The organism is Enterococcus sp. 1001283B150225_161107_E12, from assembly GCF_015556925.1.
Lineage (GTDB): Bacteria > Bacillota > Bacilli > Lactobacillales > Enterococcaceae > Enterococcus_B > Enterococcus_B mundtii.
The window spans coordinates 180,805-271,212 of sequence record NZ_JADNNI010000003.1; the positions used below are offsets into that span (position 1 = coordinate 180,805).

At 39.5% G+C, this 90,408-nt stretch carries 74 protein-coding genes and 1 other RNA gene; 61 read left to right on the forward strand and 14 right to left on the reverse strand.

The window, feature by feature from the left end; all coding sequences use genetic code 11:
- On the forward strand, positions 1-1,720 hold a 1,720-nt coding region (locus tag I2F89_RS03975; protein WP_195513527.1), incomplete at its 5' end, for an LPXTG cell wall anchor domain-containing protein.
- 339 nt (positions 1,721-2,059) lie between these two features.
- Here the strand turns inward: I2F89_RS03975 and I2F89_RS03980 are convergent.
- The 4 genes from I2F89_RS03980 to I2F89_RS03995 all read right to left on the reverse strand — a co-directional run bounded on the left by I2F89_RS03980 (position 2,060) and on the right by I2F89_RS03995 (position 6,830).
- Positions 2,060-2,716, reverse strand: coding sequence for a YitT family protein (locus I2F89_RS03980; RefSeq protein ID WP_115357949.1), 657 nt, complete (start codon positions 2,714-2,716; stop codon positions 2,060-2,062).
- A 112-nt stretch (positions 2,717-2,828) separates the two neighbouring features.
- Entirely contained in the window at positions 2,829-4,415 is a 1,587-nt protein-coding gene (locus tag I2F89_RS03985; RefSeq protein ID WP_071866867.1) for a response regulator, read from the reverse strand.
- Positions 4,408-5,856, reverse strand: a complete 1,449-nt coding sequence (locus tag I2F89_RS03990) for a sensor histidine kinase (protein WP_195513529.1) — start codon at positions 5,854-5,856, stop codon at positions 4,408-4,410. The genes I2F89_RS03985 and I2F89_RS03990 overlap by 8 nt, the downstream gene beginning before the upstream one ends.
- An 8-nt stretch (positions 5,857-5,864) precedes the next feature.
- Positions 5,865-6,830: an ABC transporter substrate-binding protein gene (locus I2F89_RS03995; protein WP_115357946.1), complete on the reverse strand. Its 966-nt coding sequence runs from the start codon at positions 6,828-6,830 to the stop codon at positions 5,865-5,867.
- A gap of 226 nt (positions 6,831-7,056) precedes the next feature.
- On the opposite strand from I2F89_RS03995, the gene chvE reads away from it, so the two are divergent.
- The 14 genes from chvE to I2F89_RS04065 all read left to right on the forward strand — a co-directional run bounded on the left by chvE (position 7,057) and on the right by I2F89_RS04065 (position 25,513).
- Positions 7,057-8,148, forward strand: a complete 1,092-nt coding sequence (gene chvE, locus I2F89_RS04000; protein ID WP_195513530.1) for a multiple monosaccharide ABC transporter substrate-binding protein — start codon at positions 7,057-7,059, stop codon at positions 8,146-8,148.
- Between the two features lie 294 nt (positions 8,149-8,442).
- On the forward strand, positions 8,443-9,975 hold the full coding sequence (mmsA, locus tag I2F89_RS04005; protein WP_074799501.1) for a multiple monosaccharide ABC transporter ATP-binding protein: 1,533 nt from the start codon (positions 8,443-8,445) through the stop codon (positions 9,973-9,975).
- Positions 9,975-11,177 carry a multiple monosaccharide ABC transporter permease gene (mmsB, locus tag I2F89_RS04010; protein ID WP_023519955.1) on the forward strand — a complete coding sequence of 401 codons (1,203 nt, stop codon included), beginning with the start codon at positions 9,975-9,977 and terminating at the stop codon, positions 11,175-11,177. The genes mmsA and mmsB overlap by 1 nt, the downstream gene beginning before the upstream one ends.
- A gap of 12 nt (positions 11,178-11,189) precedes the next feature.
- A complete protein-coding gene (locus I2F89_RS04015) occupies positions 11,190-11,513 on the forward strand; it encodes a PTS sugar transporter subunit IIB (RefSeq protein WP_071866862.1) in 324 nt (107 codons plus the stop codon).
- Between the two features lie 176 nt (positions 11,514-11,689).
- Positions 11,690-12,778: a GntR family transcriptional regulator gene (locus I2F89_RS04020; protein ID WP_161641949.1), complete on the forward strand. Its 1,089-nt coding sequence runs from the start codon at positions 11,690-11,692 to the stop codon at positions 12,776-12,778.
- Between the two features lie 261 nt (positions 12,779-13,039).
- Positions 13,040-14,665: a xylulokinase gene (locus I2F89_RS04025; RefSeq protein WP_416379319.1), complete on the forward strand. Its 1,626-nt coding sequence runs from the start codon at positions 13,040-13,042 to the stop codon at positions 14,663-14,665.
- On the forward strand, positions 14,659-15,357 hold the full coding sequence (locus tag I2F89_RS04030; protein ID WP_071866859.1) for an L-ribulose-5-phosphate 4-epimerase: 699 nt from the start codon (positions 14,659-14,661) through the stop codon (positions 15,355-15,357). Before I2F89_RS04025 ends, I2F89_RS04030 begins: the two co-directional genes overlap by 7 nt.
- Before the next feature lie 21 nt (positions 15,358-15,378).
- Positions 15,379-16,803, forward strand: a complete 1,425-nt coding sequence (araA, locus tag I2F89_RS04035; protein ID WP_195513532.1) for an L-arabinose isomerase — start codon at positions 15,379-15,381, stop codon at positions 16,801-16,803.
- A 258-nt stretch (positions 16,804-17,061) separates the two neighbouring features.
- Complete coding sequence (locus I2F89_RS04040) at positions 17,062-19,428, forward strand: phosphoketolase (RefSeq protein ID WP_074799497.1); 2,367 nt, start codon at positions 17,062-17,064, stop codon at positions 19,426-19,428.
- Between the two features lie 587 nt (positions 19,429-20,015).
- Complete coding sequence (locus I2F89_RS04045; RefSeq protein WP_195513534.1) at positions 20,016-22,904, forward strand: lectin-like domain-containing protein; 2,889 nt, start codon at positions 20,016-20,018, stop codon at positions 22,902-22,904.
- Between the two features lie 12 nt (positions 22,905-22,916).
- Positions 22,917-23,222, forward strand: a complete 306-nt coding sequence (locus I2F89_RS04050; protein WP_074799495.1) for an LPXTG cell wall anchor domain-containing protein — start codon at positions 22,917-22,919, stop codon at positions 23,220-23,222.
- Entirely contained in the window at positions 23,219-23,779 is a 561-nt protein-coding gene (locus I2F89_RS04055; RefSeq protein ID WP_074799494.1) for a WxL domain-containing protein, read from the forward strand. Before I2F89_RS04050 ends, I2F89_RS04055 begins: the two co-directional genes overlap by 4 nt.
- Positions 23,780-23,802: 23 nt before the next feature.
- On the forward strand, positions 23,803-24,378 hold the full coding sequence (locus I2F89_RS04060) for a hypothetical protein (RefSeq protein WP_071866853.1): 576 nt from the start codon (positions 23,803-23,805) through the stop codon (positions 24,376-24,378).
- A gap of 127 nt (positions 24,379-24,505) precedes the next feature.
- Positions 24,506-25,513: a DUF916 and DUF3324 domain-containing protein gene (locus I2F89_RS04065; protein WP_229078042.1), complete on the forward strand. Its 1,008-nt coding sequence runs from the start codon at positions 24,506-24,508 to the stop codon at positions 25,511-25,513.
- 563 nt (positions 25,514-26,076) lie between these two features.
- Here the strand turns inward: I2F89_RS04065 and I2F89_RS04070 are convergent.
- Entirely contained in the window at positions 26,077-26,958 is an 882-nt protein-coding gene (locus tag I2F89_RS04070; RefSeq protein ID WP_074799493.1) for a hypothetical protein, read from the reverse strand.
- Positions 26,959-27,378: 420 nt separating this feature from the next.
- Between I2F89_RS04070 and I2F89_RS04075 the strand changes: the two genes are divergently transcribed.
- Together I2F89_RS04075 and I2F89_RS04080 are read left to right on the forward strand one after the other, a co-directional pair.
- Positions 27,379-29,802, forward strand: a complete 2,424-nt coding sequence (locus tag I2F89_RS04075) for a hypothetical protein (RefSeq protein WP_195513536.1) — start codon at positions 27,379-27,381, stop codon at positions 29,800-29,802.
- Between the two features lie 284 nt (positions 29,803-30,086).
- Positions 30,087-31,079, forward strand: coding sequence for a zinc-dependent alcohol dehydrogenase family protein (locus I2F89_RS04080; RefSeq protein WP_071866849.1), 993 nt, complete (start codon positions 30,087-30,089; stop codon positions 31,077-31,079).
- 82 nt (positions 31,080-31,161) lie between these two features.
- On the opposite strand, the gene I2F89_RS04085 is transcribed toward I2F89_RS04080, so the two are convergent.
- Entirely contained in the window at positions 31,162-32,664 is a 1,503-nt protein-coding gene (locus I2F89_RS04085; RefSeq protein ID WP_195513538.1) for a helix-turn-helix domain-containing protein, read from the reverse strand.
- Between the two features lie 777 nt (positions 32,665-33,441).
- On the opposite strand from I2F89_RS04085, the gene I2F89_RS04090 reads away from it, so the two are divergent.
- The 26 genes from I2F89_RS04090 (at position 33,442) to I2F89_RS04220 (ending at position 63,840) form a co-directional block, all read left to right on the forward strand.
- Complete coding sequence (locus tag I2F89_RS04090; RefSeq protein ID WP_195513540.1) at positions 33,442-41,184, forward strand: InlB B-repeat-containing protein; 7,743 nt, start codon at positions 33,442-33,444, stop codon at positions 41,182-41,184.
- A 20-nt stretch (positions 41,185-41,204) separates the two neighbouring features.
- Positions 41,205-41,744, forward strand: a complete 540-nt coding sequence (locus I2F89_RS04095) for a hypothetical protein (RefSeq protein ID WP_071866846.1) — start codon at positions 41,205-41,207, stop codon at positions 41,742-41,744.
- Between the two features lie 59 nt (positions 41,745-41,803).
- Positions 41,804-42,460 carry a hypothetical protein gene (locus tag I2F89_RS04100; protein ID WP_071866845.1) on the forward strand — a complete coding sequence of 219 codons (657 nt, stop codon included), beginning with the start codon at positions 41,804-41,806 and terminating at the stop codon, positions 42,458-42,460.
- Positions 42,461-42,481: 21 nt separating this feature from the next.
- Positions 42,482-42,859, forward strand: a complete 378-nt coding sequence (locus I2F89_RS04105) for a hypothetical protein (RefSeq protein ID WP_115357917.1) — start codon at positions 42,482-42,484, stop codon at positions 42,857-42,859.
- A gap of 164 nt (positions 42,860-43,023) precedes the next feature.
- A complete protein-coding gene (locus tag I2F89_RS04110) occupies positions 43,024-44,787 on the forward strand; it encodes a 1-deoxy-D-xylulose-5-phosphate synthase (RefSeq protein WP_195513542.1) in 1,764 nt (587 codons plus the stop codon).
- Between the two features lie 310 nt (positions 44,788-45,097).
- A complete protein-coding gene (locus tag I2F89_RS04115) occupies positions 45,098-45,880 on the forward strand; it encodes an ABC transporter ATP-binding protein (RefSeq protein WP_074800891.1) in 783 nt (260 codons plus the stop codon).
- Positions 45,877-47,562 (forward strand): ABC transporter permease, encoded by a 1,686-nt coding sequence (locus tag I2F89_RS04120; protein ID WP_195513544.1) that lies wholly within the window; start codon positions 45,877-45,879, stop codon positions 47,560-47,562. The genes I2F89_RS04115 and I2F89_RS04120 overlap by 4 nt, the downstream gene beginning before the upstream one ends.
- Positions 47,489-48,487, forward strand: a complete 999-nt coding sequence (locus tag I2F89_RS04125) for an extracellular solute-binding protein (RefSeq protein ID WP_195513546.1) — start codon at positions 47,489-47,491, stop codon at positions 48,485-48,487. Before I2F89_RS04120 ends, I2F89_RS04125 begins: the two co-directional genes overlap by 74 nt.
- Positions 48,488-48,497: 10 nt before the next feature.
- The gene (gene phnW, locus I2F89_RS04130; protein WP_142433409.1) at positions 48,498-49,649 is read left to right on the forward strand and encodes a 2-aminoethylphosphonate--pyruvate transaminase; all 1,152 of its coding nucleotides are present in this window, start codon (positions 48,498-48,500) and stop codon (positions 49,647-49,649) included.
- Complete coding sequence (gene phnX / locus I2F89_RS04135; protein WP_195513547.1) at positions 49,642-50,436, forward strand: phosphonoacetaldehyde hydrolase; 795 nt, start codon at positions 49,642-49,644, stop codon at positions 50,434-50,436. Before phnW ends, phnX begins: the two co-directional genes overlap by 8 nt.
- Positions 50,437-50,682: 246 nt before the next feature.
- The gene (locus I2F89_RS04140; protein WP_074800881.1) at positions 50,683-51,450 is read left to right on the forward strand and encodes a DeoR/GlpR family DNA-binding transcription regulator; all 768 of its coding nucleotides are present in this window, start codon (positions 50,683-50,685) and stop codon (positions 51,448-51,450) included.
- Positions 51,447-52,844 (forward strand): M24 family metallopeptidase, encoded by a 1,398-nt coding sequence (locus tag I2F89_RS04145; protein WP_074800878.1) that lies wholly within the window; start codon positions 51,447-51,449, stop codon positions 52,842-52,844. Before I2F89_RS04140 ends, I2F89_RS04145 begins: the two co-directional genes overlap by 4 nt.
- Before the next feature lie 133 nt (positions 52,845-52,977).
- Positions 52,978-53,991: a family 20 glycosylhydrolase gene (locus I2F89_RS04150; RefSeq protein ID WP_195513549.1), complete on the forward strand. Its 1,014-nt coding sequence runs from the start codon at positions 52,978-52,980 to the stop codon at positions 53,989-53,991.
- Between the two features lie 267 nt (positions 53,992-54,258).
- A complete protein-coding gene (rpmG, locus tag I2F89_RS04155; protein ID WP_071866836.1) occupies positions 54,259-54,408 on the forward strand; it encodes a 50S ribosomal protein L33 in 150 nt (49 codons plus the stop codon).
- Between the two features lie 34 nt (positions 54,409-54,442).
- Complete coding sequence (locus tag I2F89_RS04160; protein WP_086334907.1) at positions 54,443-54,559, forward strand: putative metal homeostasis protein; 117 nt, start codon at positions 54,443-54,445, stop codon at positions 54,557-54,559.
- A 52-nt stretch (positions 54,560-54,611) separates the two neighbouring features.
- Entirely contained in the window at positions 54,612-55,154 is a 543-nt protein-coding gene (locus tag I2F89_RS04165) for a GNAT family N-acetyltransferase (RefSeq protein ID WP_071866873.1), read from the forward strand.
- Between the two features lie 232 nt (positions 55,155-55,386).
- On the forward strand, positions 55,387-57,090 hold the full coding sequence (gene alsS, locus I2F89_RS04170) for an acetolactate synthase AlsS (protein WP_071866872.1): 1,704 nt from the start codon (positions 55,387-55,389) through the stop codon (positions 57,088-57,090).
- Positions 57,091-57,102: 12 nt separating this feature from the next.
- Positions 57,103-57,810, forward strand: coding sequence for an acetolactate decarboxylase (gene budA / locus I2F89_RS04175; RefSeq protein WP_195513552.1), 708 nt, complete (start codon positions 57,103-57,105; stop codon positions 57,808-57,810).
- Between the two features lie 84 nt (positions 57,811-57,894).
- Positions 57,895-58,383, forward strand: coding sequence for a GAF domain-containing protein (locus tag I2F89_RS04180; protein ID WP_115357904.1), 489 nt, complete (start codon positions 57,895-57,897; stop codon positions 58,381-58,383).
- 140 nt (positions 58,384-58,523) lie between these two features.
- Positions 58,524-58,787 (forward strand): hypothetical protein, encoded by a 264-nt coding sequence (locus I2F89_RS04185; RefSeq protein WP_066025247.1) that lies wholly within the window; start codon positions 58,524-58,526, stop codon positions 58,785-58,787.
- 285 nt (positions 58,788-59,072) lie between these two features.
- A complete protein-coding gene (locus I2F89_RS04190; RefSeq protein WP_019724433.1) occupies positions 59,073-59,477 on the forward strand; it encodes a MarR family winged helix-turn-helix transcriptional regulator in 405 nt (134 codons plus the stop codon).
- 31 nt (positions 59,478-59,508) lie between these two features.
- Entirely contained in the window at positions 59,509-60,147 is a 639-nt protein-coding gene (locus I2F89_RS04195; protein WP_010735080.1) for a nitroreductase family protein, read from the forward strand.
- Between the two features lie 21 nt (positions 60,148-60,168).
- Positions 60,169-60,456 carry a putative quinol monooxygenase gene (locus tag I2F89_RS04200; protein WP_023519920.1) on the forward strand — a complete coding sequence of 96 codons (288 nt, stop codon included), beginning with the start codon at positions 60,169-60,171 and terminating at the stop codon, positions 60,454-60,456.
- 227 nt (positions 60,457-60,683) lie between these two features.
- Positions 60,684-61,051: a transfer-messenger RNA gene (gene ssrA, locus I2F89_RS04205) on the forward strand.
- 476 nt (positions 61,052-61,527) lie between these two features.
- Positions 61,528-62,541: an Abi family protein gene (locus tag I2F89_RS04215; protein ID WP_074800866.1), complete on the forward strand. Its 1,014-nt coding sequence runs from the start codon at positions 61,528-61,530 to the stop codon at positions 62,539-62,541.
- A gap of 570 nt (positions 62,542-63,111) precedes the next feature.
- Complete coding sequence (locus tag I2F89_RS04220) at positions 63,112-63,840, forward strand: response regulator transcription factor (protein ID WP_066025248.1); 729 nt, start codon at positions 63,112-63,114, stop codon at positions 63,838-63,840.
- On the opposite strand, the gene citG is transcribed toward I2F89_RS04220, so the two are convergent.
- The 3 genes from citG to I2F89_RS04235 all read right to left on the reverse strand — a co-directional run bounded on the left by citG (position 63,795) and on the right by I2F89_RS04235 (position 66,926).
- A complete protein-coding gene (gene citG / locus I2F89_RS04225; protein WP_161641969.1) occupies positions 63,795-64,691 on the reverse strand; it encodes a triphosphoribosyl-dephospho-CoA synthase CitG in 897 nt (298 codons plus the stop codon). The two genes, I2F89_RS04220 and citG, sit on opposite strands and share 46 nt — an antisense overlap.
- Positions 64,684-65,379, reverse strand: a complete 696-nt coding sequence (locus tag I2F89_RS04230; RefSeq protein ID WP_019724391.1) for a GntR family transcriptional regulator — start codon at positions 65,377-65,379, stop codon at positions 64,684-64,686. Before I2F89_RS04230 ends, citG begins: the two co-directional genes overlap by 8 nt.
- Positions 65,380-65,579: 200 nt before the next feature.
- Positions 65,580-66,926 carry a CitMHS family transporter gene (locus I2F89_RS04235; protein ID WP_071866828.1) on the reverse strand — a complete coding sequence of 449 codons (1,347 nt, stop codon included), beginning with the start codon at positions 66,924-66,926 and terminating at the stop codon, positions 65,580-65,582.
- A 399-nt stretch (positions 66,927-67,325) separates the two neighbouring features.
- Here I2F89_RS04235 and I2F89_RS04240 point away from each other — a divergent pair, with 399 nt between their 5' ends.
- The 10 genes from I2F89_RS04240 to I2F89_RS04280 all read left to right on the forward strand — a co-directional run bounded on the left by I2F89_RS04240 (position 67,326) and on the right by I2F89_RS04280 (position 75,061).
- Positions 67,326-67,646: a hypothetical protein gene (locus I2F89_RS04240; RefSeq protein ID WP_086334848.1), complete on the forward strand. Its 321-nt coding sequence runs from the start codon at positions 67,326-67,328 to the stop codon at positions 67,644-67,646.
- Positions 67,647-67,665: 19 nt separating this feature from the next.
- A complete protein-coding gene (locus tag I2F89_RS04245; RefSeq protein ID WP_074800862.1) occupies positions 67,666-68,061 on the forward strand; it encodes an acetyl-CoA carboxylase biotin carboxyl carrier protein subunit in 396 nt (131 codons plus the stop codon).
- A 73-nt stretch (positions 68,062-68,134) separates the two neighbouring features.
- A complete protein-coding gene (locus tag I2F89_RS04250; protein WP_195513555.1) occupies positions 68,135-69,250 on the forward strand; it encodes a sodium ion-translocating decarboxylase subunit beta in 1,116 nt (371 codons plus the stop codon).
- Between the two features lie 16 nt (positions 69,251-69,266).
- Positions 69,267-69,392, forward strand: a complete 126-nt coding sequence (locus I2F89_RS15610) for an OadG-related small transporter subunit (protein ID WP_086334846.1) — start codon at positions 69,267-69,269, stop codon at positions 69,390-69,392.
- 16 nt (positions 69,393-69,408) lie between these two features.
- Positions 69,409-70,419 carry a [citrate (pro-3S)-lyase] ligase gene (gene citC, locus I2F89_RS04255; RefSeq protein ID WP_195513556.1) on the forward strand — a complete coding sequence of 337 codons (1,011 nt, stop codon included), beginning with the start codon at positions 69,409-69,411 and terminating at the stop codon, positions 70,417-70,419.
- Complete coding sequence (citD, locus tag I2F89_RS04260) at positions 70,416-70,724, forward strand: citrate lyase acyl carrier protein (protein ID WP_195513571.1); 309 nt, start codon at positions 70,416-70,418, stop codon at positions 70,722-70,724. The genes citC and citD overlap by 4 nt, the downstream gene beginning before the upstream one ends.
- Complete coding sequence (gene citE / locus I2F89_RS04265) at positions 70,712-71,599, forward strand: citrate (pro-3S)-lyase subunit beta (protein WP_195513581.1); 888 nt, start codon at positions 70,712-70,714, stop codon at positions 71,597-71,599. Before citD ends, citE begins: the two co-directional genes overlap by 13 nt.
- Positions 71,600-71,601: 2 nt before the next feature.
- Complete coding sequence (citF, locus tag I2F89_RS04270) at positions 71,602-73,134, forward strand: citrate lyase subunit alpha (RefSeq protein ID WP_071866822.1); 1,533 nt, start codon at positions 71,602-71,604, stop codon at positions 73,132-73,134.
- The gene (gene citX, locus I2F89_RS04275) at positions 73,127-73,666 is read left to right on the forward strand and encodes a citrate lyase holo-[acyl-carrier protein] synthase (protein ID WP_081367430.1); all 540 of its coding nucleotides are present in this window, start codon (positions 73,127-73,129) and stop codon (positions 73,664-73,666) included. Before citF ends, citX begins: the two co-directional genes overlap by 8 nt.
- Positions 73,667-75,061 carry an oxaloacetate decarboxylase subunit alpha gene (locus tag I2F89_RS04280; protein ID WP_195513583.1) on the forward strand — a complete coding sequence of 465 codons (1,395 nt, stop codon included), beginning with the start codon at positions 73,667-73,669 and terminating at the stop codon, positions 75,059-75,061.
- A 293-nt stretch (positions 75,062-75,354) separates the two neighbouring features.
- Here I2F89_RS04280 and I2F89_RS04285 read toward each other — a convergent pair whose 3' ends face one another.
- Positions 75,355-76,128: a Cof-type HAD-IIB family hydrolase gene (locus I2F89_RS04285; protein WP_019724436.1), complete on the reverse strand. Its 774-nt coding sequence runs from the start codon at positions 76,126-76,128 to the stop codon at positions 75,355-75,357.
- A 142-nt stretch (positions 76,129-76,270) separates the two neighbouring features.
- Here I2F89_RS04285 and I2F89_RS04290 point away from each other — a divergent pair, with 142 nt between their 5' ends.
- From I2F89_RS04290 to I2F89_RS04300, 3 genes are read left to right on the forward strand one after another with little or no spacing between them, the layout of a single operon-like run.
- Entirely contained in the window at positions 76,271-76,621 is a 351-nt protein-coding gene (locus I2F89_RS04290; RefSeq protein ID WP_034687740.1) for an SdpI family protein, read from the forward strand.
- Positions 76,602-77,318: a response regulator transcription factor gene (locus I2F89_RS04295; RefSeq protein ID WP_010735098.1), complete on the forward strand. Its 717-nt coding sequence runs from the start codon at positions 76,602-76,604 to the stop codon at positions 77,316-77,318. Before I2F89_RS04290 ends, I2F89_RS04295 begins: the two co-directional genes overlap by 20 nt.
- Positions 77,318-78,760: a sensor histidine kinase gene (locus tag I2F89_RS04300; protein WP_019722958.1), complete on the forward strand. Its 1,443-nt coding sequence runs from the start codon at positions 77,318-77,320 to the stop codon at positions 78,758-78,760. The genes I2F89_RS04295 and I2F89_RS04300 overlap by 1 nt, the downstream gene beginning before the upstream one ends.
- Positions 78,761-78,838: 78 nt before the next feature.
- Here the strand turns inward: I2F89_RS04300 and I2F89_RS04305 are convergent, their stop codons facing one another.
- The 3 genes from I2F89_RS04305 to I2F89_RS04315 all read right to left on the reverse strand — a co-directional run bounded on the left by I2F89_RS04305 (position 78,839) and on the right by I2F89_RS04315 (position 82,702).
- The gene (locus I2F89_RS04305) at positions 78,839-79,351 is read right to left on the reverse strand and encodes a hypothetical protein (RefSeq protein ID WP_074800839.1); all 513 of its coding nucleotides are present in this window, start codon (positions 79,349-79,351) and stop codon (positions 78,839-78,841) included.
- Positions 79,338-80,066: a hypothetical protein gene (locus I2F89_RS04310; protein ID WP_019722957.1), complete on the reverse strand. Its 729-nt coding sequence runs from the start codon at positions 80,064-80,066 to the stop codon at positions 79,338-79,340. Before I2F89_RS04310 ends, I2F89_RS04305 begins: the two co-directional genes overlap by 14 nt.
- Positions 80,067-80,554: 488 nt before the next feature.
- The gene (locus I2F89_RS04315; protein WP_195513585.1) at positions 80,555-82,702 is read right to left on the reverse strand and encodes an LTA synthase family protein; all 2,148 of its coding nucleotides are present in this window, start codon (positions 82,700-82,702) and stop codon (positions 80,555-80,557) included.
- 436 nt (positions 82,703-83,138) lie between these two features.
- Here I2F89_RS04315 and I2F89_RS04320 point away from each other — a divergent pair, with 436 nt between their 5' ends.
- Genes I2F89_RS04320 through ybaK form a run of 3 tightly spaced genes read left to right on the forward strand, consistent with a single transcriptional unit; the run spans position 83,139 to position 85,586 of the window.
- Positions 83,139-84,308, forward strand: coding sequence for a class I SAM-dependent rRNA methyltransferase (locus I2F89_RS04320; RefSeq protein WP_195513587.1), 1,170 nt, complete (start codon positions 83,139-83,141; stop codon positions 84,306-84,308).
- A gap of 16 nt (positions 84,309-84,324) precedes the next feature.
- On the forward strand, positions 84,325-85,080 hold the full coding sequence (aroD, locus tag I2F89_RS04325) for a type I 3-dehydroquinate dehydratase (RefSeq protein WP_071866815.1): 756 nt from the start codon (positions 84,325-84,327) through the stop codon (positions 85,078-85,080).
- 20 nt (positions 85,081-85,100) lie between these two features.
- The gene (gene ybaK, locus I2F89_RS04330) at positions 85,101-85,586 is read left to right on the forward strand and encodes a Cys-tRNA(Pro) deacylase (protein ID WP_010735105.1); all 486 of its coding nucleotides are present in this window, start codon (positions 85,101-85,103) and stop codon (positions 85,584-85,586) included.
- Between the two features lie 112 nt (positions 85,587-85,698).
- Here the strand turns inward: ybaK and I2F89_RS04335 are convergent, their stop codons facing one another.
- Positions 85,699-86,958: an NAD(P)/FAD-dependent oxidoreductase gene (locus I2F89_RS04335; RefSeq protein ID WP_071866814.1), complete on the reverse strand. Its 1,260-nt coding sequence runs from the start codon at positions 86,956-86,958 to the stop codon at positions 85,699-85,701.
- A 112-nt stretch (positions 86,959-87,070) separates the two neighbouring features.
- On the opposite strand from I2F89_RS04335, the gene gdhA reads away from it, so the two are divergent.
- On the forward strand, positions 87,071-88,420 hold the full coding sequence (gene gdhA / locus I2F89_RS04340; RefSeq protein ID WP_071866813.1) for an NADP-specific glutamate dehydrogenase: 1,350 nt from the start codon (positions 87,071-87,073) through the stop codon (positions 88,418-88,420).
- 111 nt (positions 88,421-88,531) lie between these two features.
- Positions 88,532-89,878 (forward strand): glucose-6-phosphate isomerase, encoded by a 1,347-nt coding sequence (locus tag I2F89_RS04345; RefSeq protein WP_074800827.1) that lies wholly within the window; start codon positions 88,532-88,534, stop codon positions 89,876-89,878.
- Positions 89,879-90,408: the final 530 nt, after the last annotated feature.

Sequence of the window (90,408 nt, forward strand, 5' to 3'; positions counted from 1 at the left end):
TCCAGGTACGACCACACCAGAAGTAGACCCAGGCACAGGAGGAGAAACCGATCCGGGCACAGGCACACCAGAGGTAGAGCCAGGCACGGGAGGTGGCGAAACCGATCCAGGCACAGGCACACCAGAGGTAGACCCAGGTATAGGTGGCGAAACCGATCCAGGCACAGGTACGCCAGAGGTAGAACCAGCGACTCCAGATAAGCCAGAAGCAGGTATTCCAACTGTCAACCCAATTTTGCCAAGTCAACCAGGAGCAAGTATTCCAGGTTTAGATATCGTAATACCAGATAAAAGTCTAAACACGGTCACGCCAGAGATTGATCCGTTAATACCTATTAACCCCGGCACGATCACACCAGAAGTCGATCCAGGTACAGGTGGCGAAACAGATCCCGGCACAACGACGCCAGAAGTAGACCCCGGCACAGGCGGAGAAACAGATCCAGGAACGACAACGCCGGAAGTCGATCCAGGTACCGGAGGCGAAACTGATCCAGGTACAACAACACCGGAAGTCGACCCAGGAACAGGCGGAGAAACTACCGATCCCGGCACGACTACGCCAGAAGTAGACCCAGGCACGGGTGAAGGCGAAACAGATCCAGGAACGACGACGCCAGAAGTAGACCCAGGCACCGGAGGCGAAACCGATCCGGGCACAGGTACGCCAGAAGTCGATCCAGGAACAGGCGGAGAAACTACCGATCCCGGCACAGGAGGCGAAACAGATCCAGGAACGACGACGCCGGAAGTAGACCCAGGCACGGGAGGCGAAACTGATCCGGGCACAGGCACACCAGGGGTAGACCCAGGTACCGGAGGCGAAACCGATCCAGGTACGACCACTCCGGAAGTCGACCCAGGTACCGGAGGCGAAACCGATCCCGGCACGACGACGCCAGAAGTAGACCCAGGAACGGGAGGCGAAACCGATCCGGGAACAGGCACACCAGAAGTAGACCCCGGCACAGGTGGCGGAGAAACAGATCCAGGTACAACCATGCCAGAAGTAGACCCAGGTACCGGAGGCGAAACCGATCCAGGAATGACGACGCCAGAAGTCGATCCAGGTACCGGAGGCGAAACCGATCCCGACACAGGTACACCAGAAGTCGATCCAGGTACCGGAGGCGAAACCGATCCTGGAACCGGCACGCCAGAAGTTGATCCCGGCACGGGAGGCGAAACCGATCCGGCCACTGGCACGCCGGAAGTAGACCCAGGCACGGGAGGCGAAACCGATCCAGGAATGACGACGCCAGAAGTCGACCCAGGCGCTGGTGGAGGAGAAACTGACCCAAGTACGACAACACCAGAGGTAAATCTAAGCACCGGTGATGGAGGCGAAACTGATTTAAGTAGTACCACATCAACTGAGACGACCGATACAGATAATCAAGTTGCAAGAAACCAAGTACTAAGTGATAACGGCTCTAATGATGGATTATCTAGTAATAAGCAAACGAATGACCAAACGAGTAACACACAAGAGCTAAGTGACTCTGAAGATGTTTCAGGTAAGCAATTACCTAAGACTGGTTCAACTTCAGGTATGTTTGGAAAATTTGTTGGTGGGATACTTGTTGCTTTTGCAGGATTCTTCGGACTGTTCAAACGCAACCGTCGTGAATTACAAAATGATGAAGATCGTGTCGAACGTGTGATCAAAGAGGAAGATGAAGAACAAGAAAATAAAGAGGAAAATAAGGATAAAAAGTAGAAAATAAGGTAAAAATAGAATACTTTTACCTCGATAAGTAAGCGATCAGGACAGAAGTGTTTAGCCTCGAAAGATAAGGCACCATCCACTAAAACAATTTTCGTAGATGGTGCCTTATTTCCAAAGAAGTTACTTCTGTTCCCGCCGTTTATTCGGTTTTAGAATATGCGAGAGGACTAATGTCCTACTCGCTTTATTTTGAAGTAGTCAATTTGATTTAACGCATTCCGACTAAATAATAGATAAAAATAATCATATAAAATAACCCATGAACTTCCGAAAATAGTTTCCTATTTTGGATTTCATGGGTTATTTTCTTATAGCTATTAGTCACAATGTTTATTCTGCTAGGTTTTTATTAGTTTGTTCATCTAGAATAGGCGAACTCTCATTCACTAAATCAATCGGCTTAATAGCTAAAAATTGAGTTTGAAATTGTAATAGTTTTTTCATGAAAAATGAAATGAGATAAATAGAGATGGCAGAGATAACCGCTTGTCTTACCCCCAGAATCACAAGGTTTAGAACTATGATCACGGTATTTGTCAGTAAAACACCTAAAGCATGTTCGATCCCAAAATATTTTTTGAAAATCAATGGAGGAACCGTAACTCCGCCGTTTGAGGCACCGATTTGGTAAAGAATGAATATTCCAAGACTAAATAGAAAACTGCCAGCGACTAAGGCGATTGGGAAATGTTGGGTGATTGTCAAAGTCGGTGTGTGTGCTAAAATAATCGGAAATATCAAACTACCTATCAGGGTTTTAAAAAAAACTGCTCTTTCCAGAAAGATAAAAGCTAAGCAAAGCATCGCTAGATTGATTGCCCAAACAATCAATGTCCGATCGATCAGCAAGGCCATTTCTAGAAGAAAACCAATTGATCCTACGCCTGCTGAAGCAATTTGATGTGGAAGCAAAAACATATTTAGTCCCACAGTAATACTAATGATTCCAACAATAATCACAGGTAATTTTTTTATTTCTGCTTTCACACGCGTATTCCTTTCTTTTTTCACTATTTCTATAATTATAGCAAGTAGTCCAGGTAAGAAAGTAACAACTTTTTCAGACTAAACTGAAAAAAATATTTCGCGGGTTTGTTGCTTATTCGTTGACTAGATAATTATTTTCTTGTAAAGAATGTGCACTATTTTGTTTCTTTTTTCGATACTCTTTAGGTGAGATTTTTTCTTTTCGCTTAAAAATAGAACTAAAATAATTTGGATCATTGTATCCCACTTCTGAGGCTATGACAGATAGTTTTGAATTGGTTTCCCGCAAAAGTCGCCTAGCCATGCTCAATCGTTGTTCAGTAAGATAGTCAATAAATGTTTGTCCTATCCCTTGAGAAAAAATCGTACTGAAATGTGAGCTACTCAAATGGACATGATCAGCCACTTCTTTAAGAGAAAGCTCTGGTTCAAAATAGTGGTTCTCAATATACGTGACGGATTGTTCGAGTACTTCTTTATATTGATTCATGTGATTCTCAAGTACCATTTCTTTTAAAAAGTAAATCATTTGTTCAAGGTATTGGATGAAGAGAGGCGTGTCTGACAGAATGTTCGGGATTTCCTCTGTAGTGGTAAAAGAAACGACTTGATTGGTTTGTTTTTGACGTATCGTTACTAATTCATTCAACTCATTGATGATCAGATGCCTAACGAGAAGTGGATCGGCATGTTGATTGGTCTGTTTAACCAACTTCTCAACAAACGAAGAAATTTCGCTTTTTCTTAGTAAACGAATGGATTCTTTTAGATCAAAAGATTGTCCGTAATTACCAAGCTTTTTTTCATAATCTAAATAAGAAAGAATTTTTATTTTAGGATCGATCTTCAAGTAACTGAGCAAATGAACAGCGGTCTGATAACTATGTGGAATTTCGCTGATTCGTTTGACAGGATAACCGATTGCGATAACTAAATCATCTGTCGTATGACCTAATGTTTTATGAGAAAGCAATGCGACTTGATTTGCTTTTTTTTGTAATAGATCTTCATTTGGATCAAAAATCAATAGTTTGATAAATCGTGAAGAAAGGGAAGAAAAAAGTATTTGTTTATCGTTATCGAATAGCTCGGCCATCTTTTCATGAAAAACATCATAATCTGAAAAAAATTTATTTGTATGATTAGCGATCAAAAGAACCATATATTTATTTCCGGCGATTTCACGTTCCAGTTTTCGACCTTCTTCAATTGCTTCTGAAAGTAGTAACTGATTATTAAATAAAGCATTCAAGTAGAAGTTTTTTTGTACTTCTAAGGAATAGCCATTTGTTTCTTTAGACTGTTTCAATAAGGAAACAGCATCTAATTTTTGGATGATTTGTTCTAGACTCTTTTGTAGTTCATTAGGTTTGATCGGTTTTAACAAATATTCAGCTACTTGAAGTTGGATCGCAGCTTTTGCATAAGTAAATTCATCATATCCGCTAATAAAAATGATTTGGATATCGGGCAAGAGTTTTTTTACTTCATTTGCTAGTTCAATCCCATTCATAAAAGGCATACGAATATCTGTCACCAAGATATCTGGTTTTTGTTCTGCAATCATTGATAAAGCAAGTTCGCCATCGCTGGCATCTTTAATAGAACCCAGGGGTAGAAAGGTTGAAAATTCAGTGATCATCCTCTTCAATGATTCGCGAATCAAATGTTCATCTTCTGCGATAAAAATTTTATACATTTGCTTCATTCCTATCTATATTTTTTGTAGGGACAACGACATGGACGACTGTTCCGTGATCGATTCTGCTAGAAATCGAGATACTTGCATCGGTTCCATAGTACAAAAGTAAGCGTTTGTTGACATTAAAGAGTCCATATCCTTTATGGAAATTAGTATCTAAACCATCTGCGAGTTCTTGGTTGATCTCCTCTAACTTGGTTTCAGTAATCCCTTTTCCGTTATCAATGATCCAAAAATGGATAAATTCTTCTTGGTCTATATACGCTTTTACGTTGATTTTCCCTGGCCGACGAACCAATTTAGTTCCATGATAGACTGCATTTTCAATCAATGGTTGAAGAATCATTTTCAATATTGGATGATTATTGACTTTTGGATCAATGGTTAATTGATAAGATAATTGGTCTCCATAGCGGATTTGCAAAATCTTCAGGTAATTGTCGCAATGTCGAATTTCCTGTTCGACTGGTATCCAGTCTTTTCCTTGGCTTAATGAAATGCGGAAAAAGTCAGATAAGGCATATGTCATTTCTTTGACTTTTTCAATTTCGCCCATTTCTGCCAACACCAAAATGGCATCTAAACTATTATAAATAAAATGGGGAATGATCTGAGCTTGTAGTGTCCTGACTTCACTTTGCGCAAGATTATATTGCTTCAACGCATTTTCCTCTAACAAAATCACTAAGTTATCAGCCATATCATTCATGCTATTACTTAATTTTTTTAACTCATTATTTTGTGGAGTTTTGATCCGATGATTTAAATGTCCTTCTGCTAAAGCATCAGCCATCTTGATCATTTCATCCATAGGCTGTTGAATTTGGTACATCATTTTCGTGTTGAACTTTCTTGTCAATAGGAAAATCAGCGCGATGATAACAGCCTCGATGGTGGAGAGAATCACCAAGGAATTGCGAACTTCTTCACTTTTTATGGAAGCCGTATCGATTTCGATTTTGACAAAATCTTGTAAGATGTCATGGGCAAGTTTGACCGCAGATTCAACATGTAACATCAATGCTTGATTTTCTGCGAATGTTTCTTTTTGATGGATATTTGCAATGATTTTATCTAAATAATCGGAAACATTATCTAAAGAGCGCAAAACGATATTGAGTGTTGCTAATTCTTGTGAGTTTTGAGTACTGACTTTGATGGCACTGATTTCTTCTTTGATGCGATTGATCTGGTTGCTCTGTTGAAATTCTTCAGGTGTGATCTGTCCATAAGTTAATCCAAGAGCTTCTTCGATGATTGTTTCTTCTACGTTACTGGCGATTTGATTAGCAATCGAGATATTATGGATACTTTTTTCATAGGAAAAAAGATAATGTGTATAAAGTGCAATGCTAATGATCAAAGGCGTGATTGCTAAAGATAACATGAGCCAGCTTGTATGTCGAAGTAGTACTTTAATGCTTTCGTTCTTTTTCATTTTTCCTCCTAATACCCCCGCGGTGGGATCGTTGAAAAATCATTTTGGTCTGAGAACACCGTATCAGAAACATAGATGTCTTGTGGAATCGCTTTCTTTTCGAAGTAGCGTTTGACTGTATTGGCTACTAGTTCACCCATAAAAGGATTGCATTCCACCACACAGTTGACCTTTCCTTTTTTTAATTGATCGATCATCTCTTTTTGTGCATCAATGCTGACAATCACAAAATTCTTTTCAAGTTTTTTTTCCTTGATCGCATCTAAAGCACCTAGTGTCATTTCATCATTGTGAGAATAAATGACATCGATTCCCTCAAGTTTCCCCTCATCAATGGCTTTTGAAAATTGTTCTTTGGCTTTTAAGCGAATATAGTCTCCGGTGATCACTTGCCTGACATGGATTCTTGGGTCGCGACCGATGGTTTCTAAAAAGCCGTCTGATCGCAAGCGAGTGGGAGATGTGTTTTCTGAACCACGTATCTCAAATACTTGGATCGATTCTTGTGTTTTTTGCTGGTAATGATTGGTGACATAAAGGCCTGCTCGACTACCTTGTGCTTTGAAACTTGAACCAATATGGGTCAAATAGAGATCTTGTTTTTCCGTTGTGATGTTACGATCAACGATGATGACTGGGATATTCGCTTCTTTGGCTTCTTCCAAAACAGAATCCCAGCCTGTTTCTTCGATAGGAGATAACACGATCATATCGACTTGATAGGCAATAAATGTCATCACATCTTGTATCTGTTGTTTTGGATCAGAGTAACTATTTCGGTGAAGGACTTGGAAATTTTGTTTTTCCAGCGCTTCTTTGATGGATTGATTTTGAACTTTGCGCCAATTACTTTCGGTGCCAGCTTGAGAAAAACCAATGGTCAACTCTTTTTTTGTAGGCTCAGTAGAGTTGAAAGCACACCCAGTCAACAACAGGCAAAAAGCTACCAGGATAAAAAAACTTTTGTTCTTCATAATGAATCTCCCCTTTTATCTATATCATATAGCGTTTTCAATTTTCATATTAGCATGTTTGTCAATTTCGTAAGAAAATCAAGAATCGTCAAAAGAAAATGAAGAAAAATCAAAAGTTTACATAAATTCACGAGGGAATTTATAGAAACACAGAAAAATAATCAATGAAAGCGTTTTATATTTCGATTATGATGAATTCATCAAATAAGTATTTGGAGGGACACACATGAAACGAGTTGGGAAAAATTGGTTGGTAGCAATTGTTTTTTTATTAATATCAGTGACAGTATTCGTCGGTTGTAGCAATGGCAGTGCAGCCGGAGATGAAAAAGGGTTCGTAGGTATTTCGATGCCAACAAAATCTGCAGAGCGTTGGATCGCAGATGGCGACAATATGGTCAAGCAACTAGAAGAAAAAGGATACAAAACGGATTTGCAATATGGAGAAGACAAAGTAGAAAACCAAGTGGCACAAATCGAAAATATGATCACAAAAGGAGTAGATACGTTGGTCATTGCTTCGATTGACGGTTCAGCATTGACAGATGTCTTAGAAAAAGCACATCAGGCGGATATCAAAGTCATTGCGTATGACCGTTTATTGATGAACTCTGAATATGTCGATTATTATGCAACATTTGATAATTTTGGTGTAGGTGTTTTACAAGCTTCTTATATCGAAGATAAATTAGGCTTAAAAGATGGTGCTGGTCCATTTACGATCGAATTATTTGGCGGTTCACCTGACGATAACAACGCATTGATCAATTACAATGGTGTGATGTCGATTCTTCAACCTTATATCGACAGCAAACAATTGAACGTCTCATCAGGTCAAACGAAATTCAATCAAATCGCGACGCTTCGTTGGGATGGCTCAACTGCACAAGCACGTATGGATAACTTATTAAGTGCTAACTATACAGATGAACAATTAGATGCAGTTCTTTCTCCTTACGATCCAATCAGTTTAGGGATCATTTCCTCCTTAAAAGGAGTGGGCTATGGCTCAGCCGACAAACCACTCCCAGTTATCACAGGACAGGATGCAACGATTGCTGGAGTGAAATCCATCATTGCAGGAGAGCAAACACAAACGATCTTTAAAGATACACGGGTGCTAGCTGATAATACGGTAGAGATGATCGAAGCAATCAACAATGATAAAGAAGTGCCGGTCAATGATGAGGAAACCTACGATAATGGTGTGAAAGTCATCCCGACTTATCTAGCTAACCCAGTTTCTGTAGATAAAGAAAATTACAAACAAGAGCTGATCGATACTGAGTATTACAGCGAAAGTGATTTAGGCCAATAAGAGGGCTTTGGAACATTTGTCCTCTTGTACCCTTAGAACCGAATAAACGGTGTTTAGAAGCTGACCTTCAACATTAAGCAAAAAATCGGAGAAATATAACCAACTATTTTTCAATTTTCTCTCTTATTGCTTAGGTCAAAACGCTTCTGGCATAACCTCAATAAATAGTGTTTCAGTAGTAGCTCCTTCAAAAATAAGCGTGAGATCTCAAAATTTGAAGAACAATTTTCAGGTTTCGCGCTTATTTTTCGGAGTTGAGTACTTCTATCACACCCTCGATTAGGAAGTGAAAAAATGGCAGATTATATTTTAGAAATGAAAGAAATCATCAAAGAATTCTCTGGTGTTCGTGCGTTGAACAATGTCAATCTCCGCATCAAACGTGGAGAGATCCACGCCCTTTGTGGCGAGAATGGTGCAGGAAAATCCACGTTGATGAATGTGTTGAGCGGTTTGTATCCTTATGGCAGTTATTCAGGCGAAATCATGTATGACGGTGAGGTATGCCAATTCAAAAATCTTAGAGATAGTGAAGCGAAAGGGATCGTGATCATCCACCAAGAATTAGCCTTGAGTCCTTATCTATCGATCAAAGAAAACATTTTTTTAGGGAACGAACAAACAAAACATGGCGTGATCGACTGGAACTTGACGGAACGAAAAACAGAAAATCTACTAAAAACAGTGGGCTTGAAAATCGATCCGAACACCTTAGTCTCACAAATCGGTGTCGGGCATCAACAGTTGGTGGAAATTGCGAAGGCTTTTTCTAAAAATGTTCGATTACTCATATTAGATGAACCAACAGCAGCACTGAATGAAGAAGAAAGTGCCAATCTTTTAGCATTGATCAAGGAGTTTCGCAATCAAGGGATCACTTCGATCATCATTTCGCATAAATTGAATGAAATCGTTGCGGTGGCGGACAGGATCACGATCTTACGAGATGGCCAAACGATCGAAACGTTAGAAAATACAGCAATCAGTGAAGAACGGATCATTAAGGGGATGGTTGGTCGTGATTTAACGAATCGTTATCCTGATCGTCATCCTGATATTGGCGAGGTTTATTTTGAAGTCAAGGATTGGACGGTCCATCATCCATTGACCACCGACCGAATCATCAATGATCATATCGATTTTTCGATTCGACGAGGAGAAATTGTTGGTATCGCCGGATTGATGGGGGCAGGACGAACTGAATTTGCCATGAGTATTTTTGGTCGATCATATGGAAGCAATATCAGCGGTAAGATTTTTAAAGACGGAAAAGAATTAGTGATCAAAGATGTTTCTCAAGCAATTGATCATGGGTTGGCGTATGTGTCCGAAGATCGTAAGTCTGTTGGCTTGAATCTTTTAATGGACATCAGAGAAAATACGACGATTGCTAGTCTCAAAAAAATTAGTCGAAGTGGCATTTTAGATCAAGAAAAAGAAGTGATCGAAGCAGAGAACTTTCGGAAAAAAATGAGGACCAAAGCCACCAATGTGTTCCAAAACGTTGGTAGTTTAAGTGGAGGGAATCAACAAAAAGTCGTTTTAGCTAAGTGGTTGATGACAGAACCGGAAATTTTATTTCTGGACGAACCGACTCGTGGTATCGATGTCGGGGCAAAGTATGAAATCTACACGATTATTGAAGAAATGGCTGCCTTAGGAAAATGTGTCTGTATCATTTCTTCTGAACTACCTGAGATCATCGGTATGTGTGATCGGATCTATACCATGAATGAAGGGAAAATGACGGGAGAAGTGCTTAGAGAAGAGGCAAATCAGGAGTTATTGATGAACCTGATGACAAAAGAAGAGGAGGCAGTGGGCTGATGGAAAATGTCACAAAAAAAAGTCAGGAAAAAAAAGCTTGGAATGTAAAAGAAAAGATATTGGATATCTTTAGTAAATATAGTATGGTCATTATTTTGGTCGCTTTGTTGATCGCTTTTCAACTAATGACCGGCGGGATCTTTTTAAGACCGCTGAATATAACGAATATCGTGTTGCAAAACAGCCATATTTTGATTTTGGCCGCGGGAATGTTGTTGGTCGTACTTTTAGGCTACGTGGATCTATCAGTAGGTTCAGTCATGGCATTTGTAGGAGCGATGGCGGGTATGTTGATGGTCAATAACAACATTAGCCCTTGGCTCGCAGTCCCTTTATGTTTATTAGTTGGTGGGGTGATCGGTGCATGGCAAGGCTTTTGGGTCGCTTATGTAGGGATTCCGGCATTTATCGTAACACTTGCCGGTCTATTGATGTTTCGTGGCTTGACACAAGTTGTATTAGGAGGGCAATCTTTAGCGCCTTTCCCTGGAGGTTTCCAAAAAATCTCGACGGGTTATTTACCAGATATCTTTGGTGTTCCTGGAATGCACCTATTGACGTTGATTTTAGGTGTTGTGTTAGCTGTTAGTTTAGTATTTGCTCAATGGCGTGCGAGAGCGCGAAGAAAAGAAAATTTATTTGAAGTACCATCAATGAACGCATTCTTAATCAAAGCAGCATTGACGATCGTTCTTGTCTTAGGATTAAGTTATATCTTTGCTTCATACCAAGGATTTCCAGTAATATTGATCATTTTAGGTGTGATTGTTGGGATATATGGATTTTTGACCAATCGGACAGTCGCTGGACGACAAATTTATGCCACAGGTGGCAATTTGAAGGCCGCTCAATTATCTGGGATCAAGACGAAGAAAATCACCTTTTGGGTATTTGTGAATATGGGCGTCATGGCTGCTTTAGCAGGATTGATCTTAGCCGCTCGTTTAAATGCTGCTACCCCTCAGGCAGGGACTTCGCTTGAATTAGATGCGATGGCTTCTGTGTACTTTGGAGGAGCTTCGACTTCTGGAGGGATTGGAACGATCACTGGAGCAATCGTCGGTGGCTTAGTCATGGGTGTGCTGAACAATGGGATGTCGATCATGGGAGTCGGAGTAGACTGGCAACAGGCAATCAAGGGCTTGATTTTATTGCTAGCTGTCGTATTGGATATTTACAATAAAAAACGCAAAATTTCTTGAGGTGGTGAACGGATGGAATCGACAGAGGAAAAACGGATATTATTGATTTGCACCGCTGGGATCACTTCTGGTCTGCTAGTAAAAAATATCCAAAATGCAGCAAATGAAAAAGGGGTGCCTCTACATGTATATTCTGCACCAGCAATCGTGGCAGAGCAGGCGATCCAAAACCAACATATTGACGGACTGATGATCGGTCCACAATCAGAATATGAAGTGGAACGGTTAAAAGATTTTCTGACGGTGAAAGCTGTTCCTTACAAATTGATTCGTAAAGAAGATTACGAAACATTTGATGGTGAATCTGTCTTAGCAGATATCTTACAATTCTTTTGAAATCACTTGAAGTAAAAGCTGAAAAAGAGCAGTTGTTCCTTACAAAGCGCTAATAAAAAGAATCTCACAGATATTTTTTTGTGTTAATAATCCTTTCCAAAACAAGTTGTGCTACAATGATATCAAATAATTGTTCGGACAACTTACGTCGGAGTGAAAGGATTGGCAAAGTAACCATGGATAAAACAAAATATCAAATGATCGCAGACGAGATAAAGGATAAGATCATTGACCAAATTTTTAAACTAAATGAACCGATACCACCTGAACTCCAATTACAAAAAGACTATCAAGTCAGCCGTCATACGGTAAGACAAGCGATTGGATTGTTAGTCAATGAAGGGTATCTACGTAAAGAAAAAGGTTCTGGAACATATGTCGATGACGCGTATAAGAAAACATCAGAAAGTAGAAAAAATCAAAAGACGATTGGCGTGATCACGACGTATTTATCGGATTATATATTTCCCTCGATCATCCGAGGAATTGAAAAAGCGTTGAGTGAACAAGGATATTCACTCTTATTAGCTAGTACGAATAATGATCATCAACAAGAAAAAAACTGTTTAGAAAAAATGCTGCAGTTTGGTGTAGATGGCTTGATCGTAGAGCCAACAAAAAGTAATGAATACAATCCGAACCTTGCGCTCTATGTCCGATTGAGAGAACAAGGAATCCCGATGGTCATGATCAATGCTGTCTATGAAGAATTAGCGGTCGCCTCGATTTGTGTTGATGATGTAAAAGTTGGCTTTAAAGGGACAGAGTATTTGATCCAGCAAGGACATCAGCGATTACTGTTCATCACGAAAATCGATGATTTACAAGGAAAATATCGGATGAAAGGATTTATTCAAGCGTGCGAAGCCTACGGTATCCAATTTTCGCCGGAAGATATCATTACCTACACGACTGATTCTCGTGGGAAACTAGGTGAAAAAGTCCTCTTACAGCTAAAGGAATCGGCAAGCACCGGCATCATCTGCTACAACGATCAAGTTGCTAGCCAGTTGCTTGATGAGGTGATCGCAAAGGGTTATCAAGTACCGCAGCAATTGTCGATCATCGGAAATGATGATTCCTCGTTGAGTCAGATGGGCGCAGTGAAACTGACCACTTTAACTCATCCAAAAGAGCGGATGGGAAAAGATGCGGCAGAATGGATCATTCACACGATCCAAACGGGTGATCAAGGAGAAAACATCGTCTATGAACCTAGTTTGGTGATCAGAGATTCAGTAAGTGCAGCAAAGAATGGCGAGTAGCTGAGGGGAAACGATAAGTGTACCAGATACGATAAAAATTTATTTAATGAAAATTAGTCAATGTCTAGCAAGATTATTTGCTCTTAAAAAGGTAAAGAGGGGGAATTTACTCTCTTTGCCTTTTTTATATGGCAAATGTGAATTTATCAGGAAAAAGAAAAAGGTTTATGTACGAACAAATAACTATAATATCGTTGACATGTACGTACAAAAAGTTTTATACTGTAACTATCATAAAGAGAAACTAAGGAGGCGTTTGACATCGAAGCGAAAGAAACTAGGCTGAAACGAATAGAAGCGATTCGCACAGGGCAAACAGCACTAGGTATTGAGCTAGGTTCAACGAGAATCAAAGCAGTGCTGATCGATCAACACTATGAGCCGATTGCAGCTGGAAGTTACGATTGGGAAAACCAGTTAGAAAACGGTATTTGGACCTATTCACTTGATGAGATTTGGAAGGGGTTACAATCGAGTTATGGACAGTTAGTCGATGTAGTTTCTGCGGAGTATGAGACGACACTGACTACGATAGGGGCTATCGGCTTTAGCGCAATGATGCACGGCTATCTGGCATTCGATCAAGACGATGAATTGCTTGTTCCTTTTCGCACGTGGCGCAATGCCATTACCGCAGAGGCAGAAGCAAAACTGAGCAAAGCCTTTCATTATACGATTCCACAGCGTTGGAGCATTGCCCATCTATATCAAGCGATTTTAAATAAAGAAACACATTTAAAAGATCTTAGTTACTTTACAACTTTAGCTGGCTACATCCATTGGCAATTGACCGGACAAAAAGTATTAGGAGTTGGAGATGCCTCTGGAATGTTTCCGATTGATCGTCAAACGAAGGGATATGATGCACAAAAGATTGCTATTTTTGATCAATTGGCACAAGCGGAAGGCTTTTCGCAACCGTTAGAAACGCTCCTTCCAGAAATTCGTTTGGCTGGTGAGGTTGCAGGGACGCTGACTGAAAAGGGAGCCAAGCTCTTAGATCTATCCGGTAACTTATCTGCAGGGATTCCTGTTTGTCCACCAGAAGGGGATGCTGGCACAGGCATGGTCGCAACGAATAGTGTGGGGTTACGTACAGGGAATGTTTCAGCAGGGACATCGGCGTTTGCAATGATCGTACTAGACAAAGAGTTAGTAAACATCCATCCAGAGATCGACCAAGTAACAACACCTGACGGAAGCCCTGTGGCAATGGTGCACACAAACAACTGCTCATCAGAAATCAACGCATGGGTCAAGATTTTCAAAGAGTTCAGTGAGAGTCTTGGCGTGATGATCGATACACAGCAGATTTATGAAACCTTATTTTTGAAAGCGCTACAAGGGGATGGCGACTGCGGAGGATTACTCAGCTACGGGTACCACTCAGGCGAAAACATCACAAAAATGGAACAAGGCAGACCACTATTCGTGAGACAGCCGGATAGTAAGTTTGATTTAGCGAATTTTATGCGGATGCACCTGTCAAGTGCTTTTGGGGCGATGCGTCTAGGGATGGAGATTCTTAAATCCGAACAAGTCACGATCGATCGTTTAGTCGCACATGGTGGGATCTTTAAAACGCCGAAAGTTGCTCAAACGATTCTAGCTTCAGCAATGGAAGCACCTGTCACAGTCATGGAAACAGCCGGAGAAGGAGGCGCTTGGGGGATCGCCTTATTAGCTGCTTATCTCCAAGCGGCAGAAGCAATGACTTTGGAAGAATTTTTAGCAAAAGATATATTTTCAACCAGTGAAGGTCTGACGATCGAACCAACGGAGGAAGACTTAAGTGGTTACGCACGGTTTATTGAGATGTATGAAAAAGGGTTGCCTATCGAAGCATCCGCGATCGTATCAATGGAAGAAGGAGTGAGAGAATGTTAGAAGGTTTGAAAGAAGCGGTTTATCAAGCGAATTTAGCTTTACCAAAACAAGGCTTGATCAAATACACATGGGGGAATGTCAGTGCGTTTGATCGAGAAACAGGATATTTTGTCATCAAGCCTAGTGGTGTGAGCTATGAGGAAATGAAAGCAGAAGATATGGTCGTTGTTGATTTGAATAATCAAGTCATCGAAGGTGAACTAAATCCATCTTCCGATACACCGACACATGCGGTTCTCTACAAACATTTCCCTGAAATTGGTGGGATTTGTCACACTCATTCGACGTGGGCAACGATTTGGGCGCAAGCGGGTCTCGATTTACCCGCCATGGGTACGACTCATGCAGATACTTTTTATGGTAGCGTTCCTTGTGCAAGATTTTTATCACAAGAAGAAATCGATGCTGGTTATGAACACGAGACCGGCAATGTGATCATTGAGACATTCCAAAATAGAAATATTGATATCATGGCAATTCCAGGAGTGTTGTTACATGGCCATGGACCATTTACTTGGGGGAAAGATGCTTCCCAAGCGGTGATGAATGCCGTTGTACTGGATGAAGTGGCGAAAATGAACTTATTCACTCGCCAATTGAATAGTTTTTCCGAACCATTGCCCCAACGAATATTGGATAAACATTATTTACGCAAGCATGGTAAAGATGCGTATTATGGCCAAAAAAAATAAAAAAATAGAGGAGTTACAATCATGTTAACAATCAGTAAAAAAGAATTTTGGTTTGTCGTAGGTTCACAACATCTATATGGGGAGGAAGCGTTAGCACAGGTCAAAAAGAATGCAGAGACAATCGTTACGGCACTAAATGATCACCAAACGTTGCCTTATCCGATCGTACTAAAAGAACTAGCAGTAACTGCTGATACGATCACCTCGATCATGAAAGAAGCGAATTACCAGGAGCAAGTAGCAGGTGTGATCACTTGGATGCATACTTTCTCGCCAGCAAAAATGTGGATTCGTGGCACACAATTATTACAAAAGCCTTTGTTGCATTTAGCTACTCAATTTAACGAGAGTATCCCATGGGAAACGATCGATATGGACTTTATGAACTTGAACCAGGCAGCTCATGGGGATCGGGAATATGGCTTTATCAATGCACGTCTCAATAAGAAAAATGAAATCGTCGTAGGCCATTGGCAATCAGAAGATGTGCAACGTCAAATCTCAGACTGGATGCATGTGGCTGTGGCTTATAATGAAAGCTTCTCGATCAAGGTCGCTCGTTTTGGCGACAATATGCGTAATGTGGCTGTGACCGAAGGAGACAAAGTAGAAGCACAGATCCAGTTTGGCTGGGTGGTCGACTATTATGGGATCGGTGATTTAGTCAAAGTGATCGATGAAGTCACTGATGAAGAGGTAGCGTCATTATTTGAAGAATATAAACAACTTTATGATTTTGATTATGCCGATTATGACCATGACACTTGGGAGGCACATGTCAAAGTACAAGCAAAACAAGAAATCGGGATCAGACGTTTCTTGGAAGCGGGCAATTATAATGCTTTCACAACAAACTTTGAAGATCTTTACGGTATGCAACAATTACCTGGCTTAGCAGTCCAACGGTTAATGGCAGAAGGCTACGGATTTGCCGGTGAGGGGGATTGGAAAACAGCTGCTTTGGATCGGATGTTAAAAATCATGGCACAAAACAAAGACACAGGTTTCATGGAAGATTACACGTATGAATTAACACCAGGAAAAGAAGCAATTTTACAGTCTCACATGATGGAAGTAGATCCAACATTGGCAGTCAATCGACCAAAAATCGTTGTTTCGCCATTATCGATGGGTGATCGAGAAGATCCGGCTCGTTTGGTGTTTGACGGTAAAGCAGGCGATGGTGTTGTAGTTTCCATGGCAGATTTTGGCACGCATTACAAATTGTTGATCAATGAAGTGGAAGCTTTTGAACCAACGGAAGCAGCCCCACATTTACCAGTGGCACGCGTACTTTGGAAAGTCAAACCGAGTTTCCATGAAGGAGTAGGTGCTTGGATCCGCACAGGTGGCGGACACCATACCGTTGTGTCATTGCACCTTACGACTGAGCAGATCCAAACGTGGGCACGCTTAGTAGATTTAGAAGATATCGTTATCAAATAAATGAAATGATCAAATAAGGGACTTTAGAAAAACTTACATCTAACGACACTTTTTCAAAGAAGTAGAGCGTTATGATGTCATTTCTTAGAGATTCAAGTTAAAGTTAAATAAATACCGTAATGTTATCAACTGATCGAGGTCGATAGCATAGGCGAGCAGTCGAAAGAAGCGACGAAGATGAGTCTGGACACTCTGGTAAAGGCCAGACTCATTTTTTGTTCTTTCGTAGGACTAGCAATGATTGAAGGGGTGTTCGATATGACAAACGTAGACAAACAAATAGAATTTGAACAATTAGATGCTTGGTGGCGGGCTGCAAATTATATTTCTATTGCTCAAATGTATTTAAAAGATAATCCATTATTACGCCGTCCATTAACTAAGGAAGATGTAAAGACACATCCTATTGGGCATTGGGGAACAATTGCTGGGCAAAATTTTGTGTATGCACATTTAAATCGTGTCATCAATAAATACGATTTGGATATGTTTTACATAGAGGGTCCCGGTCATGGTGGACAAGTGATGGTATCTAATTCTTATATTGATGGTAGTTACAGTGAAATCTACCCAGAATTTACAGAAGATGAAGCCGGATTGGCTCATCTATGTCGGGTATTTTCTTATCCTGGCGGGATTGCGTCTCATGCCGCGCCAGAAACACCAGGATCGATCCATGAAGGTGGAGAACTTGGTTATTCCCTTGCTCATGCGACAGGTGCAATCCTTGATCATCCCGATGTGATAGCGGCGACAGTCATAGGCGATGGCGAAGCAGAAACAGGACCATTAGCTGGCGGTTGGTTTTCAAATGTCTTTATCAATCCGGTCAATGACGGTGCGGTGTTACCGATTTTGAATTTGAATGGCGGGAAAATTTCAAATCCGACCATCCTTGCCCGCAAGAGTGATGAGGATCTTCGAAAGTATTTCGAAGGAATGGGCTGGAAACCTTATTTTGTTGAAGGGACAGATCCCGAAGTTGTTCATCACATTCTAGCATCAACACTAGATACAGTAATCGAGGAAATCAAAGAAATCCAAAAAGAAGCAAGACAAGCACCTGCGGAATCAGCCACGATGCCAATATGGCCCGTCATTATTTTTCGGACGCCAAAAGGTTGGACAGGACCAAAGACGTGGGAAAATGAACAAATTGAAGGAACGTTTCGTGCGCATCAGGTCCCGATTCCAGTCGATTCTGAGCATATGGAACACGTCGATCATTTGATTGATTGGTTACAGTCTTATCGCCCGGAAGAGCTATTTGATGAACAAGGAAGAATTAACCAAGAAATCAAAGATCTTTCACCGAAAGGCAATCGCCGGATGTCGACAAACCCAATCACAAATGGCGGAATCGATCCTCAACCGTTAATCATGCCTGATTGGAAAAACTATGCCGTGGATACTACAACACCAGGAGCTGTCGTTGCACAAGATATGATGGTCTTTGGGGAACAAGCGAGAGATGTAATCACGAAGAATCCAACCAATTTTCGGATCTTTGGTCCGGATGAAACAAAATCCAATCGCTTGAATAAAGTATTTGAAGTGACTGATCGACAATGGTTGGAACCTAAAGATGCTTCAGATGAGTGGCAGTCTTCTGTGGGAAGAGTTATTGATGGTCAATTGTCGGAACATCAAGCAGAAGGATTTTTAGAAGGCTATGTTTTGACAGGTCGGCACGGATTCTTTGCTAGTTACGAATCCTTTTTACGTGTCGTTGACTCGATGTTGACGCAACACTTCAAGTGGATGCGTAAAGCCAGTGATCAGCCTTGGCGGAAAAACTATCCTTCATTGAACTTGATTGCAACATCCACTGTTTTTCAACAAGATCATAATGGTTATACCCACCAAGACCCTGGGGTGTTGACCCATTTAGCAGAGAAAAAAGCAGAGTTTATTCGCGAGTACTTGCCTGCAGATGCGAATAGTCTGATGGCTGTGATGGATCGTGCGCTGCAAGAAGAGCAAGTCATCAACTTGATTATTTCAAGTAAACATCCACGTCCGCAATTTTATTCTGCAACAGAAGCAGAAGAACTAGCTAATGAGGGGTTGAAAATCATCGATTGGGCTAGTACGGTTTCAGCGAATGAAGAGCCAGATCTAGTGATCGCAGCAGCAGGCACAGAACCAAACCTTGAAGCACTTGCCGCAGTCTCACTATTGAATCAAGCATTTCCACAACTAAAAATCCGCTTTATCAATGTGGTTGATATCTTGAAGTTAAGACACCCATCTGTTGATCCGAGAGGGCTAAGTGATGAAGTGTTTGACACGTTCTTTACGAAAGACAAACCAATTCTGTTTGCTTTCCATGGCTATGAAGGCATGATCCGGGATATTTTCTTCTTACGACACAATCACCAATTGATGGTCCATGGCTATCGAGAAAATGGTGATATCACCACGCCGTTTGATATGCGCGTCTTTAGTGAACTGGATCGCTTCCACTTAGCGCAACATGCAGCGGTGACTGTCTATGGTGAAGAAGCTTCGACTTTTTCTGAAGAAATGACCCAACAGTTGAAAGAACATCGAGAGTATATTCGGAAAGAAGGTCATGATCTGCCAGTAGTGAAAAACTGGAAATGGTCAGAGTTGACTCGGTGAGAATAGTTAAATGATATAAAGATAACATTAGTCAAACTGATCTTTTGGTTTCTAGTGTTATCTTTTTTTTGGTTACAAAAGAATCAGAGGATCGAGACACGCCAATAAGCATAGATTCAAAGTTGCATAAATAAACAAGTTGAGAGAAATAGATCATTGTGCGCTCGTTTCTTTATTACAATGCATTTTTCCTATACATCCATGAAAAATTGTGTCAAGTTGGCTTCATCATAGATGATGAAAAAACTATAATTATTAGCATAAATAAAATTTTTTATAGGTTTTTATCTTATTAAGTAAGCGCTACCTAATTACATAACGTTATAAGCATAAAAATTCATTTAAAAAATAAAGTGTGTTATTCTTTGTTTAATGAAAGCGATCGTCAAAAAGTTTACATAGTTTTACTTTGAAGTTAGGCTTTTCCTTTATCTATACATAATGGCGTTTGAAGATTTTCAGCTTCTTTTGTATTTAAGTAGAAATAATTGTCATTCAAATGCTGTTTACAAACAGTCCAAGTATAGACATGACTGTTTCACAAGTCTTCTTCATTCAAACGGAAGATAGATAAAGGGGGAAAACCTATGGAGATGCTAAATAACAAAAAAACGAACTCGTGGTTTTTTTGTATGTTATCGTTTATTTTTATCGCTTTTTTAGTTGGAGGCGCTCGCTCTATTTCTTATGCCGATGAAGATCAAAGCCAACAAACAAAGCCATTTGCCCAAAATGAGCACCTTGCCTTTTATCTTGAAGAAACAGATAAAGATGTCAAATTCCACGTAGATAAAAGCTTACCAGAGTCTTTGCAATTCATGATGACTATACTGGACTCGAAGGAAGCGAAAGTCCCTCTTTTCTTAAATGAAGACTCAGTGTCTGAGAACCAGTGGCTAACAGAAGAGCAAGTCACGTCCTTGTCCTTTACCAAACCAATGCAACCCATTCGACTGTTTATTCACTATCAGAGGAATGATGGGGTGGTGAGGGAGCTTACGCCACCAGAAGGACAGTTAGTTCAGATGACTCCACAACAAGCGAATGCTCAATCAACCGTTTCAGAAAGTGAACTGACCGACAAAATGAATAGCAGTAGCAGTACTGTGGAAGAAAATGGAGAGTCTGGAGAGAGTCCAGAGACGGATGAGACACAGCAATCATCCGGTGAATCAAAAATAGCGGAAGAACAGGACACGTCCTCTTCTGACTACCAACCACCCATGGCACGAGCAGCCCAAGCTTTTGCAACAGGGACAGGATCTCAATATGTACCGCCGGGAGCTATCCCTATCAGTGGCGCATTTGCCGCACCAAATGGTGGGGCTGTGGTGTCAAATGTCACGAATACAAATGACAATGGAGGAAAACCATTTTCACAAATTTCTCTTTCAGGTAGTAATAACTGGACGTCGATTTGGTCAAATGACGCATATCGCTTAGATTTCACGAAATCATTTTCACAACGTGTCTATGTCAATTTCGGCACACAACAAGCAGATGGCGTGGCGTTTGTCATGCATAACGATGCAAGAAAAACAACTGCCATTACGAACTCACGGGCGGTAGGTGTCGACGGTCAAAACTTGGGAGTCTACGGAGCGACTGGCGGCTACTATGAGTTATTGGCTCAGAGAACACCAGAAACGACAGCTATTCGTAATTCATTTGCGGTTGAATTTGATCTATTTGCCAATGAAGCAGTAACTGGTAGAGCACGCTATGACGCTCAGATTCCTGCTGGAAGTACGCCACATATGGCGTATACTTTTCCGGGTAACCTAAGCCGAACGTATCAACCAATCAATGCAGTGAATGGTGATTTAGGAGCAAATGATTGGTTCACTTTGACCCTCGCTAATCCCGGACGGATCAAACACAACAGCTTGATCCCACTTAATGGAGCTGTCAGTACCAATGTCCAAGATGGAACATGGTACGAGTTCAATTATAGCTTTAATAGCGCCACACGGAACTTTACCTATTCATTTAGGAATCCTGTCAATGGGGCAAAAACTACTGACACAACGATACCTTGGGGGGATTTGAACTCGGAATTGCAATTAGCGACCAACAACAATCGAGCCTACTGGGGATTTACAGCGGCCAACGGTAGCGTATCAGGACAAGTTCGTTTTGCTTTTACTCAGCCACCGATACCGATAGGCGCGACAGTGACGAGTAATGTATTGGACAACGCCAATACATCGGTGACTGTTCCAAGTACAGATACAAGTAAAAGTAAATATTTGATGAGTGAGCAGCCTGCTAAGATCCAATCAACGATAAAGGTAAATACAGGTGAAGCAGCCTTGAATACTACGAAGTGGACGACGGTGCTTGATGCGAAAGCAATCAATTTGGCAACAAATGCGACAGTCACACCGACGATCACGAAAACGACTGCCGCAGGGGTGACGTCAACGATTGCCCCAGCAAATTTATCAACAGTCGTGACAAATAACGCGACGACTGGCGTGATCACAGTGGTCACGACGATAGCCAATAACGCAATCAATCTCAATCCAGGAGATTCAGCGACACTGAGTTATTCAGCACCAACAAGAACATTGTCAGTCGATGCACTAACTAGTTACGGAAGTTCAGTCTTGGCAAATCCAGTGGGAACGACGCCAAATGATACAACAAACGTCACCTACTATGGCGATACCGTGTATTATTGGGTTCGAAAAACGGATCAATTTACTACTCTGTCATGGGAAAGTGTCAATACGGTGCCCAATTTTAGTGAGACGCTAGATATCTCTGCGAATCGCGATCCTGGATACAAAAAGACATTCTATTGGAAAGATTTAGATGTTGGCGATCGATTGAGTTTCAAAGTGAGAAAGGGAACGACTTATCTGACCGATGTCCCATTTTCTGATGTCACGACAACAGGGGCAACAAGTTTTAATGCAAATACACAATTAGCGATCCCTACAAAATATTTTGATTATGGTGAAAATAAATTTGTCATCGAAGTGTACTCTTCTGGGAAATTGACGAAACCCGAAGAACCGGCAGCGTCATTAAATCTGACGGTCACCTACACTGGAGAATTAAGACTTGAGCAGGCACCAAGTACATTCAAATGGACGAATCGAAAGGTTCGTCAAAGTAAAGGGATCTTGGATCGTGATGCGGGCAATAGCTTAGAATTAAAGGTATGGGATTCGAGAGATCCACGGACAACAAGAAATTGGTCGGTTGGTCTTTCGATCACGAGTGGAACGAACGCACCTTTTTCTTTCGTCTGGAAAACAAGTCCTACGAGTGCTGTTCAAAATTTGGGTAATTCACCAATCAAAGTGTTTGATTCTGCGAGTGTGACACCGACAGGTTATCTTTATACGCTGAATATGAGTGAAAATGCCGGTGTTTTGTTGAATAGCTCGAAACTGTTGCCTGTGGGTGATTATAGCGGACGAGCGACAGCCAATTGGAAGCTATATGACACAGCTACGATCGAATAAGGAGGCGATGAGATGAAGCGAATAACTACCAATCTTTTGTTCCTGCTTAGTGTTGTTTTGTTCACTGGCTTTGTGCGAGTCGCTCCTGCGTTTGCCGACGAGGTGATTGCTTCCGATCAGCAAGAAATCCAGTTTGAATTATATGAAAAAGACGAAGTTGCTCCCACAGATAAGGGTGAAAGTGGAACGAGCAAACCGCAAGCGGAGGGGATGCTTCCGCAAACGGGTAGTTTGTTGTATGGAACGTCTGCATTTCTCGGTACATTGTTGATTGGATTTGTCGGACTGATGTATCGATTAAGGAGGCAGAAGCGATGAAGCCTAAAATCAAATGGTTGCTACTATTTATCTTGCTGCTGATGTTTGTTTCCCCTTCAAAGATCCGAGCGTCTTCTGTGAGTGAAGAGAAAAAATCAGCAGTGAATGTCCAAATCATCGGACCTGCTATTTATTTAAAGAAAGTGATACCACCGACTTTTGATCGCTACCCAGTCCCTGAGACGGACATTGAAGTACCAGCAAAGCAAGATCTAGTGATCGAAGTGGTTGACAATCGTTCTGGAACGAATGGGTGGAAACTCGATTATTCCTTATCTGCTTTTAAAAATCAGCAGGAATATGCAGCAAAACTTTCTATGAAAGACGGACAGTTGACGACAGAACGAACAACCGTCTATCAAGTCAATGATATAGAAAATATCAGTCATGGCGAAACGCAAGAACTCGTCAAAGTCAGTCAAGGAACAAAACAAAACTTTCGATTGATCATCCCGAAAGAAAGTATTAAGTTGAGTGTTCCTGCTAATAGTCCAAGTGGTACCTATAAAGCGATACAGACGGTCAACCTCGTAAATGTGGTTGCCGATGTAGATTAATTGAAAATCAAGGAGGAATAAAAATGAATCATAAAACAAAAACATTGAGTGCAGTATTCGCAGGGTTGATTTTAGTAAATATAGGTGGAGTAGCAGCATTCGCAGCAGAGGTACCAGGACAAACTGGAAGTACACCGACGACTGTGACGATTACCGATGCTACTTCAGGAGATTTAAGACTCGATGCCGTTCCAGCGACTTATGCGTTTGAAACGGAAATCGAAAATGGTACGTATTCACTTAGCACTGGAACGATCGGTACACCAGGAAATATCGTTGTTTCAAATGATAGCATCGCTCAAGCTTGGTCAGTGAGAGCAACTGTTGCGAATAATCAATTGACGCGAGCAGCTGCGCCAGCCACATTTACTGTGAATTCATTCCAAATCAATGGCGCACAATTAGTTGGTACAGGTGCAACTGGAATTGTCGCTCAATCAGCTACTACACCAGATGCCGGAAATAATACCGGTCAAATCACCACTCCGGTAACATCGATCGCGATTGGTTTTACTGATCCGAGCAATGTCTTACAAGTAAATAATGTCTTGAACGGTACGATCAATTATCAATTGTACAATACGGCAAATGCTTCTTAATGGCTGTGCCCGAATTGAGAAGATTGGAGCAATCGCATTCAGCGATTGCTTCAATTCTTTCTATAGGTTTTTGTTCATGATCAAATCTATAGGAAAAACCAAATGAATCGATAAATGAGGTGTAGTGATGCGGAAAATAATTTTAGCCATTTGTTTCATGTTTGCTTTTTGCTTCCCCTTAGTCACCGAGGCAGAGACTGAGAGTGAAGTGGGCTTTCATATCAAAGCAATTATTCCAGAAAATCAAGCCGATAAAAAATTAACTTATTTTGATTTACAACTAGAACCTGGTCAAAAACAAACGATCAAGTTCCTGATAGAAAATACATCGAATGAAGAGTCAACTTATCAGGTTGCAGTCAACCAAGCCTATACGAATGATCAAGGATTTATTGATTATACGCAACCAATGGATGAACCAGATATACCGGACGAATTTCAAATCGACAACATTGCGAAAGTCCCAGAAAGCATCACTTTAGCTGGTGGAAAGTCGCAAGAAGTTAGCGTTGACCTTACAATGCCAGAAAAAGAATTTGATGGACAAATCTTGGCAGCCATCCATGTCATGAAAGTAGGTCAAGCGGAACAAGAGGGACAAATCGTTAATAATTATGGCTATGTCTTAGGATTGAAATTAACGAATAACACGAATGAAGTGCAAAGAAAGGTGGAATTGGCAGGCGTCGAACCAGCCATTTCATTTGGGAAAACAAGTGTGGTAGCAACCTTGAAGAATCCAACGATGGATGCGATCGGTCATTTGAAATATGTAGCTGAGGTGAAAGATGCCACAGAGGAAGTCATAAAAGAAGTATCCTATGATAAAAAGATGCAAATGGCGCCCTTGTCGACGTATCGATTTGCGATCGATTGGGACAATGAGCGACTGGAAGCGGGAGATTATTCCTTGCATTTGACAATCTCAGATGCAAAAGACAACGAGTGGGTATTCGATCGCAAATTTACCATCAGTGAGAGTGATGCGAAAGAAGTGAATAAGGTAGCAATCTCTGAAGTAAATCAACAGTCGATCCCGACGTGGGTCTATGTAGTTGTAGGTGTCTTACTTGGGGTTATCATTCTATTGATCATTTATTTTCTATTCATACGTAAGAAGAAAAAAGAAGAGTAACCAAAAGGGGTTGTGATCCTTATGTTAACACGAGTCTTAGCATAGGGATCACAATCTCTTTCTGTCAGTTAGCGTTTTTTATAGAAATAATAAAGCACACTGATAAAAAAAATCACAGATATTAGAAGGCCGATTTCGTAATATACAAACACCCTCAGAGAATCGTAAAAGTAGTATGCCATGATTTTAGTGATAAAATAAATCACTGGACATGCAGCTAGGAACACCAAGAAAGTGCGCTTAGTTAATTTAAAGAAATAAAAAAATGCTAGCACGGCAATACATAAAGGAAACCAAAATAAAAACTTGCTTAACTGAACCAACATCATTCACTCCTCTATTATCTTCGTAAATAAATAATACCATTTCTGTGTTATTTTTAAAACTATTAATAGTATCATAACAAAATATTTTTTTTGATTTCAAAATAAGAATAAGGAGTTATTATATAGGAAACCTTGATTTATATTAGTTTGTGATAAGCTGATCATGCGAAGTCTTTGTTTTTTAATAACATCTATAAAAATAAAATTAGGTTCCTTTGTTATATATCGACCATTTTTTTAAAATGATTTTAACGAATTTGTATGAATAAACTGTAAAACCATTTCAGTGATCCAAGGACAGTCATGACGGCGCATACTGAATGGTTGGTACCCATTATAGCGATAGATATATTCATTTTTCCAACCTTTTGTTTTAGTCTGCTTCATTTGTAATAAGTCAATCAAAGGTTGTAAAGCCTCTTGATCAAGGTCATTAGTATGAGAAGCAATGTAGATAAGATCGGTCAGGGATAAAACATAGCCTTGTGGAAACATATTTTCTGTAATATGTGCAGAAATGGGCTGTCCATTCGACAAACGTTTGAACCATTGATGTTTTTCCATATATATCACACCATCAGTAATCATTTGTTTTACTTGTGGATCAGATTGATCCACCATTTTTTGATAAGTGATCAATGCACGAACACTTTTTCCGATGCCAATGTAACAAGGAGTTTTTCTTAAGCAACCACCATGTTGGCAAATACCACGTCCTGTCCACGAGATTGTTTGATTACGTTCAAAGAGCTGATAGTTTTTGATCCACGTGAGTGCTCGCTGGGCAGGGAGTGTCTGTCCTAAACCGAGACGAACATAGGTCTCCAGTAACATCGCGTTGTAACAAGGAACGATATCTTCTGCTTTTCCGGTATAAGAAAAACCGTCTGGTGTCGCCACCATTTCTTCTACATATTGGATCAATGACTGGGTAACTGGTAATTGATTTGCATAAGGGATTTCTGCTAAACCGATTAAAGCAAAAATTTTCCCTAGAGTGGATAGATTCTCTTGTTGCTCATATTTTTTGACGATCAGTGATTGCTCAAGATAGAGCATCGGATCTTCAATCGGCTCATTTTGTTGTATTTTCATTTTTAATCGAAAAGCTGTATCCATAAAAGCATCACTCCTTCCATTGCTTATTGTGACTATTTGATAAGGGTTTCATCAATCAAGTATATCATCAAATGGTTGATCAGTAATGGAGAATCCAAAGAATCATAGTTGGAACATTTTAATATTCTTTTTTTTATTTCTTTAAAAAAATATGATACTGGGAGAATTCTAATAATTCAGTGTTCTTTTATAGCAATAATCAATGGCGAATAATTCTAATTTATTGGTGTTAATTTATTTCTATAATAGGAAATAATAAGCACAATAATGATGATAAATGGTGTTATTATTCTTGGTGTAAAGGATGTGGATTGTTATTTCTTTACAAAAAACCGCCAATAAAAGGGGGCTATGAATGGGTGAAGAATCTATTCATAGATAATTGGTGAGCTAAATTTTCTTAGGAGGATGATCTACATTATGAAAAAAAGGAAAACAATGTGTCAATTGATGTTGCTCGGTCTCACTGTGTCAGCAATGATGGTGCCAGTTTCCCATGTGTCAGCTGCAAATCAATCAGTAGAAAAGAGCAAGGAGAATGATTCTATACAGACGAGTCAACTAAATCAGTCTTTACTAGGATCAATCACCTCCGTCCAAGAACAAATCAATAGTTTAGAACAAAAGTATGAGTTAGTCGCTTATGATGCCACTGTCTTGCCCGAAAGAATTGACTCTGCCTCACTCTTAGTGGCTGCAGATGTGAAAGTCGTTGATGAAGAAGGGGAGCCGCTAAGTGGCTTCACACCTTATATCAAAGGAACAACTGTTGAAGAAAAGCCAGGGGAATATCAGATGACCATTGGCTTAAAAGAAGATGCCAGTGTGGAAAACACAGTAAACGTTACAGTTTTAAATGATAAGCAAGAAACAAAATATACGATTTTAGCAGAAGACGTGACCGTACTAGTAGGACAAACTGATACTGATTACATTCTAAAAGTTGCTGGTGCCTATGCACGTAATGAAAAGGGCGAGTTATTTGATGTGATCGTAAAAAGCTCAACCGTTGAAAATCAATTAGGTGAGTATGAAATGACATTAGGGATCAAAGAAGATCCTCGGGTGGAGCGTACGATCAAAGTTACTATCACAGATAAAGAAAGTTACACATTCAGTGCGCAAGATGCTACAGTCATGGTAGGACAAACGGATGATGCTTCAATCATCGCAGCTGCTAATGTCGAGATCACGAATCAGCGTGGTGAAGCAGTGGATGCAAAAGCCGTGATCAAGTCATCGACTGTGCAAGACATCCCAGGAACTTACAAGGCACTGATTGCTGTAGATAAAGATCTAAGTCTTGAAAAAATGATCACTGTCACTGTGATGCAAGAAAATGATGGAGTGACAGGTGTTCACGAATATCAATTTCTCGCTGAGGATGCAACAGTTTATGTTGGTCATACAGATGAACAATCGTTGATAGATGCAAGCGGAGCTTATGCTTTTGATGTAACAACAGGAAAAGTGGCAAGAGTAATCATCAAAGAATCAACGGTGCAAGATACTCCTGGAACCTACGAGGTCATATTTGGGATTGAACAAGATGCTGCTGTTGAAAAAAAGGTGAAGGTGACTGTTCAACAGCTAGAGAACCAACCAAAGTATCGCTTGAATGTGTGGGAAACAAATGTCACTTTGGAAGTTGACCAAACGGATGAGGAAGCGATCCTCTGGGCAAGTGGTGCAGAAGTCGTTGACAAAGATGGTGGTTTATCCTATGAAGCCTATCCAATGATCAAATCGTCAACCGTTGAAAACAAAGCAGGTATCTATGAAGCAACGATTACAGTTGATAAAGACCTTTCAATCGAGCAGAAAATCCAAGTGACAGTCATTGGTGAGGATACAACTGAACCTGAATTGTCCTATGAACTTTACGCCAATGATGGGTTTACTACGATCGAACGTACAGATGATCGTTCAATCATCGAAGCAACGAACGCCTATGCCTATGATAGTCAGGGAAGAGCGATCACTGTTATCGTTAAAGATTCAACAATCAAAGCGGAAGTTGGTGTTTACCAAGTCACTCTAGGGATTAAGCAAAACCCTTCGGTTGAAAAAACAGTCACTGTAACGATTGAAGAAAATGATTCTGAAAATCCTACTTTTGATTATATATTGTTAGCAGACGATGCAGAAGTGATGGTCGGTCAGACCGATGATTATTCCCTTCTTATAGCAACGAACGCGTATGTGTTCAACCAAACGCTAGGAAAACAAGGTACACCGATTATCAAGGCTAGTACAGTGAAAGATACTCCAGGAGAGTATGAAGCGACAATCGGTATCGAACAAGATGACCGTGTAGAAAAAACAGTGAAAATCAAAGTAGTTGGGGAACAACTACCACAACAAGAGTATATTTTAAGCGCAGCGGATGCTGCTGTAACTGTCGGTCAGACCGATGACCAATCAATTTTAGTGGCGGTCGGGGCCACTGTAACGGATTTATCTGGTCAACCAGTAGAAGCGTTACCAGTGATCAAAGCATCGACAGTCAAAGATGAAGTTGGCTACTATGAAGTAACGATTGGTATTGATAAAGGGGATATTGAGAAAACAGTCAAAGTAATCGTTCGTTCTGAAAATTTGACAGAAGGCTATGTGTTTATGGCAGAAGATGCCGTTATTACGGTGGATGAAATAGATGATGCCTCTATCATCAAAGCAACAAATGCACGAACCGTCTATAGTGATGGCAAAGTCGTGAAAGGTGCAGTCATCAAAGAGAACAACGTGTTGCCTATTCCTGGCGAATACGAAGTGGTACTGATGGCGAATCAGTATGGGTTTGGGGAAAAAACAGTCAAAGTAACAGTCGTAGCCGTCAACTGATACGTAGTTGCTAGGAAGTGATCTGTAACGTGCTATGATCCCAAGGCTACTTAGTTCATTGATCATAGCACAAGAGGTGGGAATAGAAGTTTTTAGTCTCAAAAAATAAAGCGACAGCCATGAAAATTGCTTCTTTAAATTTTTGTGGCCGTCGTCTTTTTGTCGAAGATAGTACTTCTGTTCCCACCGTTTATTCGTTTCTAGGGTGGCACACAGTCTTCTTTTTATTTCAGGGAAATGATACACTTGTTAAAAGAACCCAACGATCATCAAAGGAGAAAAAAATGAAAAATCACTGTCTGATTTACCGAGAGTTTGGTTTGCCGCAAGAGGTTGTGCAACTAGAAGAGCAGCCACTCACTTTAAGACAAGGAGAAGTCTTGGTCAAAATGCTGATGGCGCCAATCAATCCTTCTGATTTGATACCAATCCATGGAGCTTATGCGCACCGTATTAGCTTGCCACAAATCGCTGGATATGAAGGTGTCGGGGAAGTAATCCAAGTCACTGATCCTCAGGATGAGCAAATGATAGGACAATACGTCTTACCACTACGAGTAGCAGGAACTTGGCAAACCTATCACATAGTATCAAAGAAAGACCTCATTATTGTCCCGTCTTCGATCGATCGACTGACAGCTGCTCAAATGTACATCAATCCTGTAACTGCTTGGTTGATCTGTACAAAAGAATTGGACCTGAATAAAGGAGATCATGTTTTGCTTAATGCAGGAAATTCCTCCATTAGCAGAATTTTTATCCAATTGAGTAAAATTTTATCATTTAAAGTCATTGTAATTGTTCGACACGAAAAATATAAAGAAGAGTTAACCGAACTAGGAGCAGATTTGGTCGTTGTTTGGGATGAAGAAACAACATTGACTCAAATTTTGGCACATACAAATGCCAAAGGGGTCCGCGCAGCCGTTGATCAAGTTGGAGGGGAAAGTGGTGAGATCCTTGCACGAGCGGTCCAACCTTATGGGAAGTTCATTGCGATCGGGTTGCTATCTGGTCAACAAGTTGATTGGTCATTTCTCCATACGTTGCCGATCCAAGCTAAAGTCTATCATCTAAGGCACTGGGCTGACTCGGTTTCAAATGAAGAATGGCAGAAAGTATTTCAACAATTATTCCGTTTGGTTGAGGAGGGACAATTGAATCTACTAACCACAGCTCCTGTATATCCAATCTCTGACTATCGTCAGGCTTTAGAGGAGGCAGAAAAGAAAAAAAAGAAAATATTTTTAAATTTTGATAGTGTATCAGATAGATGACCGAACAAAAAGAGTAACCTGTGATCAAAAGCAGGTTACTCTTTTTTTATTTCGCGAATAAAGGACAAGTAGCGTTTTTGTTCTATTTATTTTCTAAATAAGCAGGCAAAGACAAATAAGTGATCGTCTCCATTAAAAGACGCCAGTCCGCAATCGTCGGAACATTGGAGATGCGATGAATTTGGCAAGTCTGTTCATCGATCAAATGAAGATCATAATTACAAACTACTAGATCAGCTTGGTAGGTTTCGATCGATTCTTTTGTGACAGCATGTTCAATTTGAAATTCGATCGTTGAACGTTGCATAAAGAGTGTCTCAATTTCATTCAGGATATAATCATCTAAAGATGGCGGTCCTTGGATCGTAAACAAAATACGTAAAGGACGATACGACTGTCTCATCAAAAGCGAAGCATGAAACGTTGTCAACGCAGCTGCGAGATAATCGATATGAACAAAACCAAACAATGGATTATTTTTTAGAAGCGTCAATTTTTCAAGCCATACTTGGTAGATCTCAGAATAACGTGCTTTCATTTGAGTAACCATAGTTGGTGAATGTAATTCGTAAGTATGGCTCATTTTAGAAAGTAAACGCGCATTGACTAAGTAGGCTTCCATTTTTTCTAGTGTCCCGTTTTTGATCATGTGTTCTGGGAAAACAGTCGCTAGAAAACGTTGGATCGCTTCGATGACAGTAGGGTTTTCTTCTCGATAAAATGCATAGGAGCGTCCATCATCTAAATTACTTTGACGTGTGTAGGAAATACAATGAAGTGAGACTAAATATAACCACATCGTTTCATTTAATGAGAGCGTTTCATTTGAGCGTGAAAGATAGTAATCCTGTAATAATGGCTCAAGTGAAGAGAAGCCTTTACTACTTTTGATCAACACTTTGATACTTCGATTCAAGTTGCAAAGTTTTTTACACTTCCACCGCGCTTTTGCAATCGACAGCCATAAAGCGGCACGAAAATGGCTAAAATGTAAAAAGGCGTGATCTCTTTTATGACCTTCGTCAACTAAATACTGAGCATCGATCTCACTATCTGAATCAATGATCGTACTATCGCCAAAACTTGAGTAAAAGGCAAAAAAGCAAAAACGAATATCTTCCTCTCTACCTGACAAAGTCAATGGTCCAGTAGTGATCGTCACGCTGAATTCCTTCAAGATATTATTCATATGACGAATCGTTTTAAAAATTGTACTTCTAGAGACCATCAAGGCATCGGCTAATTCATCGGTTGAGTAGGTCACATTATGAAGTAATAGATCCATGATTTGGTAAGTGATGGTCCTTTTTGCTAATAAGGTGATCATCGAATCGATCGTCATTACTTTTTTGTATTGGAATGATAATAGTCCTTTATGATCAATCTTTAGTGAAACACACTGCTCATTCAACGCTTGATTGATTTCTTCAATGTCTTTTTTGAGTGTAGGCTTTGACTTCTCTAAGTCAAGAGCAAGATCATTGATTGTTAACTGGTTGGTTTTATTTTTATGTACTAAATTTAAAATTTGATATTGTCGTTTAAACTGATTATCAAGTTGTAAGGTGATGGGTAAATTTTCCATTATTCTGGCTTCCAATCTTTATTTTTCTATAGATATGTAAGAAATAGAGTCTCTCTTTAATGTTAAAACACATAGTTAGATAGGCTAAGGGGAAGATGTGCATAGTATAAGTATACAAAAAAAACAAACGTTTTAAATGGAAAATTCATGATAATTTAAAAATAATGTGTTTTAAATCAAGGAGGAATAGTTGGAATTACAGTGTTTTTTATCGAATAATTGTTTTTTAAATAATTTTGTTATTTTTTAAAAGTGAGGAGATTTTGTTTTTCCAATAAAAATTATGCAGAAATTTCCTAGGTGCATAGTGTGATATTTTTTTCTAAATAATAAAAAAAAAGTTTTTGACTATGGGCGCGTGTATTGTAACCAATGACTATTGCTAGAATTACGGAACTTATAGAAATAAGGTAGTGCTTTATTTTTTTTGTTTGAGAAAAAAATAAAAATAAACAAAAAGTAGATTAGTGTTATTATAATCAAAAGATGAAAAAATAATAGTTTTATTACATTGTTATTTAATATCATAGTTTCATCTGGATAAGAAAGGGGTGCATACATTTAATTAGTCAAACATACAACTAGCGGATATCAAAAAAAGTAGGCATGTTCTATTACGAAGAACAGTTGTGTAGGGTATCAATCGTACAATAGAAGATATTAAGTAGAAAACGAAGCACCATAAGTCAGTACATTCAATACATTGAGTATAACTTTCTGCCAAAAAATCAGCAGATTACGTCACGTCAAGTAATACGTGTAGAGTAGGAGGAGGAAATGACTCATTTTTATAAGAAACAAATTTTACATATGATTGTAATTATCTTGCTGCTTTTTTCGTCATTAGGAAATAGTATCAGCGTTATTGCTGAGACGATCAACGAGTCAAGTGTAGAAGAACAGGTAGAAGATATTGGTGAAACACAGGAAACAATAGAAGAAACATTGGTAGAAAGTGAGGAGGCGACTGAGGACGAGAGCGAACCGGTAGAAGCGACGCCAGAAGAAGTGGTGGAAGATGGACCTTTATTAGATAGGGAACCAAGAAATGCGCAGCTATTGAATACGCTAGATAATTTTTGGATCTCTAGATTTTTACAAGGAAATGCCAGTGGAAACCGTACACAGTTTCCAACAACTTTTAGGAATTATTTTTTAAATGACAGCCGAGCGTCCATTGTATGGTCGGGGAGTAATCAGTTAGGTAACCGAACAGGAAATAGTATTGTAGGGCGAATTATGTTGCCTAGGCAGTTTTTATATCGCGACGGAAATAGTTTGTTGTATGCAGGAGTCGATTTTTATGGAATGCCAACAAGAAATCAGTATCAATTTGGAGTGAATACGATTCAACATGGACAAGGAGATTTTCACTTTACTATTCAAGAAACAACACCTTACCAAATAAAAGGTCCAGTTTTATCGCCATCCAATCTGAATGAAGGGACTTTAGCGGATTTTCAAGAATTTACTATACGAGTTGAGCGTATCCGTGATGCTTCTTTTACTAGTCAAAGAGCAAATTCATTTACGGTAGATTTGGATTGGATATTCAATACCTATTTTTATTTTGCAACTATATGGAATCATTCATATTATCCGAACTTTGTAGCAACGGTAAACCAAGCGATCCGTGGCAGTTTTACAGAATTACCCGCTCATACTTTGGCATTTGCTAGAAATCCATCGCAAGGAGCGAGTGCAAATCCATCGGCGCCTGTGACCACACTGGCACAAGGTGCAACAACGACGGTCACCGCTGCAGCCCCAGCGACTGGTTATCAGTTTGCAGGATTTGATGTGAGTGGTACGGGAAGTTCAATCACGAATGTAAATACATCTAATCGAACAGGCACGTTTACCATGGGTTCTCAAAACGCAACAGTTACTGCACGTTACGAACTGAGTAATCGAACCTTAACTTTAGCACGTTCGCCACAGGCTGGAAGTGCAAGTAATCCGACTGCGCCGACGACTAGTCTGGTGGTCGGTGCAACAACGACGGTCACAGCAGGAGCACCGTCTCCTGGCTATCGTTTGGTTGGCTTTAATGTGACAGGAAACGGGACGATTACGAATGTTAATTTAGCAAATCGCACCGCAACCTTCACAATGGGGACTGAAAATGCGACAGTCACAGCGGAGTATGCCTCGACAGTCATTCGCAATGCAGAGGATCTCGGAAAGTTTTTACGTAGCGAGTTTCCTTATGATTCAAATGAACAAACATACACGATCGAACCAGAAACCAATCAGACAATCGATATGTCTGGACAAGGGAACTTTTCAGGTCGTAGTCAATTTTCTGGTAACTTGATCGGGAATGGTACGATTATTAGAAATCTTTCATTAGTATCTCAAAATGCCTCCCTTGGATTGATCCAAACAATCAATGGCAGTAATCTTTCACGAATCGAGAATCTGACCTTAGCTGGCATTTCGCTGAATAATACACGATCATCGTCTAATTCAGCTGGAATCATCGGTCAAGTAGCAAGCGGGAAAACAGTCGAGCTTGAAAATATTACGATCGATGAAAGTAGCCAAATTGCTGCCAATCAACCCGCTGGAAATGCAGGGTTGATTGGAAACAACCAAGGTTCAGTAACGATCAAAAACAGTGAGGTTTCAGGAACCTTACATTCCAACACTGCTAATGGATTGATGGGCGGATTAGTTGGGCAAAACCAAGGACAACTAACGATTGAAAATAGTGTCTCTCGTGTTACTTTTACTGGAGGAGGCTCTTACACCTTAAATATAGGAGGGTTAGTTGGTGAAACCAGTAGTGAGGTCACAATCACTGATTCTAGAAGTGAAAGTCACACCGCAATCAATTCAGCGAGTGGGACATATCGTGGTGGTATGATTGGTCGAGTCACATTCTCAGGGAATGTGATGATCCAACGAAGCATCAATGCTAGTGATATGCGGGGAAATAACAGTATTGTCGGTGGATTTATCGGAAGAATGTCAGGAACTGCTCGAATCGAAGAAAGTTACCATAATGGGCATGTCCAAGGAAGTACAAGTCTAGGAACCGCAGCATTCATCGGCTTGACTGAAGGCGGTGGAGCCCTTGGCATCATGGATAGTTATAGTATTGGTTCTTCCAACGGTAATGGAGTGATCGGAGTCAATCAACTAGCAAGTAATGTTACGTTGAATCAACTCTTTATCGCTGGTTTCACGGGAGGGCAACCAATTACCTCAGATACGACAGGTATCACTGCGACCAATGTTTATTATGATTCCAGTACCACGAATAAAGCAACAACGACAGGTGTAGGGGAAGCGAAAACTACGCTAGAGTTGATCGAATCAACAACCGCTATGTTAGGTTTTGGGAATCGTTGGCGGACCGATTTTTCAGTCGCTCAACGAACGAATAAAACCTACCCTTACCTGAGTTGGCAGACCCAAGGCGCGCAACCGGTAATGTTTTTTGACAGCATCGATCCAATGGTCGATCGTCAAGTAACGGGTAATCAAGTGTCGGTAACATTAGATCTACAAAATGAGCCATTGAAACTATTCAATCCATATAGTTCTGGCTTAGCTGGTGAAGCGACAACAGGAACCTTCACTTTCAATCGTGGATCTATTGCAAGAGTGTCGATTGGTGTCATCAATCAGCAAGGCGTCGTTGGATTTACCGCACGGCGAATGACGGCGACGAGCGCTCGTAATCCAATCGCTGGTAGTGATCATGATCCGGAGATTGAAAAAAATGATTTTCTTGAAGGCGAAACGACACAGATCAAAGCAGCTGCACCTAACCAAGGGTATCGTTTTGTTGGATTCAGTGTAACTGGTGCGGGGAGTTCAGTTTCCAACATCGATTTGAACGCACGAACAGCGACAGTAACGATTGGAACTGAAAACACGGTCATCACAGCAGAATACGCCTCAACGATTATCCGTAATGCCGATGATCTCGGAAAGTTTTTACGAAGTGAGTCTCCTTATGATGCAAACGACCAGACTTACACGATCGAACCAGAAACAAATCAAACGATCGACATGTCAGGAGAAGGTGATTTTTCAGGACGTAGTCAATTTTCTGGTCATCTGATCGGAAATGGCACGATCATCAAAAATCTTTCATTAGTATCTCAAAATGCCTCCCTTGGATTGATCCAAACAATCAATGGCAGTAATCTTTCACGAATCGAGAATCTGACCTTAGCTGGTATCTCGCTGAATAATACACGATCATCGTCTAATTCAGCTGGAATCATCGGTCAAGTAGCAAGCGGTAAGTCAGTGGAGCTTGAAAATATCACGATCGATGAGAGTAGCCGAATCTTAGCGAATCAACCGAATGGAAGTGCAGGGTTGATTGGGAATAATATGGGTTCAGTAGTGGTCAAAAACAGTGAGGTTTCAGGAACGTTACACTCCAACACAGCTAATGGACTAATGGGTGGACTTGTTGGTAAAAATGACGGTCCATTGACCATTGAGAGTAGTCTTTCTCGAGTTACTTTTACTGGTGGTGGTTCATATACATTAAATATCGGTGGACTAGTGGGCGAAACCAGTAGTGAGGTAATAATCACTGATTCTGTAAGTGAAAGCCAAACAGCAATCAATTCATTGAGCGGAACATATCGAGGTGGAATGATTGGTCGAGTGACCTTCTCAGGAGATGTCACGATCCAACGAAGTATCAATGCCGGTGATATGCGAGGAAATAACAGTAATGTGGGCGGATTTATCGGAAGGATGTCAGGAACTGCTAAAATCGAGGAAAGCTATCACAATGGACATGTCCAAGGAAGTACAAGTCTAGGAACTGCTGGGTTCATTGGTATGACCGAAGGCAATGGCGCACTCAGTGTCGTGGATAGTTATAGCATTGGCTCCTCCAATGGCAATGGTGTGATCGGGATCAATCAATTAACGGATCGAGTGACACTCAGCCAACTATTTGTTGCAGGTTTTACAGGGGTACAGCCAATTACCTCAGATACGACAGGTATTACTGCGACCAATGTTTATTATGATTCCAGTACCACGAATAAAGCAACAACGACAGGTGTAGGGGAAGCGAAAACTACGCTAGAGTTGATCGAATCAACAACCGCTATGTTAGGTTTTGGGAATCGTTGGCGGACCGATTTTTCAGTCGCTCAACGAACGAATAAAACCTATCCGTATCTCAGTTGGCAGACGCAAAATACGCAACCATCGATGTTTTTTGATAGCATCGATCCAATGGTCGATCGTCAAGTGACGGGCAATCAAGTGGCGGTCACGTTAGATCTACAAAACGAGCCTTTAAAACTATTTAATCCATACAGCTCTGGCTTAGCTGGTGAAGCGACAGCAGGAACCTTCACTTTCAATCGTGGATCTGTTGCAAGAGTATCGATTGGTGTCATCAATCAACAAGGAGTGGTTGGATTTACCGCACGGCGAATGAGTTTGACACTGGTCCGTGATCCCTTGGCAGGAAGTGCAGCTGATCCAAACGCTGACCGAACGAATTTTATCGAAGGGGAAACCACAACGATTCAGGCGGCTGAAGCAAATGCAGGGTATCGCTTTGTTGGATTTAGCGTGACTGGCACAGGGAGTACGGTGACAAGATTTGATCAGGAAAATCGAACGGCTACTTTCACGATGGGGACAGAAGATGCAACAGTGACGGCAAATTATGTACAAACGGTCATACGAACGGCAGAAGATCTAAGTCGCTTTCTGAATAGTCAAGCGCCTTTTGATAAAGATGATGAAAACTATTCGATTGAACCAGAAGATGGAATAGCAATCGATATGGCAAATGCAGGTACTTTTTCTGGTAGACAAGTATATGGAGCGAAATTGATCGGTAATCATGCAGTCATCAAGAATTTGACGTTGACTAGTGGAGAAATAGACTTAGCATTTATTCGCTCAGTCGGAAACGATCCTTTACGAATCGAGAATCTAACATTTGAAAATTTACGAGTGACGAATACTAGAGGTCAGTCATTTACCAACTATACTGCAGGAGTGATTGCCGTAATCAGCGCAGGAAGTATTGTTGAACTTGAGAATATCAGAATGGACAGTAGCAGTAGTATTCTTTCAAACCAGTCGAATGGGAGCGGGGCTTTCGTTGGAAACAACAGTGGACAACTAACGATTACGAATGGCCAAGTCTCAAGTAATCTTCACTCGAATACTTCAAACGGTTTACTAGGTGGTCTCGTTGGTCGCACGACAGGAGTGCTTACCATGAGTCATTCTAGTTCAAAAGTGAATTTTACTGGTGGTAATAATTACTCCTTGAATCTAGGAGGATTGATCGGTGAAGTATCTGGTACAGTAACGATCACCGATACGCATAGCGAGACTCGCTCAACGGTCAATTCTTCAATATCTAGCTATCGTGGAGGGTTGATTGGCTTTGTTACAGAAAATGGTCAAGTACACATTGAACGAAGTATCAATTCGAGTGATCTTCGAAGTGGAAATAGTTATGCTGGTGGATTTATTGGTCGTTTAGCAGGAAATGTGACGATTAATGAGAGTTATCACAGTGGCTATATTCTTGGAAATGTTGCTAATGGTTCTGGTGGATTTATTGGTAGGATTGAAGACAGTGGTCAGTTAGTGATGACCGATAATTATGGTGTTGGTTCATCAAATGGACAAGGAGTGATCGGAGCGATAAGTGCAACTGCAACCGCACAGCTCACGAATTTATTCGTCGCAGGATTTACTGCTGGAGAACCGATTTCGAATACTACCACAGGAATTACAGCAAACAATGTTTATTTTGATGCAAGCACTACAAGAAAAACGACGACAAGTGGTGTGGGTGAAGCGCGTAGCACTACAGGATTGATCGATGCAACCATAACGGAGCTTGGGTTTGGTGAAAAGTGGTTCACAAGTTTTGCTTTGGGGAGCAGTGCCAATCGAACATACCCATACTTGAGGTGGCAGACGAATGGGGCACAAACTTCCGAGTTCTTCAACTCGATCCAACCAGAAGTAGATACAGCTGTTTCAACAAACCAAGTAACAGTAACTTTAGATCTTACAGGACACCCTGTTCGCTTATTCAATCCATATCAAGCGGACTTGGCAGGAGAGGTCACAACAGGTACATTCCAGATCAATCGGAATAATGCCGAGCGTTTTTCAATCGGGGTCATCAATGAACAAGGCATCATTGGCTTTACTGGTATCGGAAATTACACAGATATCCAGCCGAATAGCCAAGTCTTGAACTATGGATATGGAGAAACGGATTATCAGGCAAAAGACTTTGTCAAAGTCTTCAAAGATCAAACTGAAACAGATGATTATGACGCGCGTTTTGTAAGTTTCCCAGATTCACTGAATGGTCAATCTGCACGTGTAGAGGTTTCAAAAAATGGCACAGTATTGGCTACGATCGATGTACCAGTCACTTATCAGTTTGGTCATTCGTTAAATGTAAGAGGAATTAGTTTTCAAGGAACAGACCTACGAGCAGCAACTTTAAGCTTGAACAGTGATCAAACGCAAATTGTTGCGACCTATAATAGTGCATTAGCTGGAACTTCGGTTCATTCCTATTTTGGAAATGATATGTACTATCAAATCAGGCACTATAACCAAGTAACTGTTTCTAATGGTCCAATGAATGCACAAACGCCAGATTTCGATTTTTCTGTTAATGGTAATCAAAGGTTGGATACCTTGAATGGTTTCGGAACAAATCGAAGACTATCAGTGGCGAAAGGCGATATCGTAGAAATTTTCCATGCGGAAGCCAATGGCAGACTGGACAATATCAAAGATAATGTGGTGCAACCAAGGATATCGGATAATCGAAGCCGTTATCAAATCACTGCGAATGGATTTGAACGAATAAACATCGATCGTTTAAATCCAAGTGAACAAAAAACAGTGTTAGGAATGTCTCGTGAAGATATGGATCGTCAAATTGGACGATATTTAGATATCAGTCAATATCCTACCTTGAAAATTGAAGGTTTCACTCAATATCCCGATACGTCCAAAGAAGGAACGACGACTGGCAAGATCGTTGTCAGCGAGTCATTGGTTAATGGTGAAAAAGCCACATGGGAATATACCGTTCCTTTTGTGGTGGAAAGTGATCCAACGATCCATGTAACGTTACCAGTCCGAATGGCTTTTGACGTCTTAGACGATCAAGTGACTAGTGATGATTATCAGGTGATCAATCATTCGACAACGACAGAATTGACAGTTTCCTTCCATACCAAAAACGATGTGGAGTTAGCAAGTACTTCGAATATTGTCTTTTTAGATTCATCGGAACAAGAAGCGACGAGCGAATCAATGTTTTTATATTTGCAACGAATCGGTGCGACGCCATCTGACAAGCCGTTAGTTGGACAAGCAAGTACTTTTGCCGGTGCACAATGGACCGAATCAGTGCCATCAGATTCCCAAATGTCACTTGGTTTTACAGGGAAATATTTTGGTGATCCCACACAAAATAATAAAGTAACAGGCAAGTTGAGTTTACACTTTGCTGCGAAGATAAATTGAACACACACAAGAAGGTGAACATGATCACACAGGAAACACAGAAAATAACTGAAAAAAATGAACAACAAAAGAAAAAAAGATTACTGGCGCTTCTTTTATTATTGCTTACGATCGTTGCGATTGGTTGGTATTGGTATGTCAATAACCAACCAACGCAGATTTTGTCGGACGATTTTCCGGAGATCAAACATGCGGAAAAAATGACAGGCGACCAATTGAAAAAATATGCCAATCAAGCGGTAGATGATAGTAATGTAACTATCAATGTGTATCCAGAAGTCAGTGTCAATGCGGATGGAAAAACGGGCAATATCTGGATCCAAAACTTGCCGACCAATCGTTATGGGCAACAAGCAATATTGTCCATGAAGGATTCTAAAGAAACATTATATGAAACAGGCTTATTGGAGCCTGGATATGAAGTAACTGAATTGACATTGGCAAAAGAGTTAACGACAGGCACGCATCCAGGAGTAGTAGAATTAGAGTTTTATGATTTAGAAAATAAAAAGCTTATGGGTAAAACGACGGTTGACGTGACCATCAATGTCAATCAATAAAAACGGAATAAAGCAATCATGCTTTAGGATATAAAGACATAAATAAAGGAGAAAACAAAATGAAAGTAAAAAATATTCTAGCAACAGGTTTGATGTTCGGCACGATTTTAGCAGCAGGGGCCAGTGTTCAAGCTGATGTGATCATCAATGGGGATGACCAGACGATTGATAATTCATTAGGTGGATCGATCGATAAGACGGCAGATGTGGCAATCGATGGAACTTTAGGATTTGACAACACAGATCCGGAGGCACCGGAACCAGGCAATCCAGATAAATGGTTGAATGTGACGTTACCTTTAAAAGCGGTCTTCTTCACTGAACCAGAAGACTATAAGACAATTCTAGGTGGAGAGCATAAGATCACCAATCATTCCGGTCGTCCAGTAAAAATCAGTCTAGGAAATTACACAGTTTCTTCTGGAGATATCTCAGCAATCGATCGGTTAACATTGGTTGGTAGTTTAGGAGCCAGCAATCTTTTGATTGAAAATGGTTCGGTAAATACAACCATATCAGAAGACTTTATGACTTTAGCTTCACCGAATGCACGTCCTGGTGATTTAACAGGAGCTAGTACAGCGACGTTTACTTTTGAAGGAGATGTTGATACTGATGTTCTTGATTTTCCAACGGATAAAGGATCAATCTCAATTGCAAGTACGTTGACACTGAATATTGAAGCGCTAGATGAAGCTGGAGATCCGTATCCATAGTTCAAATCGTGAGGTGATTGGATGAAACAAAAAAAACAAACAATTCTTTGTTTGTTCATGGTTTTAGGTCTATTGATCATTGGATTGCCACAAACGCACATAGAAGCTAGTTCTAATAACATTGAAGTCACTGGAGAACTAAAGTTTGACTCAAATGGGACACAAGAAACAAGCCCTACGAAGCCGGATACCGGTGATCCGAAAGAATCAGTGACTCCAAGCGCACCGCCTAAAAAAAACGTTTTACCACCATTGGGAGAACAAATACAAGTATTGTACGTTTTGACAGGCGTGATTTTGATTTTGATCGTTCTTGTTAGTTATCAAATTATTCGTGACAAGCGACGAAATCCAAAAAAAATGAGTGAAATCATTGTGAACTATTCATCGAAGGAATAAATAAAAACCGTAGATTGAAGGATCTACGGTTTTTTTTATAAAAAAATAGCTTTAAAACAGTATGATCAACATTTTCGCTAATTAGAATTATTTGTTAAAAAAATCACTTGACTTAGAGTTCGGTTCAAGGTGTATGATTAAGCAGAAATAAAGGAGGGAAATCTATGTTATTAAAACAAATAAAAGGTCCTCAAGATCTGAAACAAATGACGCAAGAAAAGCTTCAACAAGTGGTAGAGGAAGCACGTGCCGCGTTATTAGAAAAAATCAGCCAATACGGTGGGCATAATGGCCCCAACCTAGGTGTTGTTGAAATGACGGTGGCGCTACATTATGTGTTCGATTCACCAAAGGATCAATTTGTTTTTGATGTCTCACACCAAACCTATGTGCATAAAATGTTGACAGGAAGAGCACAAGCGTTTTTAGACCAAGCGCATTATCAGGAAGTCTCGGGTTACACGAACCCATTAGAAAGCGAACATGATCTCTTCACGATCGGGCATACATCGACTTCATTGTCTTTAGCAAATGGTCTAGCTAAGGCGAGAGATTTGAAAAACGAAACAAATAATGTCATTGCAGTGATTGGCGATGGGTCTTTATCAGGTGGTTTAGCCTATGAAGGTTTGAACAATATTTCTGAACTAGGTACGAATACGATCATTATCGTCAATGATAATGACCAGTCGATCGCAGAAAATCATGGGGGACTTTACAAAAATCTCAAAGAGCTAAGGGAAACGAATGGTCAGGCCACGAACAATTTCTTTAAAGCCTTAGGACTTGATTATCGTTATCTTGATGCAGGCAATGATTTAGCTGCTTTGATCGAGTTATTCGAAGAAGTAAAAGATCAAAAAGAGCCGGTTGTATTGCATATCCATACCGTTAAAGGAAAAGGGTTCTCCTTTGCAGAAGAAAATCGCGAAAAGTTCCATGCGGGAGGGCCGTTTAGTCTCGAAACAGGCGAGTATCTGCGATCGAAAGGGGTAGAAACCTACAGCAGCCTAACAACAGACTTCTTATTGCATAAAATGGAGGAAGATCCGACAGTTGTGGCAGTAAATGCAGGCACACCGATGATTTTATTTTCACCGGAACAGCGTCAACAAGTCGGCGCACAATTTGTTGACGTAGGGATTGCCGAAGAACATGCGGCGACGATGACTGCTGGATTAGCCAAAGGCGGGGTAAAACCTATATGGGCAGTCCATTCACCGTTTTTACAAAGAAGTTACGATCAAATCTCTCATGACTTAGCATTGAATCGTTTATCGGGTACGATCCTCGTGACACTTGCTTCTGTAAATGGAATGAATGATGAAAGTCATTTAGGGATCTTTGATATTCCATTTTTGAGTCATATCCCAAATCTAGTATACTTAGCACCGACAACTAAAGAAGAATACTTAGCGATGCTTGAATGGTCGATTGATCAAACGGATCGATTAGTGGCAATCCGCGTACCAATCGGCCCAATCACTTCTTCTGGTGAAGTAGATCGAACAGATTACAGTCAATTATATAAGAACAAAGTCATCCAAAAAGGCGAAAAAGTAGCAATCATGGGTGTAGGTAATTTTTATGGTTTGGCAGAAGAAGTGGCTGTTGAATTGAAGAAAGCTCTCCAACTAACGGCTACGGTGATTAATCCAGCGTTCATCTCTGGTTTAGATACTGAATTGCTGGATGAACTTAAAGAAACGCACGATGTAGTTGTCACACTTGAAGATGGTATCTTGGAAGGCGGCTACGGTCAAATGGTCGCTGGCTATTTAGGAGATGCAGCGATCCGTGTGCAAACTTACGGCTTAGATAAAGCCTTTCATGATCGCTATGAAACAACGGAACTATTAGCGGAAAATGGTTTGACAGTAGAGAATATCGTGAAAAATATTGAAGAAACGCTCGCCGATCAACGTTAGTCAAGTCGAAGAAGTGCTGATTTTCGGAGAGAGATTTAGAACTAGGCGAGCTTACGCTTGAATCAAATTTACATCAAGTTTATAAATAAAATAATTGAACAAGTAATTACTGAAACAGTGGGTTGCTTTCAATGCTGAGGATATCGCATTGAGGCAAGCCACTGTTTTTTTATAGAAATATTTATCTGAAAATCATTAGAAAATTTACACAAAAAATATATATTCCTACAAAGAATTTACTTAAAGTTAATCAGAAGTAAAAAGTGATTTTCTACAATTAGCAGTATAGAAAGAACAAAGGAGTGAAAGCATGTTAAAGCTAGATGGTATTAGTAAGACATTTAATCATCATGAAGTTTTAAAAGAAATCAATGTATCGATCGATAAAGGTGAGATCGTTTCAATACTCGGTGCTTCGGGTTCAGGAAAAACAACTTTATTGAATATTATCCTTGGATTGGAGCAACCAACAAACGGTCAACTACTTTATGATGGCGAAGATATCACAAAACAGGTCATGGAAAAACGACCATTTAATATTGTCTTTCAAGACTATGCTTTATTCCCTAACCTAAGTGCTTATGAAAATTTGGTCTACGGGTTGCGAAAACAAAAAAATATCACTTCTAAAGAAGAATTACAAGAGTTGATCGATCTATTGGATTTGAATGATCATTTGGATAAACGCATCCACCAATTATCTGGCGGGCAAAAACAACGGGTGGCATTAGGTCGGACTCTGGTGATGAAACCCCAAGTATTGTTACTTGATGAGCCATTAAGTGCATTGGACGGTGTCATCAAAGAATCGATCAAAGAACGTATCCAATTGATTGCTAAAAAACTGAACTTAACGACGATCATCGTCACACATGATCCAGAAGAGGCATTGACCCTTTCTGATAAAATCATGGTTTTGAAAGATGGTCGGATCGCACAATACAGTACACCGAAAGATATCGTGACAAATACGATGGAACCCTTTGTGCAGGCATTTATTGTCGATCAGCTAAAAATCAAACGACGCAATATTGAACGGATCTTTACTCAAGCAACCGGCGTAGTTCATGAAAAAGTGGTTCGCTTCTCATGAGAAGGATGAAAATAGAAACGCTATTGCCAACGATTATCTTATTTGGTTTTGTCCTCGTATTGTTTTATCCATTAGCGAATGTTTTGAAAGAAGCGTTGACTGTTGAAGGCAGCTTTTCCTTTGAGCTGTTCCGAGAACTAGCAAGGGACTTCGATTGGCTAAATGCGTTAAGTAATAGTTTGCTCATTGCTGGGATCACAGCAATTTTTGCGACCTTCTTTGGCTTTTGGTTTGCTTACGGGATGCACTTTACGAATCTACCTAAAGGATTCAAGTGGATGATTGAGAAATGCTTTATATTGCCAATGTTATTACCGACCATCACATACGGCTTTGTGTTGATCTATTCTTTTGGTCGTCAAGGATTATGGACGCGTTTGTTCGGTCAAGAGTTGTTTTCGATCTATGGAAAATCAGGTGTGATCTTAGGGTTACTGATCTATACGATCCCAGTGACTTTCTTGTTGATGAATGACGCCATGAATTATTTGGATAAACGCTATTTGACGGTATCCAGATTGATGGGAGACGGATTTTTTAGAGGATTGAAAATCACGATCCTGCAACCGTTGGGCAAAACATTTGGTGTTGCTTTCGTCCAAGCCTTTTTCATGGGGTTTACTGATTTTGGTATACCTGTAGCGGTAGGTGGTCGAGAACCCTTTATCACGACTTTATTGTATGAGTATTTTATGGGGTCGATTCCAGACTTTAATCGCGGAGCCGTCATTGCACTGATCATGTTAGTTCCTTCGATCATTAGTGTTCTGTTTTTGCGTAAGATCCAAAAAAATGATCATGCAACCCCCGGGACAAATACGTCAGTAAAAAGCAACCCTGTCAGAGATTTTTTCTTTGGTGTAGGACTGACAGTTGGTGGCCTGTTTATTGTAGGAGTCTTCCTCGTGATGTTCCTTCTTCCTTTTGTCGAAGGGTGGCCCTTTGATATGACTTTTACCACACGCCATATCGAAGCGTTCCTACAAACGTCTGATTTAAGAAGAACGTTGAATACAGGGATTTTCGTTGCCCTATGGACGGCGCTGTTTGGAACAGTAATTGCTTATTTGGCAGCAATTTTCACCGCTAGATCCACAAAACAAAGCGTGATCACAAAAACGATCGATAGTCTCGCTTCTGTCACGAACTCGATTCCAGGTATGGTTTTAGGGATTGCCTATTTGCTGGTGTTTAGCGGAACGACTCTTCAAAGTACGATCAGTATTTTGGTGATTGCCAACATGGTGCATTATTTTGCAACTCCTTATCAGTTAGCGAAAAGTGCCTTATTAAAAATGAATCCCAACTGGGAAAATACAGCGAAGATGATGGGGGATAGTTGGCTTGATACAGTGATTCGAATCATTCTTCCAAATTCAAAGCGGACGATCGTTGAGATGGCTTGTTATTATTTTACAAATTCGATGGTTACGATCAGTGCAGTGGTGTTTCTGACAAGTGCCCGAACGATGGTGATCACGACCAAAATCAAAGAATTACAGCATTTCGGCAGATTCACAGAAATCTTTATCCTATCTATCTTATTATTATTGATCAATTTAACCGCAAGAATACTTGCACAATTTATCATGAGGAGATTTGAAGCAAATGAAAAAACTAGTTCAAAAAGGGTTCATTTATCTGTCATTCGTCAGCGCTTTAGGAATTTTAGGGGCGTGTAGTACGTCAAATGCAAGTGAGAATGCCAATGACAACAATGAAAAAGTCATCATCTACACCAACGCAGATGAAGAGCCGGTTCAAATCATCAAAGATGTCCTTGATTCGAATGGTTTTGAAAACCAATACTTGCTGCAATCCTTCGGTACTTCGGAATTGAGTGGTAAACTTTGGGCAGAAGGCACAGATATTGAAGCGGATTTAGTGACAATGAGTACGTTCTATTTGGATGGTGTTCAAGAAAATGAACCGATATTCAAAGAATTGGCGTTAGAAGTCCAACCGATGGATGATCTGCCAAACTACCAAGCACCGATGACGACACAAGAAGGTGTCATTTTCTACAATACTCAAGCACTGAAAGAAGCGGAGTTGCCTGTACCGAAGAGTTTAGCTGATTTAGCTGATCCAATCTACGAAGGGCAACTAGCGATTTCTGATATCAACCATTCCTCAACAGCTTGGTTATTGTTCCAAGGATTGATTGATCAATATGGAGAGACAAAAGCGCAAGCGATTTTAGCCGATATTTATGACAATGCAGGCGACCATATTGAAGCGTCTGGTTCGGGTCCGTTGAAAAAAGTCCGCGTCGGTGAAGTGGCGTTGGGTTTTGGGTTACGTCATCAAGCAATCAAAGATAAAAATGAAGGATTGCCAATCGATTTTGTAGAACCAAGTGAAGGAACATACGCTTTAACAGAATCACTCGCGGTGATCGATAAAGGAGAAGCGACGAATCCTTTAGCCGAAAAAATGCTGAATGTGATCCTTAAAGAAGGTCGGGCAGATTTATTACAATTCTACCCAAGTAAACTTTATGAAACAGATGATCTATCGGGGGTTGAAACCGCAAAAAATCAAAAAGTCTTTCCGGAAGCATTAACCCCAGATCTACTAAAAAAACATGCCAGTCTAGTTGAATAGGAGAAAGAAAATGAGTGGAAAAACAAAGGTGATTGAACAGTATGAAAAAGAAATCAATCACAGTAAAATCAATTATAAATTATTGACACCAGGTCCTCTGACCACGAGTCGTACAGTGAAAGAAGCAATGCTTGTCGATCATTGTACATGGGATGATGATTTTAAAGTCATCACCCAGGCGATTCGTCAACGATTGCTTGATCTTGCTGGTGTCTCCAATGAGGCTTATACAGCTGTTTTGATGCAAGGAAGTGGCAGCTTTGCGGTTGAATCTGTGTTAAGTTCAGTTGTTGGCTCGACAGACCGCTTACTGATCTGTACAAATGGTGCTTATGGCCAACGGATGGTTCAAATGGCTGAATACCACGGCATTGATCATGTGATTTATCAAGTGGCTGAAAATGAAATACCACAAGCTGAAAAAATCGAGGAACTATTAGTGTTACATCCTGATATTACTGCACTTGCAATGATCCACAGTGAAACGACTTCTGGTATTTTGAATCCTTTAGAAGAGATTTCAGCAGTGACAAAGAAACACAAATTGTGTTTTATCGTTGATGCAATGTCAAGCTTTGGTGGCATTCCGATCCCTGTTGGAGAGTTAGGAATCGATTTTCTTGTTTCGAGTGCAAATAAATGTATCCAAGGAGTGCCTGGATTTGGCTTTGTGATTTGTCAAAAAGAGCTACTAAAAAAAAGTGCCGGACAAGCACGCACGTTGAGTATGGATCTTTATGATCAATTTCGTGTGATGGACATTGATGGGAAGTGGCGTTTCACTTCGCCAACACATACTGTATTAGCGTTTTGGCAAGCGCTAGAAGAGTTGGCGGATGAAGGTGGTATCGATGCTCGCTATGACAGGTATCAGATGAACAATGAGCGTTTGCGTGAACGAATGGCGGAAATTGGGTTTGAAGCCTATGTTAGTGAGAATCAAGGACCTTTCATCACGTCATTCAAATATCCCGAGAGCATCCAATTCGAATTCCAAGCATTTTATGACTATTTAAAAGCACATGGCTACGCAATCTATCCTGGAAAAATCAGTGATACTGATTGCTTCCGGATTGGGAATATTGGTGAGATCTATCTGGAAGATATTGAAAAAGTAGCTGGGTTGATCCAGCAATATATGGAGGAACAAAAGTATGATTAATGTTGTCATCTTAGATTGGGCAGGAACAGCAGTCGATTTTGGTTGTATGGCACCGGTGGCGGCGTTTCGCGAAGCCTTTGAACATCAAGGGATCACTGTGACTGAACGAGAAATCAGAGAGCCGATGGGAATGAAAAAAATCGAGCATATCCAAATGATGCTAGAAATGCCTCGTATTGCTGAAAGTTGGTTAGAAACTCACGGACGTCAGCCTGAAACTACTGATATCGAGGCAATCTATGAAACATTTGAAGAAGTATTATTCCAACAATTGGCAAATCATGCAGAAGTGAAACCAGGTGTACTTGACACAGTCGCGACTTTACGTAAGCGTGGAATCAAAATCGGTAGTACGACAGGTTATACGAGTGAAATGATGGCGATCATTGTTGCGAAGGCGAAAGAACAAGGGTATCAACCAGATCACATCGTCACGCCAGATGAAGTAGACGGCAAAGGGCGTCCCTCCCCAGAGATGTTATTAACGAACTTGAACTATTTTAAACAGGAAAATAGACAAGAAGTGTTAAAACTGGGAGATACGATTTCCGATATACTCGAAGGGAAGAATGCAGGAGTTCTTTCTGTGGGCGTAATTGAAGGAAGTTCACAAGCTGGTTATTCCTTTGACACGTATCAGCAATTGTCAGCTGCTGAAAAAGAAAAACTTTTTGAACGGGTGCGTCAAGAATTTTTAGAAGCTGGTGCAGATCTTGTGATCGATCGGTTTTCTGATTTGCCAAGACTCATAGAAATGATTGAAGAGAAGCAAGCTGTTATGAATTGATTCGTCCCACCATCAAGAGGTCTGCACAGAAGTGCTTAACCTCGAGCAATAAGGTGTCATCCACAAGAATTGTTCTTCAAATTTTTGTGGATGACACCTTTTTTTCGAAGAAGTTCCTTCTGTTTTTGCCGTTCATTCAGTTTTAAGTGGTGCGAGAGGGTGAATGCCCCACTTTTTTATGAAAAAACAGCAGAATGTTGCAAAAAAATGCAAAATAGCGTATCTTAGATAAAAGGAGTGAGCATCATGTTAAAGGAAGAACGCATCCAGCGTATCAAAACAATGATTGATCAAGAAAAAAGTGCTTCGATCGAAGATTTAGCAGATCGCTTAGATGTGTCGAAAGATACGATTCGCCGCGACTTGATCCAGTTAGAAAAACAGCGCCAAATCAAACGGACCCATGGCGGTGCTTTAGCAATTCAAAAAGAAGCAACGATCTTTGATTATGAACAACGGTCAACGATCCTAAATGATGTGAAAAAACAAATGGCTGAGCAGGCGCTTGAAATAATGGAAGATCCTTCCTCGATCATCTTTGATTCTTCGACCACGGTGGAAGCAGTGATCAGAGAACTACCGGACAAAAAAATCCATGCGGTCACCAATTCTTTATCTCACGCTTTATTATTAGCTAATTATCCGAAAACAGCTATTTCATTATTGCCCGGTAGATTACACAAAGAACAGTTGTTTTTATTTGGAACGGAAACAGTGGAGCAGTTGAAAAATTATCAAGCAGACTATACGCTACTTGGCGTTTTTGCATTGTCAAATGAGGGTCTGTTCATCCATACGGAGGAAGAAGGCTTAGTGAAACGCCAGATGATCCAACAAGGACGCAGGGTGATCGCACTAGCGGATCATACAAAACTAGATAAAACTGGTTTTTATAAAGTTTGCGACTTATCAGCGATTGACTATTTGATCACGGATCAAAAGCCTCCAAAAGCATTAGCCAAAGCACTGACTGAGAACCACGTAGAACTCATAGAAGCGAGGAAGAATGAATGAAAAAAGAAAACATCCAGTTAACAACTATACCAAAACCAGCGATTTTTCCAGATGTTCCCCCTGTTTTTTTGACAGAGGACACGATCACCGAACGAATCAACAAAACGATCGAACGCATGAAAGCCGAAGCGATCGAACTGTTGGTTATATATGCAGATAAAGAGCATGGTGGTAATTTTGAATATTTTACAGGCTTTATCCCGCGATTTGAAGAAGGATTATTGGTGTTAGATCAAACAGGCAAATTCACGATGATCCTTGGGAATGAGAATCTAAAAATGAATGCACATGCGCGGATCACTGCTGATTTGATCCATTATCCAGCATTTTCTTTACCGAATCAACCAATGGACCATGAACAAAATCTGTCAACTATTTTTGCATCATTAGAGGTAGCAGATAGAAAGAAAATCGGTTTAGTCGGTTGGAAGTTGTTTACGTCTACGACACAAGACAATAGCCAATTGTTCGATGTACCATTTTTTATCGTAGATGCGCTAAAACAAGCAACCACTGCGGAAACGGCTATCGTCAATGGCACTCATCTATTGATTGGTGAGGAAGGGGCGCGTGTCACGAACAATGCAAATGAAATCGCACACTACGAATATGGGGCAAATCTTGCTTCGTCTTGCATGCTACGTGCATTAGATGCCATTGAACCTGGTGTGAAAGAATCCGAGATCGGAGAGTTATTGTACGGACAAGGACAAGCGAATACAGTGATCACGATTGCTGCAACTGGACGCCGTTTTGAATTTGCGAATCTTTATCCGACAGCCAAAAAGATCCGATTAGGTGATCCGCTGTCATTGACGACAGGCTTCAAAGGTGGCTTATCCAGTCGTACAGGATTTGTGATCGAAGAAGAAGCTCAACTGCCAGCAGAACAAGCCGATTATCTTGATCGAGTAGCTAAACCTTATTATGCAGCTATCGTTAGTTGGTTAGAAGCCATCCATATCGGAATGAAGGGGGCAGATCTGTATCAGTTGATTGAAACAGTCTTGCCACAAGCGACCTATCACTGGCATTTGAATCCAGGACACTTGACGGCGGATGAAGAATGGTTAGCCTCACCCATTTATTCTGGTTCGCAAGAAATCATCAAGAGTGGTATGATCTTCCAATTAGATATTATTCCTTCTGTATCAGGATATACTGGAGTAAGTGCAGAAGAATGTGTGGCACTTGCAGATGAAGGATTGAGAAATGAATTGAAGGAGCAATATCCAGACATGTGGGAGCGGATCGTTGGACGTAAGCAATATTTAGCAGATGTCTTGAAGATTCATTTAAGTGAAGAATTACTGCCATTATCAAACACTGTCGGTTATCTCCGTCCGTTCTTTTTAGCCAAAGAAAAGGCATTCTGTGTAGCTCCAGTTGAATAAGCAAACCCTCTCCTTCTTGACAATCGAGTAATCTGGTTGGGAGGGGGATTTTTTTATTTAAATGAAAAAGAGTATTTTCGTTGGGCCTCCTTTATTGTATAATATGTAAACGATTTCTTTTGTGGAGGTAAAGATGGAAAAGGTTTTATTGATTGATAATGGACGTAAATATTTTTCAAAAGAACAATTGATCCGGATCATAAAAAAAGCAAGTCAATGTCAATATACGGCAATTTCTTTTGCATTGGGAAATAATGGTTTACGCTTTTTACTGGATGACATGACGCTGATTGTCAAAGGAATAACTTATGCCAGTCAATCAGTCAAAGAAGCATTGATTGCAGGAACAAAACAGTATTATGATGATCCTAATGGTACTTATTTGACGGAAACAGAAATGACAGAGTTAGCTAGTGTGGCTAAGGCAGAAAACATGGAAGTGATCCCGCTGATCAATACGCCTGGACATATGGATGCGATTTTAACAGGAATGCAACAATTAGGTATTCAACATCCCTGCTATCAAACGTCCATTCGCACACTTGATCTGGACAATCAAGAAGCGGTCGCTTTCACGAAAGCACTGCTTGAAAAATATGTGAGCTACTTCTCAACGATAGCTAGTTCCTTCAATATAGGTTGCGATGAATTTGCCAATGATTTAACTGATGGCGGGTGGCGAGGACTCCAGCAGTCTGGGAAGTATCGAGATTTTGTCACATATACCAATCAATTGGCTCAACTGGTTAAAACCTATGGGATGATTCCGATCGTATTTAACGACGGCATTTACTATGAGGAAAAAGAACAATTTGGTCGATTCGATCAAGACTTAATGATTGCCTATTGGACAGCAGGGTGGGACAACTATCACGTCAGTTCTGCCGAATTTTTACTTGATCAAGGGCATCAACTAGTGAATACGAACGATCACTGGTATTGGGTCATCGGTCGAAAAACAAGTGAACAAGGACATTACTCCTTTGATACAGCAAAAACCGCACAAGCGACAATCTCAACATCCACTGTAGTTAGCGGTACTGAATTACCGGTGAAGGGGAGTATGGTCGGTATTTGGGCAGATGAGCCACAAGCAGAGTTTGTATTAACAGATTTATTTGAATTGCTAGAAACATGTACTAATTAATAGTAAAGACAAAAAACTGTCGGTCAATGGAGTATGCAGTTGCCTCATTAAACAGCAGTTTTTTTGTTATTTTTTCATAGCGTGAAATGAGTGCGCATTCATTTGAGTGAATTTTCATTCGTTTTTTTATTGACACAAGTAAATGAGTAGCGTATATTATTTTTATAAATCGTAATCATTACTGTTTGCGATGGATAGAAAATTTGAGTAAAAGCCGAAATAAGTCCGCGATTGAATCATAAAAATAAGTGAAAGAAGGAAAAAAAGATGCGACAAAACATTACATTAGAATGCAAGGAAACCGGTGAACGGATCTATTTGACGAGTAAAAACAAAAGAAATACCCCTGAACGATTAGCGCTGAAAAAATATTCACCTAAGTTAAGAAAGAAAATGCTTTTTACAGAAGTGAAATAGTATGGAATGAACATTCGAGAAAAGGTGGGATAAAATGGAGAAGCAAGATCTTTCAAGTGCATACAGAAGATTGAAAAGCCCGAATATCAAAACACGAAAACGTGCGCTCAAAATCATCCAACAATCAAAAAGAATGAAGAATAAATACTAATAGTAGTAATATCATTGGTTTCAATACAACTCCTTTTTTTTACTGTATAACGATGATAAAAAACGTGTTATACTATTCAAAAATAAAGGGGGCGAAACCAATCGATATCAAGTATACCTATGCAACGATCAAGGATCTACCGCGAATTGTTGACATTTATAATCAGTCTATCGCATCGAAGCAAGCAACGGCGGACCTAGAACCGATAACGGTTGACTCGAGAATCCCTTGGTTTGAAGCGCATCATCCTGACACCAGACCGCTTTGGGTGATGTATCACGACGATCATATCGTCGGTTGGATCAGCCTTAGTGATTTTTATGGTCGGCCTGCGTATCAACAAACAGCTGAAATCAGTATTTATCTAGACCCGGTGACACGTGGTCATCATTTAGGCAAGGCCGCACTTGCCTTTGTGGAAACTCAACTGCATCGTTTAAAAATCCAGACAGTGCTGGCATTTGTTTTTGATGTAAATCAGGCGAGTAAAAAGTTATTTCTCAAAAATGGATATGCCATTTGGGGACATTTGCCAAAAATTGCCAACATGGGCGATCAAGAAAATGACCTGATCATTCTAGGAAAAAAATATTAAAATCAATAAAAAAGCATACATTTTGTCCATGTGACAAAAATGTATGCTCTTTTTTTTGCTTCTTACTACACAAATGACTCATTAAGTGCTAGACTAATAAATGAAACAGGTGTGAATATCTGTATTAATATTATTTCTATTTATTATGTAATGACCATGTAAATAGCGTTGAAAAGGAAGATGTCTCATGTTGGTTAAGGAAAAACAAGGTTTAGAAACTGTATCAGAAGAAATGATTAAAGAAAAACAAGGCGTAGAAACTGTATCAGAAGAAGTGATTAAAGAAAAACAAGGTTCAACAACTGTAGTAGAAAGTTTAATCAATCATCAAGTTGATTACGTATTCGGTATTCCAGGAGCGAAAATCGATGGAGTATTCAATGAATTAGAAGATCATGGTCCAGAGTTGATCGTGACGCGTCATGAGCAAAATGCCGCCTTTATGGCGCAAGCAATTGGTCGTATTACTGGAGAACCAGGTGTGGTGATTGCGACAAGTGGGCCAGGTGCGAGTAATCTAGCAACCGGACTAGTCACAGCGACAGCAGAAGGTGATCCTGTGTTGGCAATCGCAGGGCAAGTAAAACGAAGTGATTTATTAAAATTAACACATCAAAGCATGAACAATGCCGCGTTGTTTGAACCAATCACAAAATATAGTGCAGAAATCCAAGATCCTGAAACAATTTCAGAAATTATCGCTAATGCCTACCGAATGGCAAAGAGTTCGAAAAAAGGCGCTAGTTTTATCAGTATCCCTCAAGATGTGGTGGATGCACCCGTCAAAAGTGATGTTATCAAACCATTACAAGATCCTAAATTAGGCTCAGCTTCTTCAGGAGATATCGACTACTTGGTTGAACGGATTCGTGAAGCGAAGTTACCCGTATTGTTAGTTGGAATGCGTGGATCAAGTAAAGATGAAACAGCAGCCATTCGTCAACTTGTTGAAAAAACAGGATTGCCTGTGGTAGAAACTTTCCAAGCAGCCGGTGTGATTTCTCGTCAATTAGAAGACCACTTTTTTGGTCGAGTAGGTCTATTCCGCAATCAACCTGGAGATATGCTGTTAAAACGGAGTGATTTAGTAATTGCGATTGGTTATGATCCAATCGAATATGAAGCGAGAAACTGGAATGCTGAAAAAGATGCTAGAATCATCGTCATTGATGAAACACCAGCTGAAATCGACAGTTACATGCAACCAGAACGTGAACTAATCGGGGACATTTCTGCAACATTAGATTTACTGACAGAGTCATTAGAAGAAACACAAGTATCGGCAGATGCGCAAGAATATTTAAATACGTTGCAAGAAAAATTGAAGGCACGAGATATTTGTGAAACCAGTAGTGAAGACGGGATCTTACATCCGTTAGAAGTAATCAATACACTGCAATCGAAAGTAACGGACGATATGACTGTGACGGTTGATGTAGGTAGTCATTACATTTGGATGGCCCGCCACTTTAGAAGTTATGAAGCCCGTCATTTGCTATTCAGTAATGGCATGCAAACATTAGGAGTCGCACTTCCTTGGGCAATCTCTGCTGCACTGGTTCGTCCAAATACGCAAGTAATCTCTGTGTCAGGAGACGGTGGCTTCTTATTTTCTGCCCAAGACTTAGAAACAGCTGTGCGTAAAAAATTGAAGATCATTCATTTGATTTGGAATGATGGTCGTTATAATATGGTCGAGTTTCAAGAAATCATGAAATATGATCGAGCATCAGGGGTTGATTTTGGACCAGTTGATTTTGTTCAATATGCCGAAGCTTTTGGGGCTAAAGGTCTGCGAGTAAGCAATGCAGAAGAATTGGCATCTGCCTTAGAAGAAGGATTTGCTACAGAAGGACCAGTCATCATCGATATCCCGATTGACTATCGGGATAATGAAAAATTAGGTGAAACGATCTTACCAGACCAATTTTACTAAGGGGATGTTCAGATGACAGAGAAAGTATTATATCAACATGGTACATTAGGTGCGCTAATGGCGGGACTGATGGACGGTACAACTTCCATCGCTGAGGTCTTAAAGTACGGTACACTAGGTCTTGGAACATTGCATGGGTTAGACGGCGAAGTGATATTTTTAGACGGTGAAGCCTATCAAGGTAGATCAGATGGCGCATTGATCCATTTGTCCGGAGAAGAGTCCACTCCTTATGCAGCAATCACTGCATTTTCAGTGGATCGTTCATTTGCAGTCAAACAGCTATCTAGCGAAGCATTAAAAGAACAAATCCTGAAGGACGAAGCAGGGGAAAATCTCTTTTTAGCTGTCAAGATCAGCGGTTTATTTAAAGATATGCATATCCGGATCATGCCGAAACAAGAGAAACCATACCGACGCTTAGCGAAGATCTCAGAATCCCAGCCAGAGTTCCATCGATCAGATATTCAAGGGACAATTGTTGGGTTTTATACACCGGAATTATTTCAAGGGGTGGCTGCTGCAGGCTTCCATTTGCATTTTATTGACGATGAGAAAACATTTGGAGGGCATATCCTTGATTTTGATGTGTCGCAAGGAACAGTAGAAATCAGTCAAATGGAATCTTTGATGCAACATTTTCCGACAAATGATCCGACTTTTATCCAAAATGAAATCGACTATGCAGATCTAGCTGCTGAAATCGAGCAAGCAGAATGATCTAGTCATTAAGAATGAAAAACAAATCATGGCATTGCTCCTTGAACTAGGCTATAATTTTGGGCATAGAAGGAGTGAGTTTGGATGTTATGGACAGAAAAAGAAAAAAGAGATGCTTATGAAATTTTGCTACTCCAACAAAAAGGACTTTTAGAAGCAGAAGATAACTGGTTAGCCAATTTAGCTAATTCCTCTGCATTATTGAATGAAACATTACCTCAAACAGTCTTTGCCGGCTATTATTTATATGATGGACAAGAATTGATTTTAGGTCCTTTCCAAGGTAGAGTATCATGTACCCGTATCAAAATGGGAAAAGGTGTGTGTGGCGAAGCAGCAGAAAAGCAAAAAACATTGATCGTTGCGAATGTGAAAACCCATGAAAATTATATTTCATGTGATTCAGCCGCACAATCTGAAATCGTAGTGCCAATGATCAAAGAAGGCCAATTGATCGGAGTACTTGATATCGATTGTGGTGTGACCGAGGGCTACGATGCTTTAGATCAAGAATTTTTGGAACGATATGTTGAGTTATTGTTAGGTGATTTTCCTGTAAATGTTATGAAATAAAGTGAAAAAGAGTTGAAAAAAGGTGTTTGATCACTTTTTTTCAACTTTTTTTAAATTTATTTAATATTTTTGTTTTCATAATCTAATTTTAATGTTATTATCATTTTATGAAATATTAAAGAACAAGAGGAGAATGAGTTATGACAAGCGAAACAATCGTTTTAGGACAAAAATATGTATGCCATCCAATCGGCATCAAAAATAAAGTAGTCGGAGAAGTAATTGGAAAATTAGAAAACTGTGTGATTATGAGTGTAGAGGAATATGATCGTACAGATCACTTAGATATTCTAGAGAAATGTGGGAAAGTTGTCGCAAAATATACAGATATCTTTGAGTTGAGTCCCGTTGAACAAGTCTTTCAGTCACCAACCAAGCTTTACACACAAGCAATGGTATCTTAAAGTGATGAATACGACTATCGCCTATCAGGAAGTCTGATTTGAATAAGCTATTGTTAATTATCAGACTTCCTTTAATTTGCATACATAATAGAAGCAATTGAGCATTCATACATAATCGTCAAGAAATAGAATACTCGAATACAGACAGTTGAAGAAGGGGCAAGTTAAAAGGGAAAATAACTTTTAACTTGCTTCTTTTTCTTTTTACTTTACAAAAGGAAGTAAATGATTTATATTGTTGACAAGTCAATAATTGATTAGTCAACGATAGTAGGAGGCAACAGTATGGAGCTGAGAAAGTTAAGTCAATTGCTTTATCAGATAAAAATCATCAGTCAAGAAGGAACAGCTTTATTTGAAAAGGAAACTGGATTTAGTTTAACGAGGTACGAGATCTTGATGTTCTTACAAGAAAATGGGGAATGTTTGCAAAATAAGTTACAGAGCGATTTAAAAATCGATTTGGCAGCTATTTCACGTCATCTAAAGATATTAGAACAAAAAGGATATGTGATCAGAAAAAGAAATGAGAACAATAATCGTGAAGTATTCGTTTCTTTGTCCGATAAAGCAGTGAATGAATTGACCGAGTGTGAAAAAAATCATCAAGAATCAGATGACTCCCTGTGTGTTTCGCTATCAGATGAAGAAATCGATCAACTGACTAAATTACTAGATAAATTATACTAAAAATCAAAATGAAGAAAGAAGCGGTTAAGTAATGAATAAAACTCTAGCAAACAATGATTTTTCTGATATCGTCTTTGGCAGAAAATCAATCCGTGTGTACGACGAAAATGTGAAAATCCCTCATGAAGAAATGTTGGAAATGATCCAAGAAGCAACAACAGCACCATCTTCTGTGAATCTACAACCTTGGCGCTTTGTAGTAGTTGAAAGCGAAGAAGCAAAAGCAAAATTGAAACCATTGATCCGTTTCAACACAAAACAAAATGATACTTCATCTGCCATGGTCTTGATTTTTGGTGATATGAATTGCTACGAATACGGAGAAGAAATTTATGATCAAGCTGTAGAAGAAGGTAAAATGCCAGCAGAAGTTCGTGACGAACAACTAGCAGCGATCATTCCTTATTACAAAAATTTCACACGTGAACAAATGAATGACGTAGTGAAAATCGATTCAAGCTTAGCAGCTATGCAATTTATGTTAACTGCACGTAGCCATGGGTATGATACAAATCCAATCGGCGGATTTGAAGCAGACCAATTAGCAGAAGCTTTCGATTTGGACAAAGAACGTTACGTACCTGTAATGATCTTGTCAGTTGGTAAAGCGGTCGATCAAGGCTACGAATCTGTTCGTTTAGCTTCAGAAAAAATCACTTCTTTCAAATAGAAAGAAAAAGGAGACGGACGAATGATCATCATCAATGCAAAATTCACTATCAAAGAAGCAAAGCGCGCTGAATTTTTAGAAGAAGCGACACAATTGATCGAAGCGACTAGAAAAGAAGACGGCTGCTTGAGTTATCAATTGTATGAGTCAACGGAACAAGTAAATGTCTTTGTGATGGTTGAAAATTGGCGGGATGAACAAGCAATCGAAGGACATAACCAAAGTCCATTGTTGCAACAATTGTTCAAAAACATGCCTGAATATGCAGAAAAAGAAACAGAATTGAATGTCGCGAAAACACTTGCTTAAAACAATTCGCTGAAACGTTCTTTTGCGATCGAAGCAGCTAAAGTAGAATGAACGTTCACTTTAAGAGGGAGCAAGAAAAGTCTAATGTCTATTTATCCCTTAGACCTTTCTTGTTTCCCTCAAGAAGTGAAGCATCTACTTGAAAAGCAATCAACCATATTGAAAAAAAACTACATATGTGGTATATTATGTAAGTATCTTGAAAATACCGTAACCCATTTTATTAAGGGGACGTTACGGATTCGACAGGCACAGTTCGAGCTTGAATTGCGTTTCGTAGGTTACGTCTACGCTAAAACGTTACAGTTAAATATAACTGCTAAAAACGAAAACAACTCTTACGCTTTAGCTGCCTAAAAACAGTTAGCGTAGATCCTCTCGGCATCGCCCATGTGCTCGAGTAAGGGTCCTAACTTTAGTGGGATACGTTTCAACTTTCCGTCTGTAAGTTGAAAAAGAGAACATCAGACTAGCGATACAGAATGCCTGTCACTCGGCAAGCTGTAAAGCGAACCTCTAAATGAGTTGACTATGAACGTAGATTTTTAAGTGGCGATGTGTTTGGACGCGGGTTCGACTCCCGCCGTCTCCATTCGGAGAAATCATATAAGTAGCAAAAACACTGTTGTACCAACGATTGTACAGTGTTTTTGCTACATTTTTTTTGTTTTGAATACGTTTTTGAATACGTTCAGTTCATTGCTAGATAGTTGGCAAAGTTAACTGCCGTCTCATCACGCTTTTCTGGAGAAACATGAGTATAGATATTCATAGTCGTTTGGATATCCCAATGACCTAAGCGAGATTGGACGTTCTTATATGTTTTGCTGGTTTCGATAATGAAGAACATCAGGATTTTTATTTTAAGTATTAAGTATTGACTATTCCAACTAAATAGAAAAAATTCTTGTGCTAAAACATTAGTATGAAAAAATCTATCTATCTATTGATTTGATCAAATTGCTATGATATATTTTATTTAACGAAGGGCGCGATGCCTAGGAAAATAGTCCCATTTCATATTTTTTATGGATTGGGGCTATTTTTCTATCATTTTGAAGGGATAATAATATGGGAGAAAAAATTTTTTTATCTTTGGAAGAACAAATAAAAAAACTTGAGTCTCGGAAACTTAGTTTTAGGAATGATGAAGAAAGGAAAGAGGCAATATATGCATTGCAAAATAATTCATATTATTCACTAGTTAACGGATATAAAGATTTTTTCAGTATTATAGATAAAAATGGGGAAGATGATTATCAATACGTACTATTTGTAGATTTAAGAGATACATATGATTTTGATAAAGAACTTTCAGCATTGATTTTTAAATACTTATTGAGAATTGAAGATTCTATTAAAGCTATATTTTCATACCATATTGGCAAACATTATGGACATAAAAACCATGATTATCTTGATCGAAAAAAATATAGAAAAGGTAGTTTTGTAAAAAAAGAACAAAAATACGAAATTGAGATTTTATTAGAAAAATTAAATCGAACTATTGATAGGGAAAGAGATTTACAGATAAAGCATTATTCCAATATGTATGGCTATGTACCACCATGGGTATTGGCGGGTTGTTTATCTATGGATACTCTTATGTATTGGTATAAGCTATCTGATAGACAAATAAAAGAGCAAACCGTTAAAACTATGATGTATGATTTCAGCCAGTACCCGTTTTACCACATAACTGATATAGAAGAAAATCTGGAATTCTTTGTAAATCTAACTACAATCATAAAAGAATACAGGAATCGTGCTGCACACAGTAATAGAATCATTAATCATCGCTCTAGACACAATATCAAAATCCATCTTTTAGAGTTATACGCACTTGAAAGAAAAGAAATTAGAAGCTTATATACAAAGGGTATATTAAAAAATGATATCTCTTCTTTATTCGTTACTATAGCCATTATGTTATCAAAGAGAAATACAATTAGGAACAACTTCATAAGAGAACTTAAGGCGCTATTTTATAATTTTAAATTAGCTAATCCCAATCTATATACGAGAGTAACGAGTAAGGTTAGGCTTGATTACGATTTTTCAGAACTATTAAGAGATATAATTTAATTTTTAAAAGTTTTTTGTATGAGTATTTCAGGACATTTTTACCGTTCTTTCTTATAATATGCTATGTTTTTTAAAACTCTTGATTAAAGTGACTTCAGCAGTAACATTCAAATCTGTATTAGAATTATCTTGTGTACATAATTAAAACATATTAAAAAAATGAGCAAAATATTCCATTGCATACTCTATCCACAATTATAAGTATCTTTCTTTTTTAAAGGATTTTTCTTTCAAAGTTTTTTCTGAGGACAAATTGTACTTTTCTTAATAATAGATATTTATAGTTAGTCATACTATAAAGCTGTAAAAAAAAATTCTATAAAAATTTTCACTAGGTTTAACTATCATAAAAAATAGTAAAAACAAATTATTATATGAAGCGACGTCTATATGGAGTAAATAAAAATGTTTTTTTATTGTATTTTCTTTTTTTTGAGACGAGAAATCATCGTTTCTGTGCGTATAATAGCGCTGAAGAATAAATTGTGATATTATGATCAATTGCTTTTTTTAATTGAATAAGTAAATTACAGTTTTAACCTATGGATGTTCTGGGCAGGAGGAAAGAAAATGAGAAGTGAAAAGATATTGGCGATTGATGAAGATCTAACATTTAGAAGAATGATTTGGAAGGCCTTACAACCAGCTGGGGTTTTGATCTATCAAAGTGATTCCGTTGAAAAAACACTGGATATCATGTCTAGAGTGACTTTTGATCTCTATCTCTTAGATATTCGCTTGGCTCATCAAACAGATGGCTACCATATTGTGCAACTCATCCGAGAGCAAGACAGTCTTTCTCCCATCGTTTTTTTTACCGAACAACAAAATGAGATTGAAATTATCACTGGATTGGAGATGGGAGCAGATTATTACATCACTAAACCATTCAATCCGACACTGCTAAAGGCGCAAGTTCTCGCTATTTTGGACAGACACAAGGTACTTAAAGAACAAACCACCAACTGTAAAAAAAATAAAATCATCATAGGTGATTTTTGCTTTGACAAAGCGCTCTATCGTTTATATAAAAAAGGCAGATCGATTGAGTTGTCTTCAAAAAAAATCAAGCTGATGCAATTCTTTATAGAAAATCCCGAACAGGTTTTTTCAAAGGAACAAATTTATCAAAGTGTTTGGAATGACAGTGAGCTGGATGCCAATACCATTATGGTTTTTATCAATCACTTACGAAACAAAATCGAAGATGATCCAAAAAATGTCCAGTACCTCAGAACGGTTAGAGGACTTGGTTATATTTTCTTACCCTCTGGTAAAGAAAGTAATCCTTCTAATTGAGCGAAAAAAATACCTAATGAAAGTAAATCTGCTGCACCACCAGGGCTTAAATTGCGTTTGGTCAATCGTTGATCATAGATTGTTAATTCATCAAGTAGCTGCTTCCATGGGAGCTTTGCTTGATGAATTTTTTTTGTTTCTTGTTGTACTTTTTGCCACTCCTGAATACCGCCTCGGTGAAGTATATTCCCGTCTTCGATTTCGCTCATCAATAAAACCAAGGCACGTAGAAAGACTTCATCGGGCGCATGATAGTTTGCTGAACGTAAGTAAGGGAGAAGAATGGAAGTAAGGCTGGGATAACACTGAGCAGCCTCGCCACGAATACCTGAAATACCATGTGTCAAAAAAAGCTCTTCCCCATGTGTACGGTGTGTTTTCCGCGCTAAGTCGTGAAAATCCTCTTTGATCAAATCATGTGTCAGTTCTCCTGTAAAATCTAGTATTTGCTCCGTCTGTTTGGCGTTTAATGGAAGTCTTTGGATAAAACACTGTTGCATGTGCCAACCGATCGCGCCCAAGATGACTGCAAACGAAAAATTCGCTCCTTTATGTGTATTGATATCATTCGTTGCGACAAGCATTGCTTGTTCTGCTTGATACCCCATGCTTCTTAGTTTTTTAAATAATGATTTCGTATTCCCTTTATGAGTAAAACCTGCTTCGATATATTCTTGGAAAAAAGGTGTTAACGTTTCGATACTTATTTGAAAGGTTTGAAAATCCATATCATTATGCGCGCCATTTGAAATAGGATCGACTAGTCCTGGTTTTGGACTTAATGCTACTTCGTAAAACAAAGCGTGCTGTGCAGCCTGTGCGATCGTACCTATCAGTGTATGATTAGTCAATTTTTCTACGCTCCATTTCAGCTAAAATAAATTGTAATGAACGATCTAAATGCTCGTGGGTGATCAAGGTGATTTGTTCTGCGTTTTTTGTTTGCATTCCGCGATAGATCAGCCAATGTTCTTCAAGAGCTTTATCTCTCCGTCTGGATGAACGAATGGCGATATCGCGAAAATAAACGAGGTAAGCTTGTAACTCTAAGACAATAGATTTTAAACGGAGCATTTGGCTTTTCTCGTAAATAAACGTATTGAAGTCTGAAAAATTTTGCAAGACTTTTTCTGTTTGATCTGCTTGATTATAGCTTTCGCCTCGTAATAATAGTTCTTTCAGCTCAATGAAATCTTCTTTTGTCATCTGATTCATTGCTTTGATCGTGGCAAGTGTATCTAAAGATTTACGGATATCATAGATTTCGTAAGCATCTTTTATGCGAATACCTTTGACGACGATGCCGATCTTAGGCACGTGTTCAACTAATTTTTCATTGACTAATTGCTTCATTGCTAAGCGAATGGGTGTGCGACTGATATTCAATTCTTCCGCTAAGACTTTTTCATTGATTCGTGTATTTGCAGGAATATCACCAAGAATGATCGTTTTACGAAACGCTTCATAAATAAGTGCATTCAATGTTTTATTTTGAGTTAGATCCAAATTTTTTCGTAATGCTTCAACCACTTGTTTCATTTTTTTCTCCCCATTTCTACTTAGACATTCAGTTTCTGTTCTAAGTTTATCATGCTTTCCAACCCTCAAGAGAACGAACCAAAAAATATGTCAATAGCAGTTAAAACGGCTCCTTCACTTTGGCAGAACGTGAAAATTAGTATTCCAATAATGAAGGAGCCGTTCGTTTAGTTAGTCACTCTTGTTGGTACGATTGGTTTTTATTGTGGGATGTAAAATGGCATATGTCCAAAAAGAATAATTGTGACGACAAAAATAGTAAAAATACCCAAGGCATATTTTCCAGCTTCTCGTTGCCATTTCCCCATATCCAATCCGGTCAAACGTAACAAAAGATAGATAAAAGCGACTAAAGGGCTGAGCAAATGGAAGGCTTGACCCATCAAAGAGGCGAGAGCCATTTGCATATTTGTAAAGCCATAGGCATGACCGGCTTCTGCTAAAACGGGTAATACACCGAAATAAAAACCGTCATTTGAAATAAAGAAAGTACCTGGCGCTGAAATCAAGGCGATAACTAAGCCCCAGAATCCTGCTAGTTGTTTTGGAATAAGATAAGTAAAGCTATTCGCGAGTGCTTCAGCCATACCGGAACCTTGGAAAAGCCCCATGAAAACTCCCGCTGCAAAAACTAAAATCACGACTTGCACCGCATCGCCGCCATTTGCACCAATACGTGCGGATTGATCTTTTAGATTAGGGTAGTTGACCATTAAGGCAATACATGTTCCTACTAAAAATAATAAAAGAGGTGGCAAGGCAATCGAAGAGATAAACGAGCTAGCAACTAACCAAGCAATCAACACGATCGTTAGTACACCGTTGAATACAAAATTTTTAGGACAGCGTATTTTTGCCGTTTCAGGATCAGTGATTTTAGTGATTTCTTCAATTTCCTCATTTGATAATTGGGTAATACCTAAACGGTCACGTTCTTGTTTTCCCATCCGGCGTGCAACGAAAAAGATGACATAAAGCAAAGACAAGATCATTCCAGGAGCTAAGTAAGACAAGATATCCGCATCGACTTCCAATACTGCCATCGCTCGAGCGGTCGGTCCACCCCAAGGTAATAGGTTCATGATGGTATTTTGAAGAATGATCAATACCCCTAAGTTCATCATTTTCATGTTTAATTTTTTATAGATAGGAATAAAAGCAGAACAGCAAATCAACGTAGTCGTTGTCCCATCGCCATTCAGCGAAACGGTTGCGGCAACGATCGCAGTTGCCATTAAAACTTTCATTGGATCGCCTTTGGCAAAATAAATCATTTTTTTAGTGATTGGATCAAATAGACCAGCGTCTAACATGATTGAAAAATATAAAATGGCAAATAATAGCATGATTCCTGTATTTGAAGTTGTTTTGATGCCTTCTAATACAAAATCGCCAATATTTCCTTTCTTTGAAGCACCAGAAATCATTGCAACTAAGGTAAATAAAAGTGGAATAACCACAAGGGAAGTAAACGGGGACATTTTCTTTTTCATGATGACATACATGAAGATAATAATCATTGCATAAGATAAAACGGTTAATAACATACGCTTCTCCTTTTCTGATTGTATTGTTTGTAAGCGGTATCAAAATTAGGTGGGTAGAAAACCATTCTAAGGACAGAAAGAGTTGTGTTTTTCTAAAATTGACGCCTCCTTGACGACTTTAGGATAAGCAATATTTTAATGGGAAGATAGATGAAGGGAGAAAAAAGAACATAAAAAAAACAATTTGGTCTACCTAATCTTATCGAAGGCTTAATAGTACCTTAACAGAACATTAATTCGTTGGGAAAAGCTTTTATATCAGTGTTTGTATTGTTTTTTTTGCCTGATTCAAGAAAAAGAAACAACAAAAAAACAATCTTCTATCAGTTTGGAAAACATAATTGATTGAATCATCCTATAATAAAAATAAGGACAGAAAAGAAGAAAGGAGCAAGAAAGATGTGGCTGTTTACCAAACGAACAAATAAGCAACAACCAGCAGTGGAGCCCACCCCCTCAGTAGTAGAAGGGAACAAAGAAAAGAAGGATAAATTGAAATCGGTTCCTGCATATATTGATGCTGCGCCAGCTGATGTTCAGCTTGTCAGTGTGATAGCTGCAAGTTTAGCAGCAGAATATGATCCGGAGAGTCGATTCATCATCAAAAAAATCAAACAGAGAAATCCGGAAGCAATTTTGGTTTCACTGATTGCTACAGGTGTAGCAGCGGGAACCAATCCAAATAGTCAGTTTATTATACGAAAAATAGCTAAAAAATAAATGCTTTGGAGGAGAAAAAATGTTACGGAAATTCAAAATCTCAATTGACGGAAAAGAATATTTAGTGGAAATGGAAGAAATCGGTGGAACCTCGCAAGCAAATCCAGTTCCAACACCAGAACGATCTGCACCAGTTGAAGTGGTCGCACCAGCAGACGTTTCAACAACTGTACCAGAAACGAAATCCTCAGTCGAAGCGGGAGCGGATGCGATGACTTCGCCGATGCCAGGCACGATTTCTCGTCTGTTAGTTACAGTTGGGGAGGTAGTGGAAATCAATCAGCCTTTGATGATTTTAGAAGCGATGAAAATGGAAAATGAAATCGTTGCTGGAAGAGCTGGTCAAGTGACTGGTATCCATATCAGTCAAGGAGAAATGGTGAATCCTGGTGATCCGCTCATCACGATCAGTTAAATGTTCGCTTTGAAAACAGAGTCGTTTTGGCGATTCTTAATATTCAATATTAAGTAAAAAGGAAGTGAGAGGTGTGGAAACACTTATTGAAGGAGTTATCGGCATGGGACAAGAGCCGGGACGGATCGTGATGATGGTGATTGGCGGAGTCCTCATGTACCTTGGGATAAAAAAAGAATATGAACCAACGTTACTCGTACCGATGGGGTTAGGGACGATTTTAGTCAATTTCCCTAATTCAGGGGTGCTGAGTGCCGGTGGTGAGGCCGGCGCATTCCAAATTTTGTTTGATATGGGGATTACGACGGAGCTATTTCCGCTCTTATTATTTATTGGTATTGGCGCAATGATCGATTTCGGCCCATTGTTACAAAATCCATTTTTATTACTCTTTGGAGCCGCCGCACAATTTGGTATTTTCTTTACGATCATCGTAGCGATCCTATTAGGTTTTGACTTGAATGATGCAGCTTCTATTGGCATCATCGGGGCAGCAGATGGACCAACTTCCATTTTTGTCGCGAACACGTTGAATTCGAAATATATGGGTGCCATCATGGTTGCTGCCTATTCGTATATGGCGCTCGTGCCAATCATTCAGCCAGTTGCGATCAAAGCTGTGACGACTAAAAAAGAGCGACGTATTCGAATGAATTATCGTGCAGGGGAAGTGTCGCAAACAGCAAAAATCCTTTTTCCGTTAGTTATTTCAGTCGTCGCTGGTTTGATTGCCCCTGTTTCTTTGCCACTTGTTGGCTTCTTGATGTTTGGGAACTTGTTACGAGAATGTGGGGTATTAGATCGTTTGTCGATCACTGCTCAGAATGAGTTAGTCAATCTCATCAGCATATTATTAGGGATCGCCATTTCGGTCAAAATGCAGTATGAAGAATTTTTACAGATCGATACGTTGATGGTTATCGGTCTAGGACTGGTTGCGTTCATTATGGACTCGATCGGTGGAGTATTATTTGCTAAATTATTAAATTTATTCCGAAAAAAGAAAATCAATCCAATGATCGGAGCAGCAGGAATCTCTGCTTTTCCAATGTCTAGTCGCGTCATTCAGAAAATGGCAACAGAAGAAGACCCACAGAACTTTATTTTGATGCACGCAGCTGGAGCCAATGTATCTGGTCAGATTGCTTCAGTGATTGCCGGTGGCTTATTGCTCGCCTTATTAGTATAAGAAAGGAGAATAAACGATGTCAGCAGATTTAATCAAATCTCTTGAACTACTAGTTTTAGGATGGGGTGGCGTGTTCGTTGTTATCTTGATCATTTATCTCGCATCAATGCTACTCAGTCGCTTGTTTCCAGTAAGAAAATAAAAAGAAGGTCTGGTACATGTATACAATCAAAAGATTATGGGTGGAAAAGGATGCTCAAGTCTATCGACAATGGATGGAGTTGATCGAAAAATCCGGTCTCACACTGAATGAAAAAGTTGACTATACCGTTGGGATCTATCAAGAAGAGTGGCTGATTGCAACCGGTTCTTATGAGCGAAATATTTTAAAATATTTAGCTGTTGCGAAAGATTTCCAATCAGAAAATTTATTGACGAAGATCATTCAGCAATTAATTGATCATTTATCTGAAGAAAACAAAAGGCATTTCTTTGTCTACACAAGTCCTAGTAATCACCCGATTTTTCATGCCATGGGATTTAAAGAGATCATTGCCACTGAAACCATATTGTTTATGGAACAAGGTACACCTGACTTTCAAGAATATCTTGCCATGTTGAAGGCAAAAAAGAAAAAAGGCACAGGCTGTGGCATTGTGATGAATGCCAATCCTTTTACAAAAGGACATCAGTATTTGGTAGAATGTGCAGCCAAACAAGCAGACCAAGTCTATCTTTTTATCCTTTCAGAAGATCGTTCAGAATTTTCCTTTTCCGATCGTTTAGAGATGGTCAAGCAAGGGGTCGCGCATGTAAAAAATGTCACGATTTTGCCGACAGAAGATTATCTGATTTCTTCCGCCACATTTCCTGCCTATTTTTTAAAGGAACATGCTACAGAAGAAGCGGCAAAAGCGCAAGGTACTTTGGATGCGCACCTTTTTAAAGAAAAAATTGCACCGATACTTGCAATTGAAAGTCGATTTGTCGGTGAAGAACCGTACTCTAAGGTAACTGAAATCTATAATGAAACGTTGAAAAAGGTATTTGGAGAATCGCTTTCTTTGATTGTCCTACCGCGAAAATGTATCAAAAACGAAGCAATCAGTGCAACAAAAGTCCGAAAAGCCTTACAAGAAGATGACGTGCAGACATTACAAGCGTATTTGCCTGCTTCGACTTATCACTATATCAAAAATCATAAACGTAATAGAGGTGACAGGAAGTGAAAATTTATCAAAGTGCAGTGGCTGGAACAATTGAATCCAGTGATATCATGATCACGATCGATCCAAAGATAGAAAAAGGGATTGAACTTTCCTTGACAAGCAATGTCGAAAAACAATTTGGTCACCAAATCAGAAAAGTCATTATGGACACCCTACAACAGTTGGGCATTGAAGCAGCCAAAGTAACAGCTGTCGATAAAGGTGCGCTTGATTGCACGATCCAGGCAAGGACAATTACAGCAGTCCATCGAGCTGGAAAGCAAAATCGCTATGATTGGAAGGAGATCAATTCATGGAACGTTTAAGGAGAACGATGATGTTTGTACCTGGTGCAAATGCAGCGATGCTGAGAGATGCACCATTATACGGTGCAGATTCACTCATGTTTGATTTGGAAGATGCCATATCTTTAAAAGAAAAAGATTCGGCACGTTTACTTGTTCATTTGGCATTAAAAACATTTGACTATAGCAAAGTAGAAACGGTCGTTCGAATCAACGCATTGACGGCTGGGGGTGACCAAGACATAGAAGCAATGGTATTAGCAGGGATCGATGTCATTCGCTTGCCAAAAACAGAAACCGCACAAGACATCATCGAGGTCGATCAGGTCATCACTTTAGTGGAAGAAACCTATCAAATCCCAGTGGGAACCACAAAAATGATGGCAGCGATCGAATCTGCAGAAGGGGTATTGAATGCAAGAGAAATCGCTAAAGCTTCCAAACGGTTAGTTGGCATCGCGTTAGGTGCCGAAGATTATGTGACCAATATGAAAACCCAACGATATCCCGATGGACAAGAATTGTCTTTTGCTCGAAATATGATCCTTCATTCCGCCCGAGCTGCTGGTATTGCAGCAATCGATACTGTCTATTCAGATGTTGAAAATGTTAAGGGATTTCAAGCAGAAGTCCGTCTGATCAAACAACTAGGCTTTGATGGGAAATCAGTGATCAACCCACGTCAGATTCCATTAGTCCATGCTCTTTATGAACCAACAGAAAAAGAGATCCAAGCAGCGAAAGAAGTGATCTGGGGCATCCAAGAAGCAGAAGCAAAAGGTTCAGGCGTGATTTCTGTGAATGGCAAGATGGTGGATAAACCAATCGTCGAGCGAGCAGAAAGAGTGATTGCTCTTGCCAAAGCGGCGAAGTTGATCCGAGAGGAGGAGATCTAGAAATGGATGTAAATAAAGTTGGTAAAGAGATTCCACAATCAGCAACAGTTGCTCACCGTTTGTACGAAGGTGAGTTGGTCCATATTGAACCATTCAAAGAAGCCAGTAGAAATATCCATCCTGTCCGTCCAAATGAGAAAAAAATAGTGGGAAGTCTCAAAGAAGCCATTGAAAAGACAGGGCTGAAAGATGGAATGACGATTTCTTTTCATCATCATTTCCGTGAAGGAGACTTTGTACTTAATAAGGTCATGGAAGAGATTGCCTCGTTAGGAATCAAAGATATCACGATCGCACCAAGTTCAATCGCAAACGTCCATGAACCTTTGATTGATCACATAAAAAATGGTGTTGTGACAGGAATTACCACGAGTGGTTTGCGGGATAAAGTAGGTGCAGCGATTTCGCAAGGAATCATGGAAAAACCAGTAATCATTCGTTCCCATGGTGGACGAGCGCGAGCGATTGCATCCGGTGATCTGCATATTGATGTCGCTTTTTTAGGGGCGACAAGTTCGGATGAATATGGAAATGCCAATGGAACCACTGGAAAAGCCATTTGCGGATCACTAGGTTATGCCATGGTCGATGCAAAATATGCGGATCAAGTGGTCATCCTCACAGATACATTAGTTTCTTTTCCTAATATCCCAATCAGTATTGCACAGACGGATGTCGATTATGTTGTAGAAGTGGAAGCGATAGGTGATCCCGAAGGCATTGCAAAAGGTGCGACACGCTTTACTAAAAATCCTAAAGAACTTTTGATCGCAGAGTATGCAGCAAAAGTCATCACTCATTCTCCCTATTATCAACAGGGATTCTCCTTTCAAACTGGTACAGGTGGTGCGGCACTGGCTGTTACTCGCTTTTTGCGGGAAGCAATGTTGAAAGACCAAATGACAGCTAGTTTTGTATTAGGTGGAATTACAAATGCGATGGTGGAATTACTGGAGGAAGGTTTAGTAGAAAAGATTATCGATGTCCAGGATTTCGATCATTTATCTGCGATTTCTTTAGGCGAAAACAACCAACATTATGAAATAGATGCAAGTATGTATGCTTCTCCAGCAAGTAAAGGTGCTATGGTGAATCAGTTAGATACAGCCATTTTGTCTGCGTTAGAAATCGATACGGATTACAATGTCAATGTCATGACTGGTTCAGATGGAGTGATTCGTGGAGCTGTTGGCGGACATCCAGATACAAGTATGGGTTGTAAAATGAGCCTGGTGATCACGCCACTCGTTCGTGGACGGATACCCACTGTTGTTGATCATGTCAATACGGTTGTGACTCCCGGAACCAGCATTGATGTCTTAGTTACGGAAGTAGGTATCGCCATCAATCCTCAACGTCAAGATCTGATCGAGTATTTCAAGGGTGTAGATATACCTCAATATACGATTGACGAGCTTAAACAAAAAGCATATGCCATCGTTGGTGAACCTTCAGCCATCCAGTATGGCGAAAAGATCGTTGCCTTGGTGGAATATCGTGATGGCACACTGATCGATGTGGTCAAAAATGTGTAGCAAATTATTCGATGGACCGACTGTGACGCATGAAGAAATCCTTATCGCAAGAGAGGCACGTGCCAACAGACAGAGGAAATTATTGGAAGCAAATCCGCAGCATGTATTGCTTTCAACAACTATGAATATACCAGGTCCTGTCAAAACGTCAGAAGAAATCGCACAAGTCTTTCACGTAGTGGTCGAAGCTATAGAAGAATGTGTTTCAGAGGTCACTCCATTGGTCCAGTTGTATCGTAAGAAAAAAACAGGTTACGAGTATTTTTTGCTTCTTCCTTTAAGAAAAGAACGACTAAAAAAGCGCATGATCGAACTCGAAGAAACTTGCCCCTATGGTCGATTAGTCGATCTTGATGTACTTTTTTGGGAAGAAGGAAAGATTCAGCAGTTGAGTCGTGAGATGCTGGGATATAACCAACGGACATGTTACGTGTGTAAAGAAGTAGCCAAAGTTTGTAGTCGCGAACAGAAACATTCCCTTCAAATAATACGCACACATATCCAGCAACTCGTTGAGAAAGGAAGGAAATAAATGGCAAAAAAAATCCAAATGATGGAAACCGTTTTGCGTGATGGGCAACAAAGCTTGATTGCTACAAGAATGACTACAGCAGACATGTTGCCAATCTTGAAAACGATGGATGAAGCAGGCTACCATTCATTAGAGATGTGGGGTGGCGCTACCTTTGATGCGTGCTTACGTTTCTTAAATGAAGATCCATGGGAGCGTTTGCGTATGATTCGTTCACAAGTCAAACAAACAAAGCTACAAATGTTACTTCGAGGACAAAACCTCCTTGGTTATAAAAATTATGCAGATGACGTAGTCAAAGAATTTGTCGAGAAATCGATCAAGAACGGCATTGATAGTATTCGTGTGTTTGACGCATTGAATGATGTCCGAAATTTACAGACTGCTATTGTGACAGCTAAAGAAGCTGGTGGCCATTGCCAAACAGCTATTTCTTATACGACGAGTGAGATCCATACGATCGATTATTTTGTGAGGTTAGCAAAAGAAATGGCGGATACTGGAGCAGATTCGTTATGTATCAAAGATATGGCGGGCGTATTGACCCCGCAAACTGGTTACGAATTGATCAGTCGAATCAAAGATGCTGTTCCATTACCATTAGAAGTCCATACTCATGCAACAAGTGGGATCGCTGAAATGACCTATTTAAAAGCGGTTGAAGCAGGGGCGGACATCATCGATACGGCTATCTCTTCTTTTGCGGGTGGAACGAGTCAACCTGCAACTGAATCAATGGCTTTGGTGCTTGAAGAACTGGGCTATGATACAGGGCTAGATATGAAAAAAGTGACAGAAATAGCAGAATACTTCAATCCGATCAGAGATCGTTTTAGAGATGAAGAGATGTTGAATCCTAAAGTCAAGGACATTGAACCTAAAACATTGATTTATCAAGTGCCCGGCGGTATGTTATCTAATTTATTAAGTCAGTTGACGGAACAAGGATTACAAGATAGATATGAAGAAGTATTAGCAGAAGTGCCAAAAGTTCGAGCAGATCTTGGCTTTCCGCCACTCGTTACTCCGTTATCCCAAATGGTAGGAACGCAAGCGCTGATGAATGTACTCTCTGGTGAGCGATATAAGCTCGTCCCAACTGAAATCAAAGAATACGTCCGTGGACTGTATGGCCGTTCTCCAGCACCAATCGCTGAAGCCATCCAACAAAAAATCATAGGCGATGAACAAGTGATCCAAGAGCGACCCGCAGATTTACTAGCACCTCAATTGCCGCTACTCAAAAAAGAAATCAGTGAGTATGCAAAATCACTAGAAGATCTTTTAAGCTATGCGTTATTCCCACAGCAAGCCAAAGATTTCTTAGGACGTCGCGAAGACCGATTTTATGACGTACCACTGCAAACGGTTGAAGTGATGATAGACATGAACTGATGTCAAAACAAGGATTCGGTTTTTAGCCGCGGTTGAGAGATAGTAAAATAAAGGTGGATATTTGTCATTTTAGAGAAGTTGACTAGATAAAATTCCCTACTCATGGACTTAGGGGCGATGTCTGAATCCTCAGTCTTGGGCGAGATTAACAATAAAAAAGGAACTGCGTGAACAGTCCCTTTGGAAAGCGCCGCTAAAAACGGCGCCAAAAATTTCATTCGGTATAGTAGAAATAGTCGTCCTCTGTTAAAGTGACGGCTATTTCGTTTTGTCATGTTTAAGCAGCTCCACAATCAAATCAATTCAAAATGCTTCAATGCGTGAACGATCCCGCCTTCGGTATTTTTCTTCGTAATGAAGGTTGCAAGTTCTTTTAACTCATCGTAAGCATTGCCCATCGCGATTTTGTGATCACAAGCTTCAAGTAAGGCAAAATCGTTCGGCCCGTCACCAAAACCAAAAGTTGGGACATTCTCTAATTTTAATGTTTCTTTTAAGCGTTTGACCCCTGCACCTTTTGAAATACCTTTTCTGACCGTATCGATCGAATAGGGACTATTGCGGTAAAAAGTCATGTCTGGGAAACGTTCATGATAATATTCATCCCCTGATTCTGAAAGGATCAGCAGCATATTGATCGGATGATCCTGAAAAGCGGAAGGATCGATTGGTGGAACATCTGAATGGATAAAGCCATAAGCTTTTCTCATCGTCTCTGTGTGATGAGTACTCCAAATGTTCTCTCTATTATAAAAACAAAGGGCATGACCTTGCTCTTCGATATGGTCACGCATTTTTTGACATTCTTCTTTAGAAAAGCGTACAGAATAAATTTCTTCTCCCTCTACGCTAATGCAAGAACCATTCATTGTTACAGCGGAAGTAATACCCGCATCACGCATGATTTGTTTGATTTCCATTTCTGTCCGTCCAGTAGCGATAACAGGTAGGATATCATTCTCTTTTAATGCTTGGATTGCTGCGGCGATCTCAGGAGTTATTTTAGAATGTCCATCTAATAAAGTTCCATCGAGATCGAAAAATGTGATTGCTTGATAGTTTGTCACAAATAAAACTCCTTTTTCATTTGACTATCTTTATCTTATCAAAGAATGAACAAAAGACAAACGTTTCGTGAAGAATTACTGAACTTATTGGTTCAGCAACCATTTTAGAGTATACTATAGACAGAGATTGGAGAGTGAAATCATGATTTTTTTAACAGTTGGTCTTTTTTTGACCTTGATAGGGCTCTTATTTTTAATTTTGCCTTCTAAAGGTAATTTACCTTTCTATGGTTATCATTCAGAACGTGCTACAAGATCCGACGAACATTGGCGGATTGCCCAACGAACAAGCGGAAAATATTTCTTGATTTTTGGATTATTGATGACCTTGATCGGCTACGGATTAAAAATCACAGGACATACCAATTTTTTTATTATTGAAATGTTACTCTTAGTGTTTCCGATCATGCCGATTTTTATATTAACAGAAAAAAAATTACAAACTTACGATTTGATAAATGGAGGAGACGAGCATGAACATTTTAATGATTGAAGATAATCAATCCGTATCTGAAATGATGCAGATGTTTTTTTTGAATGAAGGATGGGAAGCAACCTTCAAATACGACGGAAAAGAAGGATTAGATGCGTTTTTAGAGAATCCACAACATTGGGATATGGTCACGTTGGATCTTAATCTTCCGACAATGGATGGCATGATGGTTGGACGAGAAATCCGAAAAGTTTCTAGTACGGTACCAATCATCATGTTGACCGCCCGAGATTCTGAAAGTGATCAAGTGATCGGTTTAGAAATGGGAGCTGATGACTATGTCACTAAACCTTTTAGTCCCTTGACGTTGATTGCACGTATGAAGGCATTACACCGTCGTAGCGAATTGGTAGAAACAAAAGAAGAAAATCCATTATCTGATCAAAATTTTGACATCCAAACCGATCACTTCAAGATGAATACGAAAACGCGTGAAGCCTACTTGAATAACCAACCGATCGATGGATTGACACCAAAAGAATTTGATCTTTTATTTACATTAGCAAAAAAACCAAGACAAGTGTTTTCAAGAGAACAGTTATTGGAACTAGTGTGGGATTATCAATACTTTGGTGATGAACGAACCGTCGACGCCCATATCAAAAAACTGCGTCAAAAAATCGAGAAAGTAGGACCACAAGTGATCCAGACCGTTTGGGGAGTAGGCTATAAATTTGATGATTCAGGTGTTGCCTGATGCGCTATTTATACCAACAATTACTGGCTTTTTGTGGGATGATCGCCATGATCATCTTGATCGTCGGTATTTCTTTTACGCAATTGACCAAGCAGACGATCGAAGAAAATAATTACCAACAACTTTTTGGTTATGCCGAGTCGGTGGAGAAAACGACCCAAACCTTTGCGGATACGTTTCCTCAATTCAATCAGGATCAAGCATTCCAAAATGCGTTGGAACTGACTGAACAAGTATTAACCGAACAAAATGTCAATTTTATCTTTATTGATAAATATGAGCGAGTGATCTATCCAACGGCTGGGGTTTACTTGAATTTTACGATTACAGCCGATCAATGGGAAAGTTTGAGAAGCGGTCGCCAAGTCAAGTTTACTTCAAATAAAAATATCTCAGGAGAGAATCAAGCCACTTCCTATGCATTGGTTCCTTTCAACTTGAATCATGAGTTTTATGGGGGATTAGTTGTCAGCCAACCAGCCAGAAACATCGACAATAGCGTGCGATCAGTCACCTTGAATCTCTTCAAAGGCTTCATCTTCTCAAGTATCATTGCGATCATCGCAAGCTATGCCTTTGCGGCTTTCCAAGTCAAACGGATCAATCGTTTGAGAAATGCTACAAAAGAAGTCACGAATGGCAACTTCGATGTGCAATTACCTGTAAATGACAAAGATGAGTTTGACGAATTAGCAGACGATTTCAATAAGATGACCAACTCACTGAAAGAATCACGAGCAGAAATCGAGGAACAAGAGAATCGGCGCAGACAATTCATGGCAGATGCTTCCCATGAAATGCGGACCCCTTTAACAACCATCAATGGCTTGTTAGAAGGCTTAGAATATAATGCCATCCCAGAAAACCAACGAGAAAATGCCATCAAACTGATGAAAAATGAAACCGAACGTTTGATTCGTCTAGTCAATGAGAATTTAGATTATGAAAAAATCAGAACGAATCAAATCAGCATGGTCATCAAAAAATTTGATGGGACAGAAACGTTAAAAAATATTGTCGCCCAATTGGAAGCAAAAGCAGAAGCTGCGGGTAATCAATTGATTTTAGAAGCACCTGAACAATTAGACGTATACGCTGATTATGATCGGTTTGTACAGATCATGGTCAACATTATTCAAAATGCGATCCAATTCACTGAAAATGGAACGATCACAGTCACATTAGAAAAAGGGTATCTTGAAACGATCATCAAAGTGACCGATACCGGTATTGGTATGTCAGAACAACAAATGAAAAGTATATGGGATCGCTATTACAAAGTTGATCCATCTAGAAAAAATACAAAATATGGCGAATCCGGCTTAGGGTTACCAATCGTTCAACAATTAGTGCGATTACACAAAGGAAAACTCGACGTAACAAGCGAGTTAGGAAAAGGAACGACATTTACTGTAAAATTACCAGATGTTGAAATCGAATGATAACTAAATCAAAAACCGTTAAAACAAGATGTTTCTCTTGTTTTAACGGTTTTTTTGATGGAGAGCAACAAGCACAAGTCAACTCGCTTCTTTACAATCAGTGACATATGGACTTTCGGCAATGGAAAGATCATGAGTCAACAATAAGATCGAAAAAGAATGATCGTTGACTAAATCGCAAAGATTTGTCAAAAGATCTTGAATTTCGATAATGGACAAATCATCAATAGGGTCTTCAATGATCAGTTTATTTTTATCTGCAAGGATCGCATGCATCAGTTGTAATTTGATTCTTTCAAACGTGCTCAATTCACTTACTGATTTTTTGAGCAACGAGGAATCAATCATTAGCTTAGCTTGCGCTTGTTCCTGTTTGGCTTTTTTTTGTTTTTCGGGGATGTCCAAAAATACTTGTTCTTTTAAATTAAGGTAAGGAAAGAACGGCCAATTTTTTTGAACGATCATCAGATCTGTTCGTTCTGAAGCAAGGAGTTGTGCTTTGATCTCTGTGAAAATCACCTGTTGTTCGGCTTTCGAACCGATCAGAACGGTAAAACCGCTAAATGATATCAGTGAATCATGTTGGTTCATCAATGATCAGCTTCTTTCTTTTTAAAAGTCGATTTGAAATCATGAAAAGACAGGTACTAAGTAATGTGCTAATACTAACTAAACAAATGATCGTCTGTCCGATCCCTTTTAAGGTATCTACTAAAAAGTTATCGCTAAAAAAGTCGATCATAAAAAAACTATTTTGGTCAATCGAGATCGATAAACCATTTCCAGATGAAAAGACACTTGGTAAATTCGGTAGTTCGAAGAAATCTAATAGAGCCAAATTGATTTTTTGGAGTAAAGCTTGATAGCCATTTTGGAAAGCAAAAACGATCAAAAGAACGCCAAGACAACTCAGGACTAATGGAATCAAGGATTGCCAAAAAACAAAGAAGAACATTTTTGGTTTGGAAAGACCCGCTAATCGCCAATTGATGATTTCCATGCGATGACGATAGAGTGAGAGTAAAAAGAAAAAAAAGAAACACAAGGCAAACAGTGCCAGTATGCAACTGATCACAACCAGATAGGCTTGTTGAAGCGTTTCTGATGAAGGTAAGTTCTCTTTGACATCAGAAGCGTCAAATATCAACACCCGATCTTGGATTTGTTTGTGTAAAGTGGTTTGTAGATTATATAAGTTAAAGCTGATCAATAATAGAAAAGCAGAAAAGCTTGAAAACAAAGTATATAGAAATGTTTGTTTTTTGTAATAAAGTAATCGTGCGGTAGAATAACGGATCATATTCATACTTTTCACCTCAAGAATAGTATAAAAAATGAATATGAATAAAGTATGAAAATCATTTAGTGAAAAACCGAAATAAAGGAAGGCTGATCAAGTAGGACAAGCGAAGGGAACATGAAGGCGTAAAAAAACTTCTTTAGTGCTGCTATTCCTTTGGTCGTACTATGAGATCCAGTGCTAAAACTCATATCCATGTCAAGATCAATGAACGAGCAATGAGTCGCCAAGAATGAAATGATTTATCTGGAATTTTAATCGTTTCAGACTTAGAGTATGTATGAGAAGACAGAGGTGTATCGAATATGGTTGGTTAGTAGCATCTCTTTGCTCCTTCAATATTGCTGGTAAGATGCTGGTAAGAAAAAAATCACTGAGTAGGAATAAGTAAATCTATTTATATCTAGTTTTTAAATCAAAAAAACACCCGAAGAAAGAATTTCCTCGAGTGCTGTTCGTTGAGTGATGACATTAGCTACTTGTTCTCACGTTGTTCATTTGTTGTTTTCCACTGAATCTTCACTATCCGTAGGTTCCTCAGCAGGAATACCATGGATATCTTGGAAGGTTTTTGTTTCGTAAAGATTTTGTGTCGTTTGATTGTTATTCTCACTGAAGACACTTGTTGATTTGTCACCAAGTGAACGCTCGGCATCATTTAGATGTTGCAAGCCATTTTTGTAATCAAACTTAGAAGTATCAAGTGGTTCTAAACCACTTTCTGTATAGAAACGAAGTAGATCGCCATTATTGATCTGGTCTGAAACAGCGAGTTGCTTGCTGACTGCTTCACGTAAGGCAGTAACTTCTGCTTGTTGTTCTTCAGTCATATCGGATAGGACTTCACCTGTTTGGGTATCGTAGACAGCTCCACCATAATAGGTGTACTTAGGTGAAACGAAGTCACCATCACGGAAAGCAACTAACTGGTTATTATCAGGTGAGAAGAGATCTTGTCCTAATTGGATATAATTTTTTGAATCAACACCTAACAAATGAAGCAATGTCGGTAAAGCATCGACTTGGCCACCATACGTATGATTGATTCCGCCTTTTGTTTGTCCAGGGATATGGATCATATATGGCACGCGTTGCATCGCTGCATTGTCAAAATTTGTCCATGTCGAACTTGTTTTACCAACTAATTCAGCTAAAGATCTGTTTCTTGTATTAGAGATCCCATAGTGGTCACCGTATAAGACGATGACTGAGTTTTCATACAAGCCACTTGCTTTTAAATAGTTGAAGAATTCTTCTACTGCTGTGTCTAAATAGTTAGCTGTCGCAAAGTAACCATTGATTGTTTCATCGTTCGTATTTGCTACTGGGAATCCAGCTTCCTCATTCGTGAATTTTGAATAAGGGAAGTGATTCGATACAGCAATGAATTTTGAATAGAAAGGTTGTTGCATCCGTTCTAAATATTGGACGGATTGTTCAAAGAAAGGTTTGTCATGTAAACCGTATTGGAATGAGTTATCGTCATTCACGTCATAGTATGAAGCATCAAAGAAGTAATCATACCCAAAACTCTTATAAGTTTCGTTACGGTTCCAGAATGTACCAGCATTACCATGGAATGCTGCACTGGTGTACCCTTTTGTTTGTTTTAAAATATTTGGTGCCGCTTGGAAAGTATTTTTACCACCAAGTTGAGTAAATAGGGACCCTTGGTTCAACCCGAATAATGAATTTTCCATCAATGTTTCTGCATCACTTGTTTTACCAGCTTTTACTTGATGGAAGAAGTTGTCAAAACTAAATGTTTCATTACTGTGGAACAAACTATTCAAGAAAGGCGTTACTTCATGTTCTACGCCATTTTCGTCTTTCAGTTTATAATCGATCACAAATTGTTGTAGGCTTTCTAAATGGATGTAGATGACATTCTTACCTTCAGCTAATCCGTAGAGATCTTGGTTTGGTTGAGCATAATGTTCTTTGACGTAAGTCGCTACTTCTTTCATATCATTTGGACTTGCTTCAGCTCGTACTTGGTTTGTTTGGTAGGTTTGGATACCGTCGTACACCATGAACGCGTTCAGTCCAAGATATTTAACTAAATAATCACGAGAGAAGGTACGTGTCAATAACTCTGGACGATCTGCTTCAGCTAAAAAGAGATTTCCTGAAAAGATCATCACTGCTAAAGTAGTAAAAGCAAACGCCATTCGAGCGCGTACAGGACGTGTGTCCATTTTGATTTTTTTCGTTGCTAAAAGTCCGACGATCAAAATGATATCGATCCAATAAAGGACATCATAAGGACGGAATAACCGTAAGGCACTTTCGCCTAAACCACTTGCGACTTTTCCGGCGCCTAGGATCGCGTTGATCGTAATAAAATCAGTGAACTCACGATAATAGATGATGTTAGAAAATAAGAGCAAGGTCAACAAGAAATAGATGACTAGCATCGTGATATACGCTGCTTTCGTTCGTCTAACATATAGGGCAATCCCTAAAAGAAGGATAGTCGTTGCGATTGGGTTGATGAACAAGATAAAATATTGGATGCCACTTTCAATCCCTAAATGGAAATCAAATAGATAAGTAGCAATCGTTTTGACCCATAACAAAACTGCTAGTAAAGAAAAAAATCCGAGCCTTTTATTTAAAAAAGCGGGTGTTTTTATTTTCAAATTAATCTTCCTTTCTGCACTCTTACATAAAAAAAGAGTGACATGAAACATACTCACGACTCACATACTCCTAACCATTTTACTAGTAGACCAAAATAGTGTCAATTGAAAGTACAAATCAAGCTTGATAGATTAAGATTTTCTTTAAGATCGCTAAGTTTTGTACAAAAATCTACACATGAAGAGGGAGACAGAAGTGCTCAGCACTGAAAAATCATGATGAAAAATCGGAAATCCTTCTTCAAATTGTCGTTTTTTCAAAATGTTTTCTGAAGGAGCTACTTTCGGAACACTGTGTATTTAGTTTTAGTGGGAGATAAGGAGTTTTTATTTTAGCTTTTTTCTAAGGAAAACTACCTACAAGACAAGGAATCTCTAAGACAAGAAGCGTGTTTTTTGTTATACTAAAAGGGAGAATGAAAAAGCAGGTGAGCCAATGAAACTAACAATAAAAAAAAGAGCAGTCAAGAAATTTTTAAAAGGCTATCCATTGATCCAAGAAGAAGATCTAGTCCAAATGAAAAAAACGACAGAATGGGTAGAATTAATTGATCAGCAAGGAAAATTTTTAGGAAAAGGCTATTTAGGAAAACAAAACAAAGGGATTGGTTGGGTACTCAGCCAAAAAGATGAACCATTTGATCAATCATTTTTTGAACTAAAATTTCTGACAGCTAAAGAAAAAAGGACAAGCTATTTTAATGATGAGCAGACAACAGCTTTTCGTTTGTTCAATGGAGAAGGAGATGGGATCGGTGGTTTGATCATTGACTACTACGATAACTTTGCTGTCTTTTCTTGGTACAATGAAACCTTATATATGGCTCGTGAAGTTTTATTAAAAGCTTTTCAAGCTGCTTATCCTGAAATTGTCGGAATCTACGAAAAAATTCGCTTTGAAACAACACGATTACCGGAGAGCCAGCATGTGACTGGAGAAGAGGCCAAAGAACCACTACTTGTCCAAGAAAATGGAGTGACTTATGCCACTTATTTGAATGAAGGTCTAATGACAGGAATTTTCCTTGACCAAAAAGAAGTCAGAGGAGCATTGATCGATGGCTTAGCTTTAGGGAAATCAGTACTGAATATGTTTAGCTATACCGGTGCTTTTTCTGTAGCTGCTGCTATGGGTGGGGCAACAGAAACGACAAGTGTCGATCTAGCAAAACGAAGTTTGAAAAAAACTCGTGAACAATTTGAGGTCAACGGGTTGACACCTGATGCCCATAAAATCATCGTCATGGATGTTTTTGAATACTTTAAATATGCACAACGTAAAGGTTTCTCTTATGATGTAATCGTTTTGGACCCTCCAAGTTTTGCTCGGAACAAGAAAAAAGTCTTTCGTGTAGCCAAAAATTATGGTGAATTGGTGAAAGATAGCTTGTCGATCTTAGCCGATGAAGGAATCCTGATTGCCTCAACAAATGCAGCCAATGTGTCGATTGATCAATTTCAAGCAATGATCGAAGATGAACTAATCTCTGCTGAGTATGAGTACCAAATCAGCGGTGTTTATCGTTTGCCTGATGATTTTCAAACCATTGATTCTTTCCCAGAAGGAAATTATTTAAAGGTATTTGTTTATGAAATAAAAAAATAGAGAGGGCGTGAAGTCAATGTTTCAAGTAAAAGGAGTAAGATTTGGTACTGGACGTCCAAAAGTCTGTGCGCCCTTGACTGGTACAACTCGCGAAGAACTTCTGAGAGAAGCAATCCTGGCGAGGGAAGCCGGTGCTGATTTAGCTGAATGGCGTCTTGATTGTTATCATGATGTCTTCAACAAAGAACAACTAAAGGAAACGTTAGTACTGATCTATGAAATGTTAGAAAGACTACCATTGCTTTTGACTTTTCGAACCTTAGAAGAAGGTGGAACGCAAGATATTTCAATCAAAGACTACCACGATCTGTATAAATTTTTGATCGACACAGAATTAGTGGAAATGCTAGATATTGAGTTGTTCAAAATCGAAAGTATGGAAAAGGATCTGCTCCATGATATCCACCGCCGCCAGATCCCACTGGTCATCAGTAGTCACGATTTTAAAGAAACACCAGCAGATCCGGTCTTGCTGTATCGTTTGAATATGATGGAACATTTTGGTGCAAGTATTGGCAAAATTGCTGTGATGCCAAATAATGAACGTGATGTTTTGCGGATGATGGAATTGACTCGTCGCGCTCATGCGTTTGTGTCAATGCCTCTAGTCACTATGTCAATGGGTGAGCTTGGCATGGTCTCTCGACTTGCAGGCAACGTGACAGGTTCAGCCATCACTTTCGGTGCGTTAGATGCGACACGAGCTTCTGCACCTGGCCAATTACCAGTTAAAGAATTAAAACAAATCATTAGTTTACTCAATGAAAATTAAGCTAGACGAAGGTGAAGATTTTGGCAAAGAAGAAACCAGTAAAAACTAATGCTATCCGTATGGTAGAACAAAAAAAGATTGCTTATACAGAACATGAATATGCTTGGGATGAAGCACATATCAGTGCCTCATCCGTTGCTGCTCAGTTGCCAGGAAGTGAATCACGAATTTTTAAAACATTAGTAGCAGTGGGGAATAACACAGGTCCGATCGTTGCCGTTATCCCTGGAAGCACTGAACTTGATTTAAAAAAACTAGCAAAAGTCTCCGGCAATAAAAAAGTAGAAATGCTCCATCTCAAGGACTTGGAAAAAACGACCGGATATATTCGAGGTGGCTGTTCGCCAATTGGTATGAAAAAATTATTCCCAACATTTATTGAAGAACAAGCAAAAGAATATGACCAGATCATTATTTCTGCTGGAAAACGCGGACTTCAAATGGAACTTGCTCCAGAAGCAATCGCTGAGTTGACCAATGCAACATTTGTCGATATCAAAATTTAAAAACCACAAACAAAAAGCAAAACAAATGCTGAAAGATCGATCCATGAAAGGCGAACGACACGCGTTGCCTTTCATGGATGTTTCATTCAAGCAATGTTTTGCTTTTCTTCTCTTACCATTGACTTTGCATCGCTGCGTGCATTCCTGAAACACGTCCCGTAGCAAAAGCTGCCGTGATATTAAAGCCACCTGTATACCCGTTTACATCAAGTAATTCACCGCCAAAAAACAGTCCGTTCAATACTTTGCTTTCCATGGTTTTTGGATTGACTTCTTTTAATGAAACGCCACCACCAGTAACAAAAGATTTCTCGATGGGAAATGTCTTATGGATCAATAGCTCAAAGTTTTTACATAATTCAGCAAATTCTTGGATTTGTTTTTCAGATGTTTGGCTACCAGTTAGTTCGGTCATTTCTAGCCGTTCAAGATAAAATTGGAGTAGACGTTCAGGTAGAAAACCACGCCACGCATTGATCAAATTCTTTTTCGATTCTTTACTTAGTTCCACTAACTCTCGTATCAGTTCTTCGACTGACTTCGTCGGGAAGCAATCTAAAGAAACAGTTACAGGTGCCTGCGTTTTTTGTAGCTCAGTGTTGATGAAACTGGAACACCTTAAAGCTGCTGGTCCAGAGATCCCAAAATGGGTAAATAAAAGATCCATCGTGTGCTCCGTGATCACTTTTCCTTTTTGGTTCAAGACACGTAACGTAATATCTTGTAAAGAAAGACCTTGCAACACTTTATCCGCAATAAATGACTCCTCAGAAATCAAAGGAGACTCTGTTGCATAAAGTGGTGTGATCGTGTGGCCTACTTTTTTGACCAATTTATACCCATCACCTGTTGCACCTGTAGAAGGATACGTGCGTCCACCAGTCGTCAAAATGACGCATTTTGCTTTAAATTCATCAAATTCAGTACGCACACCATAGATTTGGTTGTCCTTATGGATCAATTTTTCTACACGTTCGCCAAAAAACATCGTGACGTTCAATTCATTCAGACGATGAACCAGCGCTTCAATGATTGTTTTTGATTTATTTGTCACTGGAAACATCCGTCCGTGATCTTCTTCTTTTAAGTGAACTCCTTGTGATTCAAAGAATTCCATGATGTCAAAATTGTTGTATTGAGAAAACGTACTATATAAAAATTTACCATTTCCTGGGATATGCGCAATCAAATCATCAACAGGGCGATTATTTGTGACATTACATCGACCGCCACCAGTCATCAATAATTTTTTTCCTGCTTTTTTATTTTTTTCGATCAACAAGACATTGGCACCATACTCGGCTGCACTGATTGCAGCCATCATGCCACTTGTTCCTGCGCCAACAACAATCACGTCATAAGTTTTTTCCATTTTCTCACCTCACAGAGAGTGTAGCATATTTGAAGACGATTCGCAGAAAATGTTTTGACCTATGATTGAAATAAGCTAAAATAAAGTCAGATGAATAAAGGAGCGTGAACCTATGTCAAATGCAAAAGAATACGTACAAGCGATACAAGAAAAACTTCACCAAAAAGATGACGGCCAAATCGAGTTTCTACAAGCGGTCGATGAATTTATGCCTACGGTCATCCAATTTTTAGAAAAAAATCCAGAATACATTGAAAAAAATATTCTAGGGATTTTAGTTGAACCAGAACGAGTGATCCAATTCCGTGTTCCTTGGCAAGATGATCAAGGAAACTGGCAAGTGAATCGTGGGTACCGAATCCAATACAATTCAGCCATCGGACCATATAAAGGTGGCTTACGTTTTCATCCAAGTGTCAATTTGAGTATTTTAAAATTCTTAGCATTTGAACAAATTTTCAAGAACAGCCTGACAGGCCTACCAATCGGTGGCGGTAAAGGCGGAAGTGATTTTGATCCAAAAGGAAAATCGGATAATGAAATCATGCGCTTTTGTCAAAGTTTCATGTTGGAACTGGCAAAACATATCGGACCTTCAATTGATGTACCGGCAGGCGACATCGGTGTAGGTGCTCGTGAGATCGGCTATATGTATGGTGCCTATAAACGATTGAAACAATATGATGCAGGTGTTTTGACAGGTAAACCTTTAGATTTCTGGGGAAGTAAGATCCGCACAGAAGCAACAGGTTATGGCTTAGTTTATTATGTGAAACATCTATTGAACGAAGAACAAGATTCATTTGCTGGCAAAACAGTGATGGTCTCAGGTAGTGGGAATGTGGCAATCTATGCAATCGAAAAAGTCCATGAACTGGGTGGGAAAGTCGTTACTTGTTCTGATTCAGGTGGCTATATCTATGACCCAGAAGGTATCGATCTTGATCTATTAAAAGAATTAAAAGAAGTCAAAAGAGCCCGTTTAACAGAATACGCCAAAGAACGCTCATCGGCTGAATACCACGAAAATGAATCGGTTTGGACATTGAAACAAGCGGCTGACATTGCTTTACCTTGTGCAACACAAAATGAAATCGACGGACAATTGGCAGAGATCCTTGTAGAAAATGGCGTGAAGATCGTCGCAGAAGGTGCGAACATGCCATCCACATTAGATGCTGTTTCAGTCTATGAAAAAGCAGACATCTGGTATTGTCCAGGAAAAGCTGCCAATGCTGGTGGTGTAGCTGTATCTGCGCTAGAAATGAGTCAAAATTCACAACGCTTGGTGTGGGAAAGCAGCCAAGTCGATGCACAACTCGACGAGATCATGGCGACGATCTATCAAACGTGTCGTCAAACTGCCAAAGAATTTGGCAACGAAAAAAATCTTTTGCTTGGTGCCAATGTGGCAGGTTTTGAAAAAGTCGCAAAAGTAATGGCTATGCAAGGTTTAGTCTAAAAAATGGAAGTTTCTTGCAAATATTAGAAGCTTCTCGCATATTTGCTTGAAAAATAATAAAAAAAAACGTAAAGTATATCTGTAGATTGAAACTTTTAAGGAGGAACAAAAATGGCACACATTCATTTTGACTATTCAAAAGTTGCACCATTTGTCAATGAACATGAGTTAGGCTATATGCAGAGTCAAGTTACTGCTGCAGACAAATTATTACGAGAAGGAACTGGCGCAGGCAGCGATTTCCGAGGATGGATCGACCTACCTACGAACTACGACAAAGAAGAATTTGATCGTATCAAAGCTGCTGCTAAGAAAATCCAATCTGATTCTGAAGTCCTTGTGGTCATCGGTATCGGTGGTTCTTATTTAGGCGCTCGTGCAGCAATCGATTTCTTACAACATACCTTCTACAACTTGTTGGGAAGCGACAAACGCCAAACACCACAAATTTTCTTCGCTGGAAACTCAATCAGCTCAACTTATCTTGCTGACTTGATCGAAGTGATCGGCGACCGTGACTTCTCAGTAAATGTCATTTCAAAATCAGGAACAACGACTGAGCCAGCCATTGCATTCCGTGTATTCAAAGAATTACTTGTTAAAAAATATGGTCAAGAAGAAGCAAACAAACGTATCTACGCTACAACAGACAAAGCAAAAGGGGCTGTTAAAGTAGAAGCAGACGCAGAAGGATGGGAAACATTTGTGATTCCTGATGACGTCGGTGGACGTTTCTCTGTATTGACAGCAGTTGGTTTATTACCGATCGCCGCAAGCGGAGCAGATATCGATGCCTTGATGCAAGGTGCTGCCGATGCAAGCAAAGCTTATTCAAGCGACAAACTTGAAGAAAACGAAGCTTACCAATATGCAGCAATGCGTAATATTCTTTACCGTAAAGGCAAAGTTACTGAATTATTGATCAACTACGAACCAGGAATGCAATACTTCTCTGAGTGGTGGAAACAATTATTCGGCGAATCAGAAGGTAAAGATCAAAAAGGAATCTACCCTTCAAGTGCAAACTTCTCAACAGACTTGCACTCACTTGGACAATACATCCAAGAAGGACGTCGCAATATCTTCGAAACAATCGTAAAAGTTGAAAAACCACGTAAATCGATTACGATTCCAGAACAAGCAGAAGACTTGGACGGACTTGGTTATTTACAAGGAAAAGAAATCGACTTTGTAAATACAAAAGCTTTTGAAGGTACATTATTAGCTCATACAGACGGCGATGTACCAAACCTATTAGTTAAAATCCCTACAATGGATGCTTACACATTAGGTTACACAATGTACTTCTTTGAAATTGCTGTCGGCATTTCAGGTTACTTGAATGGTATCAACCCATTCGACCAACCAGGAGTAGAAGCTTACAAGAAAAACATGTTTGCTCTACTAGGCAAACCAGGGTTTGAAGACCTTGCGAAAGAATTGAACGAACGCCTGTAAGATGGGGGTTAGATTACTGATAAAAAATCAGTGCTCAAAATATGTTCCCTTCGAAATAAAATGTGGTACCCATTCTGGTACCCAAAACGAAAGGATGGCTGATTTAGCCATCCTTTTTATTTCTAGTTAGATAGTGGCTTTTTGAAATATACTCTGAGTAAAGAAAAGTAGTATTTAGCTTGAATAGAGCTACGATCATCTGTTAGGTAAAGTATTTTTTGGTTCAAGATAGAATACAATAAACCGAGAGCCAAAATGCAAATTAACCTATTTAATAGACAGTTCAATTAAAACGAAAGGGGATAAGGTGGATAGTATCTACAAAATAAATTCAAGAAGGTATCGATATCAATTGAACCAAAGTTACATAAGACTATTTAGATAATAAGCTCAAAAAAACAGTTGGTGAGAGTTATAATTTGTATCCTGAGGTGATACGTGCTATATTAAATGAGTAATCTAATTTGAAACGTAATCTGAGCGATATATTCACACTATAAAAACTCCTTTTACCAAGTAATGTTAATTGC

Excerpts from the sequence above, each read along its gene's own strand:
- I2F89_RS03985 (WP_071866867.1), bottom strand. The coding sequence starts at position 4,415 with ATGTATAAAATTTTTATCGCAGAAGATGAACATTTGATTCGCGAATCA.
- I2F89_RS03990 (WP_195513529.1), bottom strand. The coding sequence starts at position 5,856 with ATGAAAAAGAACGAAAGCATTAAAGTACTACTTCGACATACAAGCTGG.
- I2F89_RS03995 (WP_115357946.1), bottom strand. The coding sequence starts at position 6,830 with ATGAAGAACAAAAGTTTTTTTATCCTGGTAGCTTTTTGCCTGTTGTTG.
- chvE (WP_195513530.1), top strand. The coding sequence starts at position 7,057 with ATGAAACGAGTTGGGAAAAATTGGTTGGTAGCAATTGTTTTTTTATTA.
- mmsA (WP_074799501.1), top strand. The coding sequence starts at position 8,443 with ATGGCAGATTATATTTTAGAAATGAAAGAAATCATCAAAGAATTCTCT.
- mmsB (WP_023519955.1), top strand. The coding sequence starts at position 9,975 with ATGGAAAATGTCACAAAAAAAAGTCAGGAAAAAAAAGCTTGGAATGTA.
- I2F89_RS04015 (WP_071866862.1), top strand. The coding sequence starts at position 11,190 with ATGGAATCGACAGAGGAAAAACGGATATTATTGATTTGCACCGCTGGG.
- I2F89_RS04020 (WP_161641949.1), top strand. The coding sequence starts at position 11,690 with ATGGATAAAACAAAATATCAAATGATCGCAGACGAGATAAAGGATAAG.
- I2F89_RS04030 (WP_071866859.1), top strand. The coding sequence starts at position 14,659 with ATGTTAGAAGGTTTGAAAGAAGCGGTTTATCAAGCGAATTTAGCTTTA.
- araA (WP_195513532.1), top strand. The coding sequence starts at position 15,379 with ATGTTAACAATCAGTAAAAAAGAATTTTGGTTTGTCGTAGGTTCACAA.
- I2F89_RS04040 (WP_074799497.1), top strand. The coding sequence starts at position 17,062 with ATGACAAACGTAGACAAACAAATAGAATTTGAACAATTAGATGCTTGG.
- I2F89_RS04045 (WP_195513534.1), top strand. The coding sequence starts at position 20,016 with ATGGAGATGCTAAATAACAAAAAAACGAACTCGTGGTTTTTTTGTATG.
- I2F89_RS04050 (WP_074799495.1), top strand. The coding sequence starts at position 22,917 with ATGAAGCGAATAACTACCAATCTTTTGTTCCTGCTTAGTGTTGTTTTG.
- I2F89_RS04055 (WP_074799494.1), top strand. The coding sequence starts at position 23,219 with ATGAAGCCTAAAATCAAATGGTTGCTACTATTTATCTTGCTGCTGATG.
- I2F89_RS04060 (WP_071866853.1), top strand. The coding sequence starts at position 23,803 with ATGAATCATAAAACAAAAACATTGAGTGCAGTATTCGCAGGGTTGATT.
- I2F89_RS04065 (WP_229078042.1), top strand. The coding sequence starts at position 24,506 with ATGCGGAAAATAATTTTAGCCATTTGTTTCATGTTTGCTTTTTGCTTC.
- I2F89_RS04070 (WP_074799493.1), bottom strand. The coding sequence starts at position 26,958 with ATGGATACAGCTTTTCGATTAAAAATGAAAATACAACAAAATGAGCCG.
- I2F89_RS04075 (WP_195513536.1), top strand. The coding sequence starts at position 27,379 with ATGAAAAAAAGGAAAACAATGTGTCAATTGATGTTGCTCGGTCTCACT.
- I2F89_RS04080 (WP_071866849.1), top strand. The coding sequence starts at position 30,087 with ATGAAAAATCACTGTCTGATTTACCGAGAGTTTGGTTTGCCGCAAGAG.
- I2F89_RS04085 (WP_195513538.1), bottom strand. The coding sequence starts at position 32,664 with ATGGAAAATTTACCCATCACCTTACAACTTGATAATCAGTTTAAACGA.
- I2F89_RS04090 (WP_195513540.1), top strand. The coding sequence starts at position 33,442 with ATGACTCATTTTTATAAGAAACAAATTTTACATATGATTGTAATTATC.
- I2F89_RS04095 (WP_071866846.1), top strand. The coding sequence starts at position 41,205 with ATGATCACACAGGAAACACAGAAAATAACTGAAAAAAATGAACAACAA.
- I2F89_RS04100 (WP_071866845.1), top strand. The coding sequence starts at position 41,804 with ATGAAAGTAAAAAATATTCTAGCAACAGGTTTGATGTTCGGCACGATT.
- I2F89_RS04105 (WP_115357917.1), top strand. The coding sequence starts at position 42,482 with ATGAAACAAAAAAAACAAACAATTCTTTGTTTGTTCATGGTTTTAGGT.
- I2F89_RS04110 (WP_195513542.1), top strand. The coding sequence starts at position 43,024 with ATGTTATTAAAACAAATAAAAGGTCCTCAAGATCTGAAACAAATGACG.
- I2F89_RS04115 (WP_074800891.1), top strand. The coding sequence starts at position 45,098 with ATGTTAAAGCTAGATGGTATTAGTAAGACATTTAATCATCATGAAGTT.
- I2F89_RS04120 (WP_195513544.1), top strand. The coding sequence starts at position 45,877 with ATGAGAAGGATGAAAATAGAAACGCTATTGCCAACGATTATCTTATTT.
- I2F89_RS04125 (WP_195513546.1), top strand. The coding sequence starts at position 47,489 with ATGAAAAAACTAGTTCAAAAAGGGTTCATTTATCTGTCATTCGTCAGC.
- phnW (WP_142433409.1), top strand. The coding sequence starts at position 48,498 with ATGAGTGGAAAAACAAAGGTGATTGAACAGTATGAAAAAGAAATCAAT.
- phnX (WP_195513547.1), top strand. The coding sequence starts at position 49,642 with ATGATTAATGTTGTCATCTTAGATTGGGCAGGAACAGCAGTCGATTTT.
- I2F89_RS04140 (WP_074800881.1), top strand. The coding sequence starts at position 50,683 with ATGTTAAAGGAAGAACGCATCCAGCGTATCAAAACAATGATTGATCAA.
- I2F89_RS04145 (WP_074800878.1), top strand. The coding sequence starts at position 51,447 with ATGAAAAAAGAAAACATCCAGTTAACAACTATACCAAAACCAGCGATT.
- I2F89_RS04150 (WP_195513549.1), top strand. The coding sequence starts at position 52,978 with ATGGAAAAGGTTTTATTGATTGATAATGGACGTAAATATTTTTCAAAA.
- rpmG (WP_071866836.1), top strand. The coding sequence starts at position 54,259 with ATGCGACAAAACATTACATTAGAATGCAAGGAAACCGGTGAACGGATC.
- I2F89_RS04160 (WP_086334907.1), top strand. The coding sequence starts at position 54,443 with ATGGAGAAGCAAGATCTTTCAAGTGCATACAGAAGATTGAAAAGCCCG.
- I2F89_RS04165 (WP_071866873.1), top strand. The coding sequence starts at position 54,612 with ATGATAAAAAACGTGTTATACTATTCAAAAATAAAGGGGGCGAAACCA.
- alsS (WP_071866872.1), top strand. The coding sequence starts at position 55,387 with ATGATTAAAGAAAAACAAGGCGTAGAAACTGTATCAGAAGAAGTGATT.
- budA (WP_195513552.1), top strand. The coding sequence starts at position 57,103 with ATGACAGAGAAAGTATTATATCAACATGGTACATTAGGTGCGCTAATG.
- I2F89_RS04180 (WP_115357904.1), top strand. The coding sequence starts at position 57,895 with ATGTTATGGACAGAAAAAGAAAAAAGAGATGCTTATGAAATTTTGCTA.
- I2F89_RS04185 (WP_066025247.1), top strand. The coding sequence starts at position 58,524 with ATGACAAGCGAAACAATCGTTTTAGGACAAAAATATGTATGCCATCCA.
- I2F89_RS04190 (WP_019724433.1), top strand. The coding sequence starts at position 59,073 with ATGGAGCTGAGAAAGTTAAGTCAATTGCTTTATCAGATAAAAATCATC.
- I2F89_RS04195 (WP_010735080.1), top strand. The coding sequence starts at position 59,509 with ATGAATAAAACTCTAGCAAACAATGATTTTTCTGATATCGTCTTTGGC.
- I2F89_RS04200 (WP_023519920.1), top strand. The coding sequence starts at position 60,169 with ATGATCATCATCAATGCAAAATTCACTATCAAAGAAGCAAAGCGCGCT.
- I2F89_RS04215 (WP_074800866.1), top strand. The coding sequence starts at position 61,528 with ATGGGAGAAAAAATTTTTTTATCTTTGGAAGAACAAATAAAAAAACTT.
- I2F89_RS04220 (WP_066025248.1), top strand. The coding sequence starts at position 63,112 with ATGAGAAGTGAAAAGATATTGGCGATTGATGAAGATCTAACATTTAGA.
- I2F89_RS04230 (WP_019724391.1), bottom strand. The coding sequence starts at position 65,379 with ATGAAACAAGTGGTTGAAGCATTACGAAAAAATTTGGATCTAACTCAA.
- I2F89_RS04235 (WP_071866828.1), bottom strand. The coding sequence starts at position 66,926 with ATGTTATTAACCGTTTTATCTTATGCAATGATTATTATCTTCATGTAT.
- I2F89_RS04240 (WP_086334848.1), top strand. The coding sequence starts at position 67,326 with ATGTGGCTGTTTACCAAACGAACAAATAAGCAACAACCAGCAGTGGAG.
- I2F89_RS04245 (WP_074800862.1), top strand. The coding sequence starts at position 67,666 with ATGTTACGGAAATTCAAAATCTCAATTGACGGAAAAGAATATTTAGTG.
- I2F89_RS15610 (WP_086334846.1), top strand. The coding sequence starts at position 69,267 with ATGTCAGCAGATTTAATCAAATCTCTTGAACTACTAGTTTTAGGATGG.
- citC (WP_195513556.1), top strand. The coding sequence starts at position 69,409 with ATGTATACAATCAAAAGATTATGGGTGGAAAAGGATGCTCAAGTCTAT.
- citE (WP_195513581.1), top strand. The coding sequence starts at position 70,712 with ATGGAACGTTTAAGGAGAACGATGATGTTTGTACCTGGTGCAAATGCA.
- citF (WP_071866822.1), top strand. The coding sequence starts at position 71,602 with ATGGATGTAAATAAAGTTGGTAAAGAGATTCCACAATCAGCAACAGTT.
- citX (WP_081367430.1), top strand. The coding sequence starts at position 73,127 with ATGTGTAGCAAATTATTCGATGGACCGACTGTGACGCATGAAGAAATC.
- I2F89_RS04280 (WP_195513583.1), top strand. The coding sequence starts at position 73,667 with ATGGCAAAAAAAATCCAAATGATGGAAACCGTTTTGCGTGATGGGCAA.
- I2F89_RS04290 (WP_034687740.1), top strand. The coding sequence starts at position 76,271 with ATGATTTTTTTAACAGTTGGTCTTTTTTTGACCTTGATAGGGCTCTTA.
- I2F89_RS04295 (WP_010735098.1), top strand. The coding sequence starts at position 76,602 with ATGAACATTTTAATGATTGAAGATAATCAATCCGTATCTGAAATGATG.
- I2F89_RS04300 (WP_019722958.1), top strand. The coding sequence starts at position 77,318 with ATGCGCTATTTATACCAACAATTACTGGCTTTTTGTGGGATGATCGCC.
- I2F89_RS04305 (WP_074800839.1), bottom strand. The coding sequence starts at position 79,351 with ATGAACCAACATGATTCACTGATATCATTTAGCGGTTTTACCGTTCTG.
- I2F89_RS04310 (WP_019722957.1), bottom strand. The coding sequence starts at position 80,066 with ATGAATATGATCCGTTATTCTACCGCACGATTACTTTATTACAAAAAA.
- I2F89_RS04320 (WP_195513587.1), top strand. The coding sequence starts at position 83,139 with ATGAAACTAACAATAAAAAAAAGAGCAGTCAAGAAATTTTTAAAAGGC.
- aroD (WP_071866815.1), top strand. The coding sequence starts at position 84,325 with ATGTTTCAAGTAAAAGGAGTAAGATTTGGTACTGGACGTCCAAAAGTC.
- I2F89_RS04335 (WP_071866814.1), bottom strand. The coding sequence starts at position 86,958 with ATGGAAAAAACTTATGACGTGATTGTTGTTGGCGCAGGAACAAGTGGC.
- gdhA (WP_071866813.1), top strand. The coding sequence starts at position 87,071 with ATGTCAAATGCAAAAGAATACGTACAAGCGATACAAGAAAAACTTCAC.
- I2F89_RS04345 (WP_074800827.1), top strand. The coding sequence starts at position 88,532 with ATGGCACACATTCATTTTGACTATTCAAAAGTTGCACCATTTGTCAAT.